Genomic DNA, 113,281 nt, shown 5'->3' with positions numbered 1-113,281 from the left:
CGCTGTACTTCCACTTCGTGAGCACCGTGTCGTCCGGGCCCGGTGCCACGGCGGCGGGGATCGCGGCGGCCGTCGGGTCGGCGGGCAGACCGGCGCCCCAGAAGTCCTGCTGGAGCCCGCGCTCGGCAGGAGTCTGCCCGCCGGGCTGCGCGGTGTAGAACACGGGCACCCCGGCCCGGCCCGCCTCCTTCTTCAGCCGCGCGACCTGCTGGAGCATGCCGGTGACGGGCTGCGCGTCCGTGTCGAAGGCCGACAGGAAGTAGTTCTGCAGGTCGTGGACGAGCAGGACCGCGCGGTCCGGATCCACGCTCCAGCCGACGCGGTTGGCCGGCAGCTCCTCGGCGGTCGGCAGCGGGTAGGGGGCGATGGCGGGCAGGGCCATGGGTTCATCCGTTCAGTGCTGATGGGGCGGTACGGGGACGGTGGCGGGGGCGGCGGGGGCGGCGGGTGTGGCGGGGGCGGCGGTGCGCAGGTCCCGTTTGGAGACCTTGCCCACGCCGGTCTTGGGGAAGGCGGCGACGAACTCCACCCGGTCCGGCACCTTGTACGCCGCGAGGCCGCGCTCCCGCACGAACTTCTTCACGGCGGCGGGCCGCAGTTCTCCGGAGCCCTCGCGCAGGATCACGTAGGCACAGGTGCGTTCGCCGAGATAGGGGTCCGGTTCGCCGACCACGTTGGCGTCGTGGACGGCCGGATGCGCCAGGATGTGGTTCTCCACCTCCTCCGCCGCGATCTTCTCCCCGCCCCGGTTGATCTGGTCCTTGGCGCGTCCCTCGACGACCAGGTGCCCGGTGGGCGTCATCCGGACGATGTCCCCGGTCCGGTAGAAACCGTCCGCGGTGAACGACCGGGCGTTGTGCTCGGGCGCGTTCCAGTACCCGCGGATCGTGTAGGGGCCGCGGGTCAGCAGGTGGCCGGACCCGCCGGGGAGCACCTCGCGGTCCTCGTCGTCGACGATCCGGATCTCGTCGTCCGGGGAGATCGGCCGGCCCTGGGTGGTGACGACGGTCTCCTCGGGGTCGTCGAGGCGGGTGTAGTTCACCAGCCCCTCCGCCATCCCGAACACCTGCTGGAGCGTGCAGCCCAGGCCCGGCCGGACCCGGCGGGCGGCCTCCTCGCTGAACTTCGCGCCACCCACCAACAAGACGTCCAGGCTGGCGAGGTCCCGGTCGGTGCGCGCGGCGGCCTCCGTCCAGAGCAGGGCCAGCGGGGGCACCAGACCGGTGATCGTCACGCCCTCGGACTCGATCAGCGGGAAGGCGACGTCGGGCACCGGCTGCGGGCACAGCACCACCCGGCCCCCCGCGTACAGGGCGCCCAGCGAACCGGGCGAGGACAGCGGGAAGTTGTGGGCGGCGGGCAGGGCCACCAGGTACACCGAGTCCGCGTCCACCGCGCAGATCTCGTTCGAGGCCCACAGCGAGTAGATGTAGTCGTCGTGGGTGCGCGGGATCAGCTTGGGCACACCCGTGCTGCCGCCGGAGAGCTGGAGGAAGGCCAGGTCGTGCGGGGCGGGCCCGGGGCCGAGTCCGCCGGCGGGCACGTCCAGCGGGACCTCGGCGAGCGCGGTGAAGTCACCCGGGTCGGCGTCCGCGACGAACACCGCGCGCAGTCCGGGGACTTCGGCGCGGACGGCGGCGGCGAGCTCACGGTAGTCGTAGCCGGCGTGCACCGCGGGGATCACGTACGCCGCGGCCCCGGTGAAGGAGCAGAAGGAGGAGATCTCGGTGCGGCGGTGCGCCGACAGCGCGAAGACGGGCAGGGCGCCGATCCGGAAGAGCGCGAAGACGACCTCGAAGAACTCGGCCGTGTTCGGCAGCTGTACGACCACCTTGTCGCCGGGGACGATGCCGCGCGCCGTGAGACCCGCGGCCATCCGGTCGGCCCGCGCGTCGAGTTCGCCGTAGCTCCAGGCGCGCCGGCCGCCGTCCGGGCCGCCGGCCGGGTCCACGACGGCGATCCGGTCGGGGTGGGCGGTGGCCCGCTCCCGCAGCACGGATCCGAAGGTCTCGCCCCGCCACCAGCCGGCCGCCCGGTAGCGCTCGGCGAACTCGGCGGGCCAGGGCCGCCAGGTGGCGGCCGCGGAGTCGTGGTCCTCGTGGGAGTCGCTCACAGCTCGGCTCCGACGGCCTGCAGGAAGGTACGGAACTTCGCGGCGGTCTCCGCGGTCTCGGCCTCGGGCTCGGACGCGGAGACGACCCCCGCCCCGGCGTACAGGCGCAGCCGGTTGTCCTCGGCCTCGGCGCAGCGGATCGTGACGACCCACTCGCCGTCACCGGTGCCGTCCTCCCAGCCGATCATGCCGGTGAAGAAGCCCCGGTCGAAGGGCTCGGTCTCCTCGATCACCTTGCGGGCCACGTCGGTCGGACTGCCGCAGACGGCCGGGGTCGGGTGCAGGCTGGAGGCGATCTCCAGAGCGGAGACGTCGGGCTGTGCGAGCACTCCGGTCACGGTGGTGGACAGGTGCCACATGGTGGCCGTACGGAGCAGGGTTGGGCGCTCAGTGACGTCGAGGGAGGTGCAGTACGGGGCCATGGCCTGGTGCACCGCGTCGACGACGACGGCGTGCTCGTGCAGGTCCTTGGCGGACCGGAGCAGGGCGGCGGCCCGGCGGACGTCCTCGGCGAGGTCCGCGCTGCGCGGGGTGGACCCGGCCAGCGGGTTGGAGATGAGCCGGTCGCCCCGGCGGGACAGCAGCAGCTCGGGGCTGGCGCCGAGCAGGTTGCGGCCGGGGCCGGTGGGGAGCGCGAAGGTGTAGCCGGAGGGGTCACGGCGGGCGAGCCGCTGGACCATGGCGGGTATGTCCAGCGGTCTGTCGGAGGCGAGTTCCAGGGTCCGGGCCAGTACGACCTTGCTGAACTCGCCCTGCCACATCCGGTCCACGGCCGAGGCCACGCCCTTGGCGTAGACATCGGGCTCGGGGACGGAGGCGATGGCCCAGTCGGCGGGCGCCGGACCGGCGGCGGGCAGGGCGATCAGCGGGTCCGAGGCGAGCGGCGGGCCGCTGCGCAGGGAGTCCGGGACGACGAGGGCGGCGCGGGCGTCCGGGGCGAAGGGGATCGCGCCGATCACCACGGGGTAGGGGTGCCCGGCCCGCCGGGCCTCGGCCAGGGCCTGGGCGACGCGGTGCGGCAGGGGTTCGGCGGAGTGCGCGACCTCCTGGCGGATGCCCTGGGCCAGCAGGGTCCGGGTGGGGGTCGCGAGGAACCGGGCTCCGCTGCGGTAGGCGTCGAGCAGCGTGGTGGCGGCGCCGACGGAGGGGTGCACCGGATCGGCCGGTGCGGGGGGCGTGGCGACTTGGTGGACCGTCGGCACGGTGACTCCTCTTCAGGGTGGGGGCAGGTGAGGGCAGGCAGGTGCGGCCGGGCGGTCGCCGGCTGCGGGCGGTGCGGTGCGGGGCGGTGCGGTGCGCGTGGCGCGGGGATCGCGCGTGGTGCGCGGGGGAGGACGGGGGCTGCCGCGGGGTCAGCGCAGCGTGGCTCCGCCGTCCACGTAGAGGTCCTGCATGGTGATGTGGCGCGCCTGCTCCGAGGCGAGGAACACGACGGCGTCCGCGATGTCCTGCGGGTCGGCGATCCGGCCCAGCGGAATCCCCGTCCGGTAGCTGGCGAGGTCCCCGTTCAGCACCCGGGCGGGCGCCTGCGGGTCGCTCCAGAGCCCCCACTGCATGGGGGTGTCGGTGGAGCCGGGGGCCACGATGTTGCAGCGCACCCCGCTGCGCGCGTACTCCAGCCCCAGACACTTGGTGAACATGACGGCTGCGGCCTTCGAGGCGGCGTACGCGGCCATGCCGGTGCGGGGGATCCCGGCGGCGTTCGAGGCGACGGTGATCACGCTCCCGGAGCCGCGGGCCGCCATGCCGGGGACGACGGCGCGGGAGGTGAAGAAGACGCCCTGGACGTTGACGGCGAAGGTGGCCGCCCAGTCCTCGTCGGTCAGTTCCGCGACCGGTGCCGCGCGCAGGATCCCGGCCACGTTCACCAGGATGTCGACCGGCCCGAGTTCCCGGCCGATCCGCTCGGCGGTCCGCTCGACGGCCGCCGGGTCGGTGACGTCGAGTGCGTAGGCGCGGACCGCCCCGTCGCCGGAGACCGTTGCCCGCCCGGCCTCCGGGTCCAGTTCCGCGGCCAGCGCGGTGACGGCCTTCGCCGAGATGTCCGTCGCCGCGACCGTGGCACCGAGGCGGAACAGCGTACGGGCGACGGCCTCGCCGATGCCCTGGCCCGCGCCGGTGACGAGCGCGACCTTGCCGGTGAATCCGCTGGTCCCGGGAACGCCGGGCTCACGGTGGTCGGACATGCCGCCCCCTCCTCGATTCTTAGGTAAGCCTAACCTAATGAAATACTGAACGGCACTACGCGACAGGTGCGTTGCGGGTGGGGCGCCGGAGCGCCCCACCCACACCCCAGGGGTCAGCCCCGGCCGGCCGATCGGGCCGACGCCAGCGCGCGGGCCAGTACCGGGCCGATCTCCGCCAGGACTCCGGGGGACATCAGGTCGTCGTGCGAGCAGTCCAGGACGTGCTCCTCGATCCGGCCGTCCAGGTACGCGGGCCAGACCAGCCCCGGTGCCTCTTCCGCCGGGGTGGACCGGGACGCGGTGAAGAACAGCACGTCACCCCGGTAGCGGAGGGTGCGGCTGCGCGACAGCAGCCGTACGCAGTGCACGTTCGTGTCGACGATCGCCCCCAGCAGCGCCTCGTCGAAGCCGGCCAGCAGGCCCTGGCTGTCGCGGATCGCGCCGACCGCCTCCGCCCGGTCCACCGGAGCGTCTCCCCGCGGCTGGTCGAGCCCGGCCACCGAGAGCAGGAAGCCGCTCTCCTCGCGCTCCAGCCGCTCGCGCCAGTCCGGGGCGTCGATGTACGACCAGTCCTCGGTCTCCGGCGGGTACGCGTCCAGCAGTCCCAGGAAGGCGACGTCCTCCCCACGCTCCTGGAGCAGCGCGGCCAGCGTTTGCGCCACGGTCCCGCCGAAGGAGTACCCGAGGAAGTGGTACGGGCCCTCGGGCTGCACCGTACGGATCTCCTCCAGGTACATCTCCGCCAGGGCGGCCACATCGGCCACCTCGGGCTGTTCTCCCGCGAGCCCCGGCGACTGGAGCCCGTACACCGGCCAGTCCGGGTCCAGGTGCCGCAGCAGCCCCGTGTACTGCCAGGCGAAACCGGACGCCGGATGGAAGCAGAACAGCGGCGCGGCCGTGCCCCGTTCGCGCAGCGGCATCAGCACCCGCAGCGCGTCCCGGCGGGCGTCCGAGCCGATCCGGGCGGCCAGGTCGGCCACGGTCGGCGCGGCCATCACGGCCCCGACCTGGACCGGCGTGCCGAGTTCCGCGCGGATCCGGCCGACCAGCCGCATCGCCAGCAGCGAATGGCCGCCGAGCTCGAAGAAGTTGTCCTCGGCCCCCACCCGCTCCAGGCCCAGCACGTCCGCGAAGATCGCGCACAGCAGCTCCTCGCGCTCGTCCTTCGGCGCCCGGCCGCCGCCCGCGTCCCCGAAGCCGGGGGCGGGCAGCGCCGCCCGGTCCACCTTGCCGTTCACCGTCAGCGGCAGCGCCGACAGCTCGACGAAGGCCGACGGAACCATGTACTCGGGCAGCGCGGCCGACAGCCGGGCCCGCAGGGCGGCCGGCTCGGGCGCGTCCGAGGCCGACGCCACCGTGTAGGCGACCAGCCGCTTGACTCCGGTCGGTCCGGTGTGGACGACCACGGCCGCCGCCGCGACGCCCGGCTCGGCCGCGACGGACGACTCGACCTCGCCGAGCTCGATGCGGAACCCGCGGATCTTGACCTGGTCGTCGGCGCGCCCGAGGTAGTCGATCTGCGCGTCGCCGCGCCAGCGCACCAGGTCGCCCGTCCGGTACATCAGCGTCCCCGGCTCGCCGAACGGGTCGGCCACGAACCGCTCCGCCGTCAGCGACGGCCGGCCGAAGTAGCCGCGGGCCAGGCCGGCCCCCGCCAGGTACAGCTCACCGGCCACGCCCGCCGGAACCGGCCGCAGCGCGCTGTCGAGCACGTAGGCCCGGGTGTTGTGGATCGGCCGGCCGACGCAGGAGCTGACACTGTCGTCCACGTCGGCGCCCAGCGCGTTGATCGTGTACTCGGTCGGGCCGTACAGGTTGTAGCCCATGGTGCCCTCGGTGCCCTTGAGCAGCTCCCAGAGGCCGTCCGGCACCGCTTCGCCGCCCAGCAGGAACAGGGTGGGCCGGTGCCGGTCCGCGTCCAGCAGACCCGCCTCGACCAGCTGCAGGCCGTACGAGGGCGTCACGTTGACCACGTCGATGCCCACGCGGTCGTAGTGCGCGGTCAGGGCCGCCGGGTCCAGCCGCAGTTCCTCGCCGATGACGTGCACCTCGTGCCCGTCGACCAGCCAGAAGAACTCCTCCCACGACATGTCGAAGGCGAAGGACACGGTGTGCGCCACCTTCATCCGGCGCCCGCCCGCCAGGGCCACCGCCGGAGCGAAGATCCGCTCGCGGTGGTTGAGGAGCATGTTGGTCAGACCCGAGTAGGGGACCACCACCCCCTTGGGCCGACCCGTCGAGCCAGAGGTGTAGATGATGTACGCCGGGTGACGGCCGTCCCGGACGCCCGTCAGCTCCGACTCCGCCAGCGGCCCCTCGGGCTGCGCCGCCAGCCCGGCCAGGACCGCCGGATCGTCCAGCAGCAGCGCCGGTACGCCTTCCACCACCGGCACCCGGTCCGTCACCGGGGCCGTCGTGACCAGGCACAGCGGGGCGGCGTCCGCCACCATCGCGCCGAGCCGGTCCACGGGGTGGTCCAGGTCCAGCGGCAGATAGGCCGCGCCGGTCTTCAGTACGGCGAACAGCGCGACCACGAAGTCGGCCGACCGGGGCAGAGCGAGGGCCACCACGGCCTCCGGCCCCGCACCCCGAGCCACCAGGGCCCGGGCCAGCCGGTTGGCCCGGGAGTCCAGCTCCGCGTAACCGAGCCGCTGGTCCTCGAAGACCAGAGCCGTCTCCCCGGGCGTCCGCGCGGCCTGCCCGGCGAACAGGTCGATCACCGTCGTGTCCGGGACGGCATGGCCCGTGTCGTCGCCGGTCGCCAGCAGTTCGGCCCGCTCCACCGCGTCCAGGGTGACCAGCCGGCCCACCGGGACCGCCCCGCCGTCGGCGAGCTGCTCCACCAGCAGCGCGAGCCGGCCCGCAAGGTTCCGGGCGGTGGCCTCGTCGTACAGGTCGGGCCGGTAGCCGAGGCTCAGCTCCAGCGCCGGACCCGGGGTGACGGCGAGGGTCAGCGGGTAGTGGGTGCCGTCGACACTGTGGGTCCAGCCGATCGCGTGGGCGGCCACCGCCTCCTCGCGGGCGGCGTCGTTCAGCGGCGTGTTGCGGAACACGTACAGGGTGTCGAAGAGCTGCCCGAGGCCGGTCAGCTGCTGGATCGGGCCGAGCCCCACGTAGTGGTGGGGCAGCAGCGCCGCGTGCTCGCCCTGCACCCGCACCATCAGATCGCGCAGCGGCTCGCCTGGGCGCAGCGCGACCCGGAACGGCAGCGTGTTCATGAACATGCCGATCATCCGGTCGACCCCGGCGAGATCCGCGGGACGACCCGAGACGGTGGCACCGAACACCACGTCGTCGCGGCCCGTCATCCCGGCCAGCGTCATCGCCCAGGCCGTGCTCAGCACGGTGTTGAGGGTGACCCCGCAGCCGCGCGCGAAGGACCGCAGCCGGTCGCTGGTCGCCTCGTCCAGGGACAGGTCCACCACCTCGGCGGTCACCGGCTGCCGGGCCGGATCGGCCCGGGCCACCAGCGTGGCCTGGTCCAGCCCGGACAGGTGGGTGCGCCAGGCATGCTCGGCGGCCTCCCGGTCCACGGCCGACAGCCGGCGCAGGTAGTCCCGGTAGGGGGTGACGGGCGGCAGCACGTCCGCCGAGCCGCCGTGCCCGTACAGGGCGAACAGCTCCTCGAAGAACAGCGACTCCGACCAGCCGTCGGTGAGGATGTGGTGCTGCGTCACGCACAGCATCCAGCGCTCCGCCGAGAAGCGGATCAGGGCCACGCGCAGCAGCGGCGGGGCCGCCAGGTCGAACCGGGCCGCCGCGTCGGCGAGCGAGAACTCCCGCAGCGCCTCGTCCTGCGCCGCCCGGTCGAGATGGCTGAGGTCGATCTCCCGCCAGGGCAGCTCCCACTCGCCCGGCACCACCTGCACCGGGCCGTCCAGGCCCTCGTGCCAGAAACCGGAACGGAGGTTGGGATGGCGGCGCAGCAGGGTGTCGAAGGCCGCGCGCAGGGCGGGCCCGTCGACGGCGTGCAGCAGTTCCACGAAGTTCTGCATCAGGTAGACGTCGAGGGCCCGGTCGTCGTAGACGGCGTGGAAGTACAGGCCCTCCTGCAGCGGCGCGAGCGGAAGGACCTCCGCGACCTGCGGGAACACCGTGGCCAGCGCGGCCTCCTGCCCGGCATCGAGGGTGACGAGCGGGCCGGCCGGTGCCGGGCGACCGCCTTCCTGGTCCGCGGCGTTGCGGGCCGCGGCGGCCATCCGCTCTACGGTCCGCTGCTCGAAGACGTCGCGCGGCGTGAGGACCAGGCCCGCCTTGCGGGCCCGGGTCACCAGCTGGATGGAGACGATGCTGTCCCCGCCCAGCGCGAAGAAGTCGTCGTCGATCCCGGCCGAGGCCAGCCCCAGCACCTCGGCGAAGACGGCGCACAGCGCCTCCTCACGGGCGTCGCGGGGCGGGCGCGCCAGCGCCGCCGCACCCAGCTCGGGCGCGGGCAGGGCGCCCCGGTCCAGCTTGCCGCTGACGTTCGTCGGAAGGGAGTCCAGGACCACCACGGCCGCCGGGACCATGTAGTCGGGCAGGACGGCGGCCAGCGCCTCCCGGAGCGCCGCCCCCTCGACCGGGCCGGTCACGTAGGCGACCAGCCGCTTGACCCCGGGGGTGTCCTCGCGGACCACCACGGCGGCGGAACCGACACGGGGCAGGGCGGCCAGGGCCGACTCCACCTCGCCGGGCTCGATCCGGTAGCCGCGGATCTTCACCTGGTCGTCGGCCCGCCCCAGGAACTCCAGCTGCCCGTCGGAGCGCAGCCGTACGAGGTCGCCCGTACGGTACATCCGCGAGCCGGGCGGACCGTACGGGTCGGCGACGAACCGCTCGGCGGTCAGAGCGAACCGGCCCAGGTACCCGCGGGCCAGTCCGTGGCCCGCCAGGTACAGCTCACCGGGGGTGCCGGCCGGAGCGGGCCGCAGGGCGGAGTCCAGTACGCGGGCGCACGTGTTGCCGATGGGCCGGCCCACGATCGGGGTGGCCGAGTCGGCCAGGTCGGCGCCGAGGGCGTCCACCGTGTACTCGGTGGGCCCGTACAGGTTCACCGACATGACCCCGGGCGCCTCGCGGACCTCCGTCCACAGCGCCTCGGGAACGGCTTCGCCGCCGAGGAGCAGCAGCCCGGGACGGTGGTGCGAGCGGCTCAGCAGCCCCCACTCCAGCAGGGCCCCGGCGTAGGTGGGCGTCACGTCCATGGCGTCGATCCGGTGCTCGCGGACGTAGCCGACGGTGAACTCGGCGTCGCGGCGGCCGGTCTCGTCCAGGACGTGCAGCTCGTGTCCCGAGACGAGCCAGAACAGCTGCTCCCACGAGGTGTCGAAGCTGAAGGAGGCGGTGTGCAGGGCGCGCAGCGACCGCCCGCCCGCCGCCGCCACGGCCGGGGCGAAGACGTCCGCGATGTGGTTGGCGTACAGGTTCGACAGACCGCCGTGGGTCAGGACGACGCCCTTGGGGCGGCCCGTGGAACCGGAGGTGTAGATCACGTAGGCCGGGTGGCCGGACTCCGCGCGCGGCGGCCGGAAACCACCGCCGTACGCGGCGAGTTCCGCGGTCGCCTCCGCCGAGTCCAGAACGATCCGGGTGGGTCCGGCCACGGCCTCGGCGGGCAGCAGCGCGAGCGCCGCCTCCGTGGTCAGCACACACACCGGCGCCGCGTCGTCCAGCATCAGGGCGATCCGGTCGGCCGGGTAGTCCAGGTCCAGCGGCAGGTAGGCGGCGCCCGACTTCAGGACCGCCAGGATGGCCACCACCGAGGCGGCCGAACGCGGCACGGCCAGCGCCACGACCGACTCGGGTCCGGCGCCGCGCGCGGCCAGCAGCGCGGCCAGCCGGTCCGCCCGGTCGTCGAGTTCCGCGAACGTCAGCCGGTCGGGGCCCGCGACCACGGCGCAGGCGTCCGGGGTCGCGGCGGCCTGCGCGGCGAACCGGTCGGCGACCGTACCGTCCGCCACGTCGCGCGAGGGGCCCGCTTCCGCGGTACGCAGCTCCGCGCGGTCGGCGGCGGTCAGCGGCTCCAGGGTCCCCACCGGGCGGCCGGGGTCGCCCGCGACCTGGTCCAGCAGGGCGGCGAACCGCTCGGCCACCCGGGCGGCGGTCCGGGCGCCGAAGAGGTCGGGCCGGTACTCCAGGGCCAGTTCGGCCCGCTCGTCCAGGGACACGGACAGGGTGAGCGGGTAGTGCGTGCCGTCCCGGGCCTCGATGCCCGTCACCCGCACCCCGTCGGACAGCGCCGGGCGGGCGGACGGGTCCACCGGATAGTTCTCGATGACGACGAGGGTGTCGAACAGCTCGCCGCCGCCCGCCTGCTTCTGGATCAGGCGCAGGCCCAGGTGGTGGTGGGCGAGCAGGGCGTTCTGCTCGTCCCGGAACCGTCTCAGCAGGTCCGCGACGCTCTCCCACGGCCGTGCGGTGAGCCGCACCGGCACGGTGGTGATGAACAGACCGACCATCGACTCGACGCCGGGGATCTCCTCGGGCCGGCCCGCGACCGTCAGCCCGAAGACCACGTCCCGGCGGCCCGTCAGACTGCCGAGCAGCAGGCCCCAGACCGCCTGGATCACCGTACTGGGCGTGGTGCCCAGCGACCGCGCCGCCGCCGTCAGCCGGGCGGTGGCCGCCCCGGACAGCTTCACGCGGTGCACACCGGGCCGCACCGAGGTGCGGGACGGGTCGGCCGGAGCCACCAGCACGGCCTCGTCCAGCCCGGCCAGCGCGGTGCGCCAGGCGCCCTCGGCGGCCGGGACGTCCTGGGCCTTCAGCCACTTGAGGTAGTCGCGGTAGGGGCGCACGGGCTGCTGGGCCGAGGCGTCGCCGTCGCTCTCGTACAGCGCGAGGAGGTCCCCGACGAGCAGCGGCATCGACCAGCCGTCGACCAGGATGTGGTGCACGGTGACCACCAGCAGGTGGTCGTCCGGGCCCCGGCGCGCCAGCAGCAGCCGCAGCAGCGCCGGCCGGTGCAGCTCGAACCGGCGGTCCAGCTCGGCCCGTTCCACCCGGCGCACCGCGGCCTGCGAAGGGTCGGCCGACAGGTCCGCCCGGCCCAGCGCGAAGGTCACCTCGGCCGGCACGAACTGCACCGGCTGCGGCACCCCCTCGTGCCAGAAACCGGCCCGCAGGTTGGGGTGGCGGCGCAGCAGCGCCGCGCCCGCCCGCTCCATCCGGTCCGCGTCGGCGGGGCCGGCCAGCGACACGGATACCTGCACCGTGTACACGTCCGGCGCGCTCGCGTCGTAGACGGAGTGGAACAGCATGCCCTGCTGCAAGGGGGACAGCGGAAGCATGTCCTCTATTCGAGCCTGCGTCACTGCTGGGCCCTCCACATTTCTTCGAGCATGGTGATCTGGTCCTGGTCGAGATCGACCAGGTCGAGGTCCGAGGGGGTGTACCCCGCGGACGTGCCGCCGTCGGCCCAGGCGGCGAGGGCGTCCACGGCGGCCGTCCAGCCGTCCGCGAGCTGCCCCACGGTGTCCTGGGAGAGCGCTTCGCCCGCCCAGATGAAATGGGCGGTGAGTTCCGGCCCGCCGCCCCCGTCGGTGATCTCCGCGGTGATCTCCAGTACGTGGGAGAGCGGCATCGCCGGGTCGGGGCGGGCGGACAGGGCGTCCGCCTCCGGGGCCGGGCCCCAGGCGGAGCCGGCCCGGCCGGTCTGCCGGCCCAGGTAGTTCCACAGGATTTCGGCGCGGGACGCCGGGTCGAACAGCCGCGCCGTGGCCGGGTTGCTGTAGCGCAGCAGGCCGGCGCCGAGCCCGCCGTCGGGCACCGCCCGCAGCAGCTCCTTGACCTCCTTGAGCAGCGCCCCGGCGTCTGCGCGCCCGGCGGCGACCGCCGCCGGGTCGTACGCTCCCACCGGCAGCCGCAGCGGGTGGATGCTGGTCAGCCAGCCCACCGTGCGGGTGAGGTCGGCGCCCGGCAGCAGTTCCTGCTCCCGGCCGTGACCCTCCAGGTCCACCGTGAACCCGTCCGGCCGGGCCCGGCCCGAGCGGGCGGCCCAGTCGCCGACCGCCAGCACCAGCGCGCTCAGCAGGGTGTCCCCGACCGTGCCGTGGAAGGCGGCCGGGACGGCCTGGAGCAGCGGAGCCGTGCGCTCCGCGGAGATGCGTACGGACAGCCGGCGCGCGGTGGCCGCCGTGTCGGTGCCCGGGTCCAGCGGACGTCCTGCGAGCAGCGGCCCGCCGGGAGCGGCGGCCAGCCAGCGGTCGAGTTCGGCGGTGCGGCGCGGGCTCTGCGCCTCGGCCAGCAGGTGCGTGGTCCAGGCCCGCAGCGGGGTCCCGACCGGCTCCAGGGCCGGTGTCCGGCCCGCGGCGGCGGCCTCGTGGGCCGCCTGCAGGTCGGGCAGCAGGATCTGCCAGGACACCTCGTCCACCGCGAGGTGGTGGACGACGAGCAGCAGCCGGCCCGGCTCGTCCGGACCCCGGTCGAGGTGCACGGCGCGTACGAGCGCCCCCGACTCGGGATCCAGCAGGCGCCACACCCGCTCCGACTCGGCGGCCACCAGCTCGCGCAGGGCGGAGTCGGACAGGCCCGCCGCGTCCACGCCCTCCAGCACGGCGGCGGCGTCCACCGCACCCGTCGGCCGGATCTCCGCGCTCCACACCCCGGGTCGGGGCACGGTCAGCAGCTGGCGCAGCCCGTCGTGGTGGTCCAGCACGGCCTGCAGCGCGGCGGTGAGGTGCGGGCGCCGGGCCCCGGCGGGCAGCCGGACCAGCCGGGCCTGCGCGAACGAGGCGAACGGGCCGCCCCGTTCGGCCAGCCAGGCGGCCACCGGCGGCAGCGGCAGCGGGCCTGGACCCGCGTCGGCCGAACGGGCGGCAGGTGCTGCCGCGCCCTCGGGCACGGTGGCGACCGACGCCAGGGCGGCCGGGGTCGGGTGCGTGAAGATCTGCCGGGCGGAGACGGTCAGCCCGGCCTTGCGGGCCAGCCCCACCAGCCGGATGGAGACGATGCTGTCGCCGCCGAGCTCGAAGAAGTTGGCGTCGGGGCCCACCCCGGGCAGGCCCAGCACCTCGCCCATCAGGGCGCACAGGATCTGCTCGGGGGTCCCGGCGGGCACCTGGGCCGCCCGGGCGACGGGTGCGGCCGGTACGGCGACCACCGGCGCGGGCAGCGCCCGCCGGTCCAGCTTGCCGTTCGCCGACAGAGGCAGCCGCTCCAGCTCCGTGTATACGGCCGGGACCATGTACTCCGGCAGGCGGGCGGCGGCCAGGGAGCGCAGGGCGGCCGGGTCGACGGTGGCGCCGGGCGCCGGGACCACGTACGCCACCAGGCGGCGTACGCCGGGCTGGTCCTCGCGGACGGCCACCGCGGCCTGGGCCACCTCCGGCGCGCTGGTCAGGACGGCCTCGATCTCGCCGGGTTCGATGCGGAAGCCGCGCAGCTTGACCTGGTCGTCGGTACGGCCGAGGTAGTCGAGGCGGCCGTCGGCGAGGCGCCGGACGAGGTCGCCGGTGCGGTACATCCGGGCGCCGGGCGCCCCGTACGGGTCGGCGGTGAAACGCTCGGCGGTGAGGGCCGGGCGGCCGAGGTAGCCGCGGGCCAGCTGGACGCCGGCCAGGTACAGCTCGCCGGGCACCCCGACGGGCACCGGCCGCAGCCGCTCGTCGAGCACGTACACGCGGGTGTTCCACACCGGCAGGCCGATCGAGGCCGAGGCCCGTCCCTCGGCGGCGGTGCGTGCGGTGCAGGTGCCGGAGGTGACGTCGACGGCCGCCTCCGTGGGGCCGTAGAGGTTCTCCAGTGCCACCGGGGCGCCTCCGGCCGAGGCATGGAAGCGGGTGACCAGCTCGCTCGGCAGGGCCTCGCCGCTGCACACGACCAGGCGCAGCGTGGGGCAGTGCGCGATCTCGGTCTCGCCGAGGAAGGCGGCGAGCATGGAGGGGACGAAGTGCAGGACGGAGACGCGCTGTTCGCGGATCAGCTCGGCGAGGTACAGCGGGTCCTTGTGCCCGTCAGGACGGGCGATCACCAGCGGGACGCCCTCGGCGAGCGGCCAGAAGAACTCCCACACCGACACGTCGAAGCTCGCCGGGGTCTTCTGCAGCACCCGGTCTCCCGGGCGCAGGGTGTAGGCGCCCTGCATCCACTTCAGCCGGTTGAGGATCGCCTCGTGCTCGACCAGCACGCCCTTGGGCTTGCCGCTGGAGCCGGAGGTGAAGATCACGTAGGCGGGGTGGCGGGGCAGCAGGGGCGCACGCCGCTCCGCCTCGGCCAGGTCCGAGCCGTCCAGCTCGGCCAGCCGGGACCGGACGCCGGGGGAGTCCAACAGGAGCCGCTCCCGGCCGGCTTCGGGAGACAGCAAGGTTCCCGACAGTGTGTCGGTAAGTATCAGGACGGGCTCGGCGGTCCGGGTCATGTACGCGAGGCGCTCGGTCGGCAGGCCGAGGTCGAGCGGCAGGTAGGCGCCGCCGGCCCGGACGACCGCGTGCAGGGCGACCACCAGGTCGAAGGAGCGGGGCAGGGCCACGGCCACGACCGATTCCGGGCCGACCCCGTAGCCGATCAGCAGCCGCGCCAGCCGGTTGACCCGCTCCTCGAAGCCGGCCCGCGAGAGCTCACCGCCCTCGAAGACCAGTGCGGGGCAGGTCTCCTCCTTCGCGCCCGCCGCCACCAGGGCGGCCAGCGTCCGCGGTCCGCCCAGGGCGCGGTCGGTGTCGTTCCAGCCGCGCAGCGCGAGCTCCCGCTCCGCCGGGTCCAGCAGCTCGACCGCCGAGACCGGCCGGTCCGGTGCCTCCACGACCGCGTCCAGCATCAACAGAAGCTGCCGGGAGAGCAGTTCGACGGTCGCACGGTCGAAGAGGTCGGTCGCGAAGCGGATGCCGCCCGCGATCGCCCCGTGCTCCTGGGAGGCCCCGAAGGCGATCTCCAGGTCGAACTTGGCGCCACCGGTCTCCACGGTGAACTCCTGCGCCGGCAGCCCGAACAGCTCGGGAACCACGCTGTCCGTGGAGTGGTGGGTCACCATCGTCTGGAACAGCGGACTGCGCGAACCGGACCGTTCCGGATCCACCGCCTCGACCACCGCCTCCAGCGGCAGATCGGCATGGGCGAAGGCCGCCAGCCCGGTGTCCCGCACCCGCGCCACCAGCTCGGCGAAGCTCGGGTCCCCGGACAGATCGGCGCGCAGCACCAGCGTGTTCAGGAAGAAGCCGACGAGCCCGTCGAGCTCCTCGCCCTCCCGCGCCGAGACCGGACTGCCCAGCGGGATGTCCACGCCCGCGCCCAGCCGGTGCAGCAGCGCCGCGACGGCCGCGTGCGCCACCATGAACAGCGTCGCCCCGCCCTCCCGGGCGATCCGCGCCAGCCCCGCGCCGGTCCGCGCCGGGACCTCGAAGGTCACCACGTCCCCCTCGTACGAGGGGACCGCCGGCCGCGGCCGGTCGGCGGGCAGCGCCAGCTCCGCGGGGGCGCCGGCCAGTGCCTGCCGCCAGTACGCGGCCTGCCGGCCCGCCACCGACTCCGGGTCGCCGGTGTCGCCGAGCAACTCCCGCTGCCACAGCGTGAAGTCGGCGTACTGCACCGGCAGCGCGGCGAAATCGGGCTCCGCGCCCGCCGACCGGGCCGCGTACGCCCGGTCCAGGTCCGCCAGCAGGGGGCCGGCCGAACCCTCGTCCGTGGCGATGTGGTGCACCAGCACCACCAGCAGGTGGTCGTCGGGCGCGGCCCGCAGCAGCGTGACCCGCACCGGCGGCTCGGCGGCCAGGTCGAAGACGTGCCCGCCGGCGCGGACCGCCTCCTCCTCCAGCCGGTCCGCCGCCACCTCGCGCACGGTCAGCGCCACACCGGCCCGCTCGGCCGGCAGGACCACCTGGTACGGCTCGTCCTCCTGCTCACGGAACACCGTCCGCAGGCTTTCGTGGCGGGTGACCAGATCGCGCACCGCCGCCTCCAGCGCCCCGGCGTCCACCGGTCCGCGCAGCCGCACCGCGAGCGGCACGTTGTAGGTGGTGCCCGGACCGCGCACGCTGTCCAGCAGCCACAGCCTGCGCTGCGCGAAGGACAGCGGCAGCCGCTCGGGCCGCGGGGCGGCCGCCGCGAGGCGCAGGCGACCCGCGCCGGTGCGCTCCGAGAGGAGGGCGGACAGCGCGGCGACCGTCCGCGTCTCGAACAGGTCGCGGATGGCACAGTCCACGTCCAGAGCGGCCCGGAAGCGTCCCACCGCGCGGGCGGCGAGCAGCGAGTGGCCGCCGAGGGCGAAGAAGTCGTCCTCCACACCGACCGAGTCCAGGCCCAGTACGTCGGCCAGGATCCCCGCGAGGATCTCCTCGCGGGCGTCGCGCGGCGCCCGGGAGGCACCCGCGACCGGCGCGGCGGGCGCGGGCAGCGCACGCCGGTCCAGCTTGCCGTTGGCCGTCGTCGGGAGCACCGCGAGCGGCACCACCACGGCCGGGACCATGTACTCGGGCAGGCGGGCGGCGGCCAGGGCGCGCAGCGCGGCCGGGTCGGCGGTGGCACCGGGCACGGGGACGGCGTAGGCGACGAGGCGCCGCACACCGGGCTGGTCCTCGCGGACGACGACGGCGGCCTGGGCGATGCCCGGGGAGCCGCTGAGCGCGGCCTCGATCTCGCCGGGTTCGATGCGGAAGCCGCGCAGCTTGACCTGGTCGTCGGTACGGCCGAGGTAGTCGAGCTTCCCGTTCCGGCTCCACCGCACCAGGTCGCCGGTGCGGTACATCCGGGCGCCGGGCGCCCCGTACGGGTCGGCCACGAACCGCTCACCGGTCAGCGCGGGGCGGCCGAGGTAGCCGCGGCCCAGCTGGACGCCGGCCAGGTACAGCTCGCCGGGCACCCCGACGGGCACCGGCCGCAGCCGGGCGTCCAGGACGTACACCCGGGTGTTCCACACGGGGCTGCCGATGGAGGCGGAGGCGGTACCCGGCCCCGCTCCGGCCGCCGGGCAGTCCGCGGCGGTGACGTCGACGGCCGCCTCGGTGGGGCCGTACAGGTTCACCAGTCGGGTCGGGCCACCAGGAGCGGAGGCGTGGAAACGGGTGACGAGCTCGCCCGGCAGCGCCTCGCCGCTGCACACCACCAGGCGCAGGGACGGGCAGTCGGCGATCTCGGCCTCACCCAGGAAGGCGGCGAGCATGGACGGGACGAAGTGCAGGACGGAGACGCGCTGTTCGCGGATCAGCTCGGCCAGGTAGCGCGGGTCCTTGTGGCCCTCGGGGCGGGCGATGACCAGCGGGACGCCCTCGGCGAGCGGCCAGAAGAACTCCCACACCGACACGTCGAAGCTCGCCGGGGTCTTCTGCAGCACCCGGTCTCCCGGGCGCAGGGTGTAGGCGCCCTGCATCCACTTCAGCCGGTTGACGATCGCCTCGTGCTCGACCAGCACGCCCTTGGGCTTGCCGCTGGAGCCGGAGGTGAAGATCACGTAGGCGGGGTGGCGGGGCAGCAGGGGCGCGCGCCGCTCCGCGTCCCCGACCGGACCGCCCGGCAGCGCGGCGAGCTCGGCCGCCCGTTCCGGCGCGTCCAGGACGAGGATCTCGGTGTCGGGCAGCTCCGGCAGCGCGCCCAGCGAGGGCAGATCCGTCAGCAGGCAGACCGGCGCGGCCGTTTCCGCCATGTAGGCGAGGCGCTCGGTCGGCAGGCCGAGGTCGAGCGGCAGGTAGGCGCCGCCGGCCCGGACGACCGCGTGCAGGGCGACCACCAGGTCGAAGGAGCGCGGCAGGGCCACGGCCACCACCGACTCGGGGCCGACCCCGTAGCCGATCAGCAGCCGCGCCAGCCGGTTCACCCGCTCCTCGAAGCCGGCCCGCGACAGCTCGCGCCCCTCGAAGACGAGGGCCGTGGCCAGCGGATCGTGCCGGGAGCCGGCCGCGGCCAGCGAGTCCAGGGTCTGCGGCGCCACCGGCCGGGCGGTGTCGTTCCACCCCTCCAGCACCTGGGCGCGCTCGGCGGGCTCCAGCAGCTCCAGCTCGGCCAGCGGCACCTCCGGGGCCGCCGCGGCCGCCCCGAGCAGCCGCAGCAGCCGGGCCACCAGGGACCGTACGGTCTCCGCGTCGAACAGGTCGGTCGCGTACCGCACTCCGCAGGTCATCGCGGCGGGGGAGCCGCCCGTACCCGGCGTGCGGCCGAAGAGGATCTCCAGGTCGAACTTGGCGTTCCCGGACGTGACCGGGAACTCCTCGGCGGGCAGGGAGCCGAGGGCGCGCAGCGGCTCGGCGCCGCCGTCCTCGTAGGCCACCATCGTCTGGAACAGCGGGTGCCGCGACAGCGAGCGCTCCGGGTTGACCGCCTCGACGACCGCGTCGAAGGGCAGGTCCGCGTGCGCGAGGGCGGCCGCTCCGAAGGCGGCCGTACGGCGCAGCAGTTCGGCGAAGGACGGCTCGCCCGCCAGATCGGCCCGGACGACCAGGGTGTTCACGAAGAACCCGACCAGTCCGTCCAGGGCCTCCTCGCCGCGCCCAGCCACCGGACTGCCCAGCGGGATGTCCTCACCCGCGCCGAGCCGGTGCAGCAGGGCCGCGACGGCGGCGGCCACCACCGTGTACATCGTGGTGCCGCGCTCCCCGGCCAGCGACTCCAGCGCGGCCACCAGGTCCTGCGGCAGCGCCGCGGTCACGGTCCGGCCCTCGTGCGTGGGGCGGGCCGGGCGCGGGCGGTCGACCGGCAGGGTCAGCTCCTGCGGCAACCCTGCCAGGGCCTCCCGCCAGAACTCCGCCTGTCCGTGCGCCACCGACCCGGCAGCGGCGGGGTCGCCCAGCAGCTCGCGCTGCCAGAGCGCGTAGTCCGCGTACTGGACCGCGGGCGGCGCGGTTTCCGGGACCCGGCCCGCGCACCGGGCCGCGTAGGCGGCGGTCAGATCGGCCAGCAGCGGTCCGGCCGACCACTCGTCACCGGCGATATGGTGCAGCAGCAGGAGCAGCACCTGGTCGTCGGCGGCGGTGCGCAGTACGGTCACCCGCAGCGGCGTCCCGGTCTCCAGGTCGAAGGCGTGCCCGGCCGCCGCGTCGAGGCTCCCGCCCAGATCGGCCGGTTCGACGTCGGCCACCGCGAAGGGCACGACCGCCTCCGAGGGCTCCAGCACCCGCTGGTACGGGCCCTCGGCATCCTCCGCGAACACGGTGCGCAGCGCCTCGTGCCGCGCCGTCACCTCGTGCACGGCCGCCTCCAGCGCCGCCGTGTCCAGCTCCCCGCGCAGCCGCAGGGCCAGCGGGATGTTGTACGTCGCGTTCGGCCCGTCCATCCGGTGCAGGAACCACAGCCGGGCCTGGGCGTACGACAGCGGCAGCCGCTCCGGGCGCGGACCGGCCACCAAGGCCGGGCGGACCGCCGCGCGGCGGCCGGCCAGCCGCTCCGCGAGCGCCGCGACCGTGCGCAGCTCGAACACGTCCCGCACCGAGCACTCGGTGCCCAGGGCCGTCCGGATCCGGGCCACCACGCGGGTGGCCAGCAGGGAATGCCCGCCGAGCCGGAAGAAGTCCTCGTCGGCGCCGACCGAGGGGATGGACAGCACCTGGGCGAAGACCTCGGCGATCCGCTCCTCGGCGGCCCCGCGCGGGGCGCGCCCGGAGGTGCCGGCCGTCGCGACCGGAACCGGCAGCGCCGCCTTGTCGAGCTTGCCGTTCACGTTCGTCGGCAGCACCGGCAGCACCATCACGGCGGCCGGTACCAGGTGTTCGGGCAACCGCTCGGCCAGCTCCGCCCGCAGCCGGACCGGATCGGCCGGCCCCGTGACGTAGCCGACGAGACGCGGCAGGCCCGGGGTGTCCTCCCGGACCACCACGGCGGCCGAGGTCACCCCGTCCAAGGCCGCGAGTCCGGCCTCCACCTCGGCGGGCTCCACCCGGAAGCCCCGGATCTTGACCTGGTCGTCGACCCGGCCGAGGAACTCCAGCAGGCCGTCGGCCCGCCACCGTACGAGGTCGCCCGTACGGTACATCCGGGCGCCCGGAGAGCCGAACGGATCTGCGACGAAACGTTCCGCCGTGAGGGCGGACCGGCCCAGGTAGCCGCGGGCGCCCTGCTCGCCCGCCAGGTACAGCTCACCCGGCACGCCCACGGGCACCGGCCGCAGCCGGCCGTCCAGCACGTGCGCCCGGCTGTTGTCGAGCGGCCGGCCCACCACCGGCGAGACGCAGTCGCCCACCCGGGCCACCAGGGCGTCCACCGTGAACTCGGTGGGCCCGTAGTAGTTGACGACCTCCACCCCCGGGACGGCGCGCAGCTCCTCCCACAGCGCGGGCGGCACCGCCTCGCCGCCCAGCAGGAACAGCGGCGGCCGCCACTCGCCCGCCAGCAGCCCGGCGTCGACCAGCTGCCGGCCGTACGAGGGGGTGACGTCGAGCGTGTCGATCCGTTCCGCCCGCACGTACGCCACGACCGCGTCCGCGTCCCGGCGCCCGTACTCGTCCAGGACGTGCAGCTCGTGCCCGGCCACCAGCCACAGCAGCTGCTCCCACGAGGAGTCGAAGGAGAAGGAGGCGGTGTGCAGCGCCCGCACCCGGCGCCCGAGCCGCTCGGCGACCGGCAGGTACAGCTCCCGCTCGTGGTCGCGGAAGAGCCGGGTCAGACCGGCGTGCCGGAGCACGACGCCCTTCGGGCGGCCGGTGGAACCGGAGGTGTAGATGACGTACGCGGCGTGCTCGGGGTCCACGGCCACATCGGCCCCGGGCACGGCCGCCGCCAGCCGCTCCACGGTCGCGGGGTCGTCCAGCACCACCAGGTCCACGCCGGGCAGCCGGTCCGCGACCGCCTGGGTGGTCACCGCGCACACGGGCCCGGCGTCGCCGAGCATGAACGCGATCCGCTCGGCCGGGTGGTCCAGGTCCAGCGGCAGGTAGGCGCCGCCCGCCTTCAGGACGGCGAGCGTGGCCACCACGGTGTCGGCGGAGCGCGGGACGGCCAGGGCCACCACGGTGTCCGGGCCGACGCCGCGCTCGGCCAGCACGGTCGCCAGCCGGCCCGCGCGGTCCTCCAGTTCGGCGAAGGTGAGGCGCTGCTCCCCGGCGACCACGGCCACCGCGTCGGGAGCCGCGGCCGCCCGGGCCGCGAACACCTCCGTCACCGCACCCGGCTCCACCGGCCGGTCCGTGTCGTTCCAGCGGGCCAGCCGGGCCCGCTCGGCCTCGTCCCGCAGCTCCCACCAGGACACCGGGTCCGCCGGAGCCGCGACCGCCGCGGCGAGCGCGCGCAGCAGCCGCCGGACGAAGGTCTCCACGGTCACGCGGTCGAACAGCGCGGTCGCGAAGAAGACCTCCAGTTCGAGGTCCTCGCTGTGGGCCGCGTCCGAGAAGGTGATGTCGAGGTCGAACTTGGTGACCCCGGGATCCACCCGGTCCACCCGGGCCGGGTGCCCGAACAGGTTCGCCACGTCCCGGGTCACCGTGCTGTGCGAGACCATCGTCTGGAACAGCGGGTGGCGGGAGAGCGAGCGCTGCGGGTTGACCTCCTCCACGACCGTGTCGAAGGGCAGGTCGGCGTGGTCGAGCGCGGCCAGGTCGGCCGTGCGCACCCGGTCCAGCAGGTCCCTGAAGGACGGGTCGCCGGACAGGTCGGTACGCAGCACCACCGTGTTGACGAAGAAGCCGACGAGCCCGTCGAGCGCGCTGTCGCTCCGCCCGGCGACCGGGCTGCCGAGCACGATGTCCCCGCCCGCGCCGAGCCGGTGCAGCACCGCGGCCACCGCCGCGTGCACCACCATGAACACGCTGGTGCCGGTTTCGCGGGCCAGCGAGCGCACCGCGGCCGCCAGTTCACGCGGCACCGCCTTGAAGACCATGGCCCCGGCCGGGTCGGCCACGGCCGGGCGCGGCCGGTCGGCCGGCAGCCCGGCCTCCGGCGGCAGCTCCGCCAGGGCCCCGCGCCAGTACGCCGCCTGCGTGGCGGCGAGCGAACCGTCGGTCCGCGTCCCGCCCAGCAGCTCCCGCTGCCAGAGCGCGAAGTCGGCGTACTGCACGGCCGGAACCCCGAGCTCCGGGTCCTCGCCGGCGCACCGGGCCGCGTACGCCCGCTCCAGGTCGCGCAGGAACGGCCCCATCGACCACTCGTCGCTCGCGATGTGGTGCAGCAGGACCACCAGGGCGTGCTCCCCGCGCGCCTCGTCGCGCACCAGCGTCACCCGCAGCGGGGCCTCCCCGGCCAGGTCGAAGAGATGCCCCAGCGCGTCCCGCACCGCGGCCTCGAACCCGTCGGCGGCCACGTCCTGGACGTGCAGCCGCACCCCGGCCGCGGCCAGGTCCAGCACCCGCTGGTACGGCTCCCCGTCCCGCTCCCCGAAGACGGTGCGCAGGGTCTCGTGACGGCCCGCCACGTCCCGCAGGGCCGCGTCCAGGGCGTCCGCGTCCAGCGCCGTGTCGAACCGCACCACGAACGGGATGTTGTAGGTGGCGCTCGCGCCCTCCACCTGGTGCACGAACCACAGGCGCTGCTGCGCGTACGAGAGCGGCAGCGGGTCGGGGCGCGGACCCGCGACGGGCGCCGGCCGGGCGGCGGCCGTGCGTCCGGCCAGCAGCGCGGCGAGCGCGGCCACCGTGCGCGCCTCGAAGACGTCCCGGATCCCGCACTCGGTGCCCAGGGCGGTACGCACCCGGGCGATCACCCGCGCGGCGAGCAGCGAGTGCCCGCCGAGGGTGAAGAAGTCGTCGTCGGGGCCCACGGTTTCCAGGCCGAGCACGTCGGCGAAGACCCCGCAGAGGATCTCCTCGCGGGCGCCGCGCGGGGCACGCGCCCCGGAGCCCGCCAGCGCCGCCAGGTCGGGCGCGGGCAGGGAACGGCGGTCGATCTTGCCGTTGGCGGTCAGCGGGAAGGCGTCGAGGACGACCACGGCGGACGGCACCATGTACTCGGGCAGCCGCTCGGCCAGCGCCCGGCGCAGGCCCGCCGCGTCAGGGGCGGGGCCCTGGGCGGCCGGGGTGACGTAGCCGACGAGGTGCGGGAAGCCGGGCAGGTCCTCGCGGACCAGGGCCACGGCCCGGTCCACGCCCTCACCGGCGGTCAGCGCGCTCTCGATCTCGCCGGGTTCGATGCGGAAGCCGCGCAGCTTGACCTGGTCGTCGACGCGGCCGAGGAAGGCGATCCGGCCGTCCGCGTGACGGCGTACGAGGTCGCCGGTGCGGTACATCCGGCTTCCGGCGGGCCCGTACGGGTCGGCGATGAAACGTTCCGCCGAGAGCGCGGGGCGGCCGAGGTAACCGCGGGCCAGCTGGTCCCCGGCGAGGTACAGCTCCCCGGGACGGCCGACGCCGACCGGGCGCAGGGCCCCGTCGAGGACATGGGCGCGGGTGTTCCAGAACGGCACCCCGATGTCCGGAACCCCGGTGTGCCCGGGGTCGAGCCGGCGGGAGGTCGCCCAGACGGTGACCTCGGTGGGGCCGTACACGTTGGTGACCGTACGGGCCGTGCGCGCGAGGCGTTCGGCGAGCGCGGCGGGCAGCGCCTCCCCGCCGACGAGCACCCGGGTGCCGCCGAGCGAGGCCGGGCGGCCGTCCTCCAGCAGGGCGTGCCACAGCGACGGCGTGGCCTGCATGACGGAGGGGCGGTGGGCGTCGACGAGCGTGGCGAGCGCGGCCGGGTCCCGTACGGTGTCGCGGTCGGCCAGGACCACCGTGGCGCCGCTGATCAGCGGGGTGTGGATCTCCAGGGCGGCGATGTCGAAGGAGATCGTGGTGACCGCGACGAGCCGCTGACCGGGGGCCAGTTCGAGCTCGTGGGCCTGCATGCGCAGGAAGTTGGCCAGGGCCGCGTGCGGGACGACGACCCCTTTGGGGCGGCCCGTGGACCCGGAGGTGTAGATCACGTACGCGGGGTGGTCACCGGTCAGCGGCGCGGTCCGGTCGGTGTCCACGGGCGCGTCGGAGGCGGCGTCGGCGAGTTCGGTGAGGGTGTCGGGGGCGTCGAGGACGACGGTTTCGACCCCGTCCACGACCGGGGCGGCGGCCGCGCAGTCCAGGGTGGTCAGGACGCACAGCGGGCGGGCGTCCCCGACCATGAACTCCAGCCGGTCGGCCGGGTAGTCGAGGTCGAGCGGCAGGTAGGCGGCGCCCGCCTTGAGCACGGCGAGCAGGGCCGCCACGAGGTCGGCGGTACGCGGCAGCGCGAGGCCGACGACGCTCTCCGGGCCGGCGCCACGGCCGATGAGCAGCCGGGCGAGCCGGTTGGCGCGCTCCTCCAGGGCGGCGTAGTCCAGGGTGTCGGCGCCCGCGATCACGGCGGGGACCTCGGGGTGCCGCCGGGCGGCGTGCTCGAAGGCGTCGACGACGGTGCCGGCCGGTACCGGATGGCCGGTGTCGTTCCAGTCGGGCAGCAGGGCGTCACGGGCGGCCGGCCCGAGCAGGTCCGGGCGCCCGACGGGTGCCTGCGGCCCGGCCGCGGCGGCCTCGTGCAGGAAGTGCGCGAACTCCGCGCGGCGCGCGGCCAGCGTCCCGGCGTCGTACGCCTGCGGGTTGGCGTCCAGCTCGAAGCGGATCCGGCCCTCGGCCGCGTCGTGGTAGACGCCGAGGGTGAGGTCGTCCACCGGGCCGGCGGCCACGTTGTGCACGGAGCCGGCCGATCCGGCGAAGTCGAGGGAGTTGTCGAAGGCCTTGATGTTGACCACGGGACCCAGCAGGCCCTGTTCGCGGCCGGACAGCCCGAGGTCGCGGCGGATGTCCTCGGCGCGGTAGCGCTGGTGGCGGCGCAGGTCGCGGACGTCGGCCGCGACCGCGGCGACCAGCTCCGCCAGGGGGGTCTGCGGGCGCACGGCGACGCGCAGCGGCAGCACGTTGACGACCATGGACGGCACCTTGAGGGCCGCCGAGCCGAGCCGCGCCATGGCGGGCACGGACAGCAGCACGTCCCGGCTCCCGGTGGCCCGGTGCAGGTACGCGGCGAACGCGGCGGTCAGCACGTCGGCCCAACTGGCTTTGGCGGCACGGGCGATGGCGAGCAGCCCCGCCGTCTCCGGCTGGGTCAGAGTGGCGCCGTCGCGCAGGAACGCGTGCGCCGCGGGGAAGCGGGCGCCGCTGAGCGGCTCCGGCTCGGGGTGGTCCGCGAGCCGCTCCAGCCAGTAGGCGCGGTCCTCGGCGAACCGCGGGGAGGCGCGGTAGGCGTGTTCCTCGGCGAGGACCACCTCCAGCCCGCCGAACGGGGTGGGGGACGGCTCCTCGCCCCCGGCGAGAGCCGTGTAGATCTCGGCGGTGCGGCGCGAGAGCAGGGAGAACCCGAAGGCGTCCAGCACGATGTGATGGGCCCGCTGGTACCAGAGGGTGCGGTCCGGGCCGACCCTGTGCAGCGTGAACACGTACAGGGAGTCCCGGACCGGGTCGACGGGGCGCGCCATGTCGGCGCGCATGAGGGACAGCGCGGTGCCGTACGGGTCGTCCTGGCCGGTGTGGTCGAGTACGGCGACCGGCGGTCCGGCGGCGGGACCGCTCCAGGCGACCTGGTACGGCTCGCCGTCGGGGCCCTCCGCGAAGCGCGCCGTGAGCGCCTCGCTCTCGGCGACCGTCTGCCGCAGCGCCGCCACGAACAGACCGGCGTCCAGCGGGCCGTCGATCTCGACGTACTGGCCGACGTTGTAGACCGGGGAGTCGGGGTCGAGCCGCTGGCCGTACCAGACACCGGTCTGGGCCCCGGTGAGGGGGAGGCGCTGGGAGGGACGCTCGGTCATGGACATCGTGCTCCAGGTTCGCTGCGGGTCCCCGTCCGGTGGCGGGACCGGCGGGGTGAGGTCGACGGGATGCGGGGGCCTGCGGGGGCGGGCGAGGTGGGCCCGTCAGGCGGCAGGGGCGGCGGGCTTCAGGCCGGCGGTGTCGGTGTCGGTGTCGGGGCCGGGCCGGTCGTCGCCGTGTCCGTCCCCCTCCTCCCGCTCCTCGCGGGGGAGGGTGGCCCTGCGGAGGCCGGGTACGGCGACCGCCACGGCGAGGGCGGCCACGGCGCAGACCGCGCCGTTGACGACGGCCGCGCCACCGGGGCTGAACCAGCGGGCGAGGGCGGCGACCTCGACGTCGCCGACGACGCCTCCGGTGGTGCCCTGCGTGGTGATGACGCTGACGATGCGGCCGCGCAGCCGGTTCGGGGTGCTGTGCTGGACGAGGGCGTACTCGAGGATCTCGTACACCGTTCCGGCGGCGCCGCCCACGGCGAGCAGGGCGAACGCGACCCAGATGTTGCCGCTGAGGCCGAAGCCCACGGCGGACAGACCGCCCGTGAACGCCGCGATGATCAGCAGCCGGCCGGGCCGGGCGGCCCGGGTCAGCCACCCGCTCGTGGCGGAGACGGCGACCGCGCCGACGGCGGGGGCGGTGTAGAGGAGGCCCAGCATGACCTCACCGCCGTGGAACTGCCGGTCGACCATCTCCGGGAAGAGGACGACCGGGAGGTTGAAGAGGGCCATCACGCCGCCGAGCACGAGCAGGCCGCCGACGACGCGGTTGCGCACCGCGTACGTGAAGGCGACCAGCAGCGATCCGCTGTCGGCGCCGTACTCCTCTTCGTCGTCCTCCTCGTCCTTGACCGGGGGCAGGGGCCGGATCCGGGAGATCAGCAGGGTGGTGACGGCCGTGGTGACAGCGGTGAAGGCGAAGACCGGGCCGGGTCCCCACAGGGCGAGCAGTACGCCGCCCAGGAAGGGCGCGCTGATGGAGCCGATCTCACCGGTCAGCGAGATCAGGGCGCCCGCGGCCGGGAGTTGGTCGGGGCGCACGAGCGTCGGGGCGACGGCCATCAGGGCCGTCACGCTGACACCCGTGGCCAGGCCGTCCCAGGCGACGCACACGTAGATGCCCCACAGGGTCGGGTCCGGCAGCATCGCGTTCACGGCGAGTCCGGCGAAGGCGAGGGCGGCGGCGCCGCGGGCCCACACGATCAGGCGCCGGCGGTCGGTCCGGTCGGCCATGACGCCGCCCCAGAGCGAGCCGAGCAGCACGGTGATGCTCATGATCATGCTGGCTGCGGCGACGTCGAAGGTCGAGCGCGTCAGTCCGTACACCTGGGCGGACAGGGCCACCGTCGCCATGCCGAGACCGAACAGGGACACCACGCGGGCGATGAAGATGGCGCGGAAGTCCCTGCTGGTGCGCAGGGGTTCGATGTCTATGACGAAGTCACGCAGAGGCACGGCAGGCTCCGGGGCGGGCAGGTGTGGGGGGAGGGGGGATCAGGGGGCGGGCGTGAGCAGCTCGGCCCACTGGCGCAGGGTCGGCCGTTCGGCGAGGTCCACGAAGCTGATGCGGGCGCCTTCGGCCCGCCACTTCTCGACGAGCGACATCAGCCGGATGGAGTCGAGTCCCTGGTCCAGCAGGTCCTCCTCCAGGGAGACGTCGGAGGGCTCCGTGTAGAGCACGTCGGCGACGTCGCGGACCAGCCGGTCGAGCGTGAAGGACGGGGAAGCGGACATGGAGGGGCTCTCTCCTCGGGGGTGGGTGGAAAGACGGCTGCATTTTCAGCATTCCATTAGGTAAGGCTTACCTAACTAAACGCGAAGGTGCACGTCAAGCCGGGCCCGGCGAACGTCCGGCTGTCGCTTCGATGAACTGGCCTCTGGGTGTGATGTGTTGGACCGGGAGGCGGAATTGCGACTCAATTTAGGGAAGGCTAACCTAAGTTTGTGATTACTGCCGCCACCCCCCGTCCCCCGCTCGTCGGCGCGGACGGCCCCCCGCCGCTGGTCCGCCGGGCGCGTGTGCACGACGCCCCCGCCCTGCACGCCCTCTCGCTGGCCTTCATCCGCTCCGGTGCCCTGCGGCCGCGCAGCATCGACCACTACCTGGCGCACGCCGGGGAGTTCCTTCTCGCGACCGGCCGCGGCCGCACCTCGGTCCTGGGCTGTCTCGCCCTGAGCGACGAGGGTGAGGGGGCTGCCGTGCTCTACAACTTCTGCGTCGCCCGGGGGAACCAGGGGCAGGGGCTGGGCGCCGCACTGCTGCGCGCCGCGCTCGCCGACGCCACAAGCCGCCTCGTACGCGAGGTCTTCACGGCGACCACGGGGGGCGCAGCCTTTTTCCGCCGGCACGGGTTCGTACCGGCCGGACCAGGACGGGCGCCCGCGGCCTGGGCGGGGGCGCTGGACCCCGCACGCGGCTCGGAGGTGCTCTCCCGGAGGCTGTGAAACCGTACGGTCCGCACGTGACCGGGGCCGGATCGGAGCACGTGCTCCGATCCGGCCCCGCCCGTGGGACCGCGGGGCCGGGCGGCCCCCGGGATCAGCTCCTGGCGACGAGGCTGGCGGGCCGTATGTCGGTCCAGTGCGTCTCCGTGTACGCGGCGCAGCCCTCCCGGCTGTCCTCGCCGTGCACGACGGTCCAGCCCGCGGGCACCTCCGCGAAGGCGGGCCAGAGCGAGTGCTGGTTCTCGGCGTTCACGAGCACGAAGTAGCGGGCGTCGTCGTCCTCGAAGGGGTTGGTGGCCATGGTGTCTCTCCTTGGGTGATGACCGGGACGGTCGGTTCGGGGATGGGATCAGTGGTGGACGGGGGAGGCCTGCAGGGAGGCGACCGGTACGTCGGGGGCGCGGCAGAGCGCCGCCAGGTCCCCGGTGAACAGGCCGGCGAACCGGGCCGGTTCGGCCTCCTCGTAGAGCGCCGGGTTCGCGTCGAAGTCCAGGCGCAGCCGCCCGTAGGGGTCCGCCGCGGCGGACACCGACAGGTCGTCGACCGGCCCCGAGGCGAGGCTGACGACCCGGCCGCGGATTCCGCCGAAGTCCAGCTCCGTCTCGAACGGCCGCAGGTTGACCAGCGGCCCGGGGACACGGCCGCCCGCGTACTCCGGCCACAGCTCGCGCGCCAGTTCCTCGCCGCGCAGCCGCTGGTGACGGCGGAGCAGGGTCAGCTCACCGGCCGCCACGCGCAGCAGCGACCGGAAGGTGTCCGCCCCCCGGACCGGCAGCCGCACCGGCAGGACGTTCACCGCCGTCGCGGGCACCCGTAGCGTCCCCGGGCCGGTCCGCGCCGTCACGTACACGGCGAGCACCGCCTCGCGCGCGCCGGCCTGCGCGGTCACCTGCACCGCCGTCGCGGCGAGCACGACCTCGGCCCAGGTGACGCGCGCGGCGCGGGCGACCGCGCGGACGGCCGCGCCGTCCGCCGCGCCGAGGTGCACGGTGTGCCGCCGCGGGGTGTCCTGGGCCGGTGCCACCCGCCCGGCGGGGGACACGGGCGCGGGGCGGTCGGAGTACCGCCCCGTCCAGTACCGCCGGTCCGCGGCCTGCGCCGCCGAGCCGGTGTAGGCGCGGTCCGCGTCGGCCAGTACGGAGACCGGCGCGAACGGGGTCGGGCCGGGCGGGAGGCCGTGCACCAGGGCCGTGTAGACCTCGGCGATCCGCCGGCTCAGCAGCGCCACTCCGTACCCGTCGACCGCCAGCAGGTGGAAGTACTGCACCAGCAGATGGTGTTCGGGGCCGACCGTGACGAGCAGGGCGCCGGTGAGGTCGGGTGGGATGCCGGTGCCCACCGGGGCGGTGAGCAGCTCGGGCCGGGGCGGGCAGGCGAGCTGGCCGCGTACCAGACCGACGGCGGCGCCCACCGGGTCGGCCGCCGCGGAGGTGTCCAGGCGCGGCAGGCCGCCCCGGGTCATCAGCCGCGAGCGGAGCCAGGGAGCCTCGTCGAGGGTGCGGAGCACGGCCTCGTCGAGCGCCGCCGTGTCGAGCGGGCCCACGAGTTCGATGTACTGGCCCACGTTGTGGCCGGCGTACGAGGGATCCGCGTTCTGCGCCGCCAGGATGTGGGCCTGCGCCGCCGTGAGTCCGGCCGGCCCGGCCGCCGCCGGGGGATCGGTGCGCGGCACGGCCGCTCAGCCCCGGTGGGCGGGGACGCCCTCGGCGGCGGCCGCCGCCCTGGTCGCCAGCGCGGCCCGCACCTCGCGCTCGGCGACGCGCAGGAGCAGGGAGTCGCAGATCTCGCCCGAGCGCACGGCGAGCGTGGACAGCAGGGAGGCGGTGATGCCGTGGGTGTGTTCGGCGGCGGCGCCCTGGACGTAGATGCCGGCCCGGACGCGGTCGGTGGTCTCCACCCGGTGGTCGCGGCCCACGCGCAGCCTGCCCTGCCCGTCCGTGAGGCACTCCCCGGCCAGGTCGCCGAGCAGCTCGGCCGGCTCGGTGGGCCGGTACCCGGTGGCCAGCACCACCGCGTCGCAGTCGAGGGTGAGGGCCTCTCCCGTGGTGAGGGAACGCACCACGGCCCGGGCCCCGTCGGGGAGTTCCTCCACGGTGGTCAGGGCGGTCGCGTTCAGGATGCGCAGCCGTTCGGTGCCGGCGACCTTCTCCTGGTAGACGGTCCGGTACAGCTGCTCGATCAGATCACCGTCCACCACCGCGTAGTTGGTGTTGGCGTGGTAGCCGATGAGCTGCTGCTTGACCTCCTCCGGGGCGCTGAAGAACTCGTCGACGGCGGCCGGGTCGAAGATCCGGTTGGCGAACGGGCTGTCGTCGGCCGGGCTGTACCCGTACCGGGTGAACACGGCGCAGACCTCGGCGTCCGGGAAGGTGCGGTGCAGGTGGTCGGCGGTCTCGGCGGCGGACTGGCCGGCGCCGACGACGACGAACCGGCGATGGGGACGGACCGTCAGTTCCGGTGCGCGGTGCAGCAGGTCGCGGTTGTGCCAGATGTGCGGGCCGGTGCTGATCCCGTCCGGGACGCGGGGGCGCAGCCCGGTCCCGAGTACGAGGTTGCGGGTGCGGGTGGCGCGCCGCGGACCGGTCCCGGACGTGGGGCGGGTGATGACGTCCAGCTGGTCCGCGGCGCCGGCCGGACCGGCCGGGCGTACCTCGACGGCCTCGGTGGCGTAGTCGACCAGCCCGCCGAACGAGGCGGCGCACCAGCGGAAGTAGTCGTGGAATTCGAGGCGGGTGGGGAAGAAGGACTTCTGGTTGATGAAGTCGGCCAGCCGGTCCCGGTCCTGCAGGTAGTGCAGGAAGCTGAAGGAGCTCCCGGGATCGCGCATCGTCACCAGGTCCTTCAGGAAGGAGACCTGCATGGTGGCTCCTTCGAGGAGCATGCCCTGGTGCCATCCGAAGTCGTCCTGGCGCTCGATGAACGAGGCCCGGATCGCCTCGCCGGGGGCGCGTCGGCCGTTGTGCTCCCGGATCGCTATCGCCAGGGCCAGGTTGGCCGGCCCGAAGCCGATGCCCACCAGGTCCCTGATGTCCGGGAGAGCGTCCCCGGGTGTGGAGCTCGCGTGCGGTGCGGACATGCCCATCCTTCCTCGGTCCTACCCCATTTAGTTAGGTAAGGCTGGCCTAACATCTCTGACGGGCCGGAAGCTGTCAAGTTGGACCCGTGACTGTCTTGAATCGCACCAACCCGGCTCGTACTAACCGGAGTTGGGTACGCGGAAGACCCCGGGCCGTAGCGGCTCCGGGGTGTGGTGGGGGAGGGCCGGGCAGGCCGGCCCTCCCCCGGTTCAGCGGGGGAGGTGCTCCTCGTCCGGCGGGCTGTCGGGCACCACCGTGGTGCCGGTGTGCTCGTCGGCGAAGACCTCCAGGACCAGGGCGTGCGGAACCCTGCCGTCCAGTACGTGCGCCATCCGTACCCCGGAGCGCACCGCACGCAGGCAGCCCTCCATCTTGGGCACCATGCCGCCTGCCATCGAGGGCAGCAGTTCCGCCAGCTCGCCGGCCGTGAGCCGGTCGATGATCTCCGTGCTGTGCGGCCAGTCCGCGTAGAGGCCCGCGACGTCGGTGAGCATCACCAGCTTCTCGGCGTCGAGCGCCTCGGCGAGGGCGGCGGCCGCGAGGTCCGCGTTGATGTTGTAGACGTTGTCGTCGTGCGCTCCCCGGGCGATGGGGGAGATCACCGGGATGCGGCCGCGCTCCAGCAGCCCCCGTACGGTGTCGGGATCGACGTGCACGATGTCGCCCACCAGGCCGATGTCCACCTCGGCGCCGTCCACCACGGCCGGCCGCCGGACGGCGGACAGGGTGCGGGCGTCCTCGCCGGTCATCCCCACGGCGAAGGATCCGTGACGGTTGATCAGGCCGACGATGTCCCGCTGGACCTGCCCGGCCAGCACCATGCGGACGACGTCCATCACCGCGGGGGTCGTCACCCGTAGTCCCGCCGCGAACCGGACCTCCAGCGCGAGCTGTTCGAGCATCGCGCTGATCTGGGGGCCGCCGCCGTGCACGACGACCGGCCGGAGCCCCGCGTAGCGCAGGGAGACCACGTCCTGGGCGAAGGCCGCTTTGAGCTCCTCGTTCACCATGGCGTTGCCGCCGAACTTGACCACGACCGTGCGTCCTTGGAACCGCTCCAGCCACGGCAGGGCCTCGATGAGTGTGCGCGCCCGCGGCGCCGCCTGTCCGCTCATGGGGTGAGGTGTGCGGTCGTCATTCAGGCTTCCAGTTCGTCGATGAGGGTCGTGGTGGTGTGTACGACGGCGCCCCGTGCGGCCGTCCAGCGCAGGGCGAGCACGTGCTCCTCCGCGGAGGTGTCCGCCACCGCGTCGGCGACGACGAATGGCTGGATATCGTTCATGAAGGCGTCCGCCGCGGTGAGCAGCACGCCGGAGTGGGCGAACACACCGCACAGGATCAGCTGGTCCCGGCCCGTGGTGCGCAGGATGCGCTCCAGGTGGCTGCGCAGGAAGGCGTTGTGCCGCGCGTTGGCGATCACGTGCTCTCCCCGGCGCGGGGTCAGCTCCTCGGTGATCGACACGTCGCGGTCCGCCGCCACCGGTTCTGTCTCCATCTCGGCCGCGAGGCCCCGCTGTTCGGGGCGCTCACCCGCCGGTACGGTGCTGAAGACGACCGGGAGACCGAGCCGCCGTGCGGACCTGCGCAGGTCGGTGATGTTGCCGATCAGGTCCACGAGGGGTGAACGATCGCGGGGGAAGGGCCGGAGCAGATGGTTCTGCATGTTGTGTATCAGCAGGGCGGCCCGGTCGGGGTCGACGGACCAAGGTGCCACCGAGCGCGGCACAAGGTCCTGGGTGGGCATGGGATAGGGGGCGATGGTCACAGGGCCCACGGCTGGATCTCCTTGTCACCGGCGCTGCGCGAGCGCCGGTGGTGAACGGGCGCGCGGAGCTCGACGCGAGGCGGAGTGTGCCCCGCCCCTCATCTCGTACTTAGCTTAGCCTAACCTAAGTAGCACGCGCGGAGGGTGAGCGGCACCCTCCGAATTCGGTCTTCGTGAGATCGGGTGCTCAGTCCCGGCGCGTGGCGCGGCCGCTCAACCCGCCCGCGGGATCGTCCGGTTGGCTGTCCGGGGACAGGAGCGGGTCGTCGAGCTGCACGATCCGGTACCCGACCCGGCGGCTCGCCGCCTTGGGGGGTCTGCGCCGCCGGCCGGCGCCGGCCTGCATCGAGCGCGCCCGCTGGGCCGCCGCGATCAGGGCCCCCACCGGCGGCGCCTCGGCGCGCAGGCGGTTGAACCCGCGCACGGAGATGCCCACGAGGGTCGCCGCGGCCGGCCAGGCGGCCCCTTTGCGGATCGCGTTCAGCATCAGCTGTAACGCGGCCGGGGTGGGCGTCGCCCCCGGTCTCAGCCCGTGCGCCTCGGCGAGTGTGTGCGCGGCGCGGAGCGCCGTGGCGAAGCTGGCGTCGATCTCCAGCCACTCGCACAGGATGCGCTCGGGTACGCCGGCCGCCGCCGCGCACCCGGGGATGGTCAGTCCCTGGGCCGCACCGCGGAGGGCGTCCGCCATCCGGGCGATCGTTTCCTCCCGCTGACTGGGCGTGCGGCGCAGTGCGTCGCGCAGTGCCCGGTCCATCTCCTCCTGGGAGCTCATCCAGGCCAGTACCTCGTCGGCCCACTCGTCCCGCTGCGCTTGGTCTTGCGCTTTGTCCTGCATCCCCGCACCCCCATTCTTAGGTAAGCCTAACCTAATTGTGGAGTGCAAGGGGAGATATGCGGCCGCAGTCGTGGGATTCCCGGGGCGCGCCGGGTTCATCCCAACCCGGAACGACCGCACGGTAGTTGAAGGACGAATTGGTCTCGCCCTCCGGATCACTCGCACGGCCTGGGGTAGGTTGCCTGTCATGATCGAACTCGGAGCTGACACGTGGCCACCTGCCCCGATCAGGACCGAACGGCTCGTACTCCGCCAGTCCGAGGCCCGGGACCGTGCGGCGTTCATCGAGCTGTTCGCATCGCCGGAGGTGGGCACCTACGTCGGCGGCCCTCGGCCGCGTGCCGAGCTCGAACGCGCGGTACCCGAGGTGCCGGGGCGGCGCCCCGGCTTCTTCGTGATCGATGTCGACGGAGCGATGATCGGCATGATCACGCTCGACCGGCGCGACGCAGAGCGCCCGGGTCATGTCCGCCCGGAGGCCGGAGAGGTCGAACTCGGCTACATGTTCCTCCCGGAGGCGTGGGGGTACGGGTACGCCGCCGAGGCGTGCGCGGCGGCACTCGACTGGTTCGCCGGCGCGCTTCCGGGTGAGCCGGTGGTCCTCTGTACCCAGACTGCGAACGACCGCGCGATGCGCCTCGCGGCGAAGCTGGGCTTCACCGAGGTGGAGAGGTTCGAGGAGTACGGCGCCGACCAGTGGTTCGGCGTGCGGTCCCCGCTCACGCCGTCCGGTCCTTCCGGCCGGTCCGGTGGGCTCGACCGGTAGGCGGGACGACCTTCACCCGCACCGGTCGTCTGCGGGGCGCCCCGGAACCAGGGGCGCCCCGCAGACGTCCGAGCAGCGACCGTCGTCCACCGAGGAGTCCGGCGGAGCCGGCGCCGGTGCCCGATCAGGCGACGGCGGTGCCCTCGAGCTCGACCAGCTGGCCGGGGATCGCCAGTCGGGTCACCCCGAGCATCGTGGTGGCCGGCGCCACCCTGGCGGCGCCCAACCGCGCCGCCAGCCCGCCGTAGTGCCGGAAGAGCAGATCGACGTCGGTCGTGTAGACGTTGAGCCGCACCAGGTTCGCGAGAGACATGCCGGCCTCACCGAGCACGGCCTCCAGGTTGTCGATGCTCAGCTTCAACTGCGCCGCCATGTCACCGTCATGCCGGGGCTTGCCCTCGTCGCTCATCGCGGTCTGCCCCGAGATGTACAGGGTCCGGGTGTGCCCGGAGACGACCTCGCCCTGGTTGAACCCCATCTCCACCGACCACGTCACCGGGTTGACCGCCGTTCGTTCCATCGCCACGTCAGTTCCATTCGATTCGCAGGGAGTACGTACGTCCACCGGCTCGGCACCCGCCGGCCTCGACGTCGTGTGGACGAGCCTCCCAACAAATCACGACACCCTTGGTCAGGTATTTCGTTAAGGTTCCCGCATGCGCGCCGACCGGCTGGTCTCACTGGTGCTGCTGCTGCGCCGGCGCGGTCGGCTGACCGCGGACACGCTGGCCCGCGAGCTGCAGGTATCCACCCGTACCGTGCTGCGCGACATCGAGGCACTGTCGGCGGCCGGCGTCCCGGTCTACGCCGAACGCGGCAGGCACGGCGGGTTCGAGTTGCTGCCCGGCTTCCGGACCGAGCTCACCGGACTGAACCACGAGGAGGCCCTGGCCCTGCTGGCCGCCGGATCGGGGCGCGGCGAGCAGGTGTTCGGCCTCGGCTCGGCGCACGCCTCGGCCATGCGCAAGGTGGTCGACGCGCTGCCCGAAAGCCACCGGGCCACCGCGAGCGACGCGGCCCAGCGTTTTCTCGTCGAGCCGGAGACCGATCTGCTCTCACGCCGGCTGGTCACCGACGAGGTACCCGGCACCACGATGATCGAGGTCCGGCGCGCGGTGCTCGCCGGACACAAGCTGCGCATCCACTACGCGGCCACCGGCCGGCCACCGCAGTGGCGCACGGTGGACCCGATCGGCCTGGTGACCGTACGCGACCGGGTCTACCTGCTGGCCACGAGATCCGGTGCGGACCGTACCTACCGGCTGTCACGGGTGCTGGCCGCCGAGGAACTCCCCGAACCGGCAGAGCGCCCGAACCGGGTCGATCTGGACCGGATCTGGCGGGAACGCTCCGCGCGTTTCCTCGGCGACGGCCACATCACCGTGCTGGTACGGGTCGACCCGGCGCGGCGGGAGGACCTGCTGGACACCGCGGTCGCCGTCCGCGCCGAAGAACCCGACCCGGACGGCCGGCTGCGGCTGGAGCTGACCTTCCAGGATTCACGACACGCCGAATGGGCACTGTGGCAGCTCGGGACGGACGCGGAAGCCCTGAATCCGCAGTCGCTGCGCACCGCCCTGCGCGACCGTGCCGCCGCGCTCGCCGCGCGCTACGCGGACCCGTCCTGAGCCCTTACCCGCGTGGCGCGCAGCCGGGCCGCGGAGTACGCCGGAGCGCCGAGGGTCAGGAGGCGGAACAGGCCCGCGGCCGCCCGGTGGCCGACGCTGATGCGCTCCATCACCCGGTGGTCCCCGATTCACTCCCAGCCGGGTGCCACGGCGGCGAGCCCGCGGCCGCCCCGGCGCCGGAGCGGAACTGTGCCCCCGTCGCCTTGACGATTCGGAGGTGTTCGACATGTGAGTGGACTCCTCGGTTCGACTCGGATCGATGCATCCGATGCGGATCGGTCGCCGGGATCGGCCTCAGGGGGAGCGGGTGGCCACGGGGGCACCCGCCGGGACGGGCGCGTGCCCCCGTACGCGGCGTCAGCTGCGGTGGAACACGACCTCCGGGTCGGCCGCCGTCGGACCGTCCAGGCGCGGCGCCGGCTTCCCGCGCAGGTGCAGGTCGAAGAAGTCGCCGACGTACGCCCGGGTGATCTGCTGGGAGCGGGTGCCCGACAGCGGTGTCTCCGGGTGCGGGTATCCGGCCTGGTCGCCCAGTACGGGCCAGTCGGTGAAACCGGGATGCCCCGCCCCCGTGACGGTCAGCCAGCGCTTCCAGCCGTCCAGCCGGGGCCAGCTGTCCTCCCACGAGGTGTCGGGGAAGTCGGGCGGCAGCAGGGCGGGGTCACCGGCCAGCATCAGGAAGGGCCGTCCGCCGAGACCGGCCTGGGGTACGGGTGTGAAGAAGGTGCCGTCCATGTTGACCCCGGCGTCCACGCGCGGGTCCACGGCCATGGTGGCCGATGCGGCCGCACCGCCGATCGAATGCCCGGCCATGCCGATGTGCCGGGGGTCGATCAGCCAGGAGTACCGCCACGCCGGGCGCGGGCCGGTCAGCCGGTCCAGGACGAACGGGATGTCACGGGCCCGGCCGTCGGAGACCCGGTGCAGCGACCCGTCGGGGAACACCTGCTCGCACGCCTTGCAGGAGAGCATCCGGCCGCCGGGGAAGACGGTGCCGTCCGATTCGTACGCGTGGTCCACCGCGGCGACGACGTACCCGCGGCTGGCGAGGTCCTCCGCCAGGGTGGTCAGCGAGGAGCGGGGCATGGTGAAGCCGGGGGAGAGCACGATCAGCGGGTAGCGGTTCGTGGCGGGCCGGGGCAGCGCGCCCGTCCGTGCGTTCGTCCGGGTGCCCGCGACGCGTTCGGGGGTGACGTACTCGCCGAGCTGCCCCCGGTCGGTCAGCAGCGCCCTGGCCTCGGGAGCGCTCATGTAGGGAGCGGGAGTTCCGGTGTGCGCGAGCGCAGGATAGTAGAGCGACAGGAGTAATTCCCGGTCGGCCGTGGGTACCCAGGGGTCCTTGCGCTCCCGGTCCACCAGATGGAGGGTGTCGCGGCCCACGGCGAAGTCGCCGGTGGGCCTCGGGAGTTCGAGTCTGGAGACGCCGGCCGGGGCGGACGCGGCCACGGCCGGCGTGGCGAGCGTGCCGGGCGCGGCGAGGACCAGACCGGCCGCCACCGCTGTCAGCACGCGGATGATCTTCTTCATGCCGGCATCGTAAGGCATTTTTAGGCAAGGCTTACCTAAGATTTCCGAGATGTCGTCGAGTTGGACCGGCGGGATGCGGCGCCCTCGGGGCTCGAGTGTGCATATCCGGTCAAGCTGAGTGGCCGTCGGGTGAACCGCGTGCGGCCGGCGGCAGGTCAGGGAGGGGTGGGGCAGCGCGTCGCGGACGGCGTGACCGGTGTCGTGGTGCGGCGACGGGGTGGAGGCGTCCCCTGTGAGCTGCCCGAACGACCATTCGTTCGCCGTTATGCGGATGCTCTGTCCGTAAATCGGTCGTGCGTGTGCGACTTGCCCTCGCGTCAGACAGTCTGATCCTGCAACGGCGCGATATCGAAACCAAATATCGCGTTCAACCTTTGAATCGAAAGAGAGTTTCGTCGTGCGTCACCGCATCGCAGCCGCCTCCGCCGCCACGCTCCTCTGTCTGGTGGGCACCACCGGCATGGCAGCCGCCCAGCCCTCCAGCCTGTACGCCCCGTCCGCCCTGGTGTTCACCGTCGCGCAGGGCGACGACATCGCCACCTCCACCATCGTCCGGGCCTCCACCCTCAGCTGCGCCCCGACCGCGCTGGGTACCCACCCGGACCCGCAGGCCGCCTGCGCCGCCCTCAACTCCACCGGCGGAGCGCTGGACCGCCTGCTGGCCTCGCCGGACCCGGACCGCGCCTGCCCCATGCACTACGCCCCGGTCACCGTCACCGCCGACGGTGTGTGGAAGGGCAGCCGCGTCGCCTGGAAGCACACCTTCTCCAACACCTGCGTGATGTCCACGACCCTCAACGGGAACGCCGTCTTCGCGTTCTGACCCCGCGTTCTGACCCCGCATTCTGACCCCGCGTCGGACCTGTGGCGGACCTGTGCCGGGCGTGCTCAGGGCATCCCGAGGAGCGCGCCCCGCTTCCGGACCGTTCCCGGCCCGGAAGCGTGGCGCTCCCTTCCTCCACAGGCCTGTACCTCTATGCCGCTACGTGTTCCGCTCCCGGGCCGAGACGGTGACGTGGTCCACCCGCATCGCATGGCCCGGCTCGGTGGCCGGACCCGCGCTCGCGCCGTCGGCGAGCGGCAGATTGCCGCCGACCGCCACGTTGAGGATCAGGAACAGCCCGTGGTCGACGGCCGCCTTCCACGTCCCGGGGTCCATCCGGTCGGCGGTCACCCGGTGGTACACGCGCCCGTCCAGATACCAGCGCACCTCCTGCGCGCCGGGCGCGAGGTCGACCTCGACGGCGTACGAGTGGAACGCCGTACGGCAGCCGTCGCACGGCTGCGGACCGGAGGTCAGGCCGGCGGGTTCCCGGCACGGGCCGCCTTCCAGCACACCGCAGTGCATCGTGCCGAAGACGGTGTCCCGCCCGTTCACGGACTCCATGACGTCGAGCTCCCCGACGCCCGGCCACCCTGTGTACCCGTCGCGCAGCGGTGCCCCCAGGGTCCAGAAGGCCGGCCAGTATCCCGCCGCCTTCTCCCCGGTCACATCCGGCAGCGCGATCGACGCCTCGATCCGCAGGACCCCACCGGGCGGGGCCGCGAAGTCGGAGCGCCGCGTCTCGATCCGCCCCGAACTCCACTGCCCGTCCTTGCGGGTGGGCACGATCTCCAGTGCGCCCTTCCCGTCGAGACGGACGTTGTCGGTCGAGTCGGTCATGGTCTCGATCTCGCCGGTGCCCCACTGCGGCGCGGGGCAGCCCGGGTAGCAGGTGCCGGTGTCGTGGATCCAGTCGGCGGCGGACGGGCGGGCGCCCGCCGGGCCGTCGAAGTCGTCGCGCAGCAGCCGTGTCCACCCGTCCGCCCCCGGCGCCCCCGCTGCCGCCGCCCCCGCCGCCCCCGGTGCCGCTCCATCCGTGGCGGGCAGCAGCCCGGCCTCCGTGAGCAGCCGCTCCAGCCGGTTGGTCAGGACCACGGCCGCCGCGTTGGTCAGGTGGGCGTCGTCCCGGTAGAGCAGGATCCGGTCGAGCACGGCCGGGCAGGTCGGCCCGTCGCCCGGGCACAGGACCTGGTTCACGCCGATGCTCCGTACGCCGGGCAGGGCGCCGGACGCGATCCGCTGCGCCGGCGGATCCGGCAGAAGGGCGTCCGCGCGGCTGAACGCGCAGTCGGCCGGGGATCCGGGACTGCCGGACACGCACGCCGGGATGTCCGTACCGGGTACGGGCGTGTCCTCGACGTAGACGATCGGTGCCCCCAGGGCCCGGAGCGGCGTCAGCGTCTTCTCCCAGGCCTCGGCCAGCAGCTTCGTGTCGTCGGTGTACCGGTTGAGCGAGGCGATCACGATGAGGCGCGGCTTCGGCTGCTGCTGCCGCAGCCGCTCCAGGGAGTCCGCCCGCCAGGTGTCGCACTCCCGGTAGGCGCGCCCGAGCTGCGGGCTGTCCACCGCGAGCTCCGGCAGCGGGCAGCCCTGCTTCACCAGCTCCTGCAGGGCCCAGCCCCGTTGCGAAGCCAGCGCCAGCATCGGGGAGAACCACTGCCCGGCGTGCGAGTCCCCGAGCAGCACGATCCGGTCCGGGCTGTCCACCGCGCCGAACAGGCAGTCCGGGCTGCGCGTCTCGGCCGGGGCGACCTCACAGGCCCCGTCCGGCGGGAAGTCCCCCCGTGCCTGCGCGGGACTGGGCACCACCGGCCCGTCGGCGAGCGGCGTACCGGCCGTCCGGGCGAGCAGGGTGGGGCCCGAGGCGGCGCCCGGAGGCAGCCCCTGTGGGTCGACCGGGCCGGCCGGGCCCAGCACACGCAGCGTCGTCGTACCCACCACCAGCGCGAGGACCACCGGCAGGACGATCGCCGACACGCCCACCGACAGTCCGCGGCGGGGGAGTTCGGAGACCGTACGGCTGCGGCGCAGCGGCTGCTCGACCCAGCGCATGGTGGCCAGGGCCGGCAGTACGGCCGCCAGTGTCAGCGCGGTCTTCGCAGGCCAGCCGAGCGTGCCGAGCCGGGCCTCGGCGAGGACGAGCACCGGCCAGTGCCACAGGTACAGGTTGTAGGAGAGCCGTCCGACGGCCCGGGGCGCCCGCCCCGCCAGCAGCCGGCCCACGTCCCACGTGCCCGGGGTGTGACGCTCGCCCCGGCCGGGTATCGCGGCGAGGATCACGGCGGCGGTGGCCAGGGTCGGCACGAGCGCCGCGTAACCGGGGTACGGGGTCCCGGCGTCGTACGACACGACGCACCAGCCGATTGCCGCGGCCCCGGCCCAGCCGCACAGCAGCCGCAGGGGCCGCGGACCGCGCATCAGGTGCCAGGGCGGCAGGGCGAGCAGCGCCCCGACGCCGAACTGCCAGACCCGTGAGGGAGTTCCGAGGTACGCGAGCGATACGGAGTGCCCGGTCCAGTACACCGCCAGCGCGAACGAGGCCAGGGCGAGCGGGGCGGCGGCCAGCACCACGACGAGCCGTACGGCCCGGCCCCGGCGGACCGCCCGGGCCGCGCACAGCACCAGCACCGCCAGCAGCGGGGCCCAGAAGAGGTAGAACTGCTCCTCGACGGCGAGGGACCAGAAGTGCAGCAGCGGGCTCTGGTCGTGCCCGGCGGCGAGGTAGTCGGTCCGCTGCGACACGAACCGCCAGTTGGCGAAGGACAGGGCCGCCGCGACCACGTCGTACTCCATGTCGGCGCGGCGCAGCGGTACGGTCAGCCAGGCCCCGGCGACGGCCACCGCGGCGAGCACCACGGCGGCGGAGGGCAGCAGCCGCCGGGCCCGCCGGGAGAAGAAGTCACCGAGCCGGATCCGGCCGGTGGTGATCGCCTCCCGGACCAGCAGGCCGGTGATGAGGTAGCCGGAGATGACGAAGAAGACGTCCACGCCGACGAATCCGCCGGTCGCCCGGGGGAGGCCGGCGTGGAAGGCGAGTACCGCGAGGACGGCGACCGCGCGCAGGCCCTCGATGTCGGGCCGGAAGGCGGACCGGTGCGGGCTCGGCCCGGACTCATGGCCGGAACGGGATCCGGACGGCAGTTCTCCGGCCCTCGGGGCGGTGCCCCCGCGGGGCCGGCGCCGGCCGGGTGTGACGAGGAAGGACATGCGGATGGAGCCTTTCAACTCAGCCAGGGAAGCATCGGGTCGACCCACCCCGATGCCAGCAGGCCGGTCAGCAGGAGGACCGCGGAAGCGGCGACGGTCTCGGGCCAGCGGCGCGGCAGCACGCCACCGCGCGAGCGCAGAGCGGCCCGAACCCGGGCGCGCACCGGCCCCGCGGCCGGGTGCAGTTCGGCCACCAGGTCCCGGATCAGCGGGACGTTGATCTGGCACTGCACCAGCAGGTAGAGGAGCAGCCCCCAGTTGGGCTCCCAGCCGTTGCGGGCCACGGCCAGCGCGAGACCGGTGGCCGCGGCGCCGTTGGAGAGGACGAGCCAGACGAGCGAGACGGCGACCACCCGGCGGGCCATCCCGCCCGGAGCCCCCGCGCTCCGCACGCCCGTGGGCACCCAGGCGGCGCTGCGCCCCCGCAGCGTGTGCACGAACGCGGTCGCGGCGGCCACGCTGGTCAGGACGTTCGCCCGGATGACCTCCACCCGCCAGCGGGTGCGGCTGATCCGCGGCAGCAGCACGTGCCACAGCCACAGCGGGGCGAGCAGGGGCAGTACGTGCCAGGGCCGGATGTGGTCCGGGAACCAGAACATCATCACCAGCGGCGGCAACGGCGCCGCGAAGGTGTTCACCGCGGTGGTCAGATAGCCGACGATGCCCTCGTAGAAGCACAGCCGCATCCGCCAGGGCGCGCGCATCCGCCGCAGCACGGGCGTGCCGATCAGGTGGAGGTTGCCCATCGCCCACCGGTACTGCTGGTTGACGAAGGAGGTGACCGTGTCGGGCGAGGTGCCCTTGGCGACCAGCACCGGCACGTACAGGGTGCGGAACCCCTGCTCGTGCAGGGCGAGCCCGGTGTACAGGTCTTCGCTGTGGTCGAGGCGGGCGAAGCCGCCGGCCAGGTCGATCGCGCTGCGCCGGTACACGGCGTTGCTGCCGCAGCAGATGGCGGCGTCGCTCGCGTCCCGGGACGGCTGGATCCAGCGGAAGAACCATTCCTGCGCGGAGCCGGCGGCCCGCTGGATCCACCCCATGGACTCGTCGGTGTCGAAGCACTGCGGGCTCTGCACGATGCCGACGGCCGGATCGGCCAGGTAGGGCACGAGGTGGCGCAGGAAGTCCGGCCTCGGGGCGAAGTCCGCGTCCAGGATCGCGATGAACCCGGCGCTGCTCAGGCTGAGCGCGTGGTTGAGGTTGCCGGCCTTCTTCAGGTGCCCCCGGTCGGGTCGTACGACGTACTCGTAGCCGTACGAGGCGGCCAGCGCGGCGACCTCGGGCCGGTCGGCGTCGTCCAGGATCCAGACGGTCAGCGCGCCGGGCCAGTCGACGGCCGCGACCGCGCGGTAGGCGTTGCCCAGGACGTCGAGCGGCTCGCCGCAGGTGGGCAGGTACAGATCGACGTCCGGCAGGGCGGCGGGCCGCCAGGCGTGGACGAGCACCTCGTGCGACTGCCGGGTGAGCCGGCGCTGGCGCAGGCTGTTGACGGAGGAGAGGACGAGGGCGAGGAGGTTGAGCCCGAGGACGGCGAGGAACGCCCACAGGGCCGGTGTCCGCAGGGCGAAGGTGAACATGGTCGCCGCCGTGAACACGAAGGCGAGCGAGGTGCTGACCAGAACCCAGCGGCGCTGCGGACCGAAGTACCAGTAGAGCTCTTCGTCGGATGGTGGTTGCGGAAGATGATGAAAGGTCATAAAGCCCCCCACGGCTGTGCATGTACCCGTTTCAGGTGGTCCATCCTAGTAGTAAAGGTATAGACCAGTTATTGCGAGAGTGTGGCACCGCAGGCAATGCGCCACGGATTGGCGCGACTTCAATGGTCCAGACCTCTTAGGTCACCATCCGACCGGCCGCGTCCGGCGGGTCCGGGAAGGCGCGGGTCACGTAAGGGTGAACAGTCCTGGAACTCGCCGGGGCGGCCGGGCCGTCGCCGGCCGGAGGGCGGGGCCCGGGGGTGGGGGTCAGGTGGTGAAGATCCGGTCGAGGTGGTGGTGGAGCACCGCGACGGCCGACTCGGGCGTCCGCTGGCCCACGCGTGCGGTGAAGCGGTCCGTGAGGTGCTGCAGTCCGTGGAAGAGCAGCTTCTCCTTGGTCTCGAAGTAGTACTGCACGAGTCGCAGTGACACCCCCGCCTCCGCCGCGACGTCGCGCATGCCCACGGCGTGCAGTCCGCGCCGCCCGGCCACCTGGATGAGCGCCTCGGCGATCTGGGCGCGCCGCTCCTCGTGGTCCACGCGCTTCGGCATGTGTCGTCTCTCCGCCCGTCGGTGGTGCGCTCGTGTTCGTCGTCCGGACCCCCGGACCCTTTCATGGTACCGCCGTACCATTTTTATGGTACGTTCGTATTACGAAGAGTGGATCTTCGAAGAACCGGAGGTGCCCCGTGCCCGAGAACACCACCCGAACCCGTCCGCGCCGCGACGTCGGCCGCTATGTGAACGATGAGCTGCGCGACCGGTACTTCGCCGCGGGCGACGCGCTCTACGCGATGGGCGCACCCGCCCGCTACGAGACGGACGTCGAGACCAGCTTCGGCACCACGCACGTCTACCGCTACGGCCCCGACGACCCGGCCGCCGAGTCCCGCACTCCGGTCGTCCTGATCCACGGCGCGGGCTACTGCTCGGCCATGTGGTACCCCAACACCCCCGCACTCAGCGCCGAACGCCCCGTCTACGCGCTCGACACCCCCGGCGACGCCGGCCGCAGCATCCACCGCGAACCCATGTGGCAGCCCGAGCGCGCGGCCCAGTGGCTCGACGAGGCACTGGAGGAACTGGGCCTCGACCGGGTCCACCTCGTCGGCTCCTCCTACGGAGGCTGGCTCGTGCTCAACCAGGCGCACCGCCGGCCCGGCCGGCTCGCCTCCGTCACGCTCCTCGACCCGGGCGGCCTGGAGAAGGTGGGCCTGCGCTTCTTCGCCTGGGTCTTCGTCAGCCTCTTCGCCAGCTTCGCGCCCAAGGTGATGCGCCCGCGCCTCGCCGCCTGGCTGGAGCAGCCGGTCATCGTCGTGCCCGAGCTGCGCAAGTGGGTCCAGGCGGGTGCCCGGGCCTTCCGGATCCGACGCCCCGCGCCCCTGCCGCTGGCCGAGGACGCACTGCGCTCCATCCGCACCCCGCTCTACCTCGTGCTGGGCAAGCGCAGCCTGCTCGTACACCCGAAGCGCCAGCTGGAACGCGTGCCGCGCCTGATACCCGGCGCTCGCGCCGAGATCGTCGCCGCCACCGGCCACGGCCCGCAGATCGACCACCCCGACCTGGTCAACGCGCGGATGCTGAGCTTCATGGAGGACGTCGACTCCCTCGCTCCCGCCGGCGCCTGAGCCCGGCCCGGTGCCTCCGGATTCCGTGGGCAGGTCCGGAAGTGACGTGTCGATCATCCGGATCGTCACTGTTCATCCCGGTCCGGCGGGGCAAGGATGTCTCCCTGCGATTCGGCTTCCACGTGACGTGATCCGGGGGGATTCATGACAACGAGAACGCGACGCACCGGGAACGCGAGGGGTGCAGGACGTACGAGGCGTACGGGCTTCGCCGTGGCGGGCAGTTTCCTCGCCGCCCTCGGTATGACGGCTCCCGCGCAGGCGGCCGCGGGGGGAGCCGCCGCACCCTGCAGGCCGTCCATCCAGGTCCTTCAGTCGCTGCCCACCACCGACGATCCGCATCCGAGCCCCTGGGTGCGCCGCACCCAGGTCAGCGCCATCGCACCGGGCCACTCGCGCCTGGCGGTCGGTATGTCCGGCATGAAGCCGGCGTACTGGATCGGGGAACGGGTGTACGCGGTGCCGGTCCCCGAGGGCTCCAGTACGAGCCGGGTCGTGGACGTCAACCGGTCCGGCCTCATGATCGGGCAGGTGACCACCCGCGAGGGCAGCAAGGCGTTCAGCTACCGGCACGGCGATGCCGCCATCACCGTACTGCCCGGCGGGGACGAGGCGAGCGGGGTCAACGACCGGGGCGTCATCGCCGGCAGTCTCTGGGACGCCGCGCAGAACCGGACCACCGGCCTGGAATGGTCGGAGGGCAGGCTGCGCCGCGAACTGCCCGCGCCCGCCGGATACAGGCTCCACGAGACGTCGGGCCTCAACAACGCCGGGCAGGTCTCGGGCAACGGGCGGGCGGAGGAGCCCCGCCCCGGCGCCCGGTTCCTCGTCGTCCCGGGGTTCTACTGGCCCGCGTACCCGGACGCGGCGCCCTCGGTGCTGGGGCCCGTCGACGACACGGGGGACACCTACGTCACCCGGGAGATCGACGATTCGGGCCGGATCGTCGGCTACGCGCGGCGGGGCACAGGGCCCGGCAGCGCGGAGTTCGCCGTGGTGTGGAACCGACCCGACGGCCTTCCGGTGTACGCACCCTGGGCACCCGGCGCGATCGGCGGAACGTTCGACTCGATCAGCCCGAACACCGGCGTCGCGGTCGGCCTGGCCGAGTTCACCTACGCGTTGCCGCGCCCGCCGGACAGCCCGGGGGCCCGGGCGCAGTACTGGACCGGCAAGGGGCCGGTGCGCGTCCTGCCCGGGCTGGGCCCGTCCCTGTTCACCGCCGCCTTCGCCGTCACGGACGACGACCGGGTCGGCGGAGCCGCGCTGGACGCGCAGAACCGGGTCCGGCCGGTGATCTGGACCTGTGCGTCCAAGCAGGCGTACGTCCTGGAGAGCCCCCGGCCGTAGGGCCGGTTCGGTGCGTTCGCGTTCGGGGCAGGGCGGTCTCGCACACGCCGTGGCGAGCACCCCCGTGGTTCGCCACGGCGTGTGCGGGGCCGTCCTGCGTCAGCGGGTGGGGGAGGGCGGGGCCGTCTCGGGCGTGCCCGTGGGGTGGAAGCGGGTGATGCGCTGCGGGGGGACGATCGTCGGGAGGAGGAAGTTCCACAGGTCGGTGACGCGCGTGTGGAGGTCTTCGCGGCGCGTGCGGACGTGTGAGGTGACCTGGATGCCGGTGAAGGCTCCCACGAGCAGGGTCGAGAGGTCCTGGACGTCGAGCGACGGGTATATGTCGCCGCGCTGCTGAGCGGGGGTCAGGCAGTTGCGGCAGGTGTCGATCCAGGCGTCGTAGGGGGTCGGGTCGGGGTGGGTGAAGGAGCCGAACTCGATGACCAGGCGGATGCCGGCGCGGATACGGACGTCGGTGCGCAGGCCGTGCGCCATCTGGTGGGTGAGGTCGATGACGGTCTGCAGGCCCGGGTTCTCGACGGCCGGGAGGTGTTCGGAGACCTGGAACTGCTCGTCCATCAGGGTGCGGGCGAGGGCTTCCTTGGACGAGAAGTGGAAGTAGAGGGCGCCCTTGGTGACTCCGGCGTGCTTGACGACGTCGCTGAGGCTGGTGCCCTCGAACCCGCCGAGATCGAAGGCGGTCGCCGCGCCGTCGAGTATGGCTTGGCGGGTGATCTCGGCCCGCTCCTGTCTGGCCCTCGCCACGTTCTGCTCGTCCCCTTGGTCACTGCCCGAGCGGTGTTCGCCGCGGTGTGCCGTCAATGTAGTCGGGCAACGCGAAACGAAACCAGTCGGCAGGTACTTTTTTTTGCGGAGGCGGGGAGCGGTTCGGGGAGTTGTGTGGTTCTTTGCGTGATTCTTTTTCGGCGGCGAGCAGGCCTGGACGTCAATGGACGTGCGCCGAAGGCGAGTTGGCCGGGCGGTCCGGGTAGTCCGGGTAGTCCGGAAGCGTGAGTGCGGTGCCGTCCTTCGCCGCCTTGAGCATCCAGGCGAGGACGCGGCGCCTGCCGAGCAGGGTGTTGCGCAGGCGCAGGCCCGGATTCGAGGAGGGGGCGAGGAAGCGGCCCGTGCGGTCGCCGCCCTTCTGGCGGTCCTGGGCGTAGGCGCGCAGCAGGGACTCGTAGCGGGCGAAGGCGGCCCGGTGGCCCCCGGGCGAGCGGGAGAGTTCACCGGCCAGGACGTACGCGCCCAGGATCGCGGTGCCCGTGCCCATTCCGCCGATGGTCGCGCCGCAGGCGGCGTCACCGAGGAGGGCGATCCGGCCGGTGGACCAGGCGGGGGCGTCGGCGCGGCTGATCGAGTCGAAGTAGAGGTCGTCGGCGGTGCCGAGGGAGTCGAGGAGGCGGTCCACCTTCCAGGGCAGACCGGCGAAGGCCCCGCGCAGGAGGCGTTTGTGGGCCTCGGTGTCATGGCGGTCGTACGCGAGCTCGGGGGAGGCGAAGACGAGGAAGGCGCGGGCACGGGAGGGGTCGGTGCGGTCCGCGGCGACACTGGCGAGGCGGCCGGGGGTGTTGTGGCCGATGGAGCCGGGGCGCAGGTCCAGGCCCAGGTCCGGGTGGTTGGGCAGGCTCCAGGTGGCGGCGTAGTGGCCGAGGTGGGTGACGTGGTCGGCATCCGGGCCGAAGGCGAGGCGCCGGACGTTCGAGTGGAGGCCGTCGGCGCCGACGACGAGGTCGAAGGTGCGGGGCGGGCCGTGGCGGAAGGTGACGTCGACGCCGGTGGCCGTCTCGGTGAGGGAGGTGAGCGAGTCCCCGAAGAGGTACTCGGCGCCGGCGGCGAGCGAGGCCTCGTAGAGGATCCGGGAGAGGTCGCCGCGCAGGACCTCGATGTCGCCGCCCGCGAACTCGGCGGGCAGGTGCAGGAGTTCGCGGCCATCGGCGTCGACGAAGGTCATCGGACTGCCGCCGGTCCGGACGCGGTGGAGCTCGTCGAGGATCCCCATCCGCCGAAGGACGCGCAGCTGGGTCCCGCCGCGGAAGTCGACGGCCTGGCCGCCCGGGCGCAGGGCGGGGGCGATCTCGACGACGGTGGGGCGCAGGCCGTGGCGGCCGAGCCGGTGGGCGAGGGCGGGGCCCGCGACGCCGGCGCCCGAGATGAGGACGGTACGGGCCGCGGGGCGCGGGCTGCCGATCTGTTCGGACGGTGCGGTCATGGAGGACTCCTGGGCCTGAGATTAACTGTGTCCGATGGACACTGATTCGATACCGTGTACGGTAGACGCAGTTTTGGTGCGAGCGCAAGGTGAATGCGATGGCGAGCGATCAGTGGGGCCCGGCCGTGCGGTTGCTGTGGGGGCCGCCGCCTGCCGGGCCCGCGCGCGGACCGAAGCGGGGGCTCACGCTGGAGGGGATCGCCCGGGCGGGTATCAAGATCGCCGACGCGGAGGGCCTGGGCGGCGCGTCGATGCAGCGGGTGGCCGCGGAGCTGGCCGTCACCAAGATGGCTCTGTACCGGTACGTGCCGGGGAAGGCCGAACTGGTCGCGCTGATGGTGGAGGGCGCGATGCCCGCGGCGGCGCAGTCGCCGGACGGCCCCTGGCGGGAGCGGCTCGAGGAGTGGGCGCGGGGGCTGCTGGAGGGCCTTCGGCTCCACCCGTGGCTGCTGGAAGCGACCGTCGGGGTGCGGGTCATGGGCCCGCGGGAGCTGGAGTGGATGGAGCGGGCGCTCGCCGCGCTGGACGGGTGCGGGCTGACCGGGGCCGAGGCGATGGACGCGGTGGTGCTGCTCGCCGGGCACGTACGCGGCATCGCGGAGCAGGAGCGGGCCGCCGGCGCGGGAGCCGGGTCGGGGGTGGCGGGGGAGGGGCCGGATGCTCAACTGGCGGAGGTGCTGGGCGAGGTGATGCGGGCGCACGGGGACCGGTTCCCCGCACTCGGGGCGGCGCTGGCCTCGGCGGCGGAACACGGCGGCCGGGACCAGGCCCTGGAGTTCGGACTGGGGCGCATCCTGGACGGGCTCGAACTGCTGATGACCCGCCGCGCGGGCGGGAACTGACCCCACGCACGGGCCGGCCGGGACGGTGCGGCAGGGCCCCGGGGGTGTGCCGGCAGCGGCGTGGGCGAAGACCTTCTCGCGCGATACGCCTACAACTGACGTACCACGAGCGGCAGTTCGCCGGGTGCGCTCACCGCGACGCTGCCCGGATACGCCTGGACCAGGACGTCATACACGCCGGACATCTTTCAGACACCGTGTACTGCTCCGGCCGCTCTCATGCCCCTGCCGGGCCGCTTCGAGCACCCCGCCCGGTGTTGTCGCTCAGCCGGATTCGCCCCGCGGACGCAGGACCATGAGCGCGCCTTCCAAGGTCGCCACCATGGCGAAGGGGAATCGGTCGACCTCAGGAAGACCCCGCATGCGCTGTCCGCAGTGCCGTGGAGCGGGTGGCGGCCGCCGTCGAAGCTGCCGAACGGCTCGAACCATCTTCCTCACCCTGCGAAAGACCCCGCGCCGACCACCCCCGAGACACCGGTCCCGGCTCCGGCTTTCGTCTCCGGGGCTGTTTCCGGCCGGCCCTGGGCCCGGTAGCGGCCGGGTGTGGTGCCGAACTCGCGGCTGAAGGCGTGCGAGAGGGCGTACGGGCTGCCGTAGCCGACCCGCCGCGCCACCGAGTCCAGCGGCTCCTCGGACTCGCGCAGTACCGCCGCGGCCAGGCTCAGCCGCCACCACGTCAGGTATGCCATCGGAGGCCGGCCCACCAGGGAGGTGAAACGCCGGGCCAGGGTGGGCCGGGACACCCCGACCTGCGCCGCCAGACGCTCGTTGGTCCACGGCGCGGCCGGGTCCGCGTGCAGGGCCCGCAGCGCGCCGGCCGCCACCGGATCGCCCAGCACCGCCGACCACGTCCCGCTCCCGCCCTCGGTCACCCAGGAGCGGATCATGTAGACGAGCAGCAGGTCGAGCAGGCCGGGCACCGCGATGCCGGAACCAGGCCGCTGCTCGCCCAGCTCACGGCCCAGCAGGTCGATGGCGGACCGCAGTTCGGGCCGTGCTCCCACCCGGGAAGGCAGGTGCACGACCTGCGGCAGCTCCGCCATCAGCGGATGCGCCCGGCTGCGGTCGAGCCGGTACTTGCCGCACAGCATCTCCACCACACCACCACCGGCCCCCGCTCCAGCCGCCGCATCCACCCCGTCCGGCCCGCCCCCGAGCCCGCCAGGCCCGCCAGGTCCACCCCCGGCTCCCGGCCCGCGGCGCCGGCCCGCCCCAACTGCTCGACCCGGCAGACCTGTCGTACGTACCGCGTCCCACTGTCGGAACGGCACCGCCCGCTCCATCTCCCGCGCACCGGCCGGTCGGTCGGCGATCACATGGCCCGCCCCGTGCGGCAGCAGCACCGCGTCCCCCACGCCCAGTGACAGGGGCGCACCGCCTCCGTCGGGCAGCAGCCAGCAGCTGCCCTCCAGCACGATGTGGAACCCGGCGCCGTCGTACGGGTCGAGGCGGGCGCACCAACTCCCTTCCACCCGGACCCGCTGCGAGGAGGGCCGCCCGATCCGTACGGCCGAGATCGCATCGCTCACCACGTCCATCCCGTCACGCTACCGGACCGCCGCCCGGTGTGAGACGCGCGCGTATTGCGGTGAGCCAGACAGGCATTGAGGAGCTCACCGGCTTCTTTCTAGGGTCGTGGCATGACGAATGAGAACAAGCAGTCGATCTGGCTGGGCGATATCGAGGTCATCCGGGTCCGCGAGTGGCAGGGCTTCTTCACCTCCCCCCGCGACCTGGTGCCGGACTCCGCCGCGGTGTGGGAGGACAACAGGCACTGGCTGGCTCCGGACCACTGGGAGCCGGAGCAGGACCAGGCGGTGATGGCCCTGCAGTCCTGGGTCCTGCGCAGTGCCGGCCGGACCGTCCTGATCGACACCGGGGTCGGCAACGGCCGCGAACGCCCCCACACCCCCCGTTTCCACCACTGGCAGACCGACTTCCTGGGCGCCCTGGCCGGCGCCGGCGTGCACCCGGAGGACGTCGACGTCGTGGTCAACACCCACCTCCACGCCGACCACGTCGGCTGGAACACCCGTGACGTGGACGGGGAATGGGTCCCGACGTTCCCCCGCGCCCGCTACCTCATCCCCGCGGCGGACGACTTCCACTTCGGGCCGGGCAACTCCTCGGGGCAGGGCCGAGGCCCGGACGACGGCCTGGTCTACGAGGACAGCATCGCGCCCATCCACCGGGCCGGACAGGCCGTGCTGTGGGACGGCGCCCACCGCATCGACGAACACCTCACCCTGGAGCCGGCTCCCGGCCATACCCCCGGATCGTCCGTCCTGCGTCTGGACTCCCGAGGTGAGCGGGCCGTGTTCGTCGGCGATCTCATGCACAGCCCGGTGCAGATCGTCCAGCCCTCCTGCAACAGCTGTTTCTGCCTGGACCCGGTACAGGCGGCGGCCAGCCGCCGCCGTGTCCTGCAACGGGCGGCGGACGAGCGGGAACTGGTCGTCCCCGCCCACTTCGCCGGCCCGGGCGCCCTGAACATCCGCGCTGCCGCCGACACCTTCGCCCCCGCCTGCTGGGCCTCCTGGCCCCCGTCCGACGACACGGCCGGGGAGCCTGCTGCCCCGTCCGAGGGGGGCGGGCTCGTGGGGGCTGATCGACACGACAGCCCTTAGCATGCGCGGCATGAGTGATCTTGACGAGCGGTTGCGCGGGTTCCGGCTCGATGTGGGGCAGGGGGAGCTGGACGACCTGCGGGAGCGGCTGGGCCGGGTGCGGTGGCCCGACGAGCTGCCCGGGGTCGGCTGGGCGTACGGGATGCCGCTCGCCCGGATGCGGGAGCTCGCCGGCTACTGGCGCGAGGAGTACGACTGGCGGGCGGCCGAGGCCCGGCTGAACGAGTGGCCGCAGTTCACCACGGTCATCGACGGCGCACGGGTGCACTTCGCACACGTCCGCTCGCCCGAGCCGGACGCGACCCCGCTGCTGATGACCCATGGCTGGCCGGGCTCGCCGGTGGAGTTCCAGCGCGTCGCGGGCCCGCTCACGGACCCCCGGGCGCACGGCGGCGACCCGGCGGACGCCTTCCACCTGGTGCTGCCGAGCATCCCCGGCTTCGGCCTCTCGGGGCCCACGACCGAGACGGGCTGGGAGTTCAAGCGGGTGGCCCGGGCCTTCGGCGTGCTGATGGACCGCCTCGGCCACCGGTCGTACGGGGTGCAGGGCGGCGACTGGGGGGCCGCGATCTCGCGGGAACTCGGGCTGATCCGGCCGGACCGCGTGATCGGAGTGCACCTGAACCTGTTGCCCGGGGGCGGGGCCACCGCCGAACCCCGGCCGGAGGAACTGGCCGCGCTGTCCCCCGCCGAACAGGAACGGACGCTGGCCTCCTGGGAGCGGTACCGGATCTGGGCGCGCGAGCGGCAGGGGTACGCCGACATCCAGGCGACCCGCCCGCAGACCCTCGCGTACGGGCTCAACGACTCGCCGGTCGGCCTGCTCGCCTGGATCGCGGAGAAGTTCACCGAGTGGAGCGACCCCGCGTGCCCGGTGGACCGGGACCAGATGCTGACCAACGTGATGCTGTACTGGCTCACCGGAACGGCCGGCAGCGCGGCCCGCATCTACTACGAGCGGGCCCACGCCGCGTACGCCGGCCTGCCGCCCGAGGTGTCGCGGACCCCGACCGCACTGGCCGACTTCCCCCGGGACAACTTCATCCCGCTGCGCCACGTCGCCGCGCGCACCGACACCATCGTGCGCTGGACCTCGTACGACCGGGGCGGTCACTTCCCCGCCATGGAGGTGCCCGAGCTGCTGGTGGGGGACATCCGCGCCTTCTTCCGGCAACTGCGCTGACCGGCATGTGAAAACGTGTGGGCCGGGGCCGGACCGGATGTGATGATCGCCCGGTGATCGATGAACAGCGGACCCGGCCCGTACTGACGGGCGACGAGCGCGCCACCTTGACCAGCGTCCTGCAGTGGCAGCGGGACACCCTGATGATGAAGTGCGCGGGGCTGAGCGAGCAGCAGTTGCGCATGAGGGCGGTGGCCCCGTCCGGGCTGAGCCTGCTCGGGCTGGTGCGCCACCTCGCGGAGGTCGAGCGCGGATGGTTCCGCAACGCCCTGGCCGGGGAGGACGTACGGGGCTACTTCCCGAAGAACGAGGCGGGGGAGTGGACGGAGTTCCACGTCGAGGACGCGGACGTGGCCGGCTCGTTCAGGATCTGGGAGGAGACGTGCGAGCGGTCGCGCGCGATCGTGGACGCCGCCGAGTCCCTCGACGTGACCGGGCACTCCGGCGACCAGTCGTACTCGCTGCACTACATCCTGGCCCACATGATCGAGGAGTACGCCCGCCACAACGGGCACGCGGACCTGCTGCGCGAGGCGATCGACGGGACGACCGGGGAATGACCCGGGCACGACCCGGAACGACCCCGCCATGACCCGGAAATGACCGGGCCGTGGCGGGGCCCGGCCCTGTACGGTCCGAAGCCATGCGGATCACGAAGTACACCCATGCATGTGTCCGGATCGAGCAGGGCGGCCGGGTACTCGTCATCGATCCCGGCACGTGGAGCGAACCGGCCGCCCTGACCGGCGCGGACGCCGTGCTGGTGACCCACGAGCACACCGACCACGTCGACGTGCTGCGCCTGGCGGGGCTCGGCGTACCGGTCTACGCCCCCGCCGAGGCGGACATTCCGCGGCTGGACGTCATCGGGGTGTCCTCCGGTGCGGAGTTCACCGCCGCGGGCTTCCGCATACGGGCGGTCGGCGGCCGCCATGCCTTCGTCTACGGCGGCCAGCCCGACTGCGCGAACCTCGGTTACGTCGTCGAGGACGCGGTCTACCACCCGGGTGACTCCCTGCACGTGCCCGAGCAGGAGATCGAGACACTGCTGGTGCCGGCGCAGGGGTCGTGGCTGAAAATGGTGGAGGCCATCGATTTCGTCAAGGCCGTGAACCCGCGGAGGGCGTTCGCCATTCACGACGCGCAGATCAACGACCGCGGTCTCAGCAGCGTCAACGGCTGGCTCGGTGAGGAGACTTCGCACGGCTACCGCTATCTGCGGCCCGGCGAATCGCTCTGAGGCGCCGGACCCCTCCTGGCCCCGCCACCTGCGGAGGAGCAGGATAGTCTCCGTCGAATGGTTCGACAGGGATCCCTCTCCGCACTGCGGCACAAGCCGTTCAGATTATTCCTCCTGGCACGTCTGATCTCGATGAGCGGCACGGCGATGGCTCCCGTGGCCCTGGCGTTCGCCGTGTTCGGATTCGACAGCAGCCCGGCGTCCCTGGCGATCGTCCTCGCCGCCAACACCGCCCCGCAGCTCGTCCTGCTCCTCGTCGGAGGAGTGATCGCGGACCGGTTCTCCCGCCAACGGGTCATTGTCATCGGCAATGTGCTGCCGGCCGTCACCCAGGGCTGCGTCGCACTGCTCGTGGTGACGGGAACGGCCACCACCGGGCGGATCGCCCTGTTCGCGGCGCTGGCGGGCTGCGCGTCGGCACTGACCCAGCCCGCCATGAACAGCCTGCTGCCGCAGCTCGTCGATCCCGGCGAGCTGCAGCAGGCGAACGCGCTGATGCGGTTGCCCGGCAACGTCATCCGCATCCTCGCGCCGGCGGTCGGCGGCGCCCTCGTGGCCTTCATCGGCCCGGAACTGACCCTGGGCTGGGACGCCGCCAGTTTCGCGGTCGCGGCCCTCCTCTGCAGCCGTCTTGACGTGTCCGGACCTGTCAAGACCACGGCTTCAGTTCTCCGCGACTTCAAGGATGGCTGGAAAGAGTTCTCCCGTCTCTCCTGGATCTGGTCCTACACGCTGTCCGGCACCGTGGTCGTCGCCCTCTGGCTCGGCGGCTATCAGCTCCTCGGCCCCGTGATGGCACAGAACAGTCATCTGGGTGCTCCTTCGTGGGGAATCGTCCAGGGGGCATTCGCGGCAGGCCTGCTCCTGGGTGGAATCGTTTCACTCAAATGGAAGCCGTCCAGGATCATGGTCGTGTGCGTATGCGCCAACCTGCCTCTCGCGCTGCCCTTCCTCGCACTCGCCTGGGGCGCGCCGCTCGCCGTGCTGGCCGGGGCGGCCGTCATGGCGGGCATCGGTCTCGACATCGCGATCGTGTGCTGGAACACCGCCGTGCAGGAACAGCTCCCGTCCGAGGTGCTCGGGCGGGTCAGCTCCTTCAGCTCGGCCGGTGAGCTCATGTCCGTCCCGCTGGGCTACCTCGTCGTGGGCGCCGCGGCGACCTCCCTCGGTACGGAGTCCGTCCTTCTCTGGAGTGCCGTACTGATGACCTCGGCGAGCCTGGTGCTGCTGCTCGCCCCGAGCCTGTGGGCGGTACGCAGGCTGCCCGCGGACCCGGGTCCGGCCGCCGCGGCGGCGGCGGGAGACCAGGACCGAAGGGGCCGGACCGGCCGGGCGCCCGATCAGGTGGCACGCCCGTAGCGGACCGCTGTGCTCCAGATCCGCTCCAGGCGCACCCGGGTACCGGGGCGTGGAGCATGCCAGATGCGGTCGTCGCCGGCGTAGATCCCCACGTGGGTCATGGTCGCGCCGCTGGGGAAGAAGACCAGGTCCCCGGCCGCGCGATCGGCCTCGGGGATGTGGCGGGTGTGCTCGTACTGCTGCTCGGCGGTGCGTGGAAGCCGTTTGCCCGCCTTCTTGAAGGCGTAGAGGGTGAGGCCCGAGCAGTCGAAGCGTTTGGGGCCCGTGGCGCCGTAGGCGTACGGCGAGCCCTGTTTGGAGGCGGCCACCGCGACGGCTCTGGCGCCATACGGGGCGGTGGCGTGTGCCGGGGCTGCGGGGCCGGTCGTTACGGCGGCCGTCAGGAGCAGCAGCGAGAGGACGGCGCGGGCTCTGGGGCAACAACACGTGGGGAGAAGGCCCTTGGGGGCCTTTCGGAAGTCGGTCCTGAAGCAGGACATCGTGACACCTCCGCAATCGGTGGGCAGGGTAACAGTCAGATCAGTGATCGGGGTCCTGTTCTCGGTCGATACGTCATGGCTCTGACGGCGGACCAGTTTTCTCCGACGGGATCCGCCGAACAGCGCGGGACACAGTCTCATTTATCTCGATTTTGCATTCGATTCGAGATCATAAGGCTGAAGGATTGCCATATGGGCATGCCCGACACGCCGGTCCACGGCGCAGACGCGGGCTCGCCCCGGATAATCGATGCGAGGCCGGATCCGCCGACTTCTATGATCATCGGATGGAGAATCCCCGTTACCCCGTGAAGCCCCGCCCCGGAGACCTGGTCGCCGTACTTTCGCCCTCGTCAGGCCTCCCCGGCCTGTTCCCGCTGCCCTACGAGTTGGGGCTGAGCAGACTCCAGGACGACTTCGGGTTGAAGGCGGTGGAATACCCGACGACCCGGACGATGGGTGCGACGCCCGAGGCGCGGGCCGCCGACATCCACGCGGCCTTCGCGGACCCCGACATCAAGGCGGTGATCGCCAGCATCGGCGGCGACGACCAGATCACCGTCCTTCCCCACCTCGACCGCGACCTCCTGCGCGCCAACCCCAAGCCGTTCCTCGGCTACAGCGACAACACCAACCTGCTGCTGTTCCTGCGGGACTTGGGCATCGTCGGCTACCACGGCGGATCGGTCATGGTCGGGTTCGGCCGGCCCGGCGCGATGCACCCGTCGACCGCCGACTCCCTGCGGGCCGCGCTGTTCACCTCGGGCGAGTACGAGCTCACCGCGGCCGGCGCCTACGGGGACGTCAACAGCCCCTGGGAGGACCCGCACACCTTCGCATCCGAGCCGTACATGGAACCTGCCGACGGCTGGTCCTGGCACAACGCCGACCGGGTCGTCGAAGGCATCAGCTGGGGCGGCAACCTGGAGATCATCTCCTGGCTGCTGATGGCCGACCGCGTGGCGCGGCCGGTCGAGTCCTACGTCGGCAACGTGCTGTTCCTGGAGACCTCCGAGGAGATGCCGCCCGCCGAAGAGGTCTACCGGATCCTGCGCGGCATGGGTGAACGCGGGCTGCTGCGGCAGTTCCCCGCGCTGCTCATGGGCAGGGCGAAGAGCTGGTCGTTCGAGAACCGGCTCGACGCGGGGGCCAAGGCGGACTTCCGCCGGCAACAGCGCGAGGCCGTCCTACGGGCCCTGCGCCAGTACGCCCCCGACACCATGGTGGTGTTCGACGTCGACCTCGGCCACACCGACCCGCAGCTCGTGATCCCCGTCGGAGGCCGCATCCGGGTGGACGGCCCGGCCCGCCGGATCGTCGTCACGTACTGAGCCCCGGCTCAGCGGCTGTCGGAGCGGTAGGCGCGCATCGTCAGGGGCATGAAGACCGCGGTGATGCCCGCCGCCCAGAGCAGCGACCAGAGGATCGGCCCGCCCGCCGGAGTACCGAGCAGCAGCCCCCGGAACGCGTCCGACAGATAGGTCACGGGGTTGACCTCGACCCATGCCTGGAGCCACCCGGGGTGTCGACCTCGACGAACGCGCTGCTCGTGAAGGTGAGCGGGAAGATGAAGGTGAAGGCGAAGACCTGCACCTTCTCCACGTCCGCGGCCGTCATCCCGATCAGCACCGCCGTCCACGAAACGGCCGCCGCGAATGTCAGCAGCAGCAGGGTCGCGCCGAGGAAGCCCGCCGGACCGCCGGTGATCTCGAAGCCCAGCACCGTGCCGAGCGCGATCATCAGGAGCATGGCCCACAGCTGTTTGGCCAGGTCGGCCACGATCCGGCCGAACAACGGAGCCGAACGGGCGATCGGCAGGCTGCGGAGCCGGTCGAACACGCCCTTGGTGAGGTCGGTGTTCAGTGACATGGCGGTATACATGCTCATGAACAGCGTGTTCTGAACGATGATCCCCGCGAGCGCGTACTGGAGGTACTCCTGAGGGGAGCCCGCCATCTGCCCGCCGAAGACGTAGGTGAACAGGAACACGAACATGATCGGCGTGATGCTGTAGTCGACGAGCTCCAGCGGATTGTGCTTCACGGAGACCAGGCTGCGCCAGGCCATGGTGGCGGTCTGCCGCAGGGCCGCCGGCGGCCGCACCCGGCCGCCGCGGCCCAGGTCCGTGAGGGTCGTGCCGGTCATGACGGACTCGCGGTGGTCTTGCCCGCGCCGTTCGGGCCGAGCACCGTACCCGCCGGAACCTCAAGGTCCACCCCGTCCAGCGCGCGGGTCTCCTTGAACCGCTTGGCCAGGCCCTCGGCCCGGATCGCGTGTCTCACGGGATCACCTCGCTCGCGCGGAAAACGGCATCCCTTCCACTCTGACGCACACCACCGGCAGTCGCCCCGGCGGGCGGAAGCCGCTCGACCGGCGGCGGATGGTCCTACGAGGGTCCGCAGGCGGCCGGAACGGCGGCGGGCCGGGGAGCGATCCGTATCCGGTCCCGCACGTACTCCACGGTCTCGCCCGGCAGGATCAGCAGCCCGGGCTCCCCGTCCTGACCCGCCCCGCCGATCGGCTGCACCTGGACGGCCGGGCCGAGCCCGCCGGCCATGAACACCGTCGGGTCGACCTCCCAGCCGTGCGAGGCGAGCCACAGCTCCAGCGCCGCCGTGTCCCGTGCCTGCGCGTCGCGCGGCCACTCGAACGTCGTGCTCCCCATCCCTGCCCCCTGTAGGTGGTCGGATCACCGCCGATGATCCTGCCACCCCCCTCTGACAGTCGCAGCCCGATATCGACGCGCACCCGCACCCCCGCCGTGCGGGGAGTGCGGGCGCGCGTCAGGCCGGTGACCCGTCCGGATCAGCCGTTGCGGTGGTGCCGGCGGCCGTTCCAGGAGTCGGTGTCGAGGACGTTGCCACGGTTGTCGCGCAGGGTGGCGGTGTCGCGCTCGTCCCAGATCTGGTGGCGGCGGTCCTGGTAGACGTCGCGGCGGGTGTCGCGGCCCTGGCCGGTGTGGACCTTCACGCTGGACTGGCCGTCCAGGCGGAAGTCCTCGAAGCGGTAGCGGTTGCCCTGCCGGTCCGTGAGGGTGAAGCCGCGCAGGTTGACGCTCCGGCGCCCGGTGTTCTTGACCTCGACCCACTCCCGGTTCAGCGCACGGTCGGAGCGGTCGCGGCCGGCGGTGCCGTACTGGACGTCGCTGATGACGATCGAGGAGTGCGGAGCCCGGTGGTCGCGGTCGCGCCGGTGGTCGTCGGCGGTGGCCGGGAGGGCGGCGGCACCGACGAGGGCGCCGGCGGCCAGGAACGCGGCGACGAACCGGCGGGTGGCGAGAGAAGCAGACATGAAGATGACCCCTTCAACAGACAGCAGCCCGGTCCGCCTTGTACGGGGCGGGTGGGCCTGGAACCGTTCCCGGCGTCCTGCCGAGGAGCCACACTCTGGCCCCCAACCACCACCAAAAGCCACTAATTCGGGGCGTGTTGCAAAATGCGGATGTATCGGTGACTCTCGCGTGTATCGGACACATGTCAATGCCGTGCTGACGCGAACGGGGGGAGCGCGCCGAACAAGCCTTGGCGGGCCCGGAGACGGCGGCCTTCCCGGACGGGCGTGCTGCCCCCACGACCCCCTCCCGCTCTGCGCCGAACGGGTTCAGGGCCCTGTAACGACCGCTCCAACCGTTTCTTCGGACGTGCGAACGTCAATGGTTCTGGCGATCGAATCGAGGAGCTGGAGCTCGTCCGTAGTCAGCCGGAGTGCGCCCGCCGCCACGTTGTCGGCGAGGTGATCCGGGTTGCCCGTCCCGGGGATGGCCAGTACGTGGGAGCCCTGCCGCAGGATCCAGGCGAGCCGCACCTGCGCCGGTGACGCTTCGTGCGCCCGGGCGACGGCGCGGACCTCGTCGTGCTCGGTCCGGACGGCGCCGGCCTCGCGCCCCTCTCCCGCGATGGAGAAGAAGGGCACGAAGGCGATACCGCGCTCCGCGCAGGCGCGGAGCATCCCCGTCCGGTCGGGCGCGTCGATCCCGTAGCGGTTCTGGACGCACACCACCGGCGCGACCGCCTCGGCCTGGGCCAGGTGCTCCGGGCGGGCGTTGGAGATGCCGAGATGGCGGACCAGTCCGGCGTCACGCAGTTCGGACAGGGCCCCGAAGTGCTCGCTGACGGACTCCTGGCCCATGATGCGCAGGTTCACCACGTCGAGGTGGTCCCGGCCGAGCTGGCGCAGGTTCTCCTCGACCTGGCCGCGCAGCTGGTCGGGACGGGCCGATTCGGCCCACCCGCCGGAGGCGTCCCGGGCGGGGCCGACCTTGGTGGAGACGACGAGGCCGTCCGCATACGGCGCCAGCGCCGAGTTGATCAGCTCATTGGCCGAACGCAGCCGCGAGAAGTAGAACGCGGCGGTGTCGATGTGGTCGACGCCGAGCTCGACCGCCCGGCGCAGTACGGCGATCGCCCGGCCGCGGTCGCCGGGAGTGCCCTCATGGAAGGCCGCGCTGCCGGTCAGGCGCATGGCGCCGAAGCCGATCCGGTTGACCGTGAGATCACCGAGCACCCATGTGCCCGAAGCTGCCGCGGAAACCGTGTGCGACGTCATCTGATTGATCAACTCCATCCGATCGGCCATCGCCCCCCGATGGTTCAGGGCGAGGCGGGTCCTGGAGTATGCGCAGGTGAAAGGCGTGCCCGAAAGGCGCGCAGAGGTGGTGGAAGATCACATTGCGAGCCGGAATCCCGAGGGTGGGCGGGACGTTCTCCCTGCAGAAGCTTTCTCCCCCTCACCCCTGTCCAGGAGCGCGCGGTCGCGCCCCTGTGCCCGATAATGGTGTCGACGGGGCATTCGCACGGAGGAGGCCGGAATGGGACGGGACAGCAGGTACGAGCTGGTCTTCGCCGCCCCTGACCATGCGGTGCCGGGTGGCGAGGAATCGGTCCTCGTACACCGCACCGACCGGACCGGGCCCGGCGGCCATCCGATCTACGCCGACGACACCGGAATCGTGCAGGCGGAGATCAGCGACCAGGGCGACGTACGCATGATCGCGAGCGGCGGCCACCAGGAACCCGCCTCGCGGGTGAGCGTCCGGGCCGTGCCCAGCGTGTGACACGCAGTGCTCCGGCGACGCGGGTGCCCAGGCCGGTTCGCCACCGTCATCCGGGAACGCGGATCCCCGGCGGGCACGGAACCTCGCACCAGACACGCTTGCCGTCCACCCCCGGTTCGGAGCCCCAGTCCCGGGCCAGACGTTCCACGATCAGCAGTCCGTGACCGACCGGCCCTCCCCGGTCGCCCGGCCCGTGCGCCGGCACGCGCACCGGCGGGGCCGGGTTGCCGTCCGTGACCTCGATCCGCAGCCGCTCGGCCGAGAAGTCGAGGACGAGCGCCCGGGGCCCTCCGCCGTGCAGACAGGCGTTGGCCACCACCTCCGACACCAGCAGGAGCACATCTTCGGCGCTCTCGCGGTCGGCCTCTCCCGTCCCGGGGAGCCAGCGCCAGGCGGTCAGCGCCTGGCGGGCGAAGTCACGGCTGCGCGAGACGACATCGGTGGTTCCGGACAGCATCAGGCTCCAGATCCGGTCGGACGGACCGCGCTGCTCCATGACGCTCAGGCTCCTCCGCCGCTCGGCGTCCTCAGGGCTTCCGCCACATCGGAGTGGACGGGGAACACACCGTCCGCACCGGTGATCCAGAACATCCGGGCGACAGGTCCGTGCAGACCGGCCAGTTCGAGGCCGGCTCCCGCCTCCTGCGCCGCGAGACGCGTGTTCAGCAGTACGTTCAGCCCGGTGGAGTCGCAGAACCCGAGCCCCGCCATGTCGACCAGCAGCCGCCGGCCCGGGGCGAGTGCCTCGTCGAGCGCGTCCCGCAGCGGCTGCGCCGTGTCGTGGTCCAGTTCCCCCGTGAGCGTGAGGACGACAGCTCCGTCCACGGCCGCCACCGCGACGGTGAAGCGTTCACCCTCCGCTTCCGGCACCATCCGGCATCACCCTTCCGTCGTGCACTTCTGCACCTGCCCGGGTTCCGCCGCGATATGCCTGTCCGTCCCGTACGGACAGGGGGCGCCTCATGCCGCCTCGGCCCGCTGTTCCTCGCCGAGCAGCCCCTCCCGCAGCCGGCCCAGGATGCGGCCCAGCAGCCGGGAGACGTGCATCTGCGACATGCCCAGGCGCTCGCCGATCTCGGCCTGGGTCAGCTCCTCGCCGAAACGCAGGGCAAGTATCGTCCGGTCCCGCTCGGACAGCCCGCCCACCAGCGGTTTGAGCGATTCCAGATCCTCGACCGTCTCGAAGCGGCCCTCCTCGACGCCGAGGCTCCGGGACGACACGCCGGGGGCCTCGTCGTCCTCGGCCGCCACGGTGACGTCGAGGGACAGGCTGGAGAACCCGTTGGCCGCGAGCCGGCCCTCGCGGACCTCGTCCACGGTGATGTCCAGCCGCTCGGCGAGCTCCTGCGCGCCCGGAGCGTGGCCCAGCTCCTGCTCCAGGGCGTCGTTCGCCTTCGCCAGGTCGATGCGCAGCTCCTGCAGCCGGCGCGGTACGCGGACGGCCCAGGTCGTGTCACGGAAGTACCGCTTGATCTCCCCCACGATGGTGGGCAGGGCGAACGACATGAACTCGAACCCGCGCTCCGGATCGAACCTGTTGATGGCTTTGATCAGGCCGATGGTGCCGACCTGCAGAACGTCCTCCCACGGCGCGCCGACGTGACGGACGCGCGTGGCCGCGTACTTGACCATGCTCAGGTTCAGCTCGACCAGGGTGTTGCGCACGTACGAGTACTCTGCGGTCCCCTCGTCCAGTTCGTGCAGCCGCCGGAAGAGCGTGACCGACAGGTCGTGGGCGTCAGCGGTGCTCACGGACCGCGGATCGCGGATCTCGCGAGGGTCCTGCGGAGCGTCCTGCTGATGCGCGGAGCCGGCCTGGATACGGAGAGTGGCAGGCATGAAGCCCTCCTCGGGGAGTTCCCCTCGACCCCCATACCCGCTCCCGGCGGGTTGAAGCTGTGCACGCCGTGGCCGTGCGTCACTCTTCGTGAGCGTCCGGGCGGTCCAGGGCGCGATACCGGTCGAACGCCTCGCGGGCGTCCGGTATGAACGCGGAGCGGCGGACGAGTTCCTCGAGTTCGGGCTCGGTCAGCCAGTCGAACCAGGCGACTTCCGTGGGGTCGGGCCGGACCGGTGCGGTGATCACGGCTTCATGAAGGCCCAGCCAGTAGGGGCTGATCGCCCCGTCGCACAGGAACTTGAGCACGAAGCGGGGAACGGCGCGGACCCCGAGCTCCTCCGCCAGTTCCCGGGCCGCCGCCTCCTCGTACGACTCGCCGACGTCGACGGCCCCACCGAGCATCCAGTTGAACTGCCCCGGGAAGCGGGACGCGCCGTCCGGGCGGCGGTGCACGAGGATCCGGCCGTCGCCGTCGCGGCACACGATCGTCGCGACGCGGTGCGGCCAGCGCTCGCGAATCGCCTCCGCACGGTCTACGACCGCCACGACGCGGTCCTCCTCATCGACCCGTTCGACCAGTTCGCCCATGGACACATGATCGCAGGGGCCTCTCCCTCTCTCAGGTACGGGTGTCCGGCAGGTACGGGTGTCCGGCCGGCCCCGGGAGCGGGCCGCGGCCCGACAGCGGGTCAGCTGCCGGGCCGGACCACCACCGCCACCACCTCGACCGGCGCGCTGTAGCGGAAGTGGAGGACGAACGGCACCATGTCGCCCGCCTGCCAGCGGGCCGGCTTCGTCCGGGTCGTGACGCTCAGGCCGGAGGGGGACATGGCGACGGTGCCGCCCGCGGTCACCCTCACCGGACCCGCAGGCCGTAACAGGTCGGCCCCGAGCCCGGAGCTCTCCCGCCGGCTGAGCAGTGTCTCCTCGACGCCAGGTGACGTCACCTCGGTCAACTGGTCGTCCGCGCCACCGATGTTGGTGATGTCGAAGAAGGCGGCCGTGTCCCGGCTGCTGCCCTGGGGCAGGAGGACACGGCCGTTCCCGGCGGCGATCTGCGGCGGGCTGCCCGCGGCGCCGGACGAGGTCCAGGCCGTCAGACCGGCCAGCGCGAGCGCGCAGGCGGCCACCGGGACGATCGAGGCGCGCAGCCCCTCGTGCACGCGTCGACGGGTCGGGAGACGGCCGCCCGGGGGCTGCTCCGAAGGTGAATGCGTCATCGCCCCGCACCTCTCGTCCGGCTGCTCGTACCTGCCCGTCGTGCCTGCGGTGCCGGCTGCCAGGTACGCAACCGGAGACTGTTGGCCACCACCATCAGGGAACTCACCGACATCGCGGCTGCCGCGACCATCGGGTTGAGCAACCCCACCGCGGCGAGCGGCACGGTGACGACGTTGTAGCCGAAGGCCCAGACGAGGTTGGCCCGGATCGTCCCGAGGGTCCGCCTGGCCAGCTCGACGGCGTCGGCGACCGACTCGATGTCGCCTCGTACCAGCGTGACGTCGGCCGCGCCGATGGCCACGTCCGTTCCGCTCCCCATGGCGATGCCGAGGTCGGCCCCGGCCAGGGCGCCGGCGTCGTTCACCCCGTCGCCGATCACCGCGACCCGTCGCCCCTGACCGCGTAACTCCCGTACGAGCCGCGCCTTGTCCTCGGGCGAGCAGTGCGCGTGCACGTCCCCGATCCCGAGGGCGGCGGCGACCCGGGTCGCGGTGGCCTCGCGGTCGCCGGTGGCCAGCACCGGCTCCACCCCCAGGCGCCGCAGCCGGTCGACGGCCCGGTAACTGCCGGGGCGCAGGGCGTCCCCGAGAGCGATCAGAGCCTGGTCGGCGCCGTCCACCCGGACCAGGACCGGGGTGTGCGCGGCCGCCTCGGCCTCGGCCAGGGCTCTGTCCAGCGACGGGTGCAGGTCCGCACCGGCGGCGCAGACCTCCACGCGGTGCCCCTCCACCACCCCGGTCACACCGATGCCCGCGGTGGCCCGGAATCCGGTGACCTCGGCCGGCGGACTACGGTGCGGCTCCTGCCGGGAGTACGCGACCACGGCGCGGCCCAGCGGGTGCTCGGAACCCTGTTCCACCGTCGCGGCCAGCCACAGGGCCCGCTCCGCGCCCATCCCGTCGGGCACGGCCGTCACGCGCGTGACGGTCATCCGGCCGGTCGTCAGCGTGCCGGTCTTGTCCAGGACCACGGTGTCGACGTGCCGCAGGGTCTCCAGCGCCCGCGGGCCGCTGACCAGCAGACCCAGCTGCGCGCCCCGGCCCGTCGCCGCCAGCAGGGCGGTGGGGGTCGCCAGCCCCAGGGCGCAGGGACAGGCCACGACCAGGACGGCCACACAGGCCGTGACGGCCGCCTGCGGATCGGCCCCGGCACCGAGCCAGAAGCCGAGAACGGTGACGGCCAGGGCCAGCACCACCGGGACGAAGACCCCCGCCACCGTGTCGGCCAGGCGCTGGGCCCGGGCCTTTCCGGACTGTGCCTCGGTGACCATGCGGGTGATCCGGGCGAGTTGGGTGTCCGCGCCGACCGCGGTGGCCCGGACGACCAGCAGACCGCCCGCGTTGACCGCACCGCCCACCACCGCCTGGCCGGGGCCCACCTCGACGGGCTCGCTCTCGCCGGTGACCAGGGAGAGGTCGACGGCCGAACCGCCGGAGGCCACCACCCCGTCCGTCGCGACCCGCTCGCCCGGCCGGACGACGAACTCCTGACCCACCCGCAACTGCCCGATCGGGACGAGCCGCTCGGCGCCGTCCTCCCGTACCGTCACGTCCTTTGCGGCCAGACCGGCGAGCGAGCGCAGTGCCTCACCCGTGCCACGGCGGGCCCGGGATTCGAGGAAACGCCCGGTCAGCACGAACAGCGGGACCCCGACCGCGGCCTCCAGGTAGATGTGGGCCACCTCGCCGCCCGCCGAGGGCAGCAGGCTGAACGGCATCCGCATCCCCGGATCGCCCGCCCCGCCCAGGAACAGGGCGTACGCCGACCAGGAGAAGGAAGCGACCACGCCCAGCGACACCAGCGTGTCCATCGTCGCCGCCGCGTGCCGCAGCCCCCGTACCGCGCGGGTGTGGAACGGCAGCGAACCCCAGACGGCGACCGGCGCGGCGAGCACGAAGCACAGCCACTGCCAGTTGCGGAACTGAAGGGCGGGTGCCATCGACAGCGCCAGAACCGGAACGGACAGCAGGGCGGTGATCAGCAGCCGCCGCACCTCCTCGCGGCCCGGGGCACCCTCGGTCCCCACCGACGGCGTCCGGTCCTCCGCGGGCCCGGGCGGCGCCGGCACCGAGGCGCTGTAGCCCGCCCGCTCGACCGCCGAGACAAGATCCTCCGTCGTCACGTGCGACGGATGCACCACCCGGGCCCGCCCGGTGGCGAGGTTGACCGTGGCGCGCACGCCCTCGATCCTGGCCAGCCGCTTCTCGACACGGTTCACGCAGGCCGCGCAGGTCATCCCGCCGACGACCAGATCGGTGGTGGCCACCACCTCCGTCCGCCCGGCCGTCACCGCGTGCCACCCGTACCGCCGCTGTGCCCGTGCGGCCGTCCCAGGTCCCCGACGAATCCCGGGCTGTCGACCTGGGTGGACCGCATGCCGGGGGCCACCGGGCCAGCGCTCGCCCCCACCGCGTACGCCGCGCCGAACATCACTATGAGGAGCGCTGTGAAGCCGGCGAGAGCGGGCGGCGGCGCCCACCGCTTGAGCGCGGTGATCGCCAGGGTCGGGTACTCAAGCCGGTCCGTCATCGTCACTCCGGATACTTGTACTCGGTTCCAGACGGACGAGGTGCCGATCAGGCCGTGCCGGAGCCCGGACGGCACTTCCTCCGGCGAGGTGGTCGCAGAGAAGCGGAGGAAAGTTCCCGCGACTTTTCGACTGCGTGCGAGCGCCCGCGCGGGGTGCCGGGAGCGAGGTCACAGGGGCGGACCCTTATGAACCTCTTGCTCCGTATGTCACTCTGGGCGGGCGTACCGGGTCACCCGCCCGCCGCACGCCCCGGCCGACCGACCGACACGGAAAATGCCCATGTCCTTGCCGTTCCCGTACCGAGCCGTCCCCGCCGTGCTGGCCGGTGCCGTGACCGCCCTGCTGGCGGCGTGCACCCCCTCGACCGCCGCCGGCGCGGCGGTACCCGCTTCCGTCCCGGCCGCCACACCCCCGGCGGTGGTGACCTCCGCCGCTGCCCCCGCACCCGTGCCCGTGCCTGCTCCGGCTTCCGCGCCCGTGGCCTCCACCCTGTCCATACCCGCCGCGGGTATCACCGGGCTGCGCGTGGTTCCGTACGAGGGCACCACCGACGACATACCGGGGACCCGCATCCAGGACCTCGGCGTGGCGGCCAGCCCGTACGGGAAGCGGGGCGGGGTCGGGCCGGGCCAGGTGGGCAATTTCCTCGTCACCGCGCACCGCATGTCGGCCGGCGGTCCGCTGAGGGACCTGCCCACCGTCGAACAGGGCGACACGGTCCTCGTGACCGTGGGCGAGGTGGTGTACACCTACGAGATCACCGCGACCCGCAAGACGTCCTTCCGGTCGGAGCGCTCGCTGAGCGAACAGCGCGCCGCCGTGCCCGGGGCACCCGGGGCGGCCCCCACCCAGGCCATGATCACGATCTCGACCTGCGCCACACCGGAGGACCACGCCGAGGGCAACTTCTGGAGCGACGCCCAGGGCAACCCCGAGCACCGCATCGACAAGATAGGCGTGCTGCGCAAGACCTCCCCTAAGGCGTGAGCCGCCGGTGCGCGGCGCGCGCGTGGACAAGGCGGGCGATGACGGTTCCCGTGCCCGCCGCGGCGAGGAGGCAGGCGAGACGTACCAGGTCGTAGGGGGTCTCCCAGCTGAGCTCACCCACGGGCGCGGTCGCGAAGACGTTGAGGACGAGCCAGCAGAGCAGGGCGGTCCCCGGGGCGGCGGTGAGGCGGGCTCCGGTGCTCACCACGGCCACGGCGAGGGAGAGCGCCATGAGGTCGACGGTGGGGTCGTCCGGTCCGTCCAGGAGGTTCAGCACGGCGACCAGGGCGACGGCCGCGACGGCCGCCGAGGCCCAGACCGAGGTGGTCGAGACAGGGCTGGGTACGGGACGAATGCCTGAGCTGATCCGTTTCCACTCGACCATGCGACGCCTCCTTCGCGCGATGCCCCGCCGTCGGGGCTCTCGGAGATGATGCCCCACCGGGGGAGGGCACCCGGCGCCGTGAGCGGGGCCGCGCTGCTGCGCCGTCCGCCCCCGGCCGCTCGAAAGGCGCGTCGCTAAAGTGGCTGCAGGGGTGGAGACTTCGCGGCTCCCCTCCGTCGGCCACCGCACACACCAGGGGTTTCCCGTGCCCGCTCCGCACCGGCGGCTCCCCTCACCGACGCCGCCGGGCGACGCGGGCCCACCGTCGCCGTCGACGCCTGAGCCCGGGCACCGGCAGCACGACCCGTCAGACCTGCTCGGTGGGACGTACGAGGAGTTCGGCGACGGCGACGTGCCGGGGGCGCGTGACGGTTCATGCTGCCGATGCCCCGCGGATCCTGGTTCCACCTACCGCGCCGGCACGCCCGCGCCGGGGGGCCGCCGGCGTCGGTGGCGGGTGCGCGGGGAATACTGGCTGAATGCGTCAGACGCCGCCGCCCGCCATGGTCCCGGAACCGATATCGGCCGCCCCGCCGCACCCGGTGGACCGGCCCCTGCTCACCCAGTCCTGGCTCGACCTGGCGTTCCTGCACTGGGCCGCCGACCCGGCCCAGGTCGCCCCGCTGCTGCCGGCCGGCACCGTGCCGGACACCCTGGACGGGGTCACGTACGTCGGCCTGGTGGCCTTCCGTATGCACAAGGTCGGCTGGTTCCGCCTTCCCGGCGTCCCCTATCTGGGCTCTTTCCCCGAGACCAACGTCCGCCTCTACTCGGTCGACGCCGATGGCCGCCGGGCCGTGGTCTTCCGTTCGCTGGACGCCTCCCGGCTGATCCCGGTGGCCGTCGGCCGGGCCGCGTTCCGACTGCCGTACGTCTGGTCCCGGATGACGGTCCGTCATGACGGCGACACGGTCACGTACACCAGCAGCCGACGCCTGCCCGGCCCGCGCGGCGCGCACAGCCGGATCGCCGTACGCGTGGGTGGGCGCATCGCGGAGCCGACGGCCCTGGAGCACTTCCTGACCGCCCGCTGGGGCATGCACACGCAGCTCTTCGGCCGGCCGCTGTACGTCCCGAACGCGCACCCGCGCTGGCCGCTGCACCGCGCGGAGCTCCTCGACTGCGACGAGGACCTGGTGGCCGCGGCGGGCCTGCCCGCCCCGGCCGGACCGCCCGTGAGCGTGCTCTACTCGCCCGGGGTCCCCGTACGGTTCGGGCGGCCGTCCCCGGGGCGCTCCTGACACGGGTGCGACGCCCGCCGGGGGCCTACACGGTCGTGCGGGGCTCGCCGCGGCCGGGTGTGTCGTTCGCCACCTCGGGGGACGGGGCCGGCGTGGTCAGCGGGGCGGCGAGGTAGGCCAGCAGTCCGGCGATCTCGTGGCCGGCCTCCGCCGGGTGGCGGAAGCGGGCGCCGGGGGCGACGACGTAGCGGTTGCGCCGCCCGTCCCGGGTTTTGTTGAGGTACCCGTCCGCCTGCAGGTCCGTGACGATCGCCTGCACGGTGCGCTCGGTCAGACCGCAGTCCACCGCGATGTCGCGCAGCCGGATGCCCGGGTCGCGCGCGATGGCGATCAGAACCCGGGCATGGTTCGTCAGGAAGGTCCAGCCGTTGCGGCGGTGACCTGTGTGCTCGCTCTCCACATCGTCATTCTTGAGGGATGACTCACGAAAAGCAATTCCAGAACCAGTTTTCCGGTATTACTTGACGTGTGTCTCCGGCCCCGACAGGGTGCAGGGGAAGCGGAAGCAGAGTTCCGCATGACCAGAGCTATCGAGCGACGACCGCACCGCAAGCACACGTGCCCAAGGAGCGAAGACGATGACCTTCACGGCCAAGGCCGAGGCCATGACCCCGACGACGATCCCGACGACGGCCACCCCCGGCGGTGGTACCGGCGAAGCCTCCGCACTCGGCGGGCTGCCGGACGTGCCCTGCCCCCGGGAACTGTCGACCCGCGACGCCCGGGAGCTGACCCGTGTCTTCTTCGAACGGCTGCAGAGCCTCGAAGAGGGGACCCGCGAGTACCAGTACGTGCGCAACACACTGATCGAGATGAACATCTCACTGGTGCAGTTCGCCGCACGCCCGTTCCGCGACCGCCCCGGCGGCCCCGAGAACGAGGACATCATCCAGGTCGGCGTCATCGGGTTGATCAAGGCCATCGACCGCTACGACCCCGAGCGCAACACCCAGCTCACCACGCTGGCCCTGCCCTACATCACGGGCGAGATCAAGCGCCACTTCCGCGACACCACCTGGGCCGTACGGGTGCCGCGCCGCCTCCAGGAGCTGCGCCTGGAGCTCGCGAAGGCCACGGAGGAGCTGACCGCAGAGACGGACCACGCGCCCACCCCCTCGGAACTTGCCGAGCGCCTGGACCTCACCGAGGACGAGGTCCGCCAGGGCCTGGTCGCGGCCAACGGCTACTCCTCGCAGTCCCTCGACGTGCCCCAGGACAGCGCCGCCGGCGGCCCCCAGGTGTCCACGGCCGCACGGACCGCGCGCAGCCTCGCCGAGACCATGGGCGACGTCGACCCCGCCCTGGAGGCGGTCGAGGACCGGCACGCCCTCGCGCCGCTGCTCGCCGACCTGGACGAGCGCTCCACCCAGATCCTGGAGCTGCGCTTCGGCCAGGAGATGACCCAGGCGGAGATCGGCGCGGAGATCGGCCTGTCCCAGATGCAGGTCTCCCGTGTGCTCACCCGCACGCTGGGCTCCCTGCGCGCGGAGCTGCTGCACGCCTGACCCGGAACGCCCCGACCTGGCACACCTGACCCGGACCGCCCGACCCGGGCACGCCTGAACCCGCCCGCCCGCCCGCCCGACCGGCCTGACCGGCCCGTCGGGTTCAGGCGCGCCCGGGTCGGCCCGTCCGCAGGCGCTCGGCGTCGATCTCGGCCCAGACGACCTTGCCGTGCCCGATCGCCTGGACGCCCCAGCGGTCGGCGAGCCGGTGCACCAGGCGCAGGCCGTGCCCGCCCGGGCGGCCCGGACGGCCCGGACGCAAGACGGGCAGCGGGCGCGGGAGCTCGCCGTGGCCGTCGTACACCTCGATGCGGAACACGTCCCCGGCGCGGAGCATGAGCTCGTGGCAGCCGCCGGCGTGCAGGTTGGCGTTGGTGACGAGTTCCGACACGACCAGGACCGCGTCCTCGGCGGTGTCCTGACCGTCCCACCCCCAGTCCTGCAGCGCCTCACGGGTGAACCGGCGGCCCCGCGCGACCTGCCGGAAGGCGTCGCGCAGGGCGAGCCGGCGGAGCTGGCGGAAGGCCGGCCCCCGCGCGTCCGGTACGGGCCCGCCGGTGTCCGGTCCGATGGTCTGCACTGCGCACTCACCTCGTCCTCGGCTGTCGTGTCGTGGTCGCTTGTACCCGCCATCGCGGAACGGACGCCCCGTTTGTCCACGCAAGGGCCGGGCACGTGCGACGGGACCCGTCCCCGAGCCCCCTTCAGAGGAGTCATGAACAGCCTTCTGCACGTGCCGGCCGTCCTGGGCGGCGCGATCGTCCTCACCCTCGTCGCGGGCAAGCTCACCGACCTGCTGCTGCGGCGCGCGGGCGCCCGTCACCCCGAGACACCGCTCTGGAACATGCTGCGCCGCTGCCGCACCGCGGTACGGGTCCTGCTGTTCGCGGCGGTGCTGCGCGCCGTGTACCGGCAGATCGCATGGCAGCCGCTGCAGGAGCACGAGGCGGCCGTGGGCAGAACCCTGACGCTCGTACTGATCGGTGCGAGCGCGTGGTGCGTCGTCCTCGTCGCCTCCGCCGTGGTCGAGTCCTCGTACGCCCGCTACGCGCTCGGCACGCGCGATCCGTCCCGCGTGCGCAGGGTCCGTACCCAGGTGACGCTGATCATGAGGATCGTCACCGCCGTGGTCGCCGTGGTGGCCGCCGCCGCGATGCTGCTGACCTTCCCCGGCCTCCGCGCCGTCGGGACCTCGCTGCTGGCCTCGGCCGGGATCATCGGCATCGTCGCGGGCGTGGCCGCCCAGTCCACCCTCGGCAACCTCTTCGCCGGATTCCAGATCGCCTTCGGCGACATGGTGCGGATCGGCGACACGGTCGTGGTGGCCGGCGAGTGGGGTGTGGTCGAGGAGATCACGCTCACCTTCCTGGCCGTGCGCACCTGGGACGAACGCCGGATCACCATGCCCGTCTCGTACTTCACCGGTCGGCCCTTCGAGAACTGGTCGCGCGGCGGGATCCAGATGACCGGCACGGTCTTCCTGCACTGCGACCACACCACCCCCGTCCCGCTGATGCGCGAGAAGCTCAGGGAGATCCTGGACGGCTGCGAGGCGTGGGACGGCCGAGGCTGGGACCTGGCGGTCACCGACACAACGCCCAGCGCCATCGTGGTGCGGGCGATCGTCACCGCGAAGGACGCGGACGATCTGTGGACCGCCCGCTGCGCGGTACGTGAACAGCTCGTCGCCTGGCTGGCCGAGAAGCACCCGTACGCCCTGCCGCGGGTCTCCACGTCCGCGGCCGCCGTGCCGTCGGAGTGCGCGGACGGTGTTTCGAAACGGGCGCCCGGGTCAGACGCGTGAGGGAGGAGTCCGAAGACATGCGCAAGGCGGAGAAGAGGAGTCGGGACATGCCGAAGGTGGCACACCTGCCGGGCCGTGCGGAGCACCTGTGGGCGTGGCAGGAGGACGCGGCGTGCCGGGAGCTCGGTACGGACCGGTTCTTCCACCCGGCGGGGGAGCGCGGTGAGGAGCGCTCCGTGCGGGAGCAGGAGGCCAAGGAGGTCTGCGCACTGTGCCCGGTGCGGGCGGAGTGCCTGAGCCACGCGCTGCGCGTGCAGGAGCCGTACGGGGTGTGGGGCGGACTGACCGAGGACGAGCGACGGGCGCTGGGCGCACGGAAGGCGGGCTGACCGGCCGGGTGCGCCGCGCCGCGCCGTACGCGGCGGTCCACCCGGCCGGCAGGCCTGCGGGCTACGGGCTATGGGCTATGGGCGGATCAGGGGCGCGCGTCGAGTTCCGCGACGATCGAGGCGGGCGTGTGGCCGCTCCCGTCCGACAGGCGGTGGAAGTCGACGGAGACGAAGTTCGGGTCGCGGCCCCCGGTGGCCGACCGGCACTGCTCGGCGATGCGGCTGCGCAGCTTGGCGCCGTTGTCCAGGGCCGCCGTGAGGACGGTGGGCACGTTGCGGTGGTGGCTCATCGTGAACAGGCGCCGGAATCCGGGCTCCTGGCGGTCGAGCGGCACGTCGGACCAGCGGCTGACGCACGAGAGGTCGTTGCCGAGGTCCCCGAGGCTCCAGAAGTTGCTCACGGTCCAGGACTTGTCGTACATGACGCCCAGGTGTTCCCGGTCGGACCGGTCGGAGAAGATCAGCAGCCGTTTGCCGGAGGTGACGAGGTCGGCCACCTTGGGCCAGCCGTGCTGCCGTACGCCCCACTCGTCGGGCCGGAACACCATGTCCTGCAGCCCTCTGACCCGGCCGAGGGACGCCTGCAGCTGATCGGCGCCGACGTAGTCCTCCAGGAAGACGGTCACGACCTCCTGCGGATGGGCGGCGAGGAAGTCCACCACGGTCTGCATCGTGCCGTGGAAGGTCTGCCGGGGCAGGGCGTACGTGGCTCCGGCGAAGGTCTTGCAGTCGCCGTGGCACAGGTACACGTCGCTGGGGTAGCAGTCGCTGCCGAAGCTGATGATGCACAGCCAGGTGCTGCGTTCGTACCAGTGCGTGTCCAGGCTCAGGCCGCGCACGCCGTTGTCGAGCTGGGCGCGTACGGACTCGGACTGGTTCACCGAGCTCCAGCGGGAGTCCTCGTAGTTGGTGAAGGCGTTGTGGGTGGTCAGGAAGGCGGCCTCGTCGAGCCGCCGGTCGCCCCAGCGGGCGGCCGCGGCAGCGGTGCTCGCGGCGGTCGGAGGGGCCGTGGCCGTAGCCGTAGCGGGGGCCGCGGCCCGGGGCGAGGCGGCCGCTGTGGTCACAGTGCCCAGGAGGGCCAGCAGCAGGAGGAGGCACGCCAGGGCGCGTGACCGCACCCGTAATCGCATGTCCATGTCAATCAACATGGCGCGGAGGATAGCGCGCGGGCCGTGGATCCGCCCCCCTGCGGACGCGTCCGGCTGTGGTCCGGCGGGCCGGGCTCGCGCGCGTCGGCGAAACGAGGTTTGGTTGAGGCATGAGCCGGCGGCGCGTACCGGTGCCACGGCACCGGTTGCCGCACCACGCCCCCGACGTGCCGGAGGAGGGCGGATCATGCCTGGACCTGTACCCGCACCTGGACCCGTACCCGGACCCGCACCTGGACCCGTACCCGGACCCGGACCTGTGCCTGGACCCGCTCCCGGAGCGGGGCCCGCACCCCGACGGAGGTCCGGTCGCCGCCGGTGCGCGGCAGCGTTCGCCGTCGCGGCGGTCTGCTCCTCGATGCTCGTCGCCCCGGAACTCGCCGCGGCCCGCGCGGAGCCGTCGCCCTCGCAGACCGTCCCCCGGCTGGACTGGAGCCCCTGCAAACCCGGCAGCCCGTACGACTGCGCGACCGCCCGGGTGCCGCTGGACCACGCGGCCCCCGCCGGCCGCACCATCGACCTGGCCGTCGTCCGCCGCACGGCGGGCGACCCCGCGAAACGCCTGGGCACCCTGTTCGTCAACCCCGGTGGCCCCGGCGGCCCCGGGACGGTGCAGGTGCCGCAGAACTACGACTCCTTCCCGAAGGACCTGCGCGAACGGTTCGACATCGTCAGCTGGGACCCCAGGGGCATCGGCAACAGCACCGCGGTGAACTGCTTCGACAACCCCGAGGAGGCCCGGACCTGGGGTGCGTCCAAGCCGGGCGGCTTCCCGGTGGGCGAAAAGGAGCGCACGACCTGGATCGACGCGTACGAGGACCTGGGCCGCCGCTGCGAGAAGCGCGACCCCGACCTCCTGCGCCACGTGTCGACCGCCGACACCGCCCAGGACCTCGACCTGCTCCGCCGGGCGGTGGGGGCGCCGCAGCTCAACTACCTCGGCGTCTCCTACGGCACGATCCTCGGTGCCACCTACGCCAACCTGTTCCCCGACAAGGTCCGCGCCATGGTCCTCGACAGCAACATCGACCCGCTGGCCTGGACGAACAACGCCTCGACGAGCGACCCCCGGACCACGACCCTCCTGCGCATGGGCTCGGACCGCACCGCGGCGGCGACCCTGAACAAGTTCCTCGACCTCTGCGGATCGGCCACCACCGCCCGCTGCGCCTTCTCGGCCGGCAGCCCGCAAGCCACCCGCGACAAGTTCGACCAGCTGATGGGGCGCCTGCGCGAGCACCCGGTGGGCCCGTGGACGTACGCCAACACCGTTGCCGACGCAGTCAACAGCCTCTACATCGCCCGCCCCGGCTGGACCGATCTCGCCGCCCGGCTCCAGGAGCTCTGGCAGGGCCGCGCTCCGAAGCCGGCCCAGTACCCGCCCCCGCCCCCGGTCGCGAACCCGAATCCGTACCTGGGTGAGGAACAGGCGGGAGCCGTGTGGTGCGGCGACAGCCCCAACCCGCGCGACCCGGCCGTCTACCACGGTCTGGAGGAGGACAGCGCCAAGCGCGCCGGCGACGCCGGACGCTACTGGACCTGGTCCGGTGAGCCGTGCGCCACCTGGCCGGCCCGGGCCGCCAACCGGTACGAAGGCCCCTGGAACAAGCCCACGGCCAACCCCGTCCTGGTGGTCGGCACCACGTACGACCCCTCGACGCCCCACTCCGACGCCCAGGCCATGGCCAAGGAACTGGCCGACGCCCGGCTGCTCACGAACAACGGGTACGGCCACACCGCACTCTTCAACAACAACAGCACCTGCATCAACACCTACGAGAGCCGCTACTTCATCGACGGCACGCTCCCGCCGCCCGGTACGACCTGCCAACCGGACCGGCTGCCCTTCTCCTGAAGTGACCGGCGACCGGGTCACGGGACGAGGACGACCTTCCCGGCGACCGTGCCGGACTCGGCGAGGCGCATCGCCTCGGCGGCGCGCGCCAGCGGGATCTCGGCCGCGACCTTGGCGGTGATCTCGCCGTGCTGGAGGGCCGTGAACACCTGGGAGAGGTCGGCGCGCAGGCGTGCCCGGAAGCGGTCCTTGGCGTAGGCGCGCCCGGCCCACACGTTGTAGAAGTACGCGCGGCGGCCGTTGGGCAGCGCGTTCCACACCCACACCCGGCCGAGCAGCTTGAGCACCGGCCACGAGCCGGAGCCCTCGTCGTCGCGGGTGGCGGCGCTGCCGTAGGAGACGAGCGTGCCGCCGGGGGCCAGGAGCCGCCAGGATTCGACGATGCCGTCGCCGCCCACGTGGTCGAACACCGCGTCCACTCCACCGGGCGCGAGGGCCCGTACCCGTGCGGGGACGTTCCCCGAGCGGTAGTCGATCGGGGTCACCCCGAGAGCGAGTAGCGCGTCGTGGTGGCGGGTGGAGGCGGTACCGATCACGTGGGCGCCCGCGGCCAGCGCCAGCTGGACCAGGATCGAGCCGACCCCGCCGTTGGCGCCGTGGACCAGGACGGTCTGGCCGGCGCGCACCCGGGCCTTGCGGTGGAGCATCTGCCAGGCGGTGATGCCGTTGACCACCGCGGTCTCCGCGTCCACCGGGCTGACGCCGTCGGGTACCTCCACCACGTCGGCGGCGGTGAGCGCGACGTGGCTCGCCCAGCCCCCGGTCTTGGTCAGGGCGGCGACCCGCTTGCCGAGGAGCGCGGAGCCGACGCCCTCACCCACGGCCAGCACCGTGCCGACCAGGTCGTATCCGGGGACGAAGGGGAACGGCGGCTGGTCGTAGTACCGGCCGCGGCGCATCTGCTGCTCGGCGAAGGAGACGCCCGTCGCCTCCATGGCGACGACCACCTGGCCGGCCGCCGGCACCGGGACGGGACCGCGGTGGAACTGCAGGCCCTCCGGCTCGACCTTGCCCGGCAGAACGACCTCGACCCGCTCGACGGTGTTCGTCATCATGACCTCCATGGAGTTTCTGCATATCGTGTTCGTTAGAAGCTGTAACAAGAGTGATCGGCTATCTCGTCGATGTCAAGGGAACAGCTCGTCCGATCGCGAGTGGCTATGCCGATGGTGATAGCCTCTAACTGATCTGGTGGTCAAGGCGAGCGACGAGAGGTGGCGGGCATGACGGGCAGCACGAAGACCCCGCGGGAGCGGTACCGGCAGCAGGTGCGTGAGGAGGTCAAGGAGAAGGCCTGGCAGCAGATCGCCGGCTCCGGCGCCTCCGCACTCTCCCTCAACGCGATCGCCAAACAGATGGGCATGAGCGGACCGGCGCTCTACCGGTACTTCGCCAACCGCGACGAGCTGATCACCGAACTCATCCGCGACGCCTACCGCAGCCTCGCCGACGCCTTCATCGCCGCCGCCGCCGACGGGGGGCCGGCCCGGCCCGGCCTCGCCGGGCTCGCGCACGTGCTGCGCCGCTGGGCCCTGGCGGACCCGCACCGCTACTTCCTCGTCTACGGCACCCCGGTGCCCGGATACCACGCACCGCCGGACGTCACCGCGATCGCCTCGGAACTGATGTCCGTCCTGCTGGACGCCTGCACCACCACCCCGGACACGGAGCCGCACGCCTTCGAGGACCACCTGGCCGCGCACCGCGCATGGGCGGGCAGCCACCCGGACGCCCCACCGTCGGCGCTGCGCCTGGCCCTGACCTTCTGGAGCCGTCTGCACGGCGTGCTGTCCCTGGAACTGGCGGGCCACTTCACCGGCATGGACCTGGACCCGGCCCTGTTCTTCCAGGCCGAGGTGGACGCCCTCGGCGGCGAGCCGGTGGTCCGGCCGTGATCACTCCCAGGCTCAGAGCCCGGTGACCTTGGCGCTCGCCGACAGCTCGTAGACCAGGGTGACCGTCCGCCGGCCGCCCGGGGCGAGTGCGACGTCCCAGCGGGCGATGCCCTCGGAATCGACCGCGTCCGGCGCCGGCGAGCAGGCCTCCTTGCGCAGGCGCACCTCCACCGCCGAGACCTCGGAGACCGGGATCCGTTCCCGGACGACGACCACCCGTTCGCCGTGGTCCCCGGGGGCGGAGAACCGGGACAGGTGCAGCCGGACCGTGCGGGTGACCACCGTCCGCTGGGTGAATCCGGCCGAGTCGCGGGACTCCTCGGCGTACCGGACCACCCTGTGGTCGTCGCAGCTGCCGAAGGCGAGCTCGACCGGGGCGCCCGGGGCGGTGAAATCCAGCGTGCCGCGGCCGCTGAACCCGCTGCCGCGGACCAGGTCCACGGGACCCGCCAGCAAGGCGTGGCCGGACCGGTTGTCGAAGGACACCACCCGGGTGACCAGCGGGGACAGCTCGGGGGAGCAGGCGTACTCGCTGCTCGCGGCCGTACTGAAAGCGGAGAGCGGCACCCGGTGGGCGCGGCCGTCCCCACGTACGGAGACCGGGACGGGGGAGTGCAGCACCCGCGCCTCGCCCCCGTCGTCCACCCCGGGCAGGCCGAGCACCGGGGCCGCCGGACCGAGGTCCCCGATCTCCTCCTCGCGCAGTTCGACGTCGACCGTGCGGCGCTCCGCCGCCGTGCGGTCACCCAGCGTGAGGCGGTCCTCGCCCAGCCGGGGTGGCTCGGTGGCCAGCGCCGACCGGGCCGTCGACAGGGTCAGCCGTACGTCGGACCAGTCCTCGCCGGTGCGCTGCCAGACCATCGCGTCGGTCTCCAGCGTCAGCGAGTCCCCGTCCAGGACGGCCCGGTAGGCGGGCCGCCACAGCGCGCACGGGGTGAGGTGGCTCAGGCGCAGCCGGACCGGACCGGCTGCCGCGCTGTCCACGGTCAGCTCGATGTGACCGACCAGCTCGGCGGGCTCGGTCTCGGAGCGGTCCATGGCCTGCACGGTCTCGCCGAGCTCGACGGCGAGGGCGGCCAACCGGGCGTCGACGGTACGCAGTTGCTCACCGTACGTATCGCGCTCGCCGTCCACCCGGTCCATCTCGCGAGCCCAGCGTGGCCCGTCGGTCTCCCCGGAGCCGGCGCCCTCGCCGATCTCCCGCAGCAGATCGGCGGCGAGCCGGCCGAGCATGTCGAGCCGGGCGTGCAGCCGGTCACGCCGCTGACCGAGGGCGAGCTGCTCCTCTTCGAGGGCGTGCACGCGCAGGCGCAGGGCGGAGTCCTCGTCGGCGGACGGCAGCGGTCCGCGCGGCTCCCAGCCACGGACGATCCGTACGTCGAGCACGGTGGCCGGGTGTTCGGCGGCCAGTTCGGCGTGCAGGGTGCGGTCGACGGCCAGCGCGCTGACCGGACCGAGCCGCAGCCGCTGGACCCCCGCCTCCAGGTCCAGTACGACGGCACGCTCGATGTGGGCGCGGTCCTCCAGGCAGGTGACGGCGGTGACGGGAAGGGCGATCGGCTTCGGGGCCGTGGACATGATGGGTGTCAGCTCCTGCGGTTGCCGCCGACCAGGGCCTTGCCGGCCGGGATGCGGATCTCGTAGCCGCCGTCGAGGGCGGTGGTCCCCCCGGCGGGCAGGTCCACCCGCCAGACGCGGGTGCCCGGGGCGTGGTGTTCCGGCCCCGCGCCGTCCTCGGGTGTCGTCCAGCCGGCGCGCTCCTCGATCCGGACATCCGGATCGGAGGTGACGGGAACCCGCTCGTGGACCTCGACGGTGACGGGTCCGGCGAGCCGGTTGGCCAGTTCCACGTGGACCTGGTGGTCGAGCACCGTGGTGTTGCTGCGCAGGCCCGAGGTCGACTCGCGCAGGTTCGTACGACGGGTGACCCGGACGCCTTCGGCGGGTCCGAGCCCCACCCGGCGGACTCCGCCGGGGGCGAGCGTGGGCAGGGCGGCGGTCAGCAGGAAGTCCTCACCGACGGTGACCTCCACCGGGCCGGCCAGCAGCGCCTGGTCGGTGGCGTTGGAGAGCACCAGCGTCGCGTACACGGTCTGCTCCACGGACGGCACGCAGACGTACTCGGTGCGCAGACCGACCGGGATCTCCCCGACGGTGACGGTGTGCCAGGTGCCGTCCGACGGAATGTCGGCGCGGGCGGCGGCATCGAAGCGGTGGTCGAAGGAACCCGCCGACTCACGGGGCCGCACGGCGTGCCCGGGCAGCGGCAGCCCGCCCACCGCCTCGGCGCGGCGGCGGTGTTCGGCCGCCACCGGGTCGGCGGGGGAGCCGGCGAACAGCCGGCCCCTGCGACCGCCCTGCTCGTCGGGGCCGCACAGGACCAGGGCGGCGTAGTCGAGCTCGGCGCCGCTCGGCTGCGGCGGACCGGCCACCGGTTCCGGCGCCGGAGCCGGCGCGGGCGCCGGGGGAGCGGCCCGGCCGGGGGCCGCGGGAGCCGCGGGGGCGGGAGCCGCAGGAGCAGGGGCTCCGCCGAAGCCCATGCCGCCGCCCCGCGGCCTGCCGGCCGGCCGCGGGCGGGCCGGCTGGGCGAAGGCGGGCAGCGCGCCGCCGACGCCGTCCGGGGCGGCGCCGTACGCGCCGCCGGGTACGGGGAGCGCGCCGTAGGCCTGCGGGGCGGGCGCGGCCGAGGCTGCCGGGGCGGGTGGCGGCGGAGGGGGCGGCGGTACGGGACCGGACGCGGAGCCGGCCCGGACGGCCGGGGGAACGACGGTCGGGGCGGGGCGGCGGGGGCCGGCCGCCTCGTAGCCGGCGAACAGATCGGCGAGACCCGCCGGAGGCTCGCGCCAGCCGGACGGCGCGGGGGCGGGCTGCCGGCGCCCGATCCGGACCGAACGGAGCTTCGGCAGGTCGGTGCGGCGCCGCAGATCGGCGGTGGCCAGCGCGATGCGCACACCGGTCCAGTCCTCGCCGGTGCGCTGGGCGACCGAGGCACGCAGCACCAGACGGCCGTCGCCGTCGCCCTGACGGTGCGTGAGGCGGTATGCCGGCACCCAGACGGCGCCCGGAACCCCGTACTCCAACTCCAGCTCGACCTCCCCGGCATCACCCTCCGCGTCACCCGTGGCGTCGAGGGTCAGGAGCGCGGAGACCGTGGTCTCCACGTGCGCCTGCGGAGCATCGGTGGAGGCACGGGCGAGCCGGTCCGCGGCGACGCTGAGCTCGTGCCCGGCGAGGCGCAGCGCGTCCTCCAGCTCGACGAGGCGGGCGTGCAAACCCGTCAGCCGCCCTTCGGTGAAGTCGGCGAGCTCCAGCCACGCGTCGACCGGGGTGCGGCGGTGCGGGGCCTCGGGGTCAGGGGCCGGGGGCACCGGCCGCAGGGCCCCGACCTCGTCGATCAGCACCCGCTGCCGGTCCCGGCGGCCCTGCGCCGCCGCGTACTCGTCGCGCAGCCGTTCGACCTCGCGCCGCAAGGCATCGGGTGCGCCGGTGCTGCGCGGCTCGGCCTCCACCTCCACCCGGGCCTCGGTCACGCGCACCCCGGGGGCGCCCAGCACACTCGCCCGCAGCGAACCCGGGTCCAGCGAGCGGGGCAGCCCCGTCACGCGCACCCGCCCGTCCGCCGGCATGCTGCCCCGGACCAGCCGGCGGCAGACAGCGCCCTGCGCGTACACCACGACCGAATCGAGGGTCGAACTCCACCGCTGTGCTGGCTCTGCCGTCATGTACTCCGCCCCCCGGTGCGTCCGTGCCGGTCGAAGCCTACGCCCGAGCGGCCCGCGCGTCCCTGCCGAGACCCGATGTCAGTGGCCTGTCGTACGGTCAGGGTGTGTGCACGTCCGACGAAGTCCGTGAAATCGCCCTCGCCCTCCCGGAGACGACCGAGAAGGAAGCCTGGGCCATGCCCACGTTCCGGGTCGCCGGGAAGATGTTCCTGACCCTGCCCGACGACGAGACGTCGCTGGCCGTCCGCTGCCCCAAGGAGGAACGCGACGAGCTGGTCCGCGCCGAGCCCGCGAAGTTCTGGGTCGCGGACCACGAGGCGTCCTTCGCCTGGGTCCGGGCCCGCCTGGCGGCCCTCGACGACACCGACGAGCTCCGTGCCATCGTCGTCGACTCCTGGCGCCAGGCCGCTCCGCCCGGCCTGCTCAAGGACCACCCCGACCTCGGGCCCCCGGAACCGTCCTGAGGCCGTCTCTCCCGATCCGGAAGAGACGGCCCAAGGCCCTGAGCGGGGCCGCCGTCGGCCCGGACGGGCTCGCCGGGACCGGCGGGTACCGACGGGAGGGGGGATATGGAGAGACCATGGTCAGGTGCGAAACGTTCCGGGGCGTGATCAGCAGGCCGACCGGCGTGCGCTGAGAGAGGCACTGGTCGGGGCCTGCGCCGACGCGGGAGCGTCCATCGGCATGCTCTACCTGCCCGACCCCGACCCCACCCGGCGCGTACTGCACCTGATGCTCGCCTCCGGGCTCTCCCGCGAGTTCGCGGCACCCTGGTCGCGGGTCGCCCTGGACGACCCCATTCCGGTGGCCGACGCGGTCCGTGAGGACCGGCTCGTCTGGCTCGGCGGCCAGGAGGACACGGCCCGCCGCTATCCCCGCCTCGGCCTCGTCCTCCCGTACGACTTCGCCCTCGCCGCCGCCCCCCTGACCGGGGAAGCCGCCGACCGGGCCCCCGAGCCCACCGGGGCCGGCCTGGTGCTCCTGTGGCCGGGCCTGCACGGGCCCGACCTCGACGAGCGGGAACGCAAGGCCCTGGAATCGGCCCGCAGCCTGCTGACGCGCATCCTGCTGCGAGCCGCCGGCGACGGCCTGCCGCTGCGGCCGCCACCGCATCCGATCATCCTGCGACCGCTCCCCTCACCCACACCGGGCCCGGCCGAGGCGGCGGCCACCATGGCCTTCGTCCGGCGCCTCCCCGGCGGCAACTGCGCACTCGACCTGAACGGCACCATCACCTTCATCACCCAGGAGGCGGCCGACCTGCTCGGCGCGCCCGTCTCCGGCCTGCTCGGAGCCCTGCCCTGGGAAGCCCTTCCCTGGATGGACACCCCCGCCATCGAGAACCACTACCGGGCCACCGCGATGAGCCGGCTGCCCCGGAGCTTCACCGCCGAACGCCCCACCGGACAGCAGCTCTGCTTCGACCTCTACCCGGACAACACCGGCATCAGCGTCCGCATCACCGCGGTCGGCGACCGGGCCGGCTCGCCGGCCCCCCTCCCGCCGGCGGACCCCGAGCAGTCCGCACCCAGCCGGGCCACCGCGCTCTACCCGCTCATGCTGCTGGCCGTCACCCTCACCGAGGCCGCCCACGCGCAGGACGTCGTGGAGAAGGCCGCGGACCAGATCGTTCCCTCGCTGGGCGCCCATGCCATGGCCCTGCTGGCCGAGCAGGACGGGCGGGTGCGGATCGTCGGCCACCGCGGATACTCCGCCGAACACCTGGCCGAGCTCGACGGCACGCCCGTCTCGGCCGACACCGCCATCACCCACATCCTGCACACCTCCGCCCCCCTCTTCTTCGGCGACGTGAGCGAGCTCCTGGCCGCCCACCCCGACGCGGTGGTCGAGGACGGCATGGCCGCCTGGGCGTTCCTGCCCCTGATCGCCTCCAACCGCCCCATCGGCTCCCTCGTCCTCGCCTACGCACGCCCCCGCGTCTTCGCCCCCGGCGAGCGTGCCGTCCTGACCTCGATCGCCGGGCTCATCGCACAGGCCCTGGACCGCGCCCGCCTCTACGACGCCACCTACCAGCTCGCCCGCAGCCTGCAGACCGGCCTCCTGCCCCACACCCTGCCCCGCGTCCCCCGCCTCGACGTGGCCGCCCGCTACCTCCCGGCCGCGTACGGCCTCGACATCGGTGGCGACTTCTACGACCTCATCCGCATCGACGACACCACCGTCGCGGCCGCCATCGGCGACGTCCAAGGCCACAACGTGAACGCCGCCGCCCTCATGGGCCAGGTCCGCACCGCCGTCCACGCGGGCGCCGGTGCACCCCCGGAAGAGGTCCTCGCCCGCACCAACCGGCTCCTGACCGACCTCGAACCCGGGCTGTTCACCAGCTGCCTGTACGCCCATATCGACCTCGCCGGCCACACGGTCCGCCTTGCCTCCGCCGGCCACCCGCCGCCCCTGCTGCGCCACCCCGGCGGGACGACCGAGATGCTGAACCTGCCGGCCGGACTCCTCCTGGGCATCGAGCCCGGGGCCTCGTACACGGCCGTCGAGATCCCCTTCAGCCCCGGCACCCTCCTCGCCCTCTACACCGACGGGCTCGTCGAAGCCCCCGGCCGGGACATCGAGGACGGCATCGGCGCGATCGCGGACCTGATCGGCGACGCCCCCGAGCACCACCCGCTCGGTGACCTGGCGGACGAACTCATCGAGCACGCCCACCGCGACGGCCCCCGCCCCGACGACATCGCCCTCCTGCTGCTGCGCACCGAGGGTGCGGTCCCCTCCGCGGTTCCGCACCGCCCCTGAACCGCCTCCGGACCGTCTCCTGGGGCGGCGGCGCTCATCCGTCCGCGCCCAGACGGACCAGCATCTTGCCGGTGTTGGCGCCGCTCAGCACGCCGAGGAAGGCGTCGGCCGCCCGCTCGATCCCGTCGGCGACGGTCTCCTCCGTACGCAGCGTCCCGTCGGCCAGCCAGCCGGCCGCCTTGCCGATCCACTCGGGGAACAGGTCGAAGTGGCTGGAGACCAGCATCCCCCGCAGGGTCACCTCGTGGGCCGCGGCCCGGAAGAGGTTGTCGGGACCCGGCTCCGGCCGCGTGGCGTTGTACCCGCTGATCGCACCCACCATGGCGATCCGCCCACCGGGACGGATCGCGCCGATGGCCGCCTGGAGGTGGTCGCCGCCGACGGCGTCCAGGTAGACGTCGATGCCCTCGGGGGCGGCCTCGGCGAGCTGGCCGGGGAGATCGCCCTGGCGGTGGTCGACGGCCGCGTCGTAGCCGAACACGTCCAGCAGCTTCCTGGTCTTGTGGGGGCCGCCGGCCGAACCGATGACCCGGGACGCGCCCAGCTGCCGTGCCAGCTGGCCGGCGATGCTGCCCACCGCCCCGGCCGCTGCGGAGACGAGGACGACATCGCCCTCCTTGACCGGCGCGGTCCGGGTCAGCGCGGCGTACGCGGTCAGGCCCGTGGTGCCCAGCGCGCCGAGGTAGGCGGTCGGCGGGGCGATCGAGGTGTCGACGACGGTGGCGGCGCCGGCGTCCAGGACCGCGTACTCCCGCCAGCCGAGGAAGTGCGAGACGGTCGCCCCGACCGGCACGGAGGCGGAGCGGGAGGCGACCACCTCGCCGACCGCGCTGCCTTCGAGGGCGGCGCCGAGGGCGAACGGCGGGATGTAGGAGGGGGCGTCGTCCATCCGGCCCCGCATGTACGGGTCCACCGACATCCAGGTGTTGCGCACCAGGATCTGGCCGTCACCGGGCTCCGGGAGCTGGGCGGCGACGAGCTGGAAGTTTCCGGGCTTCGGGGTACCGGTGGGGCGGGAGGCGAGGCGGATCTCACGGGAGACGGTCATGGCGTGTTCCTTCCGGTGCGGATGAGGACCGCTCGGTCGCGGTCACAGGAACACCGTGCAAGGGGCCGCGCACGCGTCCCGCACGGACGGCGCACGGACGACGCACGGGGCCGCGCACGGGGCCGCGCACGGGGCCGCGCACGGGGCCGCGCGCGCGGAGTGCGGAGCCACCGGCGGTCTGCCCACGGCCTGTTGACGAGGAAGAAGTAACGTTGCGGCATGCGTTTCGAGGTGCTGGGACCACTGACCGTGCGAACCGACGCGGGGACCCCCGTCCCCGTGCCCGAGGCGAAAGTCCGGGCGCTGCTGGGCGCCCTGCTCGTGCGGTACGGGCGGCCCGTGCCCGTCGACCGGCTGGTCGACGAGCTGTGGGGCGAGGACCTGCCGGGCAACCCGGGGAACACCCTCCAGACCAAGGTCTCCCAGCTGCGGCGCGTCCTGGCGCAGGCCGAGGAGGGCGGCCGGGCCCTGGTCCGGTTCGGTCCGGCGGGCTACGCGCTGCGGGTGGCCGGTGAAGCGGTGGACGCGGGCCGGTTCGCCGAGCTGACCGCGCTCGCCCGCAAGGAGGCCGGAGCCCGGGCGCGGGCCGCGCTGCTGTCGGAGGCACTGGGGCTGTGGCGGGGGCCCGCCTACGCCGACTTCCCGGACGCCGCCTTCGTACGGACCGAGGCCGTCCGGCTGGAGGAGCGGCGGATCACCGCGCAGGAGGATCTCGCCGAGGCACGGCTGGAGCTGGGCGAACACGCCGTACTGGCCGATGAACTGGGCACCCTGGTCGTGGAGCATCCGCTGCGGCAGCGGCTGCGCGCGGCCCAGATGCGGGCGCTCTACGGGGCGGGGCGGCAGAACGAGGCGCTCGCGGCCTACCGGGATCTGACGGCACGGTTCGCGGACGAGCTGGGCATCGACCCGGGCCCCGAACTCGGCGCGCTGTACGAGGCGATCCTGCGGCAGGATCCGGAGCTGACGGCCGGGCAGGCGCCGGAGCGGGAGCCGACGCCGGAGCCGACGCCGGAACCGGGACCGGTGCCGGAGCCGACGCCGGTGCCGGAGCCCACGCCGGTGCCCGTCGTCGTGGAGGCGCGGCGGTTCCGGCCCGGCACGAACCTTCCCACCCCGGTCAGTTCGCTCGTCGGGCGGGAGGAAGCCGTCGCCCGGGTGTGCGCGGCGGTCGAGGCCGGCCGCCTGGTGACGCTCACCGGGCCCGGGGGCGTCGGCAAGACCCGCCTCGCGCTCGCCGCCGCGGCCCGCCTCGCCGACGCCGGGCCGGGCCCGTGCCCCGACGGCGTCCACGTCGTCGAACTCGCGGGCGCGCGGGGCGGTGTGGCCGCGGTGATCGCGGCCGCACTCGGGGTGCGGGAGGACGCCGACGGCGGCGCCGGCCCCGGTCCGGGAGGTGAGTCCGCCGCCCGGGACCGGCTGGCCGCGGCGCTCGGAACGCGCCGGCTGCTCCTCGTACTCGACAACTGCGAGCACCTGGTCGAATCCGTGGCCGCTCTGACCGAGCAGCTCCTGCGGCAGGCCCCCGGGCTGCGTGTCCTCGCCACCAGCCAGGAGCCGCTCGCCCTCTCCGGCGAGGTACTGGAGGCCGTCGCCCCGCTCGACGGGGCCGAGGCGATGGAGCTCTTCGCCGCCCGAGCCGCCGCCGGCACACCCGGGTTCAGTCTGGGCCCGCACAACGCCGAGGCCGTGGCCCTGGTGTGCCGCCGCCTCGACGGACTCCCGCTCGCCCTGGAACTTGCCGCCACCCGGGTCAGGGCGCTCGGCGTGCACGCCCTCGCCGAGCGGCTGCACGACCGGTTCCGGCTGCTCAACCAGGTACGACGGGACGCGCCCGCGCGGCAGCGGACCCTGCGGGCGATGATCGACTGGAGCTGGGAGCTGCTGGCCCCGCCCGAGCAGGCGGCGCTGCGCCGGCTGGCCGTGTGCTCGGGCGGGTTCACCCTGGAGTCGGCGGAGGCGGTGTGCGCGGCGGGGGACACGGCCGCCGAGGACGTCCTGGACCTGGTCACGCGACTGGTGGACTGCTCGCTGGTCGTCGCACCCTACGGTGGCGGCGACGGCGGCGGTGGCGAGGCGGGGGCGCCGCGCTACCGGATGCTGGAATCGGTGACCGCGTACGGCCTGGAACGGCTCGACGAGGCGGGCGAGGCCGCGGCCGCACGGCTGCGGCACGCCGAGCACTTCGCCGACCTCGCCGAGCGGGTCGCGGCCCGCCTGCACGGCCACGAACAGCGCGTATGGCTGCACCGTCTCGACTCCGAGGGCCTCAACCTGCGCGCCGCGCTGGACCGGGCGGTCGCGGCGGGAGCGGCCGGCGCCGCACTGCGGCTGGTCAACGCGTCGTCCTGGTACTGGTGCCTGCGCGGCCGGATCGGCGAAGCGCGTACGGCGTTGGAGTCCGCGCTGGCGTGCGCCTCCGCCGCGGGCGGGCAGGCCGGGCAGGCCGGTCAGACCGGGCAGGACGTCGCCGGTGCGCGGGTCCGGCTGGCCGCCTTCGCCGTGTTCGCCGGGGACGACAGTCTGCTCGGCGGCGACTTCGACGGCGCCGACCCGCGGGGGAGGTGGCTGCTGGAGTTCGCCCGCCTCGGTTTCGCGAGCGGGCCCGAAAGCGATGCCGATGACGGTGTCGCCGCCTCCGGAGCCGCGGACGACGATGTCCTCGAAGGGCTGCCGGCGGTGTTCCGGGGCCTCGGCGACCGCTGGGGCGAGGCGGCCGCGCTCAGCGGCCTCGCCACCCGGGCCCTGTACCGAGGCGATCTCGCGGAGCTGCGCCGCAACGCCGAGGCCGGGGCGCGGCTGTTCGCGGAACTCGGCGACCAGTGGGGCCGGCTGCAGGCCTCGGAACAGCTGGGCATCCTGGCCGAGATCAGCGGCGACTACGCGCAGGCCGCCCGGCTGCACGAGGAAGGCGTACGGAGCGCGCGGGAACTGGAGCTCTTCACCCAGGTCTCCTTCCGGCTGGCACGACAGGGCCGCATCGCCCTGCTGTCGGGTGACACCGCACGGGCAGCGGACCTCCACGAGCAGGCCCGGAGGCTGGCCGACGAGCAGTCGCACCGGCCGGCCCAGCAGTTCGCGGAGATCGGCCTGGCCCTCGGGGCCCGCCGGGACGGCGACCTGGACGCCGCCGAGGCCCGGCTGCGGCCGTGGCTCGACTGGAACCGCAGGCTCGGGGTGGACATCGGCGTCGCGCTGATCCTGGCGCAGCTGGGGTACGTGGCCGAATTGCGCGGTGACGCCGCGCTCGCGGAGACCCTGCACCGGGACGGCCTCGCGGCGGCCCGCCGGTCGGGTGACCCGCGGGCCCTCGCCCTGGCCTTCGAGGGGCTGGCGGGCGCCGGGTCCGTGGCCGCCGGCTCGGGGGAGAGGGCCGCCGCGGCGGCGGCGCTCCTCGGTACTGCCGCCGCACTGCGGGAGTCCCTCGGCACCCCGCTGCCGCCGGCGGAACGGCACGACGTGGACCGGGCGACGGCCCGCCTCCGGGCGCGACTGGGCGAGGACGCCTTCGGCGCCGCGTTCGCGCACGGCCGCACCCGGTCGCCGCAAGCGCAAGCCGCCGCCCTGATCGGGCACGCCGGACCGTGAGCGCGCCGACGCCCTTCGTCCGATGTGCGCATGCGATCAGGTTTCAGCGTTCAGAGTTCGACGGTCCAGACCCCCACGGGGTGGTCGTCGGGCGCCAGCCACAGGCGCGGCTGCGACTCCTGGTGGTCCTCGCCCGCCTGCTCCTCCCAGTGGAAGCGCCCACCCGCGTCGGGCCAGGCGACCTGCAGGAAGGGGAGCGGGGGCCGCCGGTAGATCCCGACGGCCCGTCCGAAGAAGGTCCGGCACCAGCGCATGTCGACGCTCCTGAGCCGCACCGGCCCGCCGTCCAGCACGCCGGTGTGTTCCTGACCGTCCGCCAACGAGGCGCCGGCGGCGGCCAGGTCGCCGAGCACGTTGAGCATGCGGTGCATCTCGTGGACATCACGTCCGAACATGCACAGTTCAGGGGCGCCGTGCGTGTGGGCGAGACCGATCGTGTAGGCGAACCCGGGTCCGATCTCGTCCTCCGGGACCATGGCCACGTGCCAGCCGTGCCGTTGCACGTTGCCGATGATGCTCTCCTCCACCTGGTCCGCCTCGGCGCGGTCGCCGTAGTCGTGGCAGAGGACGCAGCGGCATGAGAAACGATCACGGAGCATGCGGTGAGACTACGGGGCCCGCGGGGCCCGCGGGGCGCTCGGCTCGGCCGGGTCGCCGGGTCGCCGGGTCGCCGGGTCGTGGGTCGGCATTTTCGGCCATTTCTCGGCATGGCACTGACATGCTCCTGACAGTTCAAGGCGGCTGTGGGACTCTCCCGGCACGCACTCCGCACACTCTGTGAGGCCCCACGCCTCGCCCACCCCCACCAGTACGTGGCATGGAGGAGCGAACCATGAGGCACATCACGCACGGCACCCGTATCTCACGCCTCGCCGGTATCGCGACGCTCGTCGTCGCGGCGGCATTCACCGGCACGGGCACCGCCCTCGCGCAGAGCACCGGCGCCTCGGCCGTCGACCAGAAGGTCGACGGCGTGATGGTGGTCGCCGGCAACAGCTGTAGCTGGACCAATGCGAGCACCAGCGCCGTTCCCCCGAACGCCCTCACCGTCGACCGCACGACGATCAACACGCCGGGCGGCAATCTGGCCTGCGGCGGCGGCATCGCCGCCACGCTCAACAACAACCCCGCCTTCACCTTCGACGACGCCGCGGGCACGGCGCGGACCGATCTGATCGACATCACCGGCAGGCAGAGCTTCATCTCCTGCCGCTACAAGGCGACGGGCATCGTGTGGGACCGCGACGCGACGAGCCGGAAATACATCAACCGGGCCTTCACCGCCGCCAAGACCTCGGGCAGCTTCCTGTGCCCGGGATCGGTCACCACCCCGGCCGGGGACGCGTCCATGCTGTTCCACTGAGCCGGAGACCGGTTCCAGACCGGACCGGGCCCGCATCGGACCGGTCCGGTCCGGGCCCCGGAGCCGGCCGTCACGGCCGGGCGGACGGATACGGTTCGCCGCCCGGCCCCGTCCGCCCGCCTTGCGAGGATGGGCACATGACCCGTCTTCTCCACCTGGACCGCACCCTCGACGAGCTCGACGGACCGCCGTGGCCTCCGCCGCCCTCGCCCACCACCGCCCTGGTCACGAAGGTCCACGCCCTGCGCCGCAAGCGCCTCGGCGCCCTGACCCCGGCCGACCTGCGCACACTGATCGGCCAAGCCGTAGGCCTCCCCTATCTGTTGCCCCTCGCGGTGCGCCTGCTCCTCGAAGACCCCATGCTGGACGCGTACTTCTACCCGGGGGACCTGCTGCTCGCCGTCCTGGGCCGGCCCGAATCGGCCTGGGCGCCCTTCCCGGACCTGCGGGAGGAGCTGGCGGCCGTCGTCGCGGGTCTGCCCGAAGAGGAGCTGGCCGAGCTCAGGGCCTACGGGCCGGCGGGGCTGTGGGGTTGAGGGACCGGGTTCAGGGCTGCCCGGCGCGCGCCCCGGCCAGGGAGTTTGTGCGGCGCCCGTGAAGAGCGGGCTCCGACGGTCGAACCGGATGGCGGGCGCCCTCGTGTGAGGGTCATGAACAAGCCTTCCGCCGGCCTCCGTGCGAGAGCCTCCGAGTACGCACTCCTGCCGCTGCGCCTCTTCCTCGGCGTCACCTTCGTCTACGCCGGTCTGGACAAGCTGACCGATCCGGCGTTCCTGTCCGCCACCGGCGACGGCTCGATCGGCCAGCAGATGCAAGCGGTGCGGGACGCCGCGGGCGTTCCCGCGCTGATCGACCTCTCCCTGGCCGACCCGGTCGGCTTCGGCGTCGCGATCGCCCTCGGCGAGCTGGCCGTCGGACTGGGCGCCCTGGCCGGGCTGCTGACCCGGATGGCGGCTCTCGGCGGTGCGCTGATCTCCCTCAGCCTGTGGCTGACCATGAGCTGGTCGACCACCCCGTACTACTTCGGCGCGGACCTGATCTACCTGCTGGCCTGGACCCCCCTGATCCTCGCCGGCGCACCGGCCCTGTCCCTCGACGCGCTGCTCCACCGGCGGCGCGGTGCCACCGCCACCGCCCGGGCGGGCACCGACTCCGGCCCGACCCTGACGGCCGTCGGATCCCGCGCGGGTGGCCGGCGGGCCCGGGGCCGCGCCCGGGTCAGTCCGTGATCCGCTCCAGCAGCCGGACGGTGACGACGTCGCCCTCCTCCTTACCGATGGCCTTGCGGATCTCCGCTGCCACCGGGAGCTTGTGACGGCCGTCGCCGAGGGCCATGAAGGAGCTCCGGAACGGGTGGCCGTCGATGGTTCCGCGCACCTTCACCAGGCCCCTCGTACCGAAGAACTCGGCCGACTCGGGCCAGATCAGGTAGGTCCAGCCGCCCTTGCCCGGACTTTTCTGCAGGGTCGCCGTGAACTGCTCTTCCATGACGGAACGCCTTCGGTCGGGGGGTGCCGCCAGGATCGGGTGGTGACGGTCCGGGCCGCAAGCGGCGGCGCCGGGCCGCCTCTGTCCGGAAACGGCGGAGCCCCCGCTCCGCTGGGCCGGGAGAGGGGGCTCCGCTCGATCAGGAACGGCTCAGAGGGCACTCTTCGACGCGCTGTCGACGGTGCACTTCTTGTACTCGCTGCCGTCGCCCTTGCCGGTGTACGCCGTGGTGGCCTCGGCCTGCTGCGACGCGCCCGCCTTGACCGTGAGGGCGGCGACCTTGGCCTGCGCGGGGGTCGCCGCCGAGGTGGCGTCCCCGCGGAACTGCATGGTGATGTTGTACGTGTAGTCGACCGAGCCGCTGTTGGTGACGGTGATCTTGGCGACGAGGTTCTTGCCCGACGCGTCCAGCTTGCACTCGTTGATCTTGATGTCGCGCTCGGCCTTGTTGTTGCTGGATCCGCCGGTGACCGAGGAACCAGAGCTGCTGCCGGTGCTGCCGGTGCTGCCACTCGTGCTGTCGCTGCCACCGGTGGTGCTGCCGCTGGAGCTGCTGGACCCACTGGAGCCCGAGCCGGAACTGTGGCTGCTGCCACCGCAGCTGGCGCCGTGGGAGCCACGGGCTCCGGTGAGTGCGAAGATTGCGATACCGAAGACGGCTACCGCGCGGACATGGCGAAGCTTCACGTCAACCCCGTTGAAATGTCAGTATGTGAGAGGCTCGATTTGATGGGTGCATGACACCTTAACAGCGGATGGGCGGCCCTCGTGCCGCCGACACCGCGCGGTCCCGGGAGGCGGGCGCGGGCTGCGTCTACTCGGGTATGACGCTTGCTCGCGCTCGCCGCACAGGGCTGAAACGCTGAGCCGGTGGCGCAGGCGCCACCGGTGACGCCGAGCCTTCCGCCCGAACTCACGTGCACGTTCGGCCTCTTGGCGCCCGCAGGCCGACGCTGCGCCGCAGACCCGTTGCAGTCGTACAGGCTGATCCGATGGCCGCCGGCCCTCGCCGCGGGCGTGGCCGGTGTCGTGGGTGCGGTCCGGCGGCGGGATGAGAGTCCGAGCGTCCTGCCGCCGACGCGCCCCGGCAACTGCCTTATGCGTGCTGGCTCCGGAGCGGCTGGCGGACCGTCACGCGGGTGTGGGGGCTCGTCATCCGACGGCGGCGTCCTCGGCCTCCCAGCGCAGCAGGTCGCCCGGCTGGCACTCGAGCACCTCGCAGAGCGCGGCGAGCGTAGCGAAGCGCACCGCCTTGGCTCGGCCGTTCTTGAGTACCGCCAGGTTGGCGGGCGTGATCCCTACGCGGTCGGCGAGCTCGCCCACGGACATCTTCCGCCTGGCCAGCATGATGTCGATGTCGACGGCGATCGGCATCAGATCACCTCGTCCAACTCGGCCTGCATTCGCGCTGCTTCGATGTCGCGCGCGACGGCCTGGGTGAGCAGCATCCGCATCACGAGCACGATGAGCGCGACCCCCAGGATGGCCAGGCCGACCCCGCCCATGATGACGGTGACGCCCGGATCCTCCCGCTGGCCCGGCGCATTGAGGGCCGTGACCCCGAACCACATGAGGGCGGCCGCCACGATCGCGCCGATCACGCCGTCCACGTACCGGAAGGCGGCGTGGGAGAAAACGGTTCCGCGTCGCACCATCGTCACCAGCCGCCACACGCAGACCAGGGCGACCTGGGCCGACACCATGCCCAGGATCGTGATCACGCGCAGCGGGGTCAGCGGGAGCGACCCGTCCTCCGGGTCGGTGGCCAACGCCCACACCATCAACGCCTGTACGAACACGGTGCCGACGAGCACCACCACGAGCACGGCGCGCAACGCATGCACGGCCAGCTTTCCCATGACGCCTCCTTCCATCGATTGACGATGGGAATCTATCGAATTTCGATAGGCGGAGCAAGGGGTGGGACGGAGGGGCCGGACTGTCGAACGAGCAGGAACCGCTGACCCCGTCCGCCCGTCATCTCCACGGGGACCGCCGCACGCCCCACACCGCCACCGAGGTCCGAGGAGTCTCAATGCCTAAGCGGAGTTCCAGGGCAGCTCCGGCGACACCAGCCTCAGTCTCATCGACGACTCATGGGACTACCCCCGTGCCGAGCGGGACGCCTGGCACGCCGACGAGCTGGATTCCCGGCGCCGGCGGGCCGCCGAGGCCCGGGCTTTCGTCGAACGCCCCGGCGCGGGCACCACGCTCATCCCCTGCCCGCCGCTGGGCTCGATCACCTACCCGGGCTGAGAAGGCCCGGACCGGCGCGGCAGTTCGTCGTGGAGCAGGCGACCGGTGAGTGCGCCGCCGAAGATGACGACGCCGATGCCGACGAGCCAGGTCTGGATGACGAGGACGGTTCCGAAGGGGCCGTACGTGACGGCGCTGGAGGCGATCAGCGGTGAGAAGACGAGTCGGGAGAAGATCCGTAGTCCGAGCAGCGCGATCATGGTGGCGACCGCCCCGGGAAGCAGAGCGGTCCATGCCACCCGGCCGCCGAGCAGCAGCCGCTGAGACCACCAGAAGAAGAGAGTGCCGATCGCCACCGTGACGAACCCGCGCGCCGGAGACTCACGCCATGGCGGTGTGATGGCCGACAAGTAGAGGACGCCGATCAGCACGCCGAGCCAGACCACATGCCGCCACCTGGCCCACCAGCGGGCCGGGGGCAGGTCCCAGATCTTTTCGTAGCCGCTCTGCAGCATGGTTGCGAAGGACAGGCCGAACACCGTGAGCACGGCGAGGCCGAATGCCGTCGTGGTCCGCCATGCCTGACCGGGCAGGGCGAAGAGCCGGTCGATTTCCGCCCTGGCGGCGGGCGACACGCCGAGCCCGTCCCCCAGCCATTGCGCGAACCCCTGCCCGGTGGCGGTGTCCGCCGCGGATACGACGATCAGCAGCGGTACCAGCGTCAGGAACCCCAGCGCCGAGAACCCCAGGGAGCGCTGCCACAGGTCTACGTCCCGGATACGCCCCCAATGGCGCCCGGCCCGCGCACGGCGTATCGCGCTGCGTATCCGTCCGACGGGCGACAGCCGGCCAGACCCACCCGACCCGATCATTTCGCCGGGTCACGCTCCGACGAGTCGTTCGCGACCGATGTCCTGTGACCGGGAGCGATGGGCCGGGGGTGAGGTGACGAGCATGGCCGCTCCAGGTGTCGCTCCCACGATAGGACTCTCGCGTCGGGGAATCCATCCGTACGGCTTCCGCCCCGGCCGACCGGGTCAGGACGGCCTGTCCTGCGGGGTCACCACGGTGAAGAGCGCTCCCTCGGGATCGGCGAGAACGACCCACCGGCTCGCGCTGGACGTCTGCACGGGAGACGCGGTCCTGCCGCCCAGCCGGATCGCGGCCTCGACCACCGCCTCCAGGTCGGGCACGCGGAAGTGGATGTGCCATCGGGGACGGACCTCGGGGTCCGGTGCCGCTTCGAGCGCGCCGCCGCTGATGCGGGCCACCGTGTCGCGCCCGTGGCGCAGGACGACGTGGGCGTGCTCATAGGAGACCGCGCAGCAGCCGGGACGCGAGCCGGCCCACTCGAGGACCTCCCCGTAGAAGATGGCGGCCGCGAACGCGTCCCGCGTCCGCAGTTCCAGCCAGGCGGGTGCACTTCCACGGCCGACCGACCAGTCGGGGACGACCTCGCCCTGCCAGAAGCCGAACACGGCCCCGGCGGGGTCCGCCGCCAGGGCGATGCGGCCGGTGCCGAAGGCCACGGGGCCGACCGCCATGGTGGCGCCGCGTTCGAGGATCCGTGCGGCGGTCACGTCGGCGTCCTCGACGGCGAAGTACGGCGTCCACAGCACTGGTGCGCCGGCATTCCCGGCGAGTACGCCGATGCCCGCCACGGGGGCCCCGTCGCGGAAGGCGACCATGATGCCGCCGCCGAGGTGGGTGGGGCGGAAGTCCCAGCCGAGCACGCCGGCGTAGAACCGCTGTGTGGATTCGAGATCCCGGGCCAGCAGGCTGACCCAGCACGGGGCACCGAAGATCTCGTGGCTCGAAGTCGACACAGCTGCCAGCCTCATCTGCCGTTGACGGGGGACGGAACCCTTCCACCGTAGACCGGGCGGCGGCGCTGGGCCGCGAGGCGCGGTTCGAACCGGGCGATGTCCCTCTCCGGCCCGCGGCAGGCCTCGCGCGGCCCGCTCCGGTGTTTGGCCGGCGGCCGGGCGGGCAGCCGCGTCAACACATACGGAACACGACGGGTCACCCCTGTCGGGAGGAGTTGTTTCGCGTGACTGAGCATGTGTGGAGCTACCGGCCGACATCGGGTCACCTGACCTGGGCCGACCTCACCGGGTACAAGGTCGAGGCGACCGACGGCCATATCGGGAAGGTCGACAAGCACTCCTACGACGTGGGTGACGCCTACCTGGTCGTCGACACCGGCGTGTGGATCTTCGGCAAGGAGATCCTCCTCCCGGCGAGCACCGTGTCCCGGATAGACCTGCAGGAGGAGACGGTCCACGTGAACGTCACGAAGGACCGGATCAAGAACGCCCCCGAGTTCCACCGGGAGAAGCACCTCCAGGACCCCGGCTACCGGGAGGAACTCGGTACCTACTACGGCACGGGAGGGCTGCCCGGCAACGGAGGGCTGCCCGGCGAAGGCCCGGCCGGCAGCCACCGTGCATGAGGGCCGCGGCGGCGGCGTGGAGGGATTTCCCGCCGCCGAAAATCAGCGGGCATGGAATCGATAAAAGCGGATTTCCAGGGTAGACGCCCTGTGAGACGCCCCGGCGGATCCAACTGTTCCGTCGAATTCCGAAGCAGGAATGAGGAAATCATGATTGTGGTCGGGCTTATTCTACTGCTCGTCGGATTTCTCACCGGGATCTCCATCCTGTGGACCATCGGGATCATCCTGCTCGTGGTCGGCGCGGTGCTGTGGATCCTGGGCTCGGTCGGGCACGCGGTCGGCGGTCGGCGCCACTACTACTAGCCGGCCGGCACTACGCCGTACGAGGGACGCCGGGGCTCGGACTTCGGCCCTCGAAACTCCGGTCGGATGAAAGACGTACCCAGTCACCATTTCCGTTCCGAATACCCAGGGAGTGATCAGCTGTGTCGGACAAGGAGAAGAGCCGCGCCAAGGCCGAGCAGGCCAAGGGAAAGCTCAAGGAGACGGCAGGACGCGCAGTGGGCAATGAAAGCCTGACCGCGGAGGGCCGGGCCGAAAAGGCCAAGGGAGACGCCCGTCAGGCCAAGGAGAAGATGAAGGACGTCTTCAAGCGCTGACGCGCACCAGCGTCCCGCCGAGGTCCCGCGCCCGTGGTCGGGTGCGGGACCTCGGCATGTGCACGGCGGTGCCGTCCGCGACGGCGGATGCATGGAACCGCGATACGTGTGAACGTGAGACGGCAAGGTTTCCGCGGGTGCGTGCGGCATCGGGGCGCTCACCTCGAACGCGGCCACCTGTATCGATCTGAACCCGGGAGCGATGGGCGGCGGCGGAATGCGAAGCGTGGGAGTGGAAGAAGAGCTGTTGCTGGTGGACGCTGCCACCGGTGAGCCGCTGGCCCTGTCGGGCCCGGTCCTGGCGGCGGCGGACCACTGCACGGGGGCGTGCTCCATGGGCGGGGGAGCGAAGGAGCACGTCTTCGAGAAGGAGCTCCAGAGGGAGCAGGTGGAGTTCGGCACCAAGCCGGTGACGGAGATGGGCGAGCTCCAGGAGGAGATCGTCCGGTGGCGCACGGAGGCGGCTCGGCACGCGGCGTCCGCCGGAGCCCTCGTGGCGGCCCTCGGCACGTCGCCCCTGCCCGTGCGGCCCTCACGCAGCGCCGGGCAGCGGTACGAATGGATCGCCGAGCAGTTCGGCCTGACCGCGCAGGAGCAGCTGACCTGCGGATGCCACGTCCACGTCTCGGTCGAGTCGGACGAGGAGGGCGTGGCCGTCCTGGACCGGATCCGCCCCTGGCTCGCCGTACTGATCGCGATGAGCGCGAACTCTCCCTTCTGGCAGGGCACGGACAGCGGGTACGGAAGCTACCGGAGCCGGGTGTGGAACCGGTTGCCCTCGGCCGGACCCGTGGACGTCTTCGGGTCCGCCGACCGCTACCACGACGAGGTCCGCGCGATGGTGGACACCGGCGTGCTGCACGACGAAAGAATGATCTACTTCGACGCCCGCCTGTCGGCCGTCTACCCCACGGTGGAGATCCGGGTCGCCGACGTGTGCCTGGAGGCGGGGACCACGGTGCTCCTGGCCGCCCTCGTCCGCGCGCTGGTCGAAACGGCCGCCCGGGCGTGGCGGGCCGGGGAGCCGCCGGCCCGGGTCGATACGGGCCTGCTGCGACTGGCCGGCTGGCGGGCCGGGCGGTCGGGGCTGGACGGACCTCTGCTGCATCCCCTGACGATGCGGGAGACCGCTCCCGCCACCGCCGTACGGGCCCTCCACGAGCACGTCCGCCAGGCGCTCGTCGATCACGGCGACCAGGAACGGGTGAGTGCGGAGCTCGCCACTCTCCTGAAACGCGGCAACGGCGCCCGCGTCCAACGCGCGTTGTTGAGCGAGCGAGGTGATCTTGCCGCCGTGGTCCTGGGCTGCGCGGACACGACGACGGCCACACCCGTCTTCTGAGGCCGTTCGCCGTTCAGCTCGCCGCGGTGTAGCGGACGCGTGCCCAGAGGGGGAGGACGAACCAGCACAGGAGGTACCAGGCCAGGACTCCCGCGACCAGCCACGGCACGATCGCGTTGTGCGTGGCCACCCGGAGCACGAGGAGGAGGGCGCACGTGCAGGTGGCCAGGAGCAGGATCAGTCCGGTGAAGGTCAGTCGCGAGGCCCACGCGACCGCCTCGGGTTTGATCCGGCGGCCCGAGACGATGCGGTGGAAGGAGACGGGCCCGATCAGCGCCCCCGTCGCCAGTGCGCCCAGCACCACGGTAATGATGTAGATCACCTTGTCGGTCTGGGGCAGTCCCTGGAAGTGCGGGGTGAAGGCGACGGTCAGCAGGAAGCCGAAGAGGATCTGCACGCCCGTCTGCGCGACGCGGATCTCCTGGATCAGCTCCTGCCACTGCCGGTCCGCGCGCTCCTCCACGCTCTCGCTCCGCCCGTCCCGGGCATCCTGCGCCATGAAGCCTCCCTGTGTTTTGCCGGGGCCGTTGCGCATGCGCGCGGGCAGTCCCACGTTCGGGCGACCCGGCGACCCGGCGACCCGGCGACCCGGCGACCCGGCGACCCGGCGACCGGGCGACCCGGCGACCGGGCTGCCGTGGCGGACCGTCAGCGGAGCACGCGTACACAGCCGTCCACAGGGTAGACGCGCCCGCATGACATGGAGGCAGGCACGGCGGCGTGGTGAGGTGCCGGAGGAATCCGAGGGGTCCGAGGACAGCGAAAGATCCGCGAAAGGGGCCACGGGGGCCGACCCGCGGCAACGCCGTCCGGCACACCCGGCCGTCCGGGCGCTGGCCATGGCGATCGCCTTCGTCGGGACCGTCCTGTTCGGTGCGGTCCTGGCCCGGCTGACGCTGGAACCGTCCGCCGCGTCGGAGGCCCTCGTGCACAGCAATGTCCGACCCGGTCATTCGATCAGCGCCTATCTGGACGGGACCCCGACGATCGAGGCGGTGCGCCAGCTGGGCGGGAACCTGCTGCTGGGGTTGCCGTTCGGGGTGCTCCTGCCGGTCCTGCTGCCCCCGGCCCGGGGGCTGGTACGGGTCGCCGTGGTGACGGTCGCCCTGATGACCCTGGTGGAGCTCACGCAGGGAGCCCTGATCACCGGACGCGTCTTCGACATCGACGACGTCATCCTCAACACGGCCGGAGCCCTCATCGGGTACGTGTTCATCGGCCTGCGGCTGGGCCGGGCCGTGCACCCGCGCCGCAGGCACTGGTGGCACCGCTGAGCCCGGACGGGTCGTACGGCGGCCCCCGCCCGCCCGGGATCAGACCTCGCGCCACCGGGCCATCGCCCAGGAGAACGCCCCGAAGAGCATCAGTCCGAGGGCGACCGCGACCAGCAGCCACGGCCCCGCCGGCGTCCGGGTGAACGACCTCAGGGTGTCGTCGACGCCCTTCGCCTGCGCCGGGTCGTAGCGCACAGCGGCGTACACGACGAAGCCGCCGACCGCCGCGAACAGGGCGCCCCGGGCCAGGCCGCCGGTCACCCCGAGAAAACCGACGGCCGCGCGCCACCGCGCCGAGACCCCGCCCATGGCGAGATGCTCGCGGAAGCTGCGCCGCGCCGCCTGCACCGCGATGACCGCGCCGGCGACGGCGATCCCGAGCCCGGCCGCACCCACCAGCCACCGGCCGGCGGGCAGCTCCAGTGCCCGCGCCGTCATGTCGCGGGACTGCTGGTCTCCGGAGTGCCCGCCTCCGCCCGCCGCGAACGACAGGACGGAGAAGGAGACCGCGGCGTAGAAGACGGTCCGGCCCGCCGAGGCCAGCCGCTTCACCGGCTTGCCGCCGTCGGGCCCGGTCGCGCCGAACGCCGCCTCCGACAGGCGCCACAGCATCATGCCGACGAGCCCGATGCCCACGGCCCAGACGAGCACGCTGCCGAAGGGCTTTCCCATGAGCTCCTGGAGGGCGCCCTGGCGGTCGGCCTCCTTGCCCCCGGCATCACCGAAGGCCATGCGCAGGGCCAGCATCCCGACCAGTCCGTACAGCACCCCGCGGGCCAGCAGCCCGCAGCGCGCCGTGACCTCCCGGCCCCCGCCACCGCGGGACTCGGCCCGGACGCCCCTGCCCGCGCGGCCGCTGCCCATCGCGGTCAGACCTCGCCCCGCCAGGCGCCCGTCCCGGCTCCGCGGGACTCGATGAACAGCTTGAACCGCTTCAGATCGCCGGCGACCTGGCGCCTGACGAAGCCGAGCTTGTCGGCTGCGCTCTCGGCCAGCCCGTCGGGCACCCAGTTCATGTGCAGGACGACCTTGGTGGTGGTCGCGTCGATCGGCTGGAAGGTCACCAGCCCGGCCTGGCGCGTCTCCCCGTCCACCGTCATCCACGCGACGCGGCGGTCCGGGTACTGCTCGGTGATCTGCGCGTCGAACTCACGCCGGACGCCGTTCACGTTCGTCACCCAGTGGGTGAGCGTGTCCGTGCGCTGTTCGATGCGCTCGACCCCCTCCATGAAGACGGGGAACTCCTCGAACTGCGTCCACTGGTTGTAGGCCGTCCGCGCCGGAACGTTGACCTCGACGTACTCCTCTACGTGCGACATGCGTACCCCTTCCGTGTCGTCGTCGGCAGCGGCCCCGCCCCGCAATCGCGCGAAGCCGGTCACCGCCGTCAGGACCCTGCAGGACAGCGGCCGCACGCGGTGCCCGGGGGGACGGGACACCGGCGTGCGGCCGCGGATCTCGGCGGGTCGCCGCCCCGCTCGAAACGGCAACCCGCCGACACTTACGCGTCTGGCCCTGAATCGAGGGCTCAAACAGAAGCGCGGAAAGAACTCGTACCGTGTCCGCACCTTCAGCCGTGGGTGACGTCCACCGTGCGGGGAGCTTCCGCTACCGGTGCCGGGCCAGGCTGCGGAGCAGGACGAGGAGAGCGAACGCGATGACGGCCAGATGGAGCCAGGCGGGGCCGGGCGCCGGGGTCAGGGCCAGGGAGTCGAGCGCGTGGGATGTCATACCGCGCGCCTGCCCCCGTCACGCGGAACGAAGCTCCGGTACGGGGACACGGGGACACGGGGACGGGGACGTGGGCGCGGGGCGGGGCGGCGCGGGGACGCGAGCGCCCGCCCGGCCGGGTCACAGACCTGTGGACCTGCCCGAGGTCAGCCGCGACGCCTCGATCTCGGCCCAGACGGCCTTGCCGTTCTCGTGGGTGTGCGTGCCCCAGCGATCGGAGACACGCTCCACGATGTAGAGGCCGTGGCCGCCCGGGAGGCCACGCTGCGGGGACGGGTGGCGGCGCGGAGGCGTCGTGGTGCCGTCGAAGACCTCCATCCGCAGGACGTCGCCGGCCGAGAGCGCGAGCTCGATGCAACCACCGGCATGCAGGGCCGCGTTGGTCAGCAGCTCGGACACGAGGAGCAGCGCGTCTTCCGACGTCTCGGTCCCGCTCCAGCCCCAGTCGAGCAGGGCCTGGCGTGCGAAGTCGCGGCCCTTGGCCACGGGTCCGCGTACGCCGGCCAGGCCGAGCCGGCGGCGCTGCCCCGCGACGGGAAGCCCGGCAGGCCTTCGATCGCCGGTTTCCGGCCCGATCGTTTCCACTGTGGTCTCTCACCCCCACCATTGACATTGGTCTCTGTTCGCGGGAACGAACAGGCCCCGTGGGGCCGAGGCCACCCGAGCACGCGACTGACAGTCTAAGGGGACCGCCGGTCGCTCAGAAGGCTGTCATGTGCAGCCTCAGATTGAAACCGCAGTCCGAGGCACGGATCTCCACCAGGTCACACAGCTGGTGGATCATCCACAGGCCCCGGCCTCCTTCGGCCGATGCCAGGGCGGGACGGCGGCGCCCCGCCAACGGGTCGGCGAGGTGACCTCCGTCGCGGATCTCGGCCACGAGCCCGGCACCCGCACCTGCACCGGACCCGGTCGTGCTCCACAGCCGGATCGCGCCGCTCCCGCCCCCGTGGGCGAGGGAATTGGCGGCGGCCTCACCGACCGCCAGGACGAGGTCGCCGCGCCGCGCCGCGCTCAGGGCCGTGCCTCGGGCGAAGGCCTCGGCGTACGCGCGTACCTCGCTCAGCTGCCCGTGGGTGTAGGCGAGCCAGGGCGCACCGCCCTCGGGTTCGGGCAGGGGGGCGTCGCAGTCGGCGCAGACCGACGAGGCGTCCGCGTGGTCCGGGCTCAGCAGGGCCTTGCCGTCCTCCAGCAGCGTGGGATGCGTACGCCGGGCATCGGACACCACGGCGGCCGGCAGGCCGAGGACGTCGTACGGGCACAGGATGGTGGCCTGCCGCCCCGCGAAGGCGGTGTTGATGAGGGCCTCGTGACGGGTGGCCTCCAGCGCCTCGGCCCGCGAGCGGCCGGGCCAGATCGGCTCGCCCACGATCCGGGCCGGCCGGCCCGCGTGCCGGCCGGCGAAATCCTGCAGGGCGGCCAGGATGCGGCCGGGATTGCGGCCCAGGTGCGTCATGTCCGTCCAGGTGACCCCGGTCGTGGTGACGCCGAGCTCCTCGCGCAGAGCGTCCAGCCGCGGGCCGGGCACGGCCACCAGCACCGGCTCGTCGGCCGCGAGGGCGGCCCGTACGAACCCGCCCACGGCTGCCAGGTAGTCCGTCTGCCCCCGGTAGAAGAGGGCGGGGTGGACGAAGGCCCCGGAGGCGCCGGACGCAGGAGAATTGATCATGCTGCGACCTCCAGCGCGGCACATTCGTCCGGGAACATCTCCACGAGCTTGCGGAGCGAGTAGGGCGGGTGGTGGAGCAGCAGGCGGCGCCCCTGGCCGGTGACGGTGGCGTTGGCCTGCACCAGGGCGGCCACGGCGGCCGTGTCGAGGAAGGCCACGGCGGACAGGTCGAGATGGACGACCGGGCCGGGGATCCGGGTGACGACGCCGAGCGCCGCGCGCAGGATCGGCCGGGTGTCGAGGTCGCAGCTGCCGCTCAGCAGGGCACCGGGGCGGTCGCGCAACGGCCGGGCGGTCAGCGTCGCCGCCGCCGTACCCGTCCCCGCGTGCGCGTACCGCACGACCGCGTCCGCCCACGTCCCGTCGTCGTAGAGCGCCTGCGCGCCGACGGGCGGGACAGGAGGGACGGGCGGGGCGGGCCGGATGGGCCGTACGGGAGGGACCGGTCCGTCGTGCCGGTGGGGTGAGGGCATGCCCGCTGCCTACACCGAGAGCATTCCGGCGCGCAGCTGGGCCAGGGTCCGGGAGAGCAGGCGCGAGACCTGCATCTGTGAGATGCCCAGTTCCGCGCCGATCTCCGCCTGCGTCCTGTCCTCGCCGAAGCGCAGCCGCAGGATCCGCCGGTCGCGTTCGTCCAACTGCTCCAGCAGGGGTGCGAGGGTGTGGAACTCCTCGAAGAGTTCCATGGCGGGGTCGACCTCGCCGAGCCGGTCCGCCAGCGGACGAGTCGTCCGGCTCGTCGTCGTCGACGGCTCGTCGCCCTCGGCGCAGGTGTCCAGGGAGCCGCTCGTATAGCCGTTCGCGGCGACCAGCCCTTCGACGACCTGTTCCTCGGTCAGTTCGAGGTGCTGGGCGACCTCCTTGACCGTGGGGGACCGGCCCAGTACCTCGGTCAGGGCCTCCTGGGCCCTGGCGAGCTCCGTACGCCGTTCCTGCAGACGGCGCGGAACGTGCACCGCCCAGGTGGTGTCACGGAAGTAGCGCTTGATCTCACCGGTGATGTAGGGGAGGGCGAGGGTGGAGAACTCGACCTCGCGTTCCGGCTCGTAGCGGTCGATGGCCTTGATGAGACCGATGGTTCCCACCTGGATGATGTCGTCCATGTCCAGACCCCCGCCCAGCACGCGGGAGCGGAAGCGCCGCGCGGCGAACTGGACCAGCGAGAGGTTCATCTCGATCAGGGTGTTGCGGGCGTACTGGTACTCACGCGTGCCCTCTTCCAGGACACCGAGCCTCAGGAAGAAGAGCCTTGAAAGCTCGCGCGCGTCGGCAGGCGCCATCTCCCGGGCGTTCTTCACCTCGGGCAGTTCCACGTCAAGCCGCGGGTCTCCCACGGCGCCGGGCACAGCGGGCGTCATATGCGCGTCTGTTGCACGAATGGGGCCTGCGACGGTGGTGGCCGAGCGAGACATGGTGGCCGTTCCCTCCCGATTGACTGACGGCTGCTCGGGCGCTTGTGCCCGGACTTCACCGCCCTACTCGCCCCTCGCGAAAACTTTTGTCCGCGGCCACCGCCGATGAGGTGGCGCCGGCCTGCGGGTGCGCGTGCCGCGGGCCTTGGCACCCTCGACCGGCCGGCGAGCAGGCATACTCCCTTGCGGAAGCCGTACAGGTGACGATCCGGGGAGGCGGACATGACCGGAGCAGGGGACGCGAACCACGAAGGCGTCGTCGGGAACAGCTACCTGGCCGGAGCCGGGTGGGTGGTCGCGGCGCACGGGGAGCTCGACCAGGACACGCTGGCCCCGCTCGAGGAGGCGCTCGCCTCTGCCGCGGACCAGCACCGGCTGGTGGTCCTGGACGCGGGCTCCATCACCTTCGGCGACTCCTCGTTCCTGAACCTGCTGCTGCGGCTGCACCACGTCACCACGCTGCGCATCGCCGCCCCCGGCGAGCAACTCCGCCGTCTCTTCGCCCTGACGGGCGCCGATACGGTCCTCTCCCTCCACCCGAGCGTCGAGGACGCCGTCGGCGGGCCGTGACCGGGTGATCAGGCGTGCTTCCGTCGACGATAGCCTTCATCACCGGTCGTGCGGCGATGGCGGATCCCCATCACGTCCAGGTCCCCGCGCCGGCACGGTCGTTGTCTAGAGTGAGGTTGGCGGATGGCTGAGCGGACGGGCACGGAGGCACCGGGCGGGTCACCGGCGCTCCCTGGCGAGGACAGGATCGGCGAATCGGAACTGCGCCAGCTGCTGGCCGGCCTGACGGCCGTACGGGACGGGGACTTCCGTACCAGGCTGCCCGATACGGCGGACGGGCTGCTCGGCGAGATCGCCACCGTGTTCAACGGGATGGCCGACCAACTGTCGCTGTTCACGTCCGAGGTGACCCGGGTGGCCCGCGAGGTGGGCACCGAGGGAACGCTCGGCGGCCAGGCGGACGTACCGGGAGTCGGAGGCGCCTGGCTGGACCTCACGGATTCGGTCAACTTCATGGCCGGAAACCTCACGGCACAGGTGCGTTCCATCGCCCAGGTCGCCACGGCCGTGGCCAAGGGCGACCTCTCGCAGAAGATCAACGTCACCGCGCGCGGGGAGATCCTGGAGCTGAAGGAGACCATCAACACGATGGTCGACCAGCTGTCCGCCTTCGCCGGAGAGGTCACCCGGGTCGCCCGGGAGGTCGGCACCGAGGGCCGGCTCGGCGGGCAGGCGGACGTCAAGGGCGTGTCCGGCACCTGGAAGGACCTGACCGAGTCGGTCAACGTCATGGCCGACAACCTGACCGCCCAGGTGCGCTCGATCGCGGAGGTCACCACCGCGGTGGCCCAGGGCGATCTGACGCAGAAGATCCGGGTGGACGCGCGGGGGGAGATCCTGGAGCTGAAGGAGACCATCAACACGATGGTCGACCAGCTCTCCGCCTTCGCCGACGAGGTGACCCGGGTGGCCCGCGAGGTCGGCACCGAGGGCAACCTGGGCGGCCAGGCCACGGTGCGCGGGGTCTCCGGCACGTGGAAGGACCTCACCGACAACGTCAACGTGATGGCGTCCAACCTGACGGGCCAGGTCCGTTCCATCGCCCAGGTGGCCACCGCCGTCGCCCGCGGCGACCTCTCGCAGAAGATCATGGTGGAGGCGAAGGGCGAGGTCGCCGCGCTGGCCGGCGTCATCAACACGATGGTCGACACGCTGTCCGCGTTCGCCGACGAGGTGACGCGCGTGGCCCGGGAGGTCGGCACCGAGGGCCGGCTCGGCGGCCAGGCACAGGTTCCCCACGTCGCCGGTACCTGGAAGGACCTCACCGACAACGTCAACTCCATGGCGAACAACCTCACCGGCCAGGTCCGCAACATCGCGCTCGTCACGACGGCCGTCGCCAACGGCGACCTGTCCAAGAAGATCGACGTGGACGCGCGGGGGGAGATCCTGGAGCTGAAGACCACCATCAACACGATGGTCGACCAGCTCTCCTCCTTCGCCGCCGAGGTCACCCGCGTCGCCCGCGAGGTCGGCAGCGAGGGCCGGCTCGGCGGCCAGGCCGAGGTCGAGGGCGTCTCGGGCACGTGGAAGCGGCTGACCGAGAACGTCAACGAGCTCGCCGGCAACCTCACCCGCCAGGTCCGGGCCATCGCCGAGGTCGCCAGCGCGGTCGCCGAGGGCGACCTGACCCGCTCGATCACCGTCGACGCCTCGGGCGAGGTCGCCGAACTCAAGGACAACATCAACTCCATGGTCGGCTCGCTGCGCGAGAGCACCCGGGCCAACCAGGAGCAGGACTGGCTCAAGTCCAACCTGGCCCGGATCTCGGGCCTGATGCAGGGCCACCGGGACCTCGCCGCCGTCGCGGAACTCGTCATGGACGAACTGACCCCGCTCGTCGCCGCCCAGTACGGGGCCTTCTACCTCGCCGAGGACGGCCCCGGCGGCCCCCTGCTCATCCTGGTCGGCTCCTACGGCCGTCCCGCCGGCACCGGGGAGGGCACCGGGTTCGCCCTCGGGGAGTCCCTCGTGGGGCAGGCCGCGCGCAGCCACCGGATCATCGCCACCGACCAGGTCCCCGGCGGCTACGTCATCTCCTCCGGGCTCGGCCACACCACCCCGGGCAGCCTGATCATCCTGCCCATCGTCGTGGAGGACCAGGTCCTCGGGGTGATCGAGCTCGCCTCCTTCTCCGCCTTCACCCCCGTACACCGGGACTTCCTCGGCCAGCTGATGGAGACCATCGGCGTCAACCTCAACACCATCGTCGCCAACGCCCGTACCGACGAACTCCTGGAGGAGTCCCAGCGGCTGACCGGGGAGCTCCAGGCACGTTCGGAGGAACTCCAGGTCCAGCAGGTGGAACTGCAGCGCTCCAACGCGGAGCTGGAGGAGAAGGCGGCCCTGCTCGCCAGCCAGAACAGCGACATCGAGGCCAAGAACCTGGAGATCGAACAGGCCCGGCAGGAACTGGAGGACCGGGCCCGCCAGTTGTCGCGGGCCTCCACCTACAAGTCCGAGTTCCTGGCGAACATGAGCCACGAGCTGCGGACACCGCTCAACAGCCTCCTCATCCTCGCCCAGCTGCTCGCCCAGAACCCGACCCGCAACCTCTCCCCGAAGCAGGTCGAGTACGCGGGCATCATCCACTCGGCGGGCTCGGACCTGCTGCAGCTGATCAACGACATCCTCGACCTCTCGAAGGTCGAGGCGGGGAAGATGGACGTCAACCCCGAGCGGGTGGACCTGCCGCAGCTGCTGGAGTACGTCGACGCCACCTTCCGACCGCTGACCACGCAGAAGAGCCTCGACTTCACCGTCACCACCGCTCCCGACGCCCCGGCCGACCTGCTCACCGACGACACGCGCCTGCGCCAGATCCTGCGCAACCTGCTCTCCAACGCGGTCAAGTTCACCGAGCGCGGCGGTGTCGAGCTGCGGATCGAACCCGCGGCGGCGCCCGAGGTCCCCGCCGGGCTCCCCGGCCGCGCGCCCATGCTCGCCTTCCGGGTACGGGACACGGGGATCGGTATCCCGGAGCAGCAGCTGGAGTCCGTCTTCGGCGCCTTCCAGCAGGCCGACGGCACCACCAGCCGCAAGTACGGCGGCACCGGGCTCGGGCTCTCCATCAGCCGCGAGATCGCCCAGCTCCTCGGCGGCGCCGTCATCGCGGAGAGCACGCCGGGTCAGGGCAGCACCTTCACCCTCTACCTGCCGGTCAGCCGGGCGGACTACGAGGAGGAACCCCTCCCCGCGACTCCCGGGACTCCCGGGACTCCCGGGACTCTCGGGGCCGCCGAGGCCCCCGCGGCGGCCCGGCACGCCGGCACCGCCGGACATCCCGTACCGGCCGGCGCCGGCGCGGCCGTTCCGGTCCCGCCGCAGCGGCGGGCCCGCCGTCTCCTGGTGATCGAGGAGCGTCCCCACGGCCTGCTCTCCCTCGTCGCGGAGAGCGCCGACCGGGACCTCACCCCCGGCCCTCTGCCGGCGGGGGACCACCGCGAGGCCGTCCAGGTGGTCAACGCCACGAGCTCGCGGGAAGCCGCCGCCGCCCTGGCCTCGCACTCCTTCCATTGCGTCGTCCTCGAACTCGACATGCCCGGCGGCGAGGCCCTGCGCTTCCTCGACGCGCTCGACGGAGACCCGGCGCTCTCCTCCCTCCCGGTCCTCGCGCACAACAACCCCCGCCTGAAGACCGGGCAGGAGCGTGCACTGCGGGACCGGGCCGCGTCGCGCCGGCTGGAACTGCTGTCGAGTCTGGACGAGCTCCGGGAACGCATCGTGCTGCACCTGTCCGCCGACCGGCCGGGGGACGTACTGCCCCTCGTCCACAAGGAGGCGCAGGACCGGCAGAGAGCCCATCCGCTCGACGACGACCTGGCCGGACGCACCGTCCTCGTCGTCGACGACGACGCGCGCAACCTGTACGCCCTCAGCGGGGTGCTGGAACAGCACGGTGTCCGCGTCCTCCACGCGGAGGACGGCCGCAAGGGGATCGACACCCTCACCCGCAACGAGGGCGTCGACCTGATCCTGATGGACGTCATGATGCCCGAACTGGACGGCTACGCGGCGACCGCCGAGATCCGGCGGATGCCGGCCTACGCGGGGCTGCCCATCATCGCGGTCACCGCCAAAGCGATGCCGGGCGACCGTGAGAAGAGCCTCGCCGCGGGAGCCAGCGACTACGTGACCAAGCCGGTCGACGCCGACGACCTCATCGCCCGCGTCCGGCACTGGCTCACCGGATGACCCCCGGCACACAGCGGTACGACGACGCCCGCTCGCCGGGAGCGGTCGCCGAGGAGCCACTGCGGAACGCGGTCCCGCACCATGCGCCGGCACCCCTGGGACGCCTGGTCGCCACCGTGGAACGGCTCCGCCGCGAGGTGCGGGAGGCGCACGCCGCCGCGGACGGCAGGGCCCTGATCGAGCTGGCCAAGGGCATCCTGATCGGCCAGCTGAGCTGCACCCCCGCCGCGGCGGCACGCCAGCTCGACGAACTGTCCCGCGAGACCGGGCTGTCCGCGCTCGAACTCGCCGCCGACATCGTCAACCAGGCCTCCCGCGACCACGTCAGCGAGGTCGCCGCCGCGTTCGCCCGGCGCACCGGCACGCCGGAACCGGCCGAGCGGTCCACCACGGTCTCCGTGCGGCTGCGTACCGCCGAGAGCGGGGTACTGGCCGCCGCCGACGACACCCAGGCGGTGGCCGAGTCCCTCCTGACGAACGCCCTCGGGCCCCTGGGCGCGGTCGCCGTCGCCGTCTGGAGCGCGGCCCCCGACGGCTCCCTGGCCCTCGCCGGCCACGCCGGCTTCCCGCCCGGGGAAGCCGCGCGCTGGCGCCACGTACCCCCGGGCGTCTCCACCGTCGCCCGTCTCGCGCTGCGCGAGCGCCGACTGGTCACCCTCGCCCGGCTCCAGCACGACGGACCTCCCTCGATCGGCCACCTCCAGCAGCCCGACGGCGGGCGGATGGCCGTACCGGCCGGAACCGGCGGACGGATCCACGGCGTCCTCGAAATCTGCTGGCCGCAGCCCCTGGCGCCGCAGCCCCCGCAGATCGAGCGCCAGGTCGAGGCCCTCGCCGAACTGTGCGCCCGCACCATGGACGCCGCACCCGCGCGCGATCCCGGCACGCTCGACGCGGTGCTCCCGGACGTCGCGGAGCTGATCGACCTCTCCGAGGGCCTGCACGACCCCGCCGTGGTCCTCACCCCGGTACTCGACCACGAGGGCCGGCTGACCGACTTCCGCATCCGACACGCCGGCAGCCGCTTCGTCGATCCCGCCGGGCGGCCGCGCGGCGACGTGAACGGCGCACTGCTGCTGGAGGCTTATCCGATGGCCGGGGGCGAGAGCGGGCTCTTCGACATCGTCGAGCGCGTGCACGCGACGGGCGAGCCCTTCCGCGCCGAACGCATGAGCCTGACCGCGCTCGTCGACCAGATTCCCCTCACCTCGGTCGCGGACATCAGCGTCAGCCGCCACGGGGCCGCCGTCCTGCTGATCTGGCGCGTCGAGGACGAGACGGCACGACTGGCCGACCTCCTCCAGCACGCCCAGCGCCTGGGCCGGATCGGCGGCTTCGAGGAGAACCTCGTCACCGGCGGGATCACCTGGAACGCGCAGCTGTACGCGCTGCACGGACTGCCGGCCACCGCCCCGCCCGTGCGGCTGCGGGAACTGCCCGGCTACGCCCATCCCGACGACTCCGCCGCCGTGGACCGCTTCCTGCGGGCCGTGCTGCGCTACCGCCGTCCGGCCTCCGTCAACCTGCGCCTGCGCAGGCCGGACGGCATCACCCGGCACATCCGCGTCGTCGCCGAGCCCGTCCTCGACGCCGACCAGCGGCTCCACGCAGTCCGCGGCGCCTACCAGGACATCTCCGCACAGCACTGGACCGAGGTCGCCCTGGCCGCGACCCGCGACCAACTGGCCCACACCGAGGCCGAGTCCGCCGAACGCAACCGCCTCGCCCTGCAGCTCCAGCACGCGATCATGCCCCCCACCCCGCCGGCCGTCGAGGCACCCGGCCTGCGCGTCGCCGTCCGCTACCGGCCCGCCGAGACCGAGTCGCTCGTCGGCGGCGACTGGTACGACACCGTGGTCCTGCCCTCCGGACTGGTCATGCTCTCCGTGGGCGACGTCGCCGGACACGGAATCGAGGCGGCCACCGGCATGGTCGTCCTGCGCAACGCGCTGCGCGGCCTCGCCGTGACCGGAGCGGGCCCCGCCCAGCTGCTGTCCTGGCTCAACACGGTCACCCACCATCTCGCCAAGCACGTGACGGCCACCGCGGTCTGCGGGATCTTCGACCCCGGCACCCGGGTGCTGCGCTGGGCGCGCGCCGGACACCTGCCGCCCGTACTCGTCCGCGGCGGCGAGGCGGAAGCCTTCCCGCTCATCGAGGGCCTGCTCCTCGGCGCGCTGCCCGAAGTGACGTACGCCGAGCGGGAGGTACGGCTCGAACCGGACGACACCCTGCTGATGTACACGGACGGGCTGGTGGAGCGACGGGACTCCTCGGTGCAGGACTCGCTCGGCCACCTCATGAACGCGGCGGCCGCCGGCGCCGGAGACCTGGACCGGCAGCTGGACCGCCTCCTCGCCGAGAGCCGGTCCGACACGGACGACGACACCTGCGTCATCGGAATCCAGGTCGGCTGACGCGGCAGGGCGGCACCCCGGACCCGGACGGTGATCACCCATCGCCTCGTCCGCGACTTCCACAGCGACATCGAGTCCGACGGGCGGGGACCGGTCCTCGACCACTCCGAACCGGCGGCCGCGCCGACCCGTTGACGGGTGCGGCGGACGGCACCCGGCGGCGTCAGCGGGCCGTGTTAGCGTGCGGGCATGCGCGCTCCCATCGGGTCCTTCGACAACGCGGTGCCGGCTCCGGACTGCCTCGCGGAACTCACCCCGCCCGTCGCCGAAGCGGTCCGCGGCTGGGCCGGTGACGTGCCCGCCGAGCAGATCGTCTACGTGGACACCGACCCCGCGATCGCCGACACCGCTGCCTTCGTCGCCCACTACGGGCCGGAGCTCCTCGACGGGTCGGCGAACTGCGTGGTCGTCGCCGCCAAGCGCGGCGGCGCGGTCACCCTCGCCGCCTGCCTCGTGCCCTCCGCCGGCCGGGTCGACGTCAACGGCGCCGTCCGGCGCCACCTGGGCGCACGCAAGGTGTCCTTCGCGCCGATGGAGACGGCCGTGGAGCTGACGGGCATGGAGTACGGGGGCATCACCCCGCTCGGCCTGCCCGAGGACTGGCCGCTCCTGGTGGACGCGGCGGTCGCCGACATGGCGTACGTACTCGTCGGCAGCGGACGCCGCGCGGCAAGCTCATCGCACCCGGGAAGCTGTTCGCGCAGATCCCCGGGGCCGAACTCATCGAGGGCCTCGCACTTCTCTGAGCTCAGGCGATTCCCACGGTGTACGCGGCGCGGTAGCCCTCCCCGTCGGGGACCAGGGCCAGCGTCATCGCGGCCCCGGAGGCGCGGTAGCGGCTGTCACGGGCGTTGGGGTGCTGCGGCGCGCGGCGCTGCGCGTACGGCGTCCGCGCGTACACCCGCACCAGGAGGTCCTCGGGGAAGAAGAACTGCGAGGTCGTCTCGGTACGGCGGTCGGGACGCACCTTGAAGTGGATGTGCGGCGCCAGTCCTGCGTACCAGCCGGGCACGATCGTGCGGAACGTACTGCGCCCGGCGGCGTCCGTGACCTGCGTACCGCGCAGGAAGGTGGCTCCACCGGTGGAGTAGGCGCCCGAGGCGTCGGCGTGCCAGATG

Annotated in this window: 93 protein-coding genes and 4 pseudogenes (2 of these 97 cut by a window edge); 36 read left to right on the top strand and 61 right to left on the bottom strand. The window is 73.1% G+C overall.

Going from position 1 to position 113,281, the window contains the following annotated elements; genetic code table 11:
* The 8 genes from ACFY04_RS17985 to ACFY04_RS17950 form a co-directional block, all read right to left on the bottom strand.
* Nucleotides 1-382: the 5' portion of an isochorismatase family protein gene (locus ACFY04_RS17985; RefSeq protein WP_389117731.1), read on the bottom strand. Its footprint begins 251 nt before the window's first position; 382 of the gene's 633 nt are visible here — the first part of the coding sequence; the start codon lies at nucleotides 380-382; the stop codon falls past the left edge of the window.
* A gap of 12 nt (nucleotides 383-394) precedes the next feature.
* The gene (locus ACFY04_RS17980; protein WP_389117730.1) at nucleotides 395-2,113 is read right to left on the bottom strand and encodes a (2,3-dihydroxybenzoyl)adenylate synthase; all 1,719 of its coding nucleotides are present in this window, start codon (nucleotides 2,111-2,113) and stop codon (nucleotides 395-397) included.
* Nucleotides 2,110-3,315 carry an isochorismate synthase DhbC gene (gene dhbC, locus ACFY04_RS17975; RefSeq protein ID WP_389117729.1) on the bottom strand — a complete coding sequence of 402 codons (1,206 nt, stop codon included), beginning with the start codon at nucleotides 3,313-3,315 and terminating at the stop codon, nucleotides 2,110-2,112. Before dhbC ends, ACFY04_RS17980 begins: the two co-directional genes overlap by 4 nt.
* Nucleotides 3,316-3,465: 150 nt before the next feature.
* Entirely contained in the window at nucleotides 3,466-4,299 is an 834-nt protein-coding gene (locus ACFY04_RS17970; protein ID WP_389117728.1) for a 2,3-dihydro-2,3-dihydroxybenzoate dehydrogenase, read from the bottom strand.
* A 113-nt stretch (nucleotides 4,300-4,412) separates the two neighbouring features.
* Entirely contained in the window at nucleotides 4,413-11,567 is a 7,155-nt protein-coding gene (locus ACFY04_RS17965; protein WP_389117725.1) for an amino acid adenylation domain-containing protein, read from the bottom strand.
* Between the two features lie 20 nt (nucleotides 11,568-11,587).
* The gene (locus ACFY04_RS17960) at nucleotides 11,588-25,873 is read right to left on the bottom strand and encodes an amino acid adenylation domain-containing protein (RefSeq protein WP_389117724.1); all 14,286 of its coding nucleotides are present in this window, start codon (nucleotides 25,871-25,873) and stop codon (nucleotides 11,588-11,590) included.
* 105 nt (nucleotides 25,874-25,978) lie between these two features.
* The gene (gene entS / locus ACFY04_RS17955) at nucleotides 25,979-27,322 is read right to left on the bottom strand and encodes an enterobactin transporter EntS (protein WP_389117722.1); all 1,344 of its coding nucleotides are present in this window, start codon (nucleotides 27,320-27,322) and stop codon (nucleotides 25,979-25,981) included.
* Between the two features lie 39 nt (nucleotides 27,323-27,361).
* Complete coding sequence (locus tag ACFY04_RS17950; protein WP_351154907.1) at nucleotides 27,362-27,601, bottom strand: phosphopantetheine-binding protein; 240 nt, start codon at nucleotides 27,599-27,601, stop codon at nucleotides 27,362-27,364.
* A 210-nt stretch (nucleotides 27,602-27,811) separates the two neighbouring features.
* Here ACFY04_RS17950 and ACFY04_RS17945 point away from each other — a divergent pair, with 210 nt between their 5' ends.
* Nucleotides 27,812-28,312 carry a GNAT family N-acetyltransferase gene (locus ACFY04_RS17945; protein WP_389117721.1) on the top strand — a complete coding sequence of 167 codons (501 nt, stop codon included), beginning with the start codon at nucleotides 27,812-27,814 and terminating at the stop codon, nucleotides 28,310-28,312.
* 94 nt (nucleotides 28,313-28,406) lie between these two features.
* Here ACFY04_RS17945 and ACFY04_RS17940 read toward each other — a convergent pair whose 3' ends face one another.
* The 6 genes from ACFY04_RS17940 to ACFY04_RS17915 all read right to left on the bottom strand — a co-directional run bounded on the left by ACFY04_RS17940 (nucleotide 28,407) and on the right by ACFY04_RS17915 (nucleotide 33,989).
* Entirely contained in the window at nucleotides 28,407-28,613 is a 207-nt protein-coding gene (locus ACFY04_RS17940) for an MbtH family protein (protein WP_389117719.1), read from the bottom strand.
* Nucleotides 28,614-28,661: 48 nt separating this feature from the next.
* On the bottom strand, nucleotides 28,662-29,984 hold the full coding sequence (locus tag ACFY04_RS17935) for a condensation domain-containing protein (RefSeq protein WP_389117718.1): 1,323 nt from the start codon (nucleotides 29,982-29,984) through the stop codon (nucleotides 28,662-28,664).
* 6 nt (nucleotides 29,985-29,990) lie between these two features.
* Entirely contained in the window at nucleotides 29,991-31,388 is a 1,398-nt protein-coding gene (locus ACFY04_RS17930; RefSeq protein WP_389117717.1) for a lysine N(6)-hydroxylase/L-ornithine N(5)-oxygenase family protein, read from the bottom strand.
* A gap of 210 nt (nucleotides 31,389-31,598) precedes the next feature.
* Entirely contained in the window at nucleotides 31,599-32,504 is a 906-nt protein-coding gene (gene argB, locus ACFY04_RS17925) for an acetylglutamate kinase (protein WP_389117715.1), read from the bottom strand.
* 23 nt (nucleotides 32,505-32,527) lie between these two features.
* Nucleotides 32,528-33,163, bottom strand: coding sequence for an isochorismatase family protein (locus tag ACFY04_RS17920; RefSeq protein WP_389117713.1), 636 nt, complete (start codon nucleotides 33,161-33,163; stop codon nucleotides 32,528-32,530).
* Between the two features lie 178 nt (nucleotides 33,164-33,341).
* The gene (locus ACFY04_RS17915; protein WP_389117711.1) at nucleotides 33,342-33,989 is read right to left on the bottom strand and encodes a hypothetical protein; all 648 of its coding nucleotides are present in this window, start codon (nucleotides 33,987-33,989) and stop codon (nucleotides 33,342-33,344) included.
* 187 nt (nucleotides 33,990-34,176) lie between these two features.
* Here ACFY04_RS17915 and ACFY04_RS17910 point away from each other — a divergent pair, with 187 nt between their 5' ends.
* Nucleotides 34,177-34,755: a GNAT family N-acetyltransferase gene (locus tag ACFY04_RS17910; RefSeq protein ID WP_389117710.1), complete on the top strand. Its 579-nt coding sequence runs from the start codon at nucleotides 34,177-34,179 to the stop codon at nucleotides 34,753-34,755.
* A gap of 124 nt (nucleotides 34,756-34,879) precedes the next feature.
* Here ACFY04_RS17910 and ACFY04_RS17905 read toward each other — a convergent pair whose 3' ends face one another.
* Entirely contained in the window at nucleotides 34,880-35,275 is a 396-nt protein-coding gene (locus ACFY04_RS17905) for a RidA family protein (protein WP_389117798.1), read from the bottom strand.
* A gap of 136 nt (nucleotides 35,276-35,411) precedes the next feature.
* On the opposite strand from ACFY04_RS17905, the gene ACFY04_RS17900 reads away from it, so the two are divergent.
* Complete coding sequence (locus ACFY04_RS17900; protein ID WP_389117708.1) at nucleotides 35,412-36,383, top strand: helix-turn-helix transcriptional regulator; 972 nt, start codon at nucleotides 35,412-35,414, stop codon at nucleotides 36,381-36,383.
* Here ACFY04_RS17900 and ACFY04_RS17895 read toward each other — a convergent pair.
* Nucleotides 36,365-36,493 carry a hypothetical protein gene (locus tag ACFY04_RS17895; protein ID WP_389117707.1) on the bottom strand — a complete coding sequence of 43 codons (129 nt, stop codon included), beginning with the start codon at nucleotides 36,491-36,493 and terminating at the stop codon, nucleotides 36,365-36,367. The genes ACFY04_RS17900 and ACFY04_RS17895 overlap by 19 nt on opposite strands.
* Nucleotides 36,494-36,740: 247 nt before the next feature.
* A complete protein-coding gene (locus ACFY04_RS17890) occupies nucleotides 36,741-37,910 on the bottom strand; it encodes an alpha/beta hydrolase family protein (protein ID WP_389117706.1) in 1,170 nt (389 codons plus the stop codon).
* 397 nt (nucleotides 37,911-38,307) lie between these two features.
* On the opposite strand from ACFY04_RS17890, the gene ACFY04_RS17885 reads away from it, so the two are divergent.
* The gene (locus ACFY04_RS17885; RefSeq protein ID WP_389117704.1) at nucleotides 38,308-38,733 is read left to right on the top strand and encodes a subtilase-type protease inhibitor; all 426 of its coding nucleotides are present in this window, start codon (nucleotides 38,308-38,310) and stop codon (nucleotides 38,731-38,733) included.
* Between the two features lie 159 nt (nucleotides 38,734-38,892).
* On the opposite strand, the gene ACFY04_RS17880 is transcribed toward ACFY04_RS17885, so the two are convergent.
* The 3 genes and pseudogenes from ACFY04_RS17880 to ACFY04_RS17870 all read right to left on the bottom strand — a co-directional run.
* On the bottom strand, nucleotides 38,893-41,940 hold the full coding sequence (locus ACFY04_RS17880) for an SGNH hydrolase domain-containing protein (RefSeq protein WP_389117702.1): 3,048 nt from the start codon (nucleotides 41,938-41,940) through the stop codon (nucleotides 38,893-38,895).
* 14 nt (nucleotides 41,941-41,954) lie between these two features.
* Nucleotides 41,955-43,637 carry a glycosyltransferase family 2 protein gene (locus ACFY04_RS17875; protein ID WP_389117701.1) on the bottom strand — a complete coding sequence of 561 codons (1,683 nt, stop codon included), beginning with the start codon at nucleotides 43,635-43,637 and terminating at the stop codon, nucleotides 41,955-41,957.
* Nucleotides 43,638-43,964: 327 nt separating this feature from the next.
* Nucleotides 43,965-44,189, bottom strand: a pseudogene (locus ACFY04_RS17870) (TetR/AcrR family transcriptional regulator); the annotation flags it as partial.
* A 137-nt stretch (nucleotides 44,190-44,326) separates the two neighbouring features.
* On the opposite strand from ACFY04_RS17870, the gene ACFY04_RS17865 reads away from it, so the two are divergent.
* Together ACFY04_RS17865 and ACFY04_RS17860 are read left to right on the top strand one after the other, a co-directional pair.
* Nucleotides 44,327-45,265 (top strand): alpha/beta fold hydrolase, encoded by a 939-nt coding sequence (locus ACFY04_RS17865; protein WP_389117700.1) that lies wholly within the window; start codon nucleotides 44,327-44,329, stop codon nucleotides 45,263-45,265.
* Nucleotides 45,266-45,478: 213 nt separating this feature from the next.
* Complete coding sequence (locus ACFY04_RS17860) at nucleotides 45,479-46,615, top strand: hypothetical protein (protein WP_389117699.1); 1,137 nt, start codon at nucleotides 45,479-45,481, stop codon at nucleotides 46,613-46,615.
* A 99-nt stretch (nucleotides 46,616-46,714) separates the two neighbouring features.
* Here ACFY04_RS17860 and ACFY04_RS17855 read toward each other — a convergent pair whose 3' ends face one another.
* Nucleotides 46,715-47,359 carry a ScbR family autoregulator-binding transcription factor gene (locus ACFY04_RS17855; RefSeq protein ID WP_389117698.1) on the bottom strand — a complete coding sequence of 215 codons (645 nt, stop codon included), beginning with the start codon at nucleotides 47,357-47,359 and terminating at the stop codon, nucleotides 46,715-46,717.
* A gap of 181 nt (nucleotides 47,360-47,540) precedes the next feature.
* The gene (locus ACFY04_RS17850) at nucleotides 47,541-48,806 is read right to left on the bottom strand and encodes an FAD-dependent monooxygenase (RefSeq protein ID WP_389117697.1); all 1,266 of its coding nucleotides are present in this window, start codon (nucleotides 48,804-48,806) and stop codon (nucleotides 47,541-47,543) included.
* 98 nt (nucleotides 48,807-48,904) lie between these two features.
* On the opposite strand from ACFY04_RS17850, the gene ACFY04_RS17845 reads away from it, so the two are divergent.
* Nucleotides 48,905-49,648 carry a TetR/AcrR family transcriptional regulator gene (locus ACFY04_RS17845; protein WP_389117695.1) on the top strand — a complete coding sequence of 248 codons (744 nt, stop codon included), beginning with the start codon at nucleotides 48,905-48,907 and terminating at the stop codon, nucleotides 49,646-49,648.
* Between the two features lie 434 nt (nucleotides 49,649-50,082).
* Here ACFY04_RS17845 and ACFY04_RS17840 read toward each other — a convergent pair whose 3' ends face one another.
* Nucleotides 50,083-51,186: an AraC family transcriptional regulator gene (locus tag ACFY04_RS17840; RefSeq protein WP_389117693.1), complete on the bottom strand. Its 1,104-nt coding sequence runs from the start codon at nucleotides 51,184-51,186 to the stop codon at nucleotides 50,083-50,085.
* A gap of 102 nt (nucleotides 51,187-51,288) precedes the next feature.
* On the opposite strand from ACFY04_RS17840, the gene ACFY04_RS17835 reads away from it, so the two are divergent.
* The 5 genes from ACFY04_RS17835 (at nucleotide 51,289) to ACFY04_RS17815 (ending at nucleotide 56,057) form a co-directional block, all read left to right on the top strand.
* Complete coding sequence (locus ACFY04_RS17835) at nucleotides 51,289-52,275, top strand: MBL fold metallo-hydrolase (protein WP_389117691.1); 987 nt, start codon at nucleotides 51,289-51,291, stop codon at nucleotides 52,273-52,275.
* 10 nt (nucleotides 52,276-52,285) lie between these two features.
* The gene (locus tag ACFY04_RS17830) at nucleotides 52,286-53,458 is read left to right on the top strand and encodes an epoxide hydrolase family protein (RefSeq protein WP_389117689.1); all 1,173 of its coding nucleotides are present in this window, start codon (nucleotides 52,286-52,288) and stop codon (nucleotides 53,456-53,458) included.
* A 53-nt stretch (nucleotides 53,459-53,511) separates the two neighbouring features.
* Nucleotides 53,512-54,018, top strand: coding sequence for a DinB family protein (locus tag ACFY04_RS17825; protein ID WP_389117687.1), 507 nt, complete (start codon nucleotides 53,512-53,514; stop codon nucleotides 54,016-54,018).
* Nucleotides 54,019-54,101: 83 nt separating this feature from the next.
* Nucleotides 54,102-54,698, top strand: coding sequence for an MBL fold metallo-hydrolase (locus ACFY04_RS17820; RefSeq protein WP_389117685.1), 597 nt, complete (start codon nucleotides 54,102-54,104; stop codon nucleotides 54,696-54,698).
* A 57-nt stretch (nucleotides 54,699-54,755) separates the two neighbouring features.
* A complete protein-coding gene (locus tag ACFY04_RS17815) occupies nucleotides 54,756-56,057 on the top strand; it encodes an MFS transporter (protein WP_389117683.1) in 1,302 nt (433 codons plus the stop codon).
* Here the strand turns inward: ACFY04_RS17815 and ACFY04_RS17810 are convergent.
* Nucleotides 56,039-56,536, bottom strand: a complete 498-nt coding sequence (locus ACFY04_RS17810; RefSeq protein WP_314245998.1) for a C40 family peptidase — start codon at nucleotides 56,534-56,536, stop codon at nucleotides 56,039-56,041. The two genes, ACFY04_RS17815 and ACFY04_RS17810, sit on opposite strands and share 19 nt — an antisense overlap.
* 287 nt (nucleotides 56,537-56,823) lie before the next feature.
* Between ACFY04_RS17810 and ACFY04_RS17805 the strand changes: the two genes are divergently transcribed.
* Entirely contained in the window at nucleotides 56,824-57,867 is a 1,044-nt protein-coding gene (locus ACFY04_RS17805) for a S66 peptidase family protein (RefSeq protein WP_389117681.1), read from the top strand.
* An 8-nt stretch (nucleotides 57,868-57,875) separates the two neighbouring features.
* Here ACFY04_RS17805 and ACFY04_RS17800 read toward each other — a convergent pair whose 3' ends face one another.
* The 6 genes and pseudogenes from ACFY04_RS17800 to ACFY04_RS17775 all read right to left on the bottom strand — a co-directional run bounded on the left by ACFY04_RS17800 (nucleotide 57,876) and on the right by ACFY04_RS17775 (nucleotide 61,081).
* Nucleotides 57,876-58,022: a hypothetical protein gene (locus ACFY04_RS17800; RefSeq protein ID WP_389117679.1), complete on the bottom strand. Its 147-nt coding sequence runs from the start codon at nucleotides 58,020-58,022 to the stop codon at nucleotides 57,876-57,878.
* Nucleotides 58,019-58,681, bottom strand: a complete 663-nt coding sequence (locus ACFY04_RS17795) for an ABC transporter permease (RefSeq protein WP_389117678.1) — start codon at nucleotides 58,679-58,681, stop codon at nucleotides 58,019-58,021. Before ACFY04_RS17795 ends, ACFY04_RS17800 begins: the two co-directional genes overlap by 4 nt.
* An 8-nt stretch (nucleotides 58,682-58,689) precedes the next feature.
* Nucleotides 58,690-58,818: pseudogene (locus tag ACFY04_RS17790) on the bottom strand (daunorubicin/doxorubicin resistance ABC transporter ATP-binding protein DrrA); the annotation flags it as partial.
* A 104-nt stretch (nucleotides 58,819-58,922) separates the two neighbouring features.
* Nucleotides 58,923-59,201 (bottom strand): hypothetical protein, encoded by a 279-nt coding sequence (locus tag ACFY04_RS17785; RefSeq protein WP_389117676.1) that lies wholly within the window; start codon nucleotides 59,199-59,201, stop codon nucleotides 58,923-58,925.
* 140 nt (nucleotides 59,202-59,341) lie between these two features.
* A complete protein-coding gene (locus tag ACFY04_RS17780) occupies nucleotides 59,342-59,827 on the bottom strand; it encodes a lamin tail domain-containing protein (RefSeq protein WP_373041820.1) in 486 nt (161 codons plus the stop codon).
* Nucleotides 59,828-60,136: 309 nt separating this feature from the next.
* Nucleotides 60,137-61,081, bottom strand: a complete 945-nt coding sequence (locus ACFY04_RS17775) for an oxidoreductase (protein WP_389117673.1) — start codon at nucleotides 61,079-61,081, stop codon at nucleotides 60,137-60,139.
* Nucleotides 61,082-61,343: 262 nt separating this feature from the next.
* On the opposite strand from ACFY04_RS17775, the gene ACFY04_RS17770 reads away from it, so the two are divergent.
* Nucleotides 61,344-61,589 (top strand): DUF6296 family protein, encoded by a 246-nt coding sequence (locus ACFY04_RS17770; protein ID WP_373041818.1) that lies wholly within the window; start codon nucleotides 61,344-61,346, stop codon nucleotides 61,587-61,589.
* Nucleotides 61,590-61,635: 46 nt separating this feature from the next.
* Here the strand turns inward: ACFY04_RS17770 and ACFY04_RS17765 are convergent, their stop codons facing one another.
* The 7 genes from ACFY04_RS17765 to ACFY04_RS17735 all read right to left on the bottom strand — a co-directional run bounded on the left by ACFY04_RS17765 (nucleotide 61,636) and on the right by ACFY04_RS17735 (nucleotide 67,179).
* Nucleotides 61,636-62,085 (bottom strand): ATP-binding protein, encoded by a 450-nt coding sequence (locus ACFY04_RS17765; RefSeq protein ID WP_389117671.1) that lies wholly within the window; start codon nucleotides 62,083-62,085, stop codon nucleotides 61,636-61,638.
* A 5-nt stretch (nucleotides 62,086-62,090) separates the two neighbouring features.
* The gene (locus tag ACFY04_RS17760; RefSeq protein ID WP_389117670.1) at nucleotides 62,091-62,462 is read right to left on the bottom strand and encodes an STAS domain-containing protein; all 372 of its coding nucleotides are present in this window, start codon (nucleotides 62,460-62,462) and stop codon (nucleotides 62,091-62,093) included.
* An 87-nt stretch (nucleotides 62,463-62,549) separates the two neighbouring features.
* Entirely contained in the window at nucleotides 62,550-63,428 is an 879-nt protein-coding gene (locus ACFY04_RS17755) for a SigB/SigF/SigG family RNA polymerase sigma factor (RefSeq protein WP_389117667.1), read from the bottom strand.
* Between the two features lie 79 nt (nucleotides 63,429-63,507).
* The gene (locus tag ACFY04_RS17750; RefSeq protein WP_389117665.1) at nucleotides 63,508-64,017 is read right to left on the bottom strand and encodes an NUDIX hydrolase; all 510 of its coding nucleotides are present in this window, start codon (nucleotides 64,015-64,017) and stop codon (nucleotides 63,508-63,510) included.
* A 101-nt stretch (nucleotides 64,018-64,118) separates the two neighbouring features.
* Nucleotides 64,119-64,649: a copper chaperone PCu(A)C gene (locus ACFY04_RS17745; RefSeq protein WP_389117663.1), complete on the bottom strand. Its 531-nt coding sequence runs from the start codon at nucleotides 64,647-64,649 to the stop codon at nucleotides 64,119-64,121.
* Nucleotides 64,646-66,886, bottom strand: a complete 2,241-nt coding sequence (locus ACFY04_RS17740) for a heavy metal translocating P-type ATPase (RefSeq protein ID WP_389117797.1) — start codon at nucleotides 66,884-66,886, stop codon at nucleotides 64,646-64,648. The genes ACFY04_RS17745 and ACFY04_RS17740 overlap by 4 nt, the downstream gene beginning before the upstream one ends.
* Before the next feature lie 50 nt (nucleotides 66,887-66,936).
* Nucleotides 66,937-67,179: a hypothetical protein gene (locus ACFY04_RS17735; protein WP_389117661.1), complete on the bottom strand. Its 243-nt coding sequence runs from the start codon at nucleotides 67,177-67,179 to the stop codon at nucleotides 66,937-66,939.
* A gap of 280 nt (nucleotides 67,180-67,459) precedes the next feature.
* Between ACFY04_RS17735 and ACFY04_RS17730 the strand changes: the two genes are divergently transcribed.
* Complete coding sequence (locus ACFY04_RS17730) at nucleotides 67,460-68,167, top strand: sortase domain-bontaining protein (protein WP_389117659.1); 708 nt, start codon at nucleotides 67,460-67,462, stop codon at nucleotides 68,165-68,167.
* On the opposite strand, the gene ACFY04_RS17725 is transcribed toward ACFY04_RS17730, so the two are convergent.
* Nucleotides 68,157-68,552: a DUF4118 domain-containing protein gene (locus tag ACFY04_RS17725; RefSeq protein ID WP_389117657.1), complete on the bottom strand. Its 396-nt coding sequence runs from the start codon at nucleotides 68,550-68,552 to the stop codon at nucleotides 68,157-68,159. The two genes, ACFY04_RS17730 and ACFY04_RS17725, sit on opposite strands and share 11 nt — an antisense overlap.
* Nucleotides 68,553-69,031: 479 nt before the next feature.
* Between ACFY04_RS17725 and ACFY04_RS17720 the strand changes: the two genes are divergently transcribed.
* Nucleotides 69,032-69,793, top strand: a complete 762-nt coding sequence (locus ACFY04_RS17720) for a YqjF family protein (RefSeq protein WP_389117656.1) — start codon at nucleotides 69,032-69,034, stop codon at nucleotides 69,791-69,793.
* 25 nt (nucleotides 69,794-69,818) lie between these two features.
* Here ACFY04_RS17720 and ACFY04_RS17715 read toward each other — a convergent pair whose 3' ends face one another.
* Entirely contained in the window at nucleotides 69,819-70,193 is a 375-nt protein-coding gene (locus ACFY04_RS17715) for a helix-turn-helix transcriptional regulator (RefSeq protein WP_389117654.1), read from the bottom strand.
* Nucleotides 70,194-70,371: 178 nt separating this feature from the next.
* Between ACFY04_RS17715 and ACFY04_RS17710 the strand changes: the two genes are divergently transcribed.
* Nucleotides 70,372-71,298 carry a SigB/SigF/SigG family RNA polymerase sigma factor gene (locus tag ACFY04_RS17710; protein ID WP_389117651.1) on the top strand — a complete coding sequence of 309 codons (927 nt, stop codon included), beginning with the start codon at nucleotides 70,372-70,374 and terminating at the stop codon, nucleotides 71,296-71,298.
* 103 nt (nucleotides 71,299-71,401) lie between these two features.
* Here the strand turns inward: ACFY04_RS17710 and ACFY04_RS17705 are convergent, their stop codons facing one another.
* Entirely contained in the window at nucleotides 71,402-71,878 is a 477-nt protein-coding gene (locus ACFY04_RS17705; RefSeq protein ID WP_389117649.1) for an ATP-binding protein, read from the bottom strand.
* Nucleotides 71,879-72,013: 135 nt separating this feature from the next.
* Between ACFY04_RS17705 and ACFY04_RS17700 the strand changes: the two genes are divergently transcribed.
* Both ACFY04_RS17700 and ACFY04_RS17695 read left to right on the top strand, forming a co-directional pair.
* Nucleotides 72,014-73,102, top strand: coding sequence for a mechanosensitive ion channel family protein (locus tag ACFY04_RS17700; RefSeq protein ID WP_389117647.1), 1,089 nt, complete (start codon nucleotides 72,014-72,016; stop codon nucleotides 73,100-73,102).
* A gap of 47 nt (nucleotides 73,103-73,149) precedes the next feature.
* Nucleotides 73,150-73,431 carry a WhiB family transcriptional regulator gene (locus ACFY04_RS17695; protein WP_314246032.1) on the top strand — a complete coding sequence of 94 codons (282 nt, stop codon included), beginning with the start codon at nucleotides 73,150-73,152 and terminating at the stop codon, nucleotides 73,429-73,431.
* Nucleotides 73,432-73,517: 86 nt separating this feature from the next.
* Here the strand turns inward: ACFY04_RS17695 and ACFY04_RS17690 are convergent, their stop codons facing one another.
* A complete protein-coding gene (locus ACFY04_RS17690; protein WP_389117645.1) occupies nucleotides 73,518-74,579 on the bottom strand; it encodes a PI-PLC domain-containing protein in 1,062 nt (353 codons plus the stop codon).
* Between the two features lie 358 nt (nucleotides 74,580-74,937).
* On the opposite strand from ACFY04_RS17690, the gene ACFY04_RS17685 reads away from it, so the two are divergent.
* Nucleotides 74,938-76,434, top strand: a complete 1,497-nt coding sequence (locus tag ACFY04_RS17685) for an alpha/beta fold hydrolase (protein ID WP_389117643.1) — start codon at nucleotides 74,938-74,940, stop codon at nucleotides 76,432-76,434.
* A 17-nt stretch (nucleotides 76,435-76,451) separates the two neighbouring features.
* Here the strand turns inward: ACFY04_RS17685 and ACFY04_RS17680 are convergent, their stop codons facing one another.
* Nucleotides 76,452-77,498 (bottom strand): medium chain dehydrogenase/reductase family protein, encoded by a 1,047-nt coding sequence (locus ACFY04_RS17680; protein WP_389117641.1) that lies wholly within the window; start codon nucleotides 77,496-77,498, stop codon nucleotides 76,452-76,454.
* 159 nt (nucleotides 77,499-77,657) lie between these two features.
* Here ACFY04_RS17680 and ACFY04_RS17675 point away from each other — a divergent pair, with 159 nt between their 5' ends.
* Nucleotides 77,658-78,329, top strand: coding sequence for a TetR/AcrR family transcriptional regulator (locus tag ACFY04_RS17675; RefSeq protein ID WP_389117639.1), 672 nt, complete (start codon nucleotides 77,658-77,660; stop codon nucleotides 78,327-78,329).
* A gap of 12 nt (nucleotides 78,330-78,341) precedes the next feature.
* On the opposite strand, the gene ACFY04_RS17670 is transcribed toward ACFY04_RS17675, so the two are convergent.
* Nucleotides 78,342-79,907 (bottom strand): DUF4139 domain-containing protein, encoded by a 1,566-nt coding sequence (locus tag ACFY04_RS17670; RefSeq protein WP_389117637.1) that lies wholly within the window; start codon nucleotides 79,905-79,907, stop codon nucleotides 78,342-78,344.
* Between the two features lie 8 nt (nucleotides 79,908-79,915).
* On the bottom strand, nucleotides 79,916-82,051 hold the full coding sequence (locus ACFY04_RS17665; RefSeq protein ID WP_389117635.1) for a DUF4139 domain-containing protein: 2,136 nt from the start codon (nucleotides 82,049-82,051) through the stop codon (nucleotides 79,916-79,918).
* Between the two features lie 104 nt (nucleotides 82,052-82,155).
* Here ACFY04_RS17665 and ACFY04_RS17660 point away from each other — a divergent pair, with 104 nt between their 5' ends.
* Both ACFY04_RS17660 and ACFY04_RS17655 read left to right on the top strand, forming a co-directional pair.
* Nucleotides 82,156-82,515 (top strand): MmcQ/YjbR family DNA-binding protein, encoded by a 360-nt coding sequence (locus tag ACFY04_RS17660; protein ID WP_389117633.1) that lies wholly within the window; start codon nucleotides 82,156-82,158, stop codon nucleotides 82,513-82,515.
* Nucleotides 82,516-82,639: 124 nt separating this feature from the next.
* Nucleotides 82,640-84,817: a SpoIIE family protein phosphatase gene (locus tag ACFY04_RS17655; RefSeq protein ID WP_389117631.1), complete on the top strand. Its 2,178-nt coding sequence runs from the start codon at nucleotides 82,640-82,642 to the stop codon at nucleotides 84,815-84,817.
* Between the two features lie 34 nt (nucleotides 84,818-84,851).
* Here the strand turns inward: ACFY04_RS17655 and ACFY04_RS17650 are convergent, their stop codons facing one another.
* The gene (locus ACFY04_RS17650) at nucleotides 84,852-85,865 is read right to left on the bottom strand and encodes an NADP-dependent oxidoreductase (protein ID WP_389117629.1); all 1,014 of its coding nucleotides are present in this window, start codon (nucleotides 85,863-85,865) and stop codon (nucleotides 84,852-84,854) included.
* A gap of 219 nt (nucleotides 85,866-86,084) precedes the next feature.
* Here ACFY04_RS17650 and ACFY04_RS17645 point away from each other — a divergent pair, with 219 nt between their 5' ends.
* The gene (locus ACFY04_RS17645; protein ID WP_389117627.1) at nucleotides 86,085-89,453 is read left to right on the top strand and encodes a BTAD domain-containing putative transcriptional regulator; all 3,369 of its coding nucleotides are present in this window, start codon (nucleotides 86,085-86,087) and stop codon (nucleotides 89,451-89,453) included.
* 50 nt (nucleotides 89,454-89,503) lie between these two features.
* On the opposite strand, the gene ACFY04_RS17640 is transcribed toward ACFY04_RS17645, so the two are convergent.
* A complete protein-coding gene (locus ACFY04_RS17640) occupies nucleotides 89,504-90,052 on the bottom strand; it encodes a DUF4262 domain-containing protein (protein WP_389117624.1) in 549 nt (182 codons plus the stop codon).
* Nucleotides 90,053-90,285: 233 nt separating this feature from the next.
* Between ACFY04_RS17640 and ACFY04_RS17635 the strand changes: the two genes are divergently transcribed.
* The 3 genes and pseudogenes from ACFY04_RS17635 to ACFY04_RS17625 all read left to right on the top strand — a co-directional run.
* Nucleotides 90,286-90,816 carry a hypothetical protein gene (locus tag ACFY04_RS17635; RefSeq protein ID WP_389117623.1) on the top strand — a complete coding sequence of 177 codons (531 nt, stop codon included), beginning with the start codon at nucleotides 90,286-90,288 and terminating at the stop codon, nucleotides 90,814-90,816.
* Between the two features lie 137 nt (nucleotides 90,817-90,953).
* On the top strand, nucleotides 90,954-91,352 hold the full coding sequence (locus ACFY04_RS17630; RefSeq protein ID WP_389117621.1) for a contact-dependent growth inhibition system immunity protein: 399 nt from the start codon (nucleotides 90,954-90,956) through the stop codon (nucleotides 91,350-91,352).
* 114 nt (nucleotides 91,353-91,466) lie between these two features.
* A pseudogene (locus tag ACFY04_RS17625) lies at nucleotides 91,467-91,934 on the top strand (DoxX family protein); the annotation flags it as partial.
* A 100-nt stretch (nucleotides 91,935-92,034) separates the two neighbouring features.
* Here the strand turns inward: ACFY04_RS17625 and ACFY04_RS17620 are convergent.
* The 6 genes from ACFY04_RS17620 to ACFY04_RS17595 form a co-directional block, all read right to left on the bottom strand.
* Entirely contained in the window at nucleotides 92,035-92,304 is a 270-nt protein-coding gene (locus tag ACFY04_RS17620) for a DUF1905 domain-containing protein (protein ID WP_389117619.1), read from the bottom strand.
* Between the two features lie 150 nt (nucleotides 92,305-92,454).
* Nucleotides 92,455-92,991, bottom strand: a complete 537-nt coding sequence (locus ACFY04_RS17615; RefSeq protein WP_389117617.1) for a hypothetical protein — start codon at nucleotides 92,989-92,991, stop codon at nucleotides 92,455-92,457.
* Between the two features lie 465 nt (nucleotides 92,992-93,456).
* Entirely contained in the window at nucleotides 93,457-93,678 is a 222-nt protein-coding gene (locus ACFY04_RS17610) for a helix-turn-helix domain-containing protein (protein WP_389117615.1), read from the bottom strand.
* Complete coding sequence (locus ACFY04_RS17605; protein WP_389117613.1) at nucleotides 93,678-94,163, bottom strand: DUF2975 domain-containing protein; 486 nt, start codon at nucleotides 94,161-94,163, stop codon at nucleotides 93,678-93,680. Before ACFY04_RS17605 ends, ACFY04_RS17610 begins: the two co-directional genes overlap by 1 nt.
* Nucleotides 94,164-94,547: 384 nt before the next feature.
* The gene (locus ACFY04_RS17600; protein ID WP_389117610.1) at nucleotides 94,548-95,372 is read right to left on the bottom strand and encodes a ribonuclease BN; all 825 of its coding nucleotides are present in this window, start codon (nucleotides 95,370-95,372) and stop codon (nucleotides 94,548-94,550) included.
* Between the two features lie 165 nt (nucleotides 95,373-95,537).
* On the bottom strand, nucleotides 95,538-96,275 hold the full coding sequence (locus ACFY04_RS17595) for a VOC family protein (protein ID WP_389117795.1): 738 nt from the start codon (nucleotides 96,273-96,275) through the stop codon (nucleotides 95,538-95,540).
* Nucleotides 96,276-96,550: 275 nt separating this feature from the next.
* On the opposite strand from ACFY04_RS17595, the gene ACFY04_RS17590 reads away from it, so the two are divergent.
* The 4 genes from ACFY04_RS17590 (at nucleotide 96,551) to ACFY04_RS17575 (ending at nucleotide 98,896) form a co-directional block, all read left to right on the top strand.
* Nucleotides 96,551-96,952, top strand: coding sequence for a PRC-barrel domain-containing protein (locus ACFY04_RS17590; protein WP_389117607.1), 402 nt, complete (start codon nucleotides 96,551-96,553; stop codon nucleotides 96,950-96,952).
* A 150-nt stretch (nucleotides 96,953-97,102) separates the two neighbouring features.
* Complete coding sequence (locus ACFY04_RS17585; protein ID WP_266601219.1) at nucleotides 97,103-97,258, top strand: DUF6131 family protein; 156 nt, start codon at nucleotides 97,103-97,105, stop codon at nucleotides 97,256-97,258.
* Nucleotides 97,259-97,380: 122 nt separating this feature from the next.
* Nucleotides 97,381-97,554 carry a CsbD family protein gene (locus tag ACFY04_RS17580; RefSeq protein ID WP_389117604.1) on the top strand — a complete coding sequence of 58 codons (174 nt, stop codon included), beginning with the start codon at nucleotides 97,381-97,383 and terminating at the stop codon, nucleotides 97,552-97,554.
* A gap of 217 nt (nucleotides 97,555-97,771) precedes the next feature.
* Nucleotides 97,772-98,896, top strand: a complete 1,125-nt coding sequence (locus tag ACFY04_RS17575; protein ID WP_389117601.1) for a glutamate--cysteine ligase — start codon at nucleotides 97,772-97,774, stop codon at nucleotides 98,894-98,896.
* A gap of 13 nt (nucleotides 98,897-98,909) precedes the next feature.
* Here the strand turns inward: ACFY04_RS17575 and ACFY04_RS17570 are convergent, their stop codons facing one another.
* Nucleotides 98,910-99,395, bottom strand: a complete 486-nt coding sequence (locus ACFY04_RS17570; protein WP_389117599.1) for a DUF6328 family protein — start codon at nucleotides 99,393-99,395, stop codon at nucleotides 98,910-98,912.
* A gap of 340 nt (nucleotides 99,396-99,735) precedes the next feature.
* Between ACFY04_RS17570 and ACFY04_RS17565 the strand changes: the two genes are divergently transcribed.
* Nucleotides 99,736-100,170: a VanZ family protein gene (locus ACFY04_RS17565; protein ID WP_389117597.1), complete on the top strand. Its 435-nt coding sequence runs from the start codon at nucleotides 99,736-99,738 to the stop codon at nucleotides 100,168-100,170.
* Between the two features lie 39 nt (nucleotides 100,171-100,209).
* On the opposite strand, the gene ACFY04_RS17560 is transcribed toward ACFY04_RS17565, so the two are convergent.
* From ACFY04_RS17560 to ACFY04_RS17530, 7 genes are all read right to left on the bottom strand, one after another.
* Entirely contained in the window at nucleotides 100,210-101,034 is an 825-nt protein-coding gene (locus ACFY04_RS17560; RefSeq protein ID WP_389117595.1) for a DUF1206 domain-containing protein, read from the bottom strand.
* Between the two features lie 5 nt (nucleotides 101,035-101,039).
* Nucleotides 101,040-101,489, bottom strand: coding sequence for an SRPBCC family protein (locus tag ACFY04_RS17555; protein ID WP_389117593.1), 450 nt, complete (start codon nucleotides 101,487-101,489; stop codon nucleotides 101,040-101,042).
* 289 nt (nucleotides 101,490-101,778) lie between these two features.
* Nucleotides 101,779-101,901: a hypothetical protein gene (locus ACFY04_RS17550; RefSeq protein ID WP_382593124.1), complete on the bottom strand. Its 123-nt coding sequence runs from the start codon at nucleotides 101,899-101,901 to the stop codon at nucleotides 101,779-101,781.
* A 120-nt stretch (nucleotides 101,902-102,021) separates the two neighbouring features.
* The gene (locus tag ACFY04_RS17545) at nucleotides 102,022-102,486 is read right to left on the bottom strand and encodes an ATP-binding protein (protein ID WP_389117591.1); all 465 of its coding nucleotides are present in this window, start codon (nucleotides 102,484-102,486) and stop codon (nucleotides 102,022-102,024) included.
* 115 nt (nucleotides 102,487-102,601) lie between these two features.
* Nucleotides 102,602-103,570 carry an anti-sigma factor RsbA family regulatory protein gene (locus ACFY04_RS17540; protein ID WP_389117589.1) on the bottom strand — a complete coding sequence of 323 codons (969 nt, stop codon included), beginning with the start codon at nucleotides 103,568-103,570 and terminating at the stop codon, nucleotides 102,602-102,604.
* Nucleotides 103,567-104,043 (bottom strand): lipid asymmetry maintenance protein MlaB, encoded by a 477-nt coding sequence (locus ACFY04_RS17535; protein ID WP_389117586.1) that lies wholly within the window; start codon nucleotides 104,041-104,043, stop codon nucleotides 103,567-103,569. The genes ACFY04_RS17540 and ACFY04_RS17535 overlap by 4 nt, the downstream gene beginning before the upstream one ends.
* Nucleotides 104,044-104,052: 9 nt before the next feature.
* A complete protein-coding gene (locus ACFY04_RS17530) occupies nucleotides 104,053-104,928 on the bottom strand; it encodes a SigB/SigF/SigG family RNA polymerase sigma factor (protein WP_389117584.1) in 876 nt (291 codons plus the stop codon).
* A gap of 276 nt (nucleotides 104,929-105,204) precedes the next feature.
* Here ACFY04_RS17530 and ACFY04_RS17525 point away from each other — a divergent pair, with 276 nt between their 5' ends.
* The 4 genes and pseudogenes from ACFY04_RS17525 (at nucleotide 105,205) to ACFY04_RS17510 (ending at nucleotide 112,909) form a co-directional block, all read left to right on the top strand.
* A complete protein-coding gene (locus ACFY04_RS17525; RefSeq protein WP_373041770.1) occupies nucleotides 105,205-105,552 on the top strand; it encodes an STAS domain-containing protein in 348 nt (115 codons plus the stop codon).
* 123 nt (nucleotides 105,553-105,675) lie between these two features.
* Nucleotides 105,676-109,746 (top strand): HAMP domain-containing protein, encoded by a 4,071-nt coding sequence (locus tag ACFY04_RS17520; protein WP_389117582.1) that lies wholly within the window; start codon nucleotides 105,676-105,678, stop codon nucleotides 109,744-109,746.
* The gene (locus ACFY04_RS17515) at nucleotides 109,743-112,163 is read left to right on the top strand and encodes a SpoIIE family protein phosphatase (protein ID WP_389117580.1); all 2,421 of its coding nucleotides are present in this window, start codon (nucleotides 109,743-109,745) and stop codon (nucleotides 112,161-112,163) included. Before ACFY04_RS17520 ends, ACFY04_RS17515 begins: the two co-directional genes overlap by 4 nt.
* A gap of 189 nt (nucleotides 112,164-112,352) precedes the next feature.
* A pseudogene (locus tag ACFY04_RS17510) lies at nucleotides 112,353-112,909 on the top strand (YbaK/EbsC family protein).
* Nucleotides 112,910-112,911: 2 nt separating this feature from the next.
* On the opposite strand, the gene ACFY04_RS17505 reads toward ACFY04_RS17510, so the two are convergent.
* On the bottom strand, nucleotides 112,912-113,281 hold the 3' portion of the coding sequence (locus tag ACFY04_RS17505; RefSeq protein ID WP_389117577.1) for an intradiol ring-cleavage dioxygenase. The gene runs 338 nt beyond the window's last position; 370 of the gene's 708 nt are visible here — the last part of the coding sequence; the start codon falls outside the window, past its right edge; the stop codon is at nucleotides 112,912-112,914.

This window comes from Streptomyces sp. NPDC001549, from assembly GCF_042894025.1.
GTDB lineage: Bacteria > Actinomycetota > Actinomycetes > Streptomycetales > Streptomycetaceae > Streptomyces > Streptomyces kutzneri.
Note: the sequence above shows the minus strand (reverse complement) of the source record. Positions and strands in the feature narration are given on the sequence as shown.

Coding starts and splice junctions, on each gene's coding strand:
- ACFY04_RS17780 (WP_373041820.1), bottom strand. CDS start 59,827: ATGTCTGCTTCTCTCGCCACCCGCCGGTTCGTCGCCGCGTTCCTGGCC.
- ACFY04_RS17755 (WP_389117667.1), bottom strand. CDS start 63,428: ATGCCTGCCACTCTCCGTATCCAGGCCGGCTCCGCGCATCAGCAGGAC.
- ACFY04_RS17845 (WP_389117695.1), top strand. CDS start 48,905: ATGGCGAGCGATCAGTGGGGCCCGGCCGTGCGGTTGCTGTGGGGGCCG.
- ACFY04_RS17670 (WP_389117637.1), bottom strand. CDS start 79,907: ATGTCCACGGCCCCGAAGCCGATCGCCCTTCCCGTCACCGCCGTCACC.
- ACFY04_RS17645 (WP_389117627.1), top strand. CDS start 86,085: ATGCGTTTCGAGGTGCTGGGACCACTGACCGTGCGAACCGACGCGGGG.
- ACFY04_RS17940 (WP_389117719.1), bottom strand. CDS start 28,613: ATGGCCACCAACCCCTTCGAGGACGACGACGCCCGCTACTTCGTGCTC.
- ACFY04_RS17890 (WP_389117706.1), bottom strand. CDS start 37,910: ATGAAGAAGATCATCCGCGTGCTGACAGCGGTGGCGGCCGGTCTGGTC.
- ACFY04_RS17770 (WP_373041818.1), top strand. CDS start 61,344: ATGGGACGGGACAGCAGGTACGAGCTGGTCTTCGCCGCCCCTGACCAT.
- ACFY04_RS17630 (WP_389117621.1), top strand. CDS start 90,954: ATGACCCGTCTTCTCCACCTGGACCGCACCCTCGACGAGCTCGACGGA.
- ACFY04_RS17565 (WP_389117597.1), top strand. CDS start 99,736: ATGGCGATCGCCTTCGTCGGGACCGTCCTGTTCGGTGCGGTCCTGGCC.
- ACFY04_RS17560 (WP_389117595.1), bottom strand. CDS start 101,034: ATGGGCAGCGGCCGCGCGGGCAGGGGCGTCCGGGCCGAGTCCCGCGGT.
- ACFY04_RS17905 (WP_389117798.1), bottom strand. CDS start 35,275: ATGGAACGAACGGCGGTCAACCCGGTGACGTGGTCGGTGGAGATGGGG.
- ACFY04_RS17710 (WP_389117651.1), top strand. CDS start 70,372: ATGACCTTCACGGCCAAGGCCGAGGCCATGACCCCGACGACGATCCCG.
- ACFY04_RS17650 (WP_389117629.1), bottom strand. CDS start 85,865: ATGACCGTCTCCCGTGAGATCCGCCTCGCCTCCCGCCCCACCGGTACC.
- ACFY04_RS17775 (WP_389117673.1), bottom strand. CDS start 61,081: ATGACGTCGCACACGGTTTCCGCGGCAGCTTCGGGCACATGGGTGCTC.
- ACFY04_RS17605 (WP_389117613.1), bottom strand. CDS start 94,163: ATGGGAAAGCTGGCCGTGCATGCGTTGCGCGCCGTGCTCGTGGTGGTG.
- ACFY04_RS17690 (WP_389117645.1), bottom strand. CDS start 74,579: ATGTTGATTGACATGGACATGCGATTACGGGTGCGGTCACGCGCCCTG.
- ACFY04_RS17600 (WP_389117610.1), bottom strand. CDS start 95,372: ATGATCGGGTCGGGTGGGTCTGGCCGGCTGTCGCCCGTCGGACGGATA.
- ACFY04_RS17725 (WP_389117657.1), bottom strand. CDS start 68,552: ATGGTCGAGTGGAAACGGATCAGCTCAGGCATTCGTCCCGTACCCAGC.
- ACFY04_RS17610 (WP_389117615.1), bottom strand. CDS start 93,678: ATGCCGATCGCCGTCGACATCGACATCATGCTGGCCAGGCGGAAGATG.
- ACFY04_RS17930 (WP_389117717.1), bottom strand. CDS start 31,388: ATGTCCGCACCGCACGCGAGCTCCACACCCGGGGACGCTCTCCCGGAC.
- ACFY04_RS17795 (WP_389117678.1), bottom strand. CDS start 58,681: ATGACCGGCACGACCCTCACGGACCTGGGCCGCGGCGGCCGGGTGCGG.
- ACFY04_RS17620 (WP_389117619.1), bottom strand. CDS start 92,304: ATGGAAGAGCAGTTCACGGCGACCCTGCAGAAAAGTCCGGGCAAGGGC.
- ACFY04_RS17820 (WP_389117685.1), top strand. CDS start 54,102: ATGCGGATCACGAAGTACACCCATGCATGTGTCCGGATCGAGCAGGGC.
- ACFY04_RS17740 (WP_389117797.1), bottom strand. CDS start 66,886: ATGACCTGCGCGGCCTGCGTGAACCGTGTCGAGAAGCGGCTGGCCAGG.
- ACFY04_RS17745 (WP_389117663.1), bottom strand. CDS start 64,649: ATGACGCATTCACCTTCGGAGCAGCCCCCGGGCGGCCGTCTCCCGACC.
- ACFY04_RS17530 (WP_389117584.1), bottom strand. CDS start 104,928: ATGACGCCCGCTGTGCCCGGCGCCGTGGGAGACCCGCGGCTTGACGTG.
- ACFY04_RS17900 (WP_389117708.1), top strand. CDS start 35,412: ATGCGCGCCGACCGGCTGGTCTCACTGGTGCTGCTGCTGCGCCGGCGC.
- ACFY04_RS17810 (WP_314245998.1), bottom strand. CDS start 56,536: ATGTCCTGCTTCAGGACCGACTTCCGAAAGGCCCCCAAGGGCCTTCTC.
- ACFY04_RS17515 (WP_389117580.1), top strand. CDS start 109,743: ATGACCCCCGGCACACAGCGGTACGACGACGCCCGCTCGCCGGGAGCG.
- ACFY04_RS17805 (WP_389117681.1), top strand. CDS start 56,824: ATGGAGAATCCCCGTTACCCCGTGAAGCCCCGCCCCGGAGACCTGGTC.
- ACFY04_RS17785 (WP_389117676.1), bottom strand. CDS start 59,201: ATGGGGAGCACGACGTTCGAGTGGCCGCGCGACGCGCAGGCACGGGAC.
- ACFY04_RS17960 (WP_389117724.1), bottom strand. CDS start 25,873: ATGACCGAGCGTCCCTCCCAGCGCCTCCCCCTCACCGGGGCCCAGACC.
- ACFY04_RS17815 (WP_389117683.1), top strand. CDS start 54,756: ATGGTTCGACAGGGATCCCTCTCCGCACTGCGGCACAAGCCGTTCAGA.
- ACFY04_RS17765 (WP_389117671.1), bottom strand. CDS start 62,085: ATGGAGCAGCGCGGTCCGTCCGACCGGATCTGGAGCCTGATGCTGTCC.
- ACFY04_RS17570 (WP_389117599.1), bottom strand. CDS start 99,395: ATGGCGCAGGATGCCCGGGACGGGCGGAGCGAGAGCGTGGAGGAGCGC.
- ACFY04_RS17840 (WP_389117693.1), bottom strand. CDS start 51,186: ATGGACGTGGTGAGCGATGCGATCTCGGCCGTACGGATCGGGCGGCCC.
- argB (WP_389117715.1), bottom strand. CDS start 32,504: ATGAGCGGACAGGCGGCGCCGCGGGCGCGCACACTCATCGAGGCCCTG.
- ACFY04_RS17695 (WP_314246032.1), top strand. CDS start 73,150: ATGCCGAAGGTGGCACACCTGCCGGGCCGTGCGGAGCACCTGTGGGCG.
- ACFY04_RS17950 (WP_351154907.1), bottom strand. CDS start 27,601: ATGTCCGCTTCCCCGTCCTTCACGCTCGACCGGCTGGTCCGCGACGTC.
- ACFY04_RS17915 (WP_389117711.1), bottom strand. CDS start 33,989: ATGCAGGACAAAGCGCAAGACCAAGCGCAGCGGGACGAGTGGGCCGAC.
- ACFY04_RS17965 (WP_389117725.1), bottom strand. CDS start 11,567: ATGCTTCCGCTGTCCCCCTTGCAGCAGGGCATGCTGTTCCACTCCGTC.
- ACFY04_RS17685 (WP_389117643.1), top strand. CDS start 74,938: ATGCTCGTCGCCCCGGAACTCGCCGCGGCCCGCGCGGAGCCGTCGCCC.
- ACFY04_RS17665 (WP_389117635.1), bottom strand. CDS start 82,051: ATGACGGCAGAGCCAGCACAGCGGTGGAGTTCGACCCTCGATTCGGTC.
- ACFY04_RS17720 (WP_389117656.1), top strand. CDS start 69,032: ATGCGTCAGACGCCGCCGCCCGCCATGGTCCCGGAACCGATATCGGCC.
- ACFY04_RS17730 (WP_389117659.1), top strand. CDS start 67,460: ATGTCCTTGCCGTTCCCGTACCGAGCCGTCCCCGCCGTGCTGGCCGGT.
- ACFY04_RS17700 (WP_389117647.1), top strand. CDS start 72,014: ATGAACAGCCTTCTGCACGTGCCGGCCGTCCTGGGCGGCGCGATCGTC.
- ACFY04_RS17760 (WP_389117670.1), bottom strand. CDS start 62,462: ATGGTGCCGGAAGCGGAGGGTGAACGCTTCACCGTCGCGGTGGCGGCC.
- ACFY04_RS17895 (WP_389117707.1), bottom strand. CDS start 36,493: ATGGAGCGCATCAGCGTCGGCCACCGGGCGGCCGCGGGCCTGTTCCGC.
- ACFY04_RS17640 (WP_389117624.1), bottom strand. CDS start 90,052: ATGCTCCGTGATCGTTTCTCATGCCGCTGCGTCCTCTGCCACGACTAC.
- ACFY04_RS17550 (WP_382593124.1), bottom strand. CDS start 101,901: ATGACATCCCACGCGCTCGACTCCCTGGCCCTGACCCCGGCGCCCGGC.
- ACFY04_RS17835 (WP_389117691.1), top strand. CDS start 51,289: ATGACGAATGAGAACAAGCAGTCGATCTGGCTGGGCGATATCGAGGTC.
- ACFY04_RS17520 (WP_389117582.1), top strand. CDS start 105,676: ATGGCTGAGCGGACGGGCACGGAGGCACCGGGCGGGTCACCGGCGCTC.
- ACFY04_RS17830 (WP_389117689.1), top strand. CDS start 52,286: ATGAGTGATCTTGACGAGCGGTTGCGCGGGTTCCGGCTCGATGTGGGG.
- ACFY04_RS17555 (WP_389117593.1), bottom strand. CDS start 101,489: ATGTCGCACGTAGAGGAGTACGTCGAGGTCAACGTTCCGGCGCGGACG.
- ACFY04_RS17525 (WP_373041770.1), top strand. CDS start 105,205: ATGACCGGAGCAGGGGACGCGAACCACGAAGGCGTCGTCGGGAACAGC.
- ACFY04_RS17750 (WP_389117665.1), bottom strand. CDS start 64,017: ATGGGCGAACTGGTCGAACGGGTCGATGAGGAGGACCGCGTCGTGGCG.
- ACFY04_RS17680 (WP_389117641.1), bottom strand. CDS start 77,498: ATGGAGGTCATGATGACGAACACCGTCGAGCGGGTCGAGGTCGTTCTG.
- ACFY04_RS17635 (WP_389117623.1), top strand. CDS start 90,286: ATGAGGCACATCACGCACGGCACCCGTATCTCACGCCTCGCCGGTATC.
- ACFY04_RS17675 (WP_389117639.1), top strand. CDS start 77,658: ATGACGGGCAGCACGAAGACCCCGCGGGAGCGGTACCGGCAGCAGGTG.
- ACFY04_RS17535 (WP_389117586.1), bottom strand. CDS start 104,043: ATGCCCTCACCCCACCGGCACGACGGACCGGTCCCTCCCGTACGGCCC.
- ACFY04_RS17875 (WP_389117701.1), bottom strand. CDS start 43,637: ATGACCTTTCATCATCTTCCGCAACCACCATCCGACGAAGAGCTCTAC.
- ACFY04_RS17585 (WP_266601219.1), top strand. CDS start 97,103: ATGATTGTGGTCGGGCTTATTCTACTGCTCGTCGGATTTCTCACCGGG.
- ACFY04_RS17970 (WP_389117728.1), bottom strand. CDS start 4,299: ATGTCCGACCACCGTGAGCCCGGCGTTCCCGGGACCAGCGGATTCACC.
- ACFY04_RS17910 (WP_389117710.1), top strand. CDS start 34,177: ATGATCGAACTCGGAGCTGACACGTGGCCACCTGCCCCGATCAGGACC.
- ACFY04_RS17735 (WP_389117661.1), bottom strand. CDS start 67,179: ATGACGGACCGGCTTGAGTACCCGACCCTGGCGATCACCGCGCTCAAG.
- ACFY04_RS17540 (WP_389117589.1), bottom strand. CDS start 103,570: ATGATCAATTCTCCTGCGTCCGGCGCCTCCGGGGCCTTCGTCCACCCC.
- ACFY04_RS17850 (WP_389117697.1), bottom strand. CDS start 48,806: ATGACCGCACCGTCCGAACAGATCGGCAGCCCGCGCCCCGCGGCCCGT.
- ACFY04_RS17575 (WP_389117601.1), top strand. CDS start 97,772: ATGCGAAGCGTGGGAGTGGAAGAAGAGCTGTTGCTGGTGGACGCTGCC.
- ACFY04_RS17880 (WP_389117702.1), bottom strand. CDS start 41,940: ATGTCCTTCCTCGTCACACCCGGCCGGCGCCGGCCCCGCGGGGGCACC.